Source organism: Actinoplanes sp. NPDC051494, from assembly GCF_044454705.1.
In the GTDB taxonomy this organism is placed as follows: Bacteria; Actinomycetota; Actinomycetes; order Mycobacteriales; family Micromonosporaceae; genus Actinoplanes.
The window spans coordinates 170,420-285,762 of record NZ_JBITDZ010000010.1 but is presented as its reverse complement, the minus strand read 5'-3'; the positions used below and the strand labels follow the sequence as shown (position 1 = coordinate 285,762).

The window sequence follows — 115,343 nt, the reverse complement described above, 5'->3', positions numbered from 1 at the left end:
AGGACCTCCTTGAGGTCACCGTCGATGAGCGTGGTGCGGCGGGCCTGGCCGAACTCGGAGACGACCTCGGCGAGCTCGTCGGAGACGACCTGCTTGAGGACGTCCTCGTTGTCGAGGATCCGGCTGAGCTCGGCGATCTCGCTGTTGAGCCGCTCCTGCTCGGTCTCGAGCTCGATGCGGTCGAAGCGGGTGAGCCGGCGCAGCGGGGTGTCCAGGATGTACGTCGCCTGGATGTCGCTGAGCCCGAACTCGCTCATCAGCGCGGCCTTGGCGGCGGCCGCGTCGTCGCTGCCCCGGATGATCGCGACGACCCGGTCGATGTCGATGAGCGCGATCAGCAGGCCGTCGACGAGGTGCAGGCGGTCCTCGCGCTTGGTGCGCCGGTGCAGGGTGCGGCGGGTGACGACCTCGTAGCGGTGCGCAAGGAAGACCTCGAGCAGGGCCTTGAGCCCAAGGGTACGGGGCTGCCCGTCGACGAGCACCAGGTTGTTGATGCCGAACGAGGTCTCCATCGGGGTGAGCCGGTAGAGGTCGGCGAGCAGGGCCTGCGGGTTGACGCCGACCTTGCACTCCACGACGAGGCGGATGCCGTGCTCGCGGTCGGTGAGGTCCTTGACGTCGGCGATGCCCTGCAGGCGGGCGGGCTGGCGCTGACCCTTCTTCGGACCGGAGACGTACAGCTTGCCCTTCACCTCTTCGGTGATGGCCTCGATGATCTTCTCGGTGCCGATGCCGTAGGGCAGCTCGACGATCGTGATGGCCTGCCGGCCCCGGCCGCCCTCGAGCAGGCCGGTCTGCGCGCGGGCCCGCATGCGCACCACGCCGCGGCCGGTCTCGTAGGCGCGGCGCACCTCGTCGAGGCCGAGCAGCTGCCCGCCGGTCGGCAGGTCGGGGCCCGGCACGAAGCGCATGAGCGCGTCGAGGTCGGCCTCCGGCTCGGTGATCAGGTGCCGCGCCGCCGCGACGACCTCGCCGAGGTTGTGCGGGATCATGTTGGTGGCCATGCCGACGGCGATGCCCGACGTGCCGTTGACCAGCAGGTTGGGGAACGCGGCGGGCAGGACGGTGGGTTCCTGCTCGGAGCCGTCGTAGTTGGGCCGGAAGTCGACCGTGCCCTCGCCGAGCTCGCCGACCAGCAGCATTGCCTCGCGCGACATCCGCGACTCGGTGTAACGACTCGCGGCCGGGCCGTCGTCCGGGGAGCCGAAGTTGCCGTGGCCGTCGATCAGCGGCGCGTTGAGCGAGAAGTCCTGCGCGAGGCGGACCATCGCGTCGTAGATCGCCGTGTCGCCGTGCGGGTGGTAGCGGCCCATGACGTCACCGACGACGCGGGCGGACTTCACGTACGGCCGGTCGGGGCGGTGGCCCTGCTCCTGCATCGAGAACAGGATGCGGCGGTGCACCGGCTTGAGGCCGTCGCGGGCGTCCGGGAGGGCCCGGGAGTGGATGACCGAGTAGGCGTACTCCAGGTAGGAGTCCTCCACCTCGGTGGTGAGGGGATTGTCGATGACCCGGGCGCCGGCCTGGTCGAAAGCCGACAGGTCGACCCGGGTCTGTTCGTTCTTGCGGCGTGCCATGTGTGTAGACCCGTTCCTCAGGCGTCGATCGTGTCCTGGTCGATGCGGCCGGCGGCCTCGATGAGCCAGTTCTTGCGCGGCTCGACCCGCTCCCCCATCAGCAGCTCCAATGTGGCCTCGGCGCGCTCGGCGTCGTCGAGGGTGATGCGGCGCACCGTACGCGTCGAGGGGTTCATCGTGGTGTCCCACAACTCGTCCGCGTCCATCTCGCCGAGGCCCTTGAACCGCGGGACCGGCTTGTTGACCGACTTGCCGGCCTTCTCGAAGCGGTTGACCTGGGTTTCCATCTCCTGCTGCGTGTAGGTGTAGATGGTCTCGCCGGAGCGGCCCTTGGTGCTCACCTTGTGCAGCGGGGGCATGGCCGCGAACAGCCGGCCGGACTCGATCACCGGGCGCATGTACTTGGCGAAGAGCGTGATCAGCAGCGTGCGGATGTGCGAGCCGTCCACGTCGGCGTCGGCCATGATCATGACGCGGCCGTAGCGCATGGTGCTGAGGTCGAACGTGCGGCCGGAGCCGGCGCCGAGGACCTGGACGATGGCCGAGCACTCGGCGTTGTCGAGGACCTGCTGCAGGCTGGCCTTCTGCACGTTGAGGATCTTGCCGCGGATCGGCAGCAGCGCCTGATACTCGGAGCTGCGGGCCATCCGGGCGGTGCCGAGCGCGCTGTCACCCTCGACGATGTAGATCTCGCTGCGGCCGATGCCGGTGGAGCGGCAGTCGACCAGCTTGGGCGGCATGGACGCGCCCTCGAGCGCGGTCTTGCGCCGGGCGGCGTCCTTCTGCTGCTTCTGCGTCAGCCGCACCCGCGCGGCGTCGACCACCTTCTGCAGGACCGTACGCGCCTCGGCCTTGGTCCTGCGGTCGTCGATCCACTGCTTGAGGTGCTGCTCGACCAGGCCCTGCAGCACCCGGGTGATGCCCGCGGTGGAGAGCTCGTCCTTGGTCTGCGAGGTGAACTGCGGCTCGGGGACCCGGACGTGGATGACCGCGGTGAGGCCTTCGAGGTAGTCGTCGAGCAGCGGCGCGTCCTCCTTGGGCTTGAGCAGGCCGCGGGCGTTGCGCACGGCGTCGCTGAGCGCGCGGACCATGGCCCGCTCGAAGCCCTTGCGGTGGGTGCCGCCGTGCGAGTTGCGGATCGTGTTGGTGAAGCACTCGACCGTGCGCTCGTAGCCGGTGCCCCAGCGAAACGCGATCTCGACCTCGGCGATCCGCTCGACGTTGGACTGCATCACGCCGTTGGCGTCGGCGGCGTTCTCCTTGTACTTGCCCTCGCCGGTGACCATCAGCATGCCGGAGACCGGCTTGTCGCTCGCCGGGGTCAGGAACTCCACCATGTCGGCGAGGCCGTGCGGGAAGACGAACGTCTCCTCGACCGGTTCCTCGCCGGTGAGGTCGGCCAGGGTGTACGCCACGCCGGGGACCAGGAACGCGGTGTTGCGCAGCTTGGCCCGGACCACGTCGGTGTCGAGCTTCGCACCGGTCTCGAAGTAACGGGCGTCGTACCAGTAGCGCGTCGACGTGCCGGAGCGCTCGCCGCGTTTCATCCGCCGGGCCACCCGCAGGCCGGGCTCGGGGGTGAACTTCGCGGTCGGGCCCGGGCCGTCGAACACGCCGGGGACGCCGCGCTGGAACGAGATCTCGTGGACCTTGCCCTCGCGCTTGACCGTCACGTCGTAGCGCAGCGACAGAGCGTTGACCGCGGAGGCGCCGACGCCGTGCAGACCGCCGGAGGTCTTGTAGCCGGAGCCGCCGAACTTGCCGCCGGCGTGCAGCCGGGTGAGCACCAGCTCGACGCCGGAGAGCCCGGACTTGGCGTTGATGTCGGTGGGGATGCCCCGCCCGTCGTCGTCGACCTGCACCGAGCCGTCGGCGTGCAGGCAGACCGCCACGTTCTCGGCGTGTCCGGCGACGCCCTCGTCGGTCGCGTTGTCGATGATCTCGTTCGCGAGATGGTTGACGCCGCGGCTGTCGGTGGAACCGATGTACATGCCGGGACGCTTGCGCACCGCGTCGAGACCCTCGAGATGAGTGAGGTCATCGGCCCCGTAGAGGATCTCTTGTTGCGCAGTCACTAGGTACTACTCCCGAGCAGTCACAGCCGTCAACGACGCGGCGAGCCTACCGGGCAAGTACGACAGATTCAGCGCGCAGGACGCCGTTGATCACTCGTCGTGAGCCATGACACGGTTGCGACCGGCCTGTTTGGCAGCGTAAAGGCCCGCGTCGGCCCGGCCCAGGAGCGCGTCGGGATTCTTGTCGGCGGGTCGCAACCGGGACAGTCCGACACTGATCGTGACCGGGATGTTGCCGGTGCGGGTCTCCACCGGCGAGCCGTCCACCGCCGCGCGGACCTTCTCGGCCAGGGCCTGGCCGTCGTCGGCGATGCCCGGCAGCAGCACCGCGAACTCCTCGCCGCCGTAGCGGGCGACCAGGCCGTCGGAGGGTACGCAGGCCAGCACCCGGGCCACGACCTCCTTGATGACGTCGTCGCCGGTCTGATGCCCGTACGAGTCGTTGATGCGCTTGAAGTGGTCGATGTCGATCATCAGCGCGGTGATCGGGCGGCGCGCGTCCTGGGCGGCGATCACCGAGCGCTCGGCCAGCTCGAAGAACCGCCGGCGGTTGGCCACCCCGGTGAGGCTGTCGGTGGTGGCCAGCTCGTTGATCCGGCTGAACAGCCGGGCGTTGTCGTAGGCGACCATGCCCTGGCCGACGAGGGCGGCGGCGACGCCCAGCTCGGCGGCGGTGTAGATGCCCTCCTGCTCGGACGCGAGGACCAGCACGCCGACCATGCCCTCGCGGTCGTCGAGCGTGACGGTCAGCCAGCTGGCCCCGGTGTAGTCGCCCAGCGCGGCGGCCCAGGCCGGCACCCCGGCGGTGAGGTCGGCCTGCCGGTTCTCGAACAGCTTGCGCAGGTCGGGGTGCTCGGCGAGGGCGATGCTCGACGGGCCCGCGGAGCCACCCAGGACGGTGATCTCCTCGGACTCGGCGGTGCCGAGCAGCAGCCAGCCGCGTTCCCCGCCGGGGGTCTGGCGCGCGGTCAGCAGCAGCCGGCGCAGCACCAGTTCGGGGTCGAGCGTGCCGGTGAGCCGGGCCATCGCGCGGCGCAGCGTCTCGGCCAGGTCGCGCTGGCGGTTGGCGGCGGCGACCGCGACCTCGAGCTGGGCGGCGCGGGCGGTCTCCAGGCCGACGGCGATGTGGTGCGTGATGGCGGTCAGCACGTCCACGTCCTCGACGGTGAAGACGCCCTTGGCGACCCGGCTGTCGAGGTAGACGATGCCCAGCAGCCGGTCGTCCAGCTCCAGCGGGGCGACGAGCATGCTGCGCAGGCCGAACTGTACGACGCTGGCGGCGCCCAGGGCCTCGCCCTCCTCGGTGCCGGTGACCACCAGCGGCTCGCGGGTCTGCCGGACCTTGTTCACCACCGTGGTGCTGTACCCGGTCAGTTCGGCCAGGTCGCTGCCGGAGGCGTCGCGCCCCACGTACGGCGTGAGCCGGCCCTTCGCCGGATCCACGAGGAACAGCAGGGCGCGTTCGGCGCCGAGCAGCCGGACGGTCTCGTCGAGCGCGACCCGGGTGAGCCGCTCGGGGTCGATCACCCGCGACGCGGCGTTGCTGAGCTGCTCCAGCGCGGCCCAGCGCTGGCCCTCGCGGCCACGGGCGGCGGCCACCGGCACCCGGTTGCGCCGGCCTGCGTCGATCCGGAACTCGGCGGCGGTCCGGCGGGCCCGGTGCGACCAGCCGCGCTGCTCGGCGATGCCGGCGGCGAGACGGGCCTGACGTTCGGCTTCCCCGCTCACCCCGGCGGCGGCCAGCGCCCGGGCCCGCACCAGGGCGGCCTCGTACGCCGGCAGCGGGGCGTCGACCGCCCGCAGCAGGGTCTCGGCCTCGGCGAGGACCGCCAGGGTCCGCTCCGTGCCGGCACCGGTGAGCAGTGCCAGCGCGGCCTTGGCGATGAGGTGGTGCACGGCCACCAGCGGCCGGGCGGTGACGTCGCCGAGCACGGCGACCGCCGCCCGGGCGGCCCGCACGGCGCGGTCCTGCTCGGCGGGAGCGGCCCGGCGGGCCTGCTCCAGGCGGCCGTACGCCTGGTAGACGTAGAAGCCGTGGTGGGCGGCGAGCAACCGGCGCGGGCTCAGCCGCAGGCCCTCGAACTCGGCCACCGCGTCGTCGAAGGCCGCGCCCAGGTCGTCGCGTTCCAGGGCGCAGAGCATCCGGGCGATGATGGTGTCGACGGTCTCGTTGATCGCCCGGGGGCCGGAGCCGGCGCGGGCGAACTCGGCGATCGCCTCGCCGGCCCGGCCGCGCAGGGCCAGCAGGCCGGCGTCGAGCGCGACCACGGTGCTGTGGTCGGTGTGCCCGACCGCGGCGAGCCACGGCCGGCGGGCGTTCGCGGCGGTCTCGGCCTGTGCGCACTCCCCGCGCAGCAGCCAGTCCCAGCCGAGCGTGGCGTAGCAGTCGAGCACCGGGCCGGCGTCGAGGAAGCGTTCCCGCTCGTGCAGCACCCGCTGCACCCGTTCCCCGGCGTCGGCACCGACCGAGTACAGGCCCATGGCGTGCAGGAACTCGGCGCGTGCGGTCACCGTCGGGTCGCCCAGGTCGGCGGCGAGGCGCAGCGCGGCGCCGGTGGTCCGGTCGGCGAGGCGGCGCCGGCCGAGCAGGCGCAGCGCGGTGCCGGCGGCGGCCAGGTCCCGGGCCCGCTCCGGGGAGCGGCCGAGCCGGTTGATCGGCCGGATCGTGCGCATGACGTGCAGCAGTGCGTGGGTCGGGCGCAGCTCCCGCATGCTGCCGGAGGCACCGTAGTGGTGCAGGGTGGTCTCCAGGCGCAGCAGGTCGCGGCGCCCGCCCCTGGCGGTGCCGTAGCCCAGTCCGGTGAGCCGGACCAGGCAGCCGACGACGAGGAGCCAGAACGTCGTGGCGACGCGCACCGCGCGGTTCTCCGGCAGCGTCCGGCCCAGTTCGGCGAGGCCCCGCTCGACCGCGGCCAGCTGGTCGGCCCCGCTCCAGTTGCTCTCGTGGACCCGGGCGAGCAGCAGGTGGATGCCGGCCCGCTCGACGCGGTCGGTGGTCTCGTCCAGGGCCTCGGTGAGCGTCGCGACCGCCTCGGTGAGCCGCCCGTTCTGGTGGTAGGCGCCACCGAGCAGCTGTTTGAACCGGCTGCCCGGACGGATGCCACCGGACTCGGCGGCGTCCCGGGCGTACTCCAGGTAGATCAGGGCGGTGTCCGGGGCGTGTTCGTCCAGGGCGCGGGCGCCCGCCTCGGTGCACGCGCGCAGCATGCGGTGCGGATCACGGGCCGGGTCGGCGGCCGCGCAGTGCCGGGCCAGGGCGTACACGTCGGCCCCGGGGATGGCGTCGAGCGCGTCGGCGATCCGGCCGTGCAGGTCGCGGACCACGTCCTCGGCGTGGTCGGCCAGCAGCAGGGTACGGATGCTCTCGTGCAGGAACCGGTGCCCGTCCTCACCCGGCTCGAGGATGCCCTGGCGGACCGCGTCGGCAAGGGAGTCCTGCAGCGTACGGCTGTCGACCCCGGCCGCCGCCGCGACGACGGCGGCCTCGAACGAGGTGCCGACCACGGCGGCCACCGCGAGCAGCCGCCGGGCCTCGGCGTCGAGTCCGCCGAGCCGGCGCAGCACGAGCTGGGCGGAGTCCGACGGCAGCTCGAGGTCGCGGATGCCCTCCTGGTCGACGTGCCACCGGCCCCAGTCGGGCACGAACAGGCCGCCGTCCATCAGCGCCCGGGCGTACCCGAGGGTCACGAACGGGTTCCCGTCGGTGAGCGCGGCGATCGCCGCGGCGCTGCGTTCGTCGGTGCGCAGGCCGCCGGAGAGCGTGGCGATGAGCGCGGCGGTGTTCTCGCCGACGAACGGGGCCAGGGTGATCTCGGTGACGTCGGCGGCGGTGAGCCGGGTCAGGACCGGGGACGGCGCGTCGAGCCGCGCGGTCGCCACGATCATCAGCGGCAGTCCGCCGGCACGGGCCGCGAGCTGCTCCAGCACGCGGACGGAGCCCTCGTCGTACCACTGGGCGTCGTCGAGGTGCAGCAGCACCGGTCCGGCGGTCCGGGCCATGCCGGCGATCAGATCGGCGACCGCGGCGGCGTGCCGACCGAAGCCGACGTCCCCGCTGACGTGGGGCACGTCGAGGAGCTCCGCCAGCGCCGGGGACAGGCTGGTGACCAGCGCCGCGCTCTCCCCCGCGGCGGCGCGCAGGGTCCGCGTGGCGCTCTCGCGCCCGCCGGGGGCCTGCAACAACTCCTTGACGTACGCGTCCACGGCGGCGCGCAGCGGTCCCATGGGCCGGCGGTCGCTGGCCGAACCGCCGCCGCGCAGCACCACACCACCGGTGGCGGCCACGTGGTCGCCGAGTTCGGTGGCGAGCCGGGTCTTGCCGGTTCCGGTCGGGCCGTGCAGCACGACGAAGCCGCCACTGCCCGCCACGGTCTTGTCCCAGCGCTCACGCAGGGTCGCGAACTCGGCGTCACGTCCGGTCATCGGCGGCTGGAACGGCACCGGCGCGGTGTCCCCGTCGCCGAGCGCGAAGACCGCGGCCGGGTCGGTGGCGAGCCGGCGCAGGTCGGCGAGCAGGCCGGCGGCGCTCTGATACCGGTCGTCGGGGTCCTTGGCCAGCAGCCGGACGATGATCGCGGCGAACGAGGCGCCGAGACCGGGTGCCAGGGCCCGCGGGTCCGGCACCGGCGCGGTCGCGTGCAGGTGCAGCAGCTCGCCGACGTCGTCCGCGGCGAACGGCGGGGCACCGGTGACGCACTCGAACAGGACCGCACCCAGGGCGTACAGGTCGGAGCGGGCGTCGACCGGGCGGTTGAGCATGCCGGCCTGCTCGGGCGCGCAGTAGGTGAGGGTGCCGGCGACGGCGTCGTCCGGGCCGAGCGGCGCACCGGCGGCCCCGGCGGCCAGCCCGAAATCGACCAGCGCGGCGGTGCCCGCGGCCGTCACCAGCACGTTCTCCGGCTTGATGTCGCGGTGCACCAGGTCGCGGGCGTGCGCGGCCCGCAGCGCCCCGGCCAGGTCGGCACCGATCGTGATGGCCTCGCGCTCGGCGATCGGGCCCCGCAGCAGCAGCCGGGCGAGCGGTTCGCCGTCGACCAGGTCCATGACGAGGTACGGCCGGCCGGCGGACTCCCCGGCCTTGTGCACCCGGGGCAGGTGGGGCTCGTCGATCGCGGCGAGCAGCGCGGCCTGCCGCCGGAATTCCCGCAGCCGCTCGGCCTTGAGGTCGTCCTGGAGCAGCACCTTGAGCGCGTACTCCACACCTTCGCGACGGACCCGGTAGACGACGGCCTGTGTCCCCCGGCCGATCTCGGCAAGGAGTTCGAGCCCGGCGACGTCGCCGAGCTCCCACTGAGCCGCTGCCGGCTCAGCCGGTACGGAAGGCGAGGCACCCACGATGCCTTTATCGGCGCAGCCGGGGCCAGATGAAGGAATTGTCAGCCGCAGGCCTGCAGCACCAGTGCGCTCACCAGGGACTCGTCCAGGCGGTGCAGCGCGCGGAACAGCTCGACCGGCGCACTCCTGCCGTGCACCTGCACCGGCGGCAGCTCCTGATACGCGACGGCGTCGGCGCTGGCGGCCTGGGTGGCGGCGCACACGACGACCGTGTCATGCGGAGCGTACGCCTGCAGCCTCGACGCCGTCGCCATGATGCTGCCGCTGACCATGCCGTACCCGCCGTCGCGGGTCTCGTCCAGGTCGACCATCGCGGTGCCGGTGGCGAGCCCGACCCGGGTCCGGACCGGGTGACGGCCGGCCAGGAGACGCCCCCGCAGCGCCTCCTGGACCCGCAACCCGGCCCGGGCGGCCGCGGCGGCGGCCCGGCGCACCCCGGCCGGCGACCCGGCGTCCGGGCCACAGGTGCCGAAGACCGCCACGACGGCGTCGCCGATGAACTTCTCCACGATGCCGCCCTCGGCACGCAGCACGGCCGAGACGGTGCTGAAGTAGTCGCGTTGCAGGTCGCGTACGTCGGCGCAGTCGAGCTCGTCGACGAGGCCGGTGAAGCCGACGATGTCGACGAACAGCACCGTCACTGTCTGTCGCCGGCACCGTACGTCGGTGGACGTTGCGCTCATGTCCTCCACTCCCTTCCCAGTAGGCGAAGAGAACGGTGCCAGCCCCGCTCCGGACAGCGGATCGGCAGAATGACGTATCTGCGACAGCCACCCGGGCGTCCTGTCATGTGTGACGCAGCAGAACAGTCCGAACCGGCGAGAACGCACCACGGCGCTTCCCACTAGGCTGCCACGCATGGCCAGCGAGGGGGACGACGCGCCACTTGTCGGACGTACCGGCATCCTGACGTCGATCCGGACCGACCTGCTCGCCGCCGGTCCCGGTGGCACCTCCGCGGTGTTCGTGACCGGCGAGAGCGGCGTCGGCAAGAGCCGGATGCTGCTCGAGACCGCCGAGGCGATGCGCTCCGGCGGGGCCGCCGTGCTCTGGGGCACCTGCCTCGACATCGGCGACGCGTCCCCGTTACACCCGGTGATGCAGGCGCTGCGGGCGGCCGGGGCCCATCCCGGCACCGGTTCCCCCGACGCCGACGCGCTGCTCGAACGCGTGTCGCATCAACTGCGCACCCTGGCCCAGGGCCGGCACCTGCTGCTGGTGCTGGACGACCTGCAGTGGGCCGACCGCAGCACCCGCCAGCTCCTGCTGTACCTGCTCGCCGGGCTGGGCGAGATCAACCTCTCGGTGCTGGCCGCGGTCCGCTCGGAGTCGCTGCACGGCTCCCACCCGCTGCGGCGGGTGCTGGCCGAGCTGCGGCGGCTGCGGTCCGTACGCGTGCTGGACCTGGCCCCGCTCGACCGGGCCGCCACCGCCGAGCTGGTCACCGCGATCGCCGGGAACGGGGTCGCCGCGGAGGACGCGGACCGGGTCTACAAGCGCAGCGGGGGCAACCCGTTCGTGGCCGAGGAGCTGTCCCGGGACCTGCGCGACGGCCGGGTCGAGCTGTCCGACACGCTGCGGGAGATCTTCCTGTCCCGCGTCGACGAGCTTCCGCCGCACGCCCACGACGTGGTGCACGCGGTCGCCGCCGGCGTCGAGCCGGTCGACCACACGCTGCTCGCCGGGGTGCTGCCGCTGCCCGAGGCCGAGCTGCTCGAGGCCGTCCGCGCCGCCGTGGCGCACCGCTTCGTCACCAGTGCCACCGACGGTTACCGGCTGCGGCACCGGGTGGTCGCCGAGGTCCTGGAGCACGAGGTGCTGCCCGCCGAGCACGCCGCCCGGCACCGCCGGTACGCCGAGACGATCGAGGCCGCACCCGGCGACACCGACCACGCCCGCCTCGCGCACCACTGGCGTCAGGCCGGTGAGCCGGTGCGGGCGCTGCCCTCGGTCATCGCCGCCGCGCACGCCGCGGAGGAGCTGTACGGCTTCGCCGAGGCGCACCGGTACTGGGCGCTCGCGCTGACCCTGACCGCGCAGGACGACCCGGGCCGCACCGGGCTGCTCGGGCACGCCGCCGAGTCCGCCCACCGCTGCGGCGAGCACCAGCAGGCCCTCACCACCCTCGAGCTGCTCGCGGTCCGGCCCGACGGCCCCGGCCCGTGCGAGATCCACCTGCGCCGGGCCCGCTACCTGGCCGCCGCCGGGCGCACCGCGACCGCCGAGACCGAGTATGAAAAGGCGCTCGCCGCCGACGAATGCTCCCCCCGGGAGAAGGCCAGCGCCGCCGCGAACCTCGCCGAGCTGCTCGTGCACCTCGGCCGGTATGCCGACGCCGGCGCCCGGGCCCGCGAGGCGCTGGAGCTGGCCGACGGCGGTTCCGAGGGCTCGACCGCCGACCTGGTCCGGGCCAGTGCCGCGCTCGGGTTCAGCCTCGCGTTCCGGGAGGACCCGGACGCCGGGCTCGCGGTGATCCGGCAGGCGGTCGAGATCGCCGAACGCTCCGGGCACCCGGAGGAGATCGGTATCGCCTACCAGCACCTGGCCGAGCTGCTCGCCAACCCGCTGAACAACATCGAGGAGGGCGTGCTCGTCGCCCGGCGCGGCGCCACGAAGCTCGCCGCGATCGGCCAGGGCCGCAGCTACCAGACCCGGCTGCTGGCGATCGCGGCCAACGGCCTGTTCCGGGTCGGGCAGTGGGCCGAGGCCGAACGCGTCCTCGACGACGCCATGCGGCACCGACCGTCCGGCGCCGACGCGGTCGACATCCTGCTCGCCCGGTGCCGGCTCTGGGTCGGTTTCGGCGACGTGCGGGCCGCCAACCGCGACCTCGACGCGGTCGCGACCATCCTGGCCGGCGGCGGTGCCCGGCACGTGCTGCCGATGCTGACCCTGCGCGCCGGGCTCGCCATGTGGCAGGGCCGGCACGCCGAGGCCCGTGCGGCGGTGCAGCGCGGGCTGACCGAGACCCGCTCCGACGACCTGGTGCTGCTCGGCGTGCTCGCCTGGCACGGGCTGCGCGCCGAGGCGGAGGCCCAGGCCGGCGGCGTCGTGCCGGTGGACCGGGCGGTGGTCCGGCGGCTGCAGACCACGGTCGAGCGGATGGCCCGCGGCGTCGGCAACGCGGCACCCCCGGTCCGCGCGGTCATCGACGGCTACATCGACCTGTGCGCGGCCGAGACCAGCCGGATCGAGCAGCGCAGCGACCCCGACCTGTGGGCGCGCGCCGCCGTCACCTGGGACCGCCGCAAACAGCCGTACCCCGCGGCGTACTCCCGGTTGCGGCAGGCCGAGGCATCGTTCGCCCGGCGCACCCGCAAGGCGGCCGCCACGATGGCGATCCGGGAGGCGTACGCGACGGCGACCGCGATGGGCGCCAAACCGCTCGCCGCCGAGATCCTCCTGGTGGCCGGCCGAGCCCGGGTGACGATCGCCGAGGCCCCGCAGAGCGGTGCCGCCCCGCAGGAGACCGACGACCTGGCCGCGCTCACCGACCGGGAGCGGGAGGTGCTGGCCGCGGTCGCCGAGGGGCTCACCAACCGCGAGATCGGTCAGGCCCTGTTCATCAGCGAGCGCACGGTCGGCGTGCACGTGGGTCATATCTTCGACAAACTCCAGGTGCGTACCCGGGTGCAGGCGAGCCGGGTGTACCTGGGCGCCGCCTGACCCCGGCCGCCGTGACCTTTTCGTTACCTGGCGCGCGAGGATACGTAGATCTACCGATCCCCACCTGCATCCCTGGTGGAAGGCTGGATCCTGTTCGGGGGAGCACCGCCCGGCAGCTCCGGTTGCCGGGCGGTGCTTGAAAAGGGCCGCCATCCGGGGAGGGATCGATGATCACCGAGTCGTCCGTCTGGGGGCCCGTGCAGCGCGACATGGCCGACATCCTCGCCGGCCATCCCGACGACGTGCCGGCGGTGGTCGATCAGCTCACCCACCTGCAGGAGGTCCTGCTCCGGGTGCCGCCGCTGCTGGACAGCAACCCGCTCGCCGACTTCAACCGGCTCTATCTGACGATCACGACGTCGGTGCTCGAGCGCCTGTACGCCGGCCGGTTCGCCGACCCCGCGTTCCTGGCCCGCCTCGACGTCGAGTTCGCCGCCCGCTACTTCGACGCGCTGCGGCAGTGGTCCGACATGAGCGCCGGCTGCCCCAAGGCCTGGATGGTGCTGTTCCACCGCATCCCCGGCCCGGACGCCCGCCCCCTGCCGTCCGCCGCCGCCGGCGTCAACGCGCACATCAACTACGACCTGCCGTTCGCGCTGGTCACCACGTTCGACCACCAGGGCTGCGACCCGGTCGACGACAGCGACCAGCACCGCGACTACCTGCAGATCAACGACATCTTCGCCGAGCAGATCCCCGGGCTGCGGCGCGGCTTCCTGGAGAAGTGGCAGCTGCTCATCGACATGATGAACGGCGACCTGGACGACTGGTGGCAGGGCGAGGTCGTCGAATACACCCGCAACGTCTCGTGGCGAAACGCCCAGAAACTCTGGGGCGTACGCCACGACCTGCGGCTGGTCACCGCCGAGCGCGAGCGGCTCGACCGGACCGCGGAGTCCCTGGGCAAGCTGCTGCTCTCGCCCATGGGCGCGATTCTCCAGTAGGCCCGGCCTGCAGTGATCCACCCGGTCTTCAACTCCTGGGGGCGGGGCAGGCCCCGCGTTCGGTTCGAACGCGGGGCCTGTTTCCAACTACCGGACCACAACGAGCCGGGCGACCGCGATGTCGCCGTCCTTGCGGCCCGCGACCCCCACCTCGGCACCGGACTTCAGCGTGCCCCGTACCTTGGCTGCTTCTCTCAGCGTCCACGTCTGAGCGAAACCGTCGGTGGACTTCACGCTCAGCGTCGTCGCGTCCGAGGCAGTGACCGTGCCGCGCTGCACGACGACCGTCCGGACCCCGTCCTTGCCCTGCACCGCGATCTCCCCGTGCAGGGTGTTCTTCCTCAGGTACGCCCGCTTCCGGTGCCGGGGGACGGCCGACGCCTCGGGGGCCGGTTCGTCCTGGAGACCCACGGCGGTCAGCGCGAACGTCTCGGCACCGAGATCGGTGGCGAGATCGGTGGCGAGATCGGTGGCCGCCGATGCGGTCACCGGGGTGGCGGCACCGCAGGCGGTGATCGTGAGCAGCCCGGCGGTACCGAGCGTGACGAGGGTCAGCGTCATCCGGTTACGTGTCATGGTGCGAGCATCCGCGCGATGTGCGCGGGCCCGGTCAGCGTCATGTTCGGATCGGGTAAGGAACGGTGACCGTGAACATCGCCCCGCCCTCGGGCGCGTGCCCGGCCGCGATGGTCCCGCCGAGCCGGGCCACCAGCCGGGCGGCGAGCGCCAGGCCCAGACCGCTACCGGTACGGCGTACATGTCGATAACGCTGTTGCAGTGCCCCCCGCTGGAAGGCGACGGCCAGATCGTCGTCGGTGAGCCCCGGACCCCCGTCGCGGACCTCCACGACCCCGCCGTCCGGACCCGCCCGCACCACCAGCACCAGCGGCTTACCGGCCGGGACGACCCGCAGCGCGTTCTCGCACAGCCCGTCGATCACCTGCCGGATCCGCCCCGGATCGGTGTGCACCAGCACCGGGCCCCGCGGCAACCGGACGCTCAGCCGGGGACCGTCCGGCCCGCACCGGGGCGCCCATGCCTCGCCGGCCGCCCCGACCAGGTCGGCGAGATCCACCGGCACCACATCCAGCGGCAGGTCGGCGGCCTCCAGCCGGGAGAGCACCAACAGGTCGGCGATCAGCCGGTCGAGCCGTTCGGCCTCGGCCAGCATCGTCGCGCCGGCCTGCGCCGCTTCCTCGCCCGGCACCACCCCGTCGGCCAGCGCCTCGGCGTATCCACGGATGGTGCTCAACGGCGTACGCAGCTCGTGCGACACCGACAGCAGGAAGTCGCGTTCCCGGCCCTCACTGATCTGCAGCGCCGCGCCGAGCTGGTTGAGCGCGGTGGCGAGCTCGGCGGCCTCGGCCGGTGGGCGGACCGCCAGCCGCACCGAGCGGTCCCCGGCCGACAACCGGGCCGCGGCGAGCGCCGCCTGCTTCAGCGGGCGGGACACCAGCCGGGCGAGCAGCGCACCCGCGCCGACGCCGCCGAGCAGGCCCGCGAGCAAAGCCATCCACACGCCGCCGAGCACCCGGCCGGCGGTGCCGGAGACCGCGTCGCGGATCAGCACCACCCCCGCGTCGTTGCCGGCGAGCGGGCTGCCCGCGATGAGCACGGCCCGGCCGTCCACGACGCCCCGGGTGTCCACGACCGCGCCGGCGGCGACCTGCCGGACCACCCGGTCCGGCAGCCCGGGCCGGTCGGCGGTGCCGCGCCGGATCAGGTAGACCGCGATACCGTCGTCGCGCAGCCGGGTCACGATCCGCTGCCGGGCCGCGGGGCGCTCGGCGGCGAGCAGCTCGACCGCGATCGCCGCCTTGTCCACCAGGTCGGCCCGGGCCGAGGTATTGGCCGTGCGGACCGCGATCGGCAGCGCCACCAGCGCGGTGACGATCACGGAGACCACCGCCGTGGCCGCGGTGACGAGGACCGCCCGCCCCGCGAACGTCCTGATCATCCGTACGTCCCAGGGCGCATCCGGCGGATCACGGCGAGCCGAGACGTGGTCCAGGTTTCGCGTCGCAAGTGGGCCGGGCACGGAGGTACCGGTGTTGTACCTGCGTGTTCGGACCGCGCCGCGAGGCGGAAGCTGGGCCTCGTCGCAGGCCGCAGTGATCCGCCAGATGCGCCCCTAGGCATCGGCGGTGTAACCGACACCGCGGACCGTGCGGATCAGGCCGGCGGCGGCGCCGAGCTTGGCGCGGACCTGGGCCACGTGCACGTCGACGGTACGCGTGCCCGCGTGCGACGCGTACCCCCAGACCCCGGACAGCAGCTCCTCCCGGGTGAATACCCGTCCGGGCCGGCCCAGCAGGTGCCCGAGCAGGTCGAACTCGGTGGGGGTCAGCGCCAGCGGGGTCCCCTCGACGGTGACCACCCGGCGCCCGGGATCCAGCACGACCGGCCCGAGCGCCTTGACCCGGTCACCCTCCCCCGGCCCGGCCGCACGGCGCAGCAGGGCCCGCACCCGGGCGACGAGTTCCCGCGGGCTGAACGGCTTGGTCAGGTAGTCGTCACCACCGAGCTCGAGCCCGAGGATCCGGTCGACCTCGTCGTCACGGGCGGTCAGGAACACCACCGGCGTCCAGTCCCCGGCGGCGCGCAGCCGCCGGCAGATCTCGGTGCCGTCCGTCCCGGGCAACGCGATGTCGAGCACGCACGCCACCGGCCGCATCCGCCGGGCGGCGGCCAGCCCGGCATCCCCGTCGTGCTCGACGTGCACGCCGAAGCCCTCACGGGTCAGGTACAGCCGCAGAAGATCGGCGATCGGCCGCTCGTCCTCCACGACCAGCACCAGTCCCTTGTCACCCACCGCCCCATTGTGCCCGCCGGCCGGTCCGCTCAATGTTCGGAACGTGTACGGGCCATGTCGATGACGAAGCGGTACTTCACGTCATTGGCCTCGAGGCGCTTGAGCCCGGCGTTGATGTCGTCCGGGCCGATGATCTCGATGTCCGCGGTGATCCGGTGCTCGGCGCTGAAGTCCAGCATCTCGCGGGTCTCGGCGGTGCCACCCGCACCCCCGGTGGCCAGCGACCGGCGGCCCACGACCATCGCGAACGGGGCCACGTCGAACGACGCGGGGAGCCCGACCGAGCAGAGCGTGCCACCCGGCGCGAGGGTCAGCATGTACGGGGTCATCGGGTGGACCGCCGGCACGGTGTCGAGCAGCAGGTCGAACCGGTTCGCCTGGGCCGCCATCCGTTCCGGGTCGCTGGAGAGGACGACGTCGTGAGCACCGAGCGCGAGCGCGTCCTCGACCTTCGCGGCGGACGTGGTGAACGCGACCACGTGCGCACCGAGCGCCCGGGCGAACTTGACGCCGAGGTGCCCGAGCCCGCCGATGCCGATGACGCCGACCGTCTTGCCGGGCCCGGCGCCCCAGTGCCGCAACGGCGTGAAGACCGTGCTGCCGGCGCAGAGCAACGGCGCCACCGCGGCCGGGTCGAGTCCGTCGGGCACCCGGTAGGCGAACCGCTCGTGGACGATGACCTGCTCGGCGAAGCCACCCCGGGTGGGACCGTCACCCTGCCGGTCCTCGGCGTCGTAGGTGGCGGTCGCGACGGTGAAGCACATGGTCTCCTGGCCGGCCACGCAGGGCGGGCACTGTCCGCACGAGTCGACGACCGGGCCGACCGCGACCAGGTCACCCACCCGGTGGGCGGTGACGGCGGAGCCGGTCTCGGTGACCCGGCCGACCAGTTCATGGCCGGGGACCAGCGGGAACGACCGGCCCCACGGTCCGATCGAGTGCAGGTCGGTGTGGCAGATGCCGCAGTACGCGACCTCGACGCGGACGTCGTGTTCCCGGGCGTCGCGCTGCTCGTAGGTCCACGGCCGGACGGGACCGCCACGCTCGAACGCGGCGTACGCGGAAATGGTTGTCGTCATGGAACGCCTCCTTGGTAACCAACTAGTTGCCCACCATAGGGGAGCGACGGCGGATCAGGCAACCAACTAGTTACCTACTACACTCGGGCCATGCCTGGAGACGCCGCCGCCACCCGCCGCCGCATCCTGGACGCGGCAATCGCCGAGTTCGCCGCGTTCGGCATCGCGGGCGCCCGGGTCGACCGCATCGCGGCGGCCTCCGGCAACAACAAAGCGATGATCTACAAATACTTCGGGAACAAGGACCGGCTCTTCGACGCGGTCTTCGACGCCATCGTCGTCCAGACCATGAACGACGTCCCGATCGATCCGGACGACCTGCCCGGCTACGCGGCCCGGCTGTGGGAGCAGTACCGCGCGCACCCCGAGCTGCTCCGCCTGGGCCACTGGGACCAGCTCGAACGCGACGGCCTCGGCATGACCGCCGACGTGGCCCGCAAGGCGGCCGCCGAGAAGGTCGACGCGATCGCGGACGGTCAGCGCCGCGGCGTCGTCGACCCGTCGATCCCGGCGGCCACCCTGCTGGCCCTGATTCTCGAGATCAGCCGCACCGGCCTGCGATCCGCCGACCCCGTCACCCACCGGGCCACGATCGAGACCGCCGTCCGCCGCATCGTCACGGCCGCCTGACATGCGGCTGGAGCAGGTCACCCCGGCGAACCTCGAGGCCGCGCTCGCCCTGTCCGTCCGCGCCGACCAGGGTGATCTGGTCGCGCCGGTGGTCACCTCACTCGCCGAGGCCTATGTGTTCGGCGACCACGCCTGGCCGCGCCTGATCTACGACGGCGACCGGCTGACCGGCTTCGTGATGGCCCATTTCGACATTCCCTCGGCCGGCGGCGACCCGCGTTCCGGGCTCTGGCGGCTGAACATCGCCGCCGACGCCCAGGGCCGGGGCTACGGCCGGTTCGCCGTCGAGGCCGTCTGCGACGAGATCCGCTCGCGGGGCGGCACCCGGGCGTACGTTTCCTGGGATCCCCGGGCGGGCGGACCGGAACGCTTCTACCTGAAGCTGGGCTTCCGTCCGACCGGCGAACAGGAGGACGGCGAGACCGTCGGCGTCCGCGACCTCACATCCCAGCGGCGACCGCCACGCCGAGCAGGATGAGCACTCCCCCGGTGACGGCCTGGAGCCGGCGCCGGACAGCCGGGCGCGAGGTGAAGGAGCGGCCCCGGTCCACCAGCCAGGTGAACAGCACGTACCAGGTCGACGTCACCGCCGCCCACAGCACGCCCAGGCCGATGCTGGACAGCAGCACCGGGCCGTCGGGCGTCACGAACTGCGGCAGCAGCGACACCGCGAACACGCCCGCCTTGGGGTTGCCCAGGTTGGTCGCCAGGCCGGCCAGATAGCCGCGCCGGCGCGTCAGTCCCGCACCGGACCCGGCCGCCACCGCGGCCCGGCGCAGGGACCACCACGTCGAGACCCCCAGCAGGACCAGCACGACACCTCCGCTCACCCGGATCATCCGGTACGCGGCAGGGTTGGCGAGCAGCACCGCCGACAGTCCGGCCGCGGCCGCCGTCGACCAGATCAGCAGACCGGTGGCCGTACCCGCGATGGCCGCCGCCGCGGCCACCCGGCCGCCGGTCAGGGTCTGGCGCACGACGAGGGCCTGCCCGGCGCCGGGCAGCATGGCCAGCAACCACGTGGTGACGACAAAAGCGGTGAGATGGATCGGCATGTCCCCAGCGTCGCGGCGGCCGGGCGTTAAGAGAAGCGCGTGATTGCCATGCCAGCATTAGATATTTTTAACCCGTGGAAGCCGCCCATCTGCAGCTGCTCAGCGCCGTCGACCGCACCGGATCCCTGGCCGGGGCAGCCGGGCTGCTGGGACGCACCCCCGCCGCCGTCACCCAGCAACTGGCCCGGGCCGAACGGGCGGCCCGGACGCCGTTGGTGATCCGCGGACCACGCGGGGCGACCCTGACCCCGGCCGGCCGGATCCTCGCCGGACACGGCCGGACCATCGACCAGGCGACCACCGCCGCGGCCGACGACCTCGCCGCCCTGCTCGGCCGGCTCTCCCGGCGCCTGCGCATCGGGGCGTTCCACGCGGCCGCCCTGCACCTGCTGCCACCGGCCCTCACCGCGCTGCGGCACCGTTTCCCCGACGCGGAACTCACCGTGGCCGACCTCCAGTCCGAGCACGGCATCGCGGAGGTCGCGGCCGGCAGTCTGGACATGGCCGTCATCGCCGCCTGGGACACCGCCCCGGCCCCCGCGACCGCCGGCCGGGTCCCGGTGGTCGTGCACCATCTGCTGCGGGACCCCATGGTGGTGGTCCTCCCCGACGACCATCCGCTGCTGGGCGCCGGCCGGCGGATCGACCTGGGCCTGCTCCGCGACGAGTCCTGGGTGACCATCCTCGCCGGGCACGCGGCCCGGGCCCAGTTCGACCGGATCACCGCGGCGGCCGGGTTCACCCCGCGGATCCGCTTCCAGACCGAGTCGTACGACGTCGCGCAGGCCCTGGTCGGCACCGGCATCGGCGTGGCCCTGGTCTCCCGGCTGGCCCTGACACACGCGGCACACACGACGCACCGCGAGCTGCTGCCGCCCGTACCGGAAAGGATTCTGCACGCGGTGACCGCCGCCGATACCAGCACGACACCGCTGGCCGGCGTGTTCCTCGCCCTGCTACGCGACGCCGCCCGCGGATCGTCCGCGTAGGCCGTATCGGAGGTGGACGACGCCGTTGCCGAACCGGCGCTCGTCGAGGAGGTCGAGGTCGGCGCGCAGGCCGGTGGGCAGCCCCGGCTTGCCGCCGCCGACGATGACCGGCCAGACGATCAGCCGGCACTCGTCGACCAGCCCGGCCTGGAACGCCTGCGCCGCGAGGCCGGCCCCGCCGACGGTGAGATCGGAGCCGGCCGCGGCCTTCAGATCGCGTACCGCCGCGGGGTCGAAACGGCGTTCGATCCGGGTGTCGGCGGTGGACACCTCGGACAGGGTCGTGGAGTACACGATCTTGCTCGCCGCCTGCCAGGCGCTCGCGAACGTGGCCATGAGGTCGGACCGCGCGGCCAGCGAGGCGTCGGTCTCCCAGACGGCCATCGCCTGGTACAGGCGCCGCCCGTAGAGCAGCGTGCCCGCCGTCCGCAGGATGCCGGTGGTGAACGCGAACACCTCGTCGTCGGGCGGAAGCCAGTTGAAGGAGCCGCTCTCGTCCTCGATGTAGCCGTCGATCGACACATTCGTCAGGTAGATCAGCTTGCCCATGACGGCCATGATAAGCGGCCGGTGACGCGAAGCTCGGCATCAACCTGCTGGGCTTCGACTCGGCCGGCTGGCCCTACGCCTTCTGAGAAGTGGGGCGCCGCCTGAAGAACGGCGCCCCCTGACCTAACTGCGATAGACCCCGAACTCCCACAACGAATATCCGTACGCGGTGGCCCGTGCCGTCGCGTTCACCCGCACGTAGCGTCCGGTCCCGGTCAGTGACAGGTCGTCGAAGCCCCCGTTACCGGTGGTCGTCGTGTACACCGTGGACCAGGACGATCCGTCGTTCGAGGTCTGCACGGTGTAGCCCTTGGCGTACGCCGCCTCCCACCCGAGCTGCACGCGGTTGAACGACTGGACCGAGCCGAGGTCCACCTGCAGCCACGCGGTGTCGACCCATTCGCTGGCCCACCGGGTGCCGAAGTCGCCGTCGACCGCGTACGCCGGGAGCTGCGGCCCGTTCGTGCCGGTCGGCTGGTACGTCGATGCGGTGGCCGTCCGCCCCCGGGACAGGTTCGTGCCGGGGACGACCGGTGGGACCACCCTGAACGAGCGCTGTTCGATGCCGACGTTGCCCTGGCCGTCGTACGCGTAGACGTAGACCTTCCAGACGCCGAGCTGCTCGGGTGCCCGTACGGTGAAACCGCCGTTGCTGTTTTCGGTGTAGGCCACGTTTGTCAGCGCGGTGTTCCCGGTGATGTGCTTGTCGGAGAACATCAGGTTGTAGCGGATCAGGTCACCGTCCGGATCGGTGGCCGCGGTACTCACCGTGAACGTCCCACCGGCCGGCACCGCCGTCTGGTTACCGACCGTCATCGCGGTGATCTCCGGCGGGGTGTTCGCCGACGCCTGCCCGGTGTACGCCTGCTTCAGCGCGTGATAGCCGAGCCGCCGCCACCCGCCGGTGAACGTGTTCAGCCACACCCCGCCGAAGTCGTTCTCGAGTCCGTAGTGGAACTCGGTCGCGCCCAGCGCCACTCCCGGATGCGCCTTGATCGCGTTCCAGCTGGCCGTGTACCCGGCTCGTTTCTGCAGGTCGGACGGCTCGGCCGGCACCCCGTTGACGTCGGCCGGCACCTCCCACTCGCCGGCCGGGCCACCCTCGGTGACGAGGTACGGCTTCGTGTAACCGCCGTTGATCCAGTCCTGCTTCACCTTGCCGATCGCGCCGTAGGAGTTGACCGCGAGCAGGTCGAGGTCGGGCGCGTACCGCTGGTAGTAGGGCCACGCGCCGGTGTACGCGTCGGTCGAGGTCACCGGGTGGTTCGGGTCGGCCGAGTGGATCGCCTGGGCCACCTCGTCGACGAACCGCGCGTAACCGATCCGCCGCGCCTCGACCTCGGCCGCGGACAGCCCGTGGTCCTGCATGGTCAGGATCACCTCGTTGCCGACGTCCCACATCAGCACGCCCTGCCGGCTCTTGAGCGTGTTCACCCGGGCGACGATCTCGGCCTTCACGGCGTTCTTGTACGCGGTGTCGTTGACGTAGTCGGCGCCCTGGTTGAGCCAGTGCCCGACGATCACTTTCAGTCCCTGCTGCGCGGCCCGGTCGAGCAGCGCGGGCGTGTTCGCGTCGTCGACACCCCAGATCCGGATCGTGTTGACGCCCATGTTCCGCAGGTCCCGCAGATAGCCGTCGGCCGCGGCCTGGGGCGGGCCATAGGTCAACCCCTTGATCTCGTACGCGGTCCCGTTCACGCTCAGTTGCCAGTTCCCCTGGGTCCCGGTCACCCGGGCGACCGACGGGCCGGCCGGGGTCGGCGGGTCGGTCATCGCGGCGGGGGTGCTGCCGGCGGCCCGCGAAACGGTCACCGAGTCGACGGACAGCACGCCGCCGGAGGTGGTGTCCGCGGCCGGCGTGGTGGTCCCGGCGATCGCGTTCGGCAGCGACCCGCCGATCGCCAGGTCGAGCCGCAGGTAGAACCCGTGGTGCACGGCGGCCTGCCACGCGGCGACGCCCACCTGCGATTCGCGCACCACCCAGGTCTGCCGGCCGTCCAGAGAGAACCGGATCTCCTCGTCGGTCTTCGTCCGGTCGATGATCTGGGCGTACTCGTGGTACCCGGTCTGGCACCCCGCGCAGGTGGCGAACCCGCTGGCCCGGCCGTTGTACTCGGCGCACGGCCCGTCGGGCGCGGACCCGCAGTGCAGCGTCTGCGACAGCTGGCCGCGACCGTTGACGCCGGTCATGATGTCGGTCTCGCCGACGCCGGGCCAGTTGGTGTAGGTGCCCCGGTACGCGGCCCCGGTCGCCCGGAACCCGGGCCAGTAGCCGAGGCCGTTGGCCACGTCCGGCTGCTTGAGGACGGCGGCGAACTTCAGCTGCTCACCGGGACGCGGCTCGAAGTCCGTACGTTGCGTCTCGAGACGTCCGGAGGTCCAGGCGCCGGCGCCGTCCCGGACGGCCTTGATCGCCAGCCGGCCGGTGCCGTCCAGGGTCGCGCTGGCGGCGGTCGCGGTCTCCACCTCGCCGGTCCCCCAGTTGGCCGCGCCGCCCGGGTACTGCGTGCCGGTGCGCGACAGCCAGTTCGTGGCGCTCGGTGCCGCACCGGCCGGCCCGGTGAAGTCATCGGTCCAGACGGTCGTCCAGCCGGTGCTCCCGGTGGCCGCGCCGAAGACCTTGAACTCCCACAGCGAGTAGCCGTACCCGGTGCCGCGCTGCACGCCCTGCAGTCGGACATATCGCCCGGAGCCGGTCACGCTGAGCGTCTCGGTGCCGCCCGCGCCGGTGTCCGTGCGGTAGATGTCGGTCCAGGCACTGCCGTCGGCACTGGTCTGGATCTTGTACGCCTTCCCGTACGCCCCCTCCCACTGCAGCACGACCTGGGTGACGGCGAAGGTGGCGCCGAGATCGACCTGGAGCCACTGCGCGTCGGTGAACTGACTCGACCAGCGCGTGCCGGCGGTGCCGTCCACCGCGTTGCCGGCGGCGACGTCGGCGCCTTCCTGCGACGACGCCGTGGCCGGCCGGCCCTGGGAGATCAACGGATCGGCCGCCCGCGCGCCGCTCTGGACCACACCCAGATAAGCGACGGCAAGGACGAGTGCGAGCAACAGTCTTCGTATCACGGGAGCTCCATTGTTAATAGACGCCGGTAACGGATCGACGATTGACACAAACGACGGCACAACCGAGACTCCCCTGTGTGAATCGGTATTCCTCACTGGCTCTGACCGGGTGCGCGCTCATCTCTCTGCTCGGGGTGTCCGCCTGCGGGGGCGAGCCGGCCACCCCCGCGCCGGCGCCGGTCTCCGCGACGGCCGCGGCGGTCTTCGGGGGCACCGATCTGGCCTGGATCGAGATCACCGTCGCGATGGACGAGCAACTGCTCCCGCTGCTCGACCTGGCGCCCACCAACAGCTCCGGGCCGGCCGCGAAATCCCTGTTCGCCGAGGTCAAGGCGCTGCACGAGGACGAGTTGACCAACCTGCGCGCGCTGCACACCGAGGCCGGGCTGCCCGCGGAGAACCAGCACAAAGGCATGCCGATGCCCGGGATGGTGACCCCCGAACAGGTCGCCGAGGCGGCCCCGCTGAAGGGTGCCGAGTTCGACACGTTCGTCGCGGAGAAGCTGAAAGCCCACTTCGATCAGGGCGTCAACCTGGCCGGCAGCGAGGGCAAAGCCGGGGTGGAGCCGCGGACCAGAGCGCTCGCCGAAAAGGTGATCAGCAGTCGCCGAACGTATCTGGCCCGCCTCGGAGAAATCTCCTGACTTTCTGTTATCCGGGGGCCCGGAAATCGTCCGGGCCCCCGGCAGAACAGTGATCTCCGTTACGGCAGTTCATAGTTCGCGTTGAGTGCGGCACCGCGTTCCGGCTTGTACTGATCGAATCCGCGCGGGTCGCACTGCAGCCCGCCGTTGACGCAGTGCGTCACCAGCGCGCCGAGCGTCGGGGCGTCCCAGGCGTTGTAGAAGTCGTAGTGGAACGAGTAACCCCGGCCGCTGGACAGCCGCACCGCCGCCATGTTCCCGCTGACCGGGAACGCCATCTTGAACTCGATCATCGGCACCGCGACCGGGTGCGAGGCCGGGCAGATGCCGACCACCGGGTACGCCATGTGGCTCTTGTGGTCCGGGGTGTCCAGGTGGATGCCGTCCCAGCAGCTCGGCGCCTGGTACCGGATGTTGAGCTGACTGCCGGCCACACAGCCGGCCGGGAAGTCCCAGTTGCGGACGCTGTCGCCGCACTCCCAGCCCTCGACCGCGCCGGGGGCGTTGCGGAACTCGTCCAGCGTGGCGGACGGGCTGCCGACGACGTAGCGCAGGCCGGGCGGGGACGGCCGCACGCTGCGGTAGTCGAGCACGCCGCTCTTGTAGTAGATGACCTGCCGTCCGACCGGCTGCACCGCGGTGTCGCCGTTGAGCAGCGTCGGCATCCAGTAACCGGTCTTGTCACCGGGCGTGATGCACGACGTCTGCCCGGACCGCAGGCTGGTGAGCGTCGTCGCGGCGTTGGTGGTCGTGTTGCCCATGAACGTGTGCGAGTGCGAGGCGCCCGGCAGGTTCGGGAACACGATCGGGTCGTCGGGCAGGTTGGAGCGGCTGACCGAGCAGTTCGCCTGGAACTCGTGGTGCGTGGTCGGCGGGTTCGTGGCCGGCGGGGTGGCCGTGGACGGGACGACACCGGTGACGGGCGGGTTCGCGTACACGTATCCGTCGCCGTTGGGGGGTGGCGTCGTGCCCGGGGTCCCGTACACCTTGAACTCGAGCAGGGAGTATCCGTAGGTCGTGCCGCGCTGCGTCCCGTACATCCGGATGTAGCGCCCGGAGCCGCTCACGGTGAGCGATTCGGTGCCGCCCGCGCCGGTGGTCGTGCCGAAGATGTCGGTCCAGGCGGTGCCGTCGGGGCTGGTCTGGATCTTGTACGCCCTGCCGTACGCGGTCTCCCACTGCAGGACGACGCGGCTGACGGCGGCGGTGGATCCGAGGTCGACCCGGAGCCACTGGGGATCGGCCCACTGGCTGCCCCAGCGGGTCTCGGTGCGGCCGTCGACCGCCGCGACCGCCGGTGACTCGCCGTTCTCGACCGACGAGGCGAGGGCGGGGCGACCCTGGGAGAGCAGCGATTCGGCGGCGTGAGCTGGGACGATACCGAACAGCAGCGCGGTGCCGGCGAGCACCGCGACGCCGATGGGCGACAGGAAACGTCTGAGCTTCGGACTCATGGGGATCTCCTAGGGGAGTTGGAGAGCGCTTTCCGCAGTGTTACGCCCAGGTTGCGTACCCGTCAATATGATGGGGAAGTTCCGGAACCCGGCGGCCTTTCGGCGCTGTGCTGGAGAGCGCTCTCCGAGGTGTGCTATAAAAACCCATGCGGACTGAGCGGCTACCCACCCTCGAGGACGTGGCCCGGGTCGCCGGCGTCTCCCGGGCCACCGTCTCGCGGGTCGTCAACGGCATCCGCAACGTCGACCCGCAGCTGCACGACATGGTCTGGGCCGCGGTCACCGAGACCGGTTACGTGCCCAACCGCCTCGCCCGCTCCCTGGTCACCCGGCGCACCGGCACGATCGCGCTGGTCGTGTCCGACTCCGAGACCCACGACGACGACCCGTTCATGGGCCGTTTCTTCGCCGACCCCTATTTCGGCCGGGTCGTCGGCGGGCTGATGAGCGTGCTGCGCCCGGCCGGCATCCAGCTCGCCCTGCAGATCGTCGGCACCGCCGACCAGCGCACCCGGCTGGTCGGCGACCTGCGGCACGGCCAGGCCGACGGCGTGGTCGTGCTGTCGCTGCCCGGACACGACCCGCTGCCCCGGATGATCACCGAGGCCGGCGTCCCCGCGGTGATGATCGGCCGCCCGGCCGAGCCGATCCCGATCAACTACGTCGACCTCGCCAACGACAGCGGGGCGGCGCTCGCCGCCGGCCACCTGATCCGGCTCGGCCGCCGCCGGATCGCCATGATCTCCGGCCCGGCCGACGTGCCGGCCAGCAACGACCGCGTCACCGGCTTCCGCGCCGCGCTGGCCCGGCACGGCCACGCGTGGATCCCGGTCGTCGCCGGCAACTTCACCCAGGACAGCGGCGCGGCGGCCATGCGTGTTCTGCTCGCCGACCAGCCCGGCCTCGACGGCCTGTTCGTGGCCAACGACCTGATGGCCCTCGGCGCCCTGCTCGTGCTGCGCGAAGCCGGCCGCGACGTCCCGGCCGACGTGGCCCTGATCGGCTTCGACGACAGCAGCGCCGCGACCGCGGCCACCCCGCCGCTGACCACCGTGCGCCACCCCCTGGAGGACATGGCCGCCGAGGCCGCGCGGCTGCTGCTGGCCCGCGTCGAGGATCCCGGCATGCGGGTCTCTTCGGTCATTTACGAACCCGAACTGGTCGAGCGGGGGTCCGCCTGATTCGCGAGACTTGGCAACGGTTGTTAGCGTCGCGGCATCCGGCATGCGCCGGTCGGCCCATCCCGGAGTGTTTCCATGAGCTTTACGCGCGTCCGAGCGTTCATCGTGCTCGGTGTGCTCACCATCACCGCCCTTGTCGTCGTGATCGTCGCGGTCGTCAAGGACACCCAGGGCGGTCCGGTCGCGGACCGTTGCAAGGGCCTGGTCGTGGTGAACGCGACCCTGCCCAAGAGCACCGAGGAGGTCACCGTCAAGGTCTACAACGGGACCAAGCAGGTCGGCCTGGGCTCGGCGGTCACCACCCACTTCAGCAACCGCGGTTTCAAGACCGAGAAGCCGGAGGAGGCCAAGAAGGCCGTCAAGGACGTGGCCGTGCTGCGCTACGGCCCCGAGGGCCTCTCGGCGACCTGGCTCATCCAGGCCTTCTTCCTCAACCAGGCCACCCCGGAGTACAACCCGAAACGCAAGGGCGCCACGGTCGACGTGATCGTCGGCAACGGCTACCAGCAGCTGGCGACGCCGACCGAGGTCAACCAGTCGCTCTCGACGCTGGACCAGGAGCTGCCCCCCGGCTCCTGCGCCGCACCCCGCGCCGAGGCCGCTGCCGTAGCCCCCTGACCCACCGAACCGGGCCGCTCTCCGTCAGGAGTGCGGCCCGGCGGACAGAACGTTCGTTCTGCTACGGGCTGGCGGCGAGGAACAGGAAGACCGCGAGCAGGCTGAGGTGGATGCCCGCCTGCAGGACGTTCGCCCGGCCCGGGACCACCGTCAGGGTGCCGACCACGACCGTCAGCGCCAGCAGGACCATCTGGGTGCCGCCGAGACCCAGCAGCAGCGGGCCCGGGAGCCAGATCATGGCGATCGCGATGGCCGGGATGGTCAGGCCGATGCTGGCCATGGCCGAGCCGAGGGACAGGTTGATGCTGGTCTGGATCCGGTCGCGGGCGGCCGCGCGGACCGCGGCGATCGTCTCCGGGAGCAGCACCAGCAGCGCGATCACCACGCCGACCACCGACTGCGGCATGCCCGCGCCGGCCACGGCCGACTCGATGGCCGGGGACACCCCCTTGGCGAGACCGACGACGGCGATCAGGGCGACGAGCAACAGACCCAGGCTCGCGTACGTGGCCCGGTTGCTCGGTGGCTCCATGTGCTCCTCGTTGTCGATCACCTTTCCGGCCGTGGTGATCGGGAGGAAGTAGTCGCGGTGCCGGCGGGTCTGGACCAGCACGAACAGCAGGTACAGCGCCAGGGACGCCACCGCCGCGAAGGCGAGCTGCGCCGGTGAGAACTGCGGGCCGGGGCGGCTCGTGGTGAAGCTGGGCAGCACGAGGCTCAGGGCGGCGATGGTGGCCACGGCGGCGAGCGCTCCACCCGTACCCTCCGGGTTGAAAACCGCGAAGCGGCGTCGCAGGGCGCCCACCAGCAGCGACAGGCCGAGGATGCCGTTGCAGGTGATCATGACCGCGGCGAAGACGGTGTCCCGGGCCAGGGACTGGGTCTTCTCGCCGCCGCTGATCATCAGCGTGACGATGAGCGCCACCTCGATGATCGTGACGGCGACGGCCAGCACGAGGGAGCCGAACGGCTCGCCGACCCGGTGGGCGACGACCTCGGCGTGGTGCACGGCGGCGAGCACCGCGCCGGCGAGCAGGGTCGCGCTGATCACCACCAGGACCGGCGGCAGGTCGCGGCCCCACGTCAGGGCGAGCGCCAGCACGGCGATCACCGGGACGTACATGGTCCAGCGCGTCAGGTAGGAACTGATCTTGGCAGCCATCGCGAACTACCTTGCCAGAAAGTGCCGACGTCGGCACACGGAGCGATTGCCGGTCGGTGATCCGGGCACTATGACGGTATGTCCTACGTCTCCACCGCGGGCGAGTTCACCCGCGACCAGCGTTACATCGCCACCCGGATCACCGCCGACGGCCGGGACGGCTACCCGGTCGAGCCGGGGCGGTACCGGCTGATCGTGAGCCGGGCCTGCCCGTGGGCCAACCGGGCGATCATCGTCCGGCGCCTGCTCGGGCTCGAGGACGTGCTGTCGATGGGCGTGGCCGGGCCCACCCACGACGAGCGGAGCTGGACGTTCGACCTCGATCCGGACCAGCGGGACCCGGTGCTCGGCATCGAGCGGCTCCAGGAGGCGTTCCGCAAGCGGTTCCCCGAGTACGACAAGGGGATCACCGTGCCGGCGATGGTCGACGTGCCGACCGGGCAGGTGGTGACCAACGACTTCGCGCAGATCACCCTCGACCTGTCGTCCGAGTGGCGGGAGTTCCACCGGCCCGGCGCCCCGGAGCTGTACCCGGCGGACAAACGGGAGGAGATCGACAAGGTCAACAAGTTCGTGTTCGCGGACGTCAACAACGGCGTCTACCGGGCCGGGTTCGCGGGCTCCCAGGACGCGTACGAGAAGGCCTACCACCGGCTGTTCGACCGGCTCGACAAGCTGTCGGAGCTGCTCGCGGGCCAGCGGTATCTGGCCGGCGACACGATCACCGAGGCGGACGTGCGGCTGTTCACCACGCTGGCCCGCTTCGACCCGGTCTACCACGGGCATTTCAAATGCAACCGCAGCAAACTCACCGAGATGCCGGTGCTGTGGGCGTACGCGCGGGACCTGTTCCAGACCCCCGGTTTCGGCGACACGATCGACTTCACGCACATCAAGCGGCACTACTACGAGGTGCACCGCGACATCAACCCGTCCGGCATCGTGCCGCTCGGACCGGACCTGTCGGGCTGGCTCACCGAGCACGGCCGCGAGAAGCTGGGCGGCCGCCCGTTCGGTGACGGCACCCCGCCGCCCCCGCCGAAGGACGCCGAGGTCGTGCCGCCCGGGCACGGCGCGACTATCCAGCCAGAGCTTCTTTGAGCAACATGGCGAGCTGACGCTGCTTCGCCGGCGGCAGGTGGGCCAGCAGCCGGCGCTGCTCGGCGAGGCCCGCCTCCATCGCCCGGTCGGCCACCTCCCGGCCGGCCGCGGTGAGCCGCACCTGGACCCCACGGCGGTCGGTCGGCGACGGGAACCGTTCGATCAGGCCGGCGCGTTCGAGGCGGTCGAGGCGCGCGGTGGTGCCGCCGGTGCTGAGCATCATCGACGCGGCCAGGGCCCCCGGGGAGAGCTGGAACGGCTCACCGGCGCGGCGCAGCGTCGCCACGACGTCGAACTCGGGGCGGCCGATCCCGAACCCGGCGTAGGCCTTCTCCACCGCGTCGCCGGCGGCGCGGGCCAGCCGGAACACACACCGCCCTGACACCGCTCATCTGGGGCACCACCTACGCCGTGACCACCGAATTCCTGCCCCCGGGGCGACCGTTGCTCGGCGGGGTCCTGCGCGCTCTGCCGGCCGGGCTGCTGCTGCTCGCGATCACCCGTACGCTGCCCCGGGGCTCATGGTGGTGGCGCTCGGCGGTGCTCGGCGTGCTCAACATCGGCGCGTTCTTCGCCCTGCTGTTCGTCAGCGCCTACCGGCTGCCCGGCGGGATGGCCGCCGTGCTCGGTGCGGTCCAGCCGCTGATCGTCGCCGCGCTCACCGTCGCGCTGCTCACCGAACGGATCAGCCGCCGCACGCTGCTCGCCGCGATCGCCGGGGCGGCCGGGGTCGCCCTGACCGTGCTCACCGCCGGGGCCCGGCTCGACCCGGCCGGGATCGCCGCCGGTCTCGGCGGCACGGCGTCCATGGCACTCGGGATCGTGCTCACCAGACGCTGGGGCCGGCCGGGGGCCTCACCCCTGGCCGCCACCGGCTGGCAGCTCACCGCCGGTGGCCTCGCGCTCGTGCCGCTCACCCTGGCGGTGGAAGGCCTGCCCGCGACACTCACCCCACGCAACCTCATCGGGTACGGGTACCTGGCACTGATCGCGACCGCTCTCGCGTACACCATCTGGTTCTCGGGTCTGAGCCGGCTGCCGGCCGTCAAGGTCTCCCTGCTCGCGCTCCTGTCGCCGGTTGTGGCGACCGTCCTGGGCTGGGCGGCGCTCGGTCAGGCCCTCACCGCGGTGCAGATCGCCGCCATGGTGCTGGCGTTCGGTGCGGTGGCGGTGGGCACGGTGGCTTCCGGCGCGACGTCAGCGCAGGTCCACGTTCTCCACGATCCGGGTCGGGAAGCCCAGCCGGGCGGCGCGCAGCATGGCCCGGGCGAGCCGGTCGGACGTGGTCGCGAACCGCGGGACGTAGCGGACGATCAACGGCGTGATCGGGGCGGTGAGCGTGTACAGGAGCCGGTACGACCTGGTGCTCGACCGGGCGCCGAAGGTGGGCTGGATGAAGCCGGGCCGGAACGCGTACCCGTTCGGGAAGGTCTTGACGACCTCCAGCTCGGTCCGGCCCTTGACCCGCGCCCACATGGCCCGGCCGTCCACATCCGTGCCGGCTCCTGACACGTACACGAACGTCAGCTCCGGGTTGTGCCGGGCCAGGACCTTCGCCGCGGCCACCGGCAGGTCGTAGCAGATCTTCGTGTACGCGGCCTCGTCGAGACCCGCCGACGAGACGCCCAGGCAGTAGAAACACGCGTCGTAGCCGGCCAGCCTGTCCTCGATCCCGGACAGGTCGCCCAGGTCGGGCACGCTGATCTCGGTGAGCTTGCGATGCCGCAGCCCGGTCGGCCGCCGCCCGATCGAGAGCACCTCCTCGACATCGTCCGCGAGCAGGCTCTCCCGCAGCGCACCCTGACCGACCATGCCGGTCGCGCCGAAGACGATCACCTTCATGCCGTTCCCCCTCGTCTTGTCGTACCCCGCTCCTACAGTGCACCGGTGCCCGTTGAACGATGGTCCCCAGCCCAGGTCGCCGCCGTGGCCCCGGACGCCGGCTCGCTCAGCGGCGCGCGCGGCGTGCACATCCTCGGGACCGGACTCTCCGGCGGCATCCTGTGGGGACTGTGCCGGGGCAGCGGCAAGGATCCGTACCAAGTCTGCGTCGATCTTGCCGCTCCGGCCTACAAGTGTTCCTGCCCGAGCCGCAAGTCCCCCTGCAAACACGCCCTCGGACTGCTGCTCGTCTGGTCCACCGGCCCCATGATCGACGAGTCTGCCACCGCCCCCGCGTTCGTCATCGCCTGGCGCACCGCCCCGCCCCGCGCGCCACGTGCGCCCCGCACCGCCGACCCGGCCACCGCGGTGAAACGCGCGGCCCAGGTCGCCGCCGGGATGACCGAGCTCAGCCGGTGGCTGGACGACCAGATCCACCAGGGCCTGGCGGCCGCCGAACGAACCGGATCCCAGCCGTACGACACCATGGCCGCCCGCCTCGTCGACGCCAAGGCCCCCGGGGCCGCCGCCACCGTCCGCCGGCTCGGCACCGTCGCCGGCATCGGGCCGCACTGGGCCGACCGGCTCCTCGGCGACCTGGCGCTGCTCCGGCTCCTGGTCGCCGGCCACGACCGCCTCGACACCCTCGCCCCGGACCTCGCCGCCACGGTCCGTACCCGCATCGGCTTCCCGACCGCCACCGAGGACGTCCTCGCCGGCCCGGCCGTCCGCGACCACTGGCAGGTCCTCGGCCAGGCCGACAGCGACGACGGCACGCTCACCACCCGCCGCACCTGGCTGCTCGGCGCGCAGACCGGCCGCTTCGCCCTGCACCTCGCGTTCGCGGCACCCGGCCAGTCCCTCGCCGCGGACCTGCTGCCCGGCACCGCGTTCGACGCCGACCTCTGCTTCTATCCCGGGGCCGCCCCGCTGCGCGCCCTGATCAAGGACCGGTTCGGCCCGGTCCGGCCGCTGCGCCCGGCCCCGGTGGGAGCGACACCCCTGGCGGCGGCGCTGTCCGGCTGGGCGTCCACACTGGCCGCCGACCCCTGGCGTACGGACACCCCGGTCCTGATCACCGGCCTGGTCCCGAGCACCGACGGGCACCTGACCGGCCCGGGCGGCGACGCCCTGCCCCTCGCGGCGGGCCACCGGGCCCCATGGTGGCTGCTGGCCGCGGCGGGCGGCACCCCGGCCACGGTCGCCGGCGAATGGACCCCCGACGGCCTGCGCCCCCTGGCCGCCTGGTCCGGCGGCCGCTTCGTCCCGGCCCCACCCCCGGCCCCGGGCGCGGGATCCGGCCACTCCCCCGAGCTACCCCCCGACCTGCTGGCGGCCGCCCTGATCGGCACCGCCCGCCGCCCGTACAAAGCCCTCTCACCCCCCACCCCGACTCCCTCCACCCCGCCTCCCTCCACCCCCGCGCCTCCTTCTGCCGCGGCTCCTGCGGGCGCGGCTCCTGCGGGCGCGGCTCCTGTTTCGCCGGGTGGTGGGGCCGCGTTGCTGGAGGCTGCCGCGACCGCGCTCGTCTATGCACGGGCGGGAGTCACTCTCGGCAGTGGCCATGCGCCGGTGGTCGCCGCCCCGCCGGAGACCGGGCGGCCGCTGCCGGTCGACGCCGGGGAACGGCTGCGCCGGCTGCTGGCCGACGGCGGCACCCAGCAGGCCCAGGAGCTCCTGGGCCAGTGGCTCGCCGCCGCGGCCGGCCATGGTGGCCACGTGCCGCCCGACACGCTGCCGGCCCTGCTGGACCTGGGCCGGCGCAACGGCGCGATCCGCCCTGACCTGGCCCGGGTCGCCGGCGAACGCGGCCACTGGCTGGCCGGGCTGCGCACCGACTGGCAATGGCTGCTCGGCGAAGCGACCGCGGCACCGGGCGACCCCGCGGTCTGGGGCACCGGCACCCCCGGGGAACGCCTGGGCCTGCTCGCGAGCCTCCGGGCCACCAACCCGGCGGCCGGGCTGGCCCTGCTCCGGAGCACCTGGGCCACCGAGGCACCCGAGGACCGCGCCCGCTTCGCCGGCGCACTCTCCACCGGCCTCTCCCCCGCCGACGACACGTTCCTCGACGAGGCCCTCGACGACCGCCGCAAGGAAGTCCGTGAGGCCGCCCTGGACCTGCTCCGACGCCTCCCCGGCAGCGCCCTCGGGCAGCGCATGACCGCCCGGGCCCACGCCGCGGTCACCCTCGACGGCGCGCGCCTGGTCGTGGTCCCGCCGGCCGAGCTGACCCCGGAACTGCACCGCGACGGGATCTCCGCCCAGCCGTCGCGCGGCACCGGCGTACAGGCATGGCTGCTGGAGGAAGTGATCGCCGGGACCCCGCTCACCACCTGGACCGAGGCGTTCGGCCGGGATCCGGCCGGGGTGGTCGCGCTGGCCCGCGGCCACGACTGGGCGACGCCCCTGCTGCACGGCTGGGCCAAGGCCGCGATCGCCCAGCGCGCCCCGGCCTGGGCCGCCGGGCTGGTGGACGACGACCAGCGGGAAGGTGGCGACCAGCCGGAGGGCAGCGGTCTGCGGGAGGCGGTCCGGTGGGACCTGCATCTGCTGCTGCCGCCCGCCGACCTGGCCCGGATCGCCGCCGACTTCCTGCGCCGCGAGGACCACCTCGCCCACCGGCTGCTCGCCGTCCATCCCGGAGCGTGGCCGGACGAGCTGGCCGTCGCGGTGATCGAGACCATCACCCACCGGGCCCGCACCGACCGGCACAGCTGGCAGCTCGCCGAGTTGTGCCGGGCCGCCGCGCACGCCATGCCCCCACGCTTCTCGCCGCACCTCACCCGGCTCGCCGCCGAGCTGGGCGGGACCGATCCTTCCCGGGTACGCCCGGTCGCCGAGCTGGCCCGCACCCTCACGTTCCGGCGGGAGATGCTCGAGGAGTTCGCCTGAGCCGGTTTTGTCGTAGGGCGCCGGTAGCGTTCCCCGCGACACCGTTGGACATGGACAGGAGTTCGCGTGACCGCCCTGCGCCCGCATGCCGAGGACCAGTTCGCCGACGAGCTGGCCCTGCTCGCCGAGTCCGACGACCGGCCGCGCCCGGTGGGATGGCGGCTGTCGCCGCAGGCCGTGGTGACCTATCTGCTCGGTGACGGTGCCAAGATCACCCCCAAGTACGTGGGGCCCCGGCGGCTCATCGAGGTGGCGGTCTCCACCCTGGTCACCGATCGGGCGCTGCTGCTGCTCGGCGTTCCCGGCACCGCCAAGACCTGGGTCTCCGAACACCTGGCGGCCGCGATCTCCGGCGACTCGACGCTGCTCGTGCAGGGCACCGCCGGCACCCCCGAGGAGGCCATCCGCTACGGGTGGAACTACGCCCGCCTGCTCGCCGAGGGCCCGTCGGAGGCCGCGATCACGCCCAGCCCGATCATGCGGGCCATGCGGAGCGGCACGATCGCCCGGCTGGAGGAGCTCACCCGGGTGCCCTCCGACGTGCAGGACGCGCTGATCACCGTTCTGTCCGAGAAGACCCTGCCGGTCCCCGAGCTGAACACCGAGGTCCAGGCCCAGCGCGGCTTCAACCTGATCGCCACCGCCAACGACCGGGACCGGGGTGTCAACGAGCTGTCCAGCGCCCTGCGCCGCCGCTTCAATACCGTGGTGCTGCCGATGCCGGCCTCGGCCGACGACGAGGTCGAGATCGTCGCCCGCCGGGTCGCCCAGCTGGGCCGTTCCCTGGACCTGCCGGAGATGCCGGCCGCACTCGACGAGATCCGCCGCGTCGTCACCGTCTTCCGCGAGCTGCGCGGCGGCCTGACCGAGGACGGCCGTACCAAGCTCAAATCCCCGACCGCCACCCTGTCCACCGCCGAGGTCATCTCGGTGCTCACCAGCGGCCTCGCCCTGGCCGCCCACTTCGGCGACGGCACCCTGCGCCCCGGCGACGTGGCCGCGGGCATCGTCGGCGCGGTCGTCAAGGACCCGGTCTCCGACGCCGTGGTCTGGCGCGAATACCTCGAGACGGTGGTCCGCGAGCGCCCGGACTGGCACGACTTCTACCGAGCGGCGCGCGATGCCTGAGCACCACTACGGCATCCGGCACCACGGCCCCGGCTCGGCCCGCGCGGTGGTCCAGGAGCTCGACCGGCACCGGCCGTCCATCCTGCTCGTCGAGGGCCCACCGGAGGCCGACGACCTGGTCCGCTGGGTCGGCGCGAGCGGTCTGGAGCCTCCGGTCGCCCTGCTCGGCTACGCCACCGACGACCCCCGCCGGGCGGCGTTCTGGCCGTTCGCGGTCTTCTCCCCGGAATGGCAGGCGATCCGCTGGGCCCGGGCCCACGACGTCCCGGTCCGCTTCTTCGACCTGCCGTACGCGTTCCGCCTCACCGCACCCTCCGTCCCGGCCACCCCCTCCGCACCCTCCGCACCGGACCGGGTCCGCCCGGTCGACCCGATCGGGGAGCTGGCCGCCGCCGCGGGGTACGACGATCCCGAGCGCTGGTGGGAGGACGTCGTCGAGCATCGCGGGATCCCCGTGTTCGAGGCGATCGCCGAGGCCATGGCCGCCATCCGGGAGACGTCCGCCGAGGACCCCGAGGATCTGGTCCGCGAGGCCTTCATGCGCACGGTGCTGCGGGAGGTGCGGCGTACCCATCAGGATGTCGCCGTGGTCTGCGGGGCCTGGCACGTGCCCGCGCTGCGGCGCAAGGTCGCCGTCAAGGACGACGCCGCGCTGCTGAAAGGACGCCGCAAGGCCAAGGTCAGCTTCACCTGGGTGCCGTGGACGTACGGGCGGCTGGCCTCCTGGTCCGGCTACGGCGCCGGGGTGCGCTCCCCCGGCTGGTATCACCACCTGTTCACCACCGGCACCGACGTCGTCCCCCGGTGGCTGGTCGACGCCGCCCGGGTGCTGCGGGCCGAGGGCGTGCCCACCTCTTCCGCGCACGTCATCGAGGCGACCCGGCTGGCCGAGACACTCGCCACCGTGCGCGGCCGGCCGCTCGCCGGGCTGGCCGAGGTCACCGAGGCGGCCGAGGCGGTCATGTGTGACGGCGAGCCCCTGCGCGGCGAGCTCATCGGGCGCCGGCTGGTGGTCGGCGAGCGCCTCGGAGCCGTACCCGACGACATGCCCGCCCTGCCGCTCGCCAAGGACCTCGCCGCCCAGCAGAAGACCCTCCGGATGCCGCCGGAGGCGCGGGAGAAGGTTCTGGATCTGGACCTGCGGCGCGACATCGACCTGGCGCGCAGCCGCCTGCTGCACCGGATGCGGGCGATCGGGGTCTCCTGGGGTGAGCCCGACACCGCGCGGCGCGGCACCGGCACGTTCCGCGAGCAGTGGCGGTTGCGCTGGCTGCCCGACTTCGCCGTACAGCTGGTCGAAGGCAGCATGTACGGCACCACGGTGCTCGCCGCGGCCACCGCGAAAGTCACCGAGGCGGCCCGGGACGCCGGATCACTCGGGGACGTGACCACCCTGGTCGAGGTGTGCCTGCTCGCCGAGCTGGGCGACGCGTTCCCGGCGGTGCTCGCCGCCCTCGACGCCCGGGCCGCGCTCGACGCCGACCTCGGTCACCTGATGGCCGCCGTGCCGGCACTGGCCCGGACGCTGCGGTACGGCGACGTACGCCGTACCGATGTGGCCGGGTTGCGAACCGTGACCGCCAGTCTGCTCGCCCGGGTCTGCGCGGGTCTGCCGGCCGCGGCCGGGTCCCTGTCCGACGAAGCCGCCAAAGAGCTCCGCACCCACATCGACGGCGTGCACTCCGCCATCAGCCTGCTCGACAACACCCCGCCCTCTGACACACCGCCCTCTGACGCGCCACCCGTCCCCGCGCCACCCGACGACGCGCCGCCAACCCCCGCGCCGCCCGCTGACGGGCCGCCCGCTGACGGGCCGCCCACTGACGGGCCGCTTGATCATGGTGGGCTGCGTGGGCGCTGGCTGGCCACGCTGGTCGCCGTCGCCGGGCGGGACGATCTGCACGGCCTGCTCGCCGGCCGGCTGGCCCGGTTGCTGCTCGACGCGGGCCGCCTCGACGCGACCGAGGTGCGCCGGCGGCTCGGCCTGTCGCTGACCGCCGGCACCCCACCGGCGCACGGTGCCGCGTGGGTCGAGGGTTTCCTGTCCGGTGGCGGCCTGCTGCTGGTGCACGACGCGGAGCTGCTCGACCTGCTCGACCGGTGGCTCGCCGACATCCCGGCGGACGCCTTCGACGACGTCCTGCCGCTGCTGCGACGAACCTTCGGCGCGTTCGCCACCGGTGAGCGGCGGGCGATCGGCGAGCGCATCGCCGGCGGTGCCCACCTCGAGGCCGAGGTCCGGGTCCTCGATCACGAACGCGCGGCGCGGGTGCTGCCCACGCTCACCGCCCTGCTCGGCCGGGAGGCCCGATGACCGGGGAAGACGTCGCGGCGAAGCGCGAACGGGCCCGGCGGTGGCGGCTCGTGCTCGGCGGCCCGGCCCAGGTCTCCCTGGGCCCGGCCGACGGTCGCGACGGCCGGATGGACGCGGCGCTGTCGGCTCTCTACGACGGCGACGGCGACACCGAGGGCAAGCGCGCCGCCCGGTCGGCGGGTCTGGGCAGTTCGGCGCCGAAGGTTGCCCGCTGGCTCGGCGACATCCGCGAGTATTTTCCCAGCACCGTCGTACGCGTGATGCAGGCGGACGCGATCGAGCGCCTCGACCTGACCCGGCTGATGCTCGAGCCGGAGATGCTCGACGCGGTCGAACCGGACGTCCACCTGGTCGGCACGCTGCTCTCCCTCAACCGGGTGATGCCGGCGAAGACCAAGGACGCGGCCCGCCAGGTGGTCCGCAAGGTGGTCGCCGACCTCGAGGCCCGGATCAGCCGGCAGACACGTACGGCGGTGAGCGGCGCCCTGAACCGCGCGGCCCGGATCAACCGGCCCAAGCACGCCGACATCGACTGGGACCGCACCATCCGCGCCAACCTCGAGCACTACCAGCCCGAGCACCGCACGGTGATCCCCGAGCGGCTCATCGGCCACGGCCGCCGGACCACCACGGTCCAGCGTGACGTCGTCCTCTGCGTCGACCAGTCCGGTTCGATGGCCGCCTCGGTGGTGTTCGCCGGGGTGTTCGCCGCGGTCCTGGCGTCGATGCGGTCGCTGAAGACCTCCTTGGTCGTCTTCGACACGTCGGTGGTCGACCTGACCGACCAGCTCGGCGACCCGGTCGAGGTCCTGTTCGGCACCCAGCTCGGCGGCGGCACCGACATCAACCGCGCGATCGGTTACAGCAGGCGGCTCCTCACCCGGCCCCGGGACAGCATCTTCATCCTGATCAGCGACCTGTACGAAGGCGGCATCCGGGAGCAGATGCTGCGCCGGGTCGCCGAGATGACCGCGGCGGGCGTGCAGGTCGTGGTGCTGCTCGCGCTGTCCGACGAGGGAGCACCGGCCTACGATCATGACAACGCCGCGGCGCTGGCGGCCCTGGGTGTGCCGGCGTTCGCGTGCACCCCGGACGCGTTCCCCGACCTGATGGCGGCGGCGATCGAGAGACGAGATCTGCTGGCCTACGCACGCAAGCTCACCACGTGAGCTCGTCACCCGGCATGCGGCACCGGCCCGACGTGGCCGTCCGCGTCTACAACGAACTCAGCGCGTGCTGAGCCGTCATTCCGTGATGGTCATCCGGGAGATCACGCCGTCGCGGACCCGGAACGTGAAGTGGCTGGGCCCGTTGAAGCCACCGCCACTGACCGTGGCCGTGACCACGTAGGCCCCGTTCTGCAGCGAAGCATGGGTGACCTCGAACCGGGAATGGACGCCGATGTTCTCGCCGTCGCTCCAGCGGCCGATAGCCTTGTGCCCCTGGAACTCCCGGCCCCAGTCGTCGACCACGCCGTCCTCGGCGAACGCCGCGAGAAACCCGGCCCGGTCCTCGGCGTTCGTCGCGTCGAAGAAGGCCCGCACCGGTGCCGGCAACTCAACGCCCATGGTCGACCTCCAGTTGATCAAGCTCTCCGGCACACCGTATCGCGCCCCCGCCCCGACCGCCCGCCCAGAGGGTGGCAGCTACCACCGAGCAGAAAGTTCCCGCAACAGGGTCACGTGGAGAGGCCGCGCGAAGGGCCCACGCGAAGGCGGCCACGCGCAAAGGGTCACGCAGGCAGCAGACCAGCCGGCGCAGGGCCAGCTGGGGCGGGGCCGGCGGGCAGGGTGATCGCGGTCAGCACGATCTCGCCGGCCACCAGGTAGCGTCCCCGGAGCCCGCCGAAGGGCCCGTCCCGCAGCAGTCGCACCGCGAACTCCCCGGTCATCACGTCGGCGGACGGCTCGAAGGTTATCGCGGCCTCCTCGAAACCGAGCCACTCGCCGGTCTGCGGGAACCAGACTTTGTAGACCGATTCCTTGGCGCTGAACAGCAACCGTTCCCACCACACCTCGGGGGCCGCGTCCCGCAGCGAGGCGAGGTGCGCCCGCTCCTCCGGCAACGAAACCACCTCCAGCACCCCGGCCGGCAACGCCCCGTGCACCTCAGCATCGATCCCGACCCCAGCGACCTCACCGCCAGCGACCTCACCGCCCGAGACCTCACCACCAGCGACCTCACCACCGGCGACCCGGGCGACCGCTGCCGCTCGGTAGCCGAGGCAGTGGGTCATGCTGCCGACCACGCCGGCCGGCCAGATCGGGGCGCCCCGGTCGCCGCGCAGGATCGGGGCCGGGGGTAGGCCGAGTTTGCCGAGGGCCTGCCGGGCGCACCAGCGGGCCGCGGTGAACTCGCTGCGCCGCTTGGGTACGGCGTTGGCGATGAGCTCACGCTCCCCCGGCAGCAGTGTGGTCTCGGCGACGTCGGCCACGGTCCACGCCGAGTGCACCCCGGGCGGCAGGATCCGCTCGATCATCCGAGGTGTCCCTTCAGGAAGTCGAGCAGAGCCCCGTTCACGGCCTCGGGCTGTTCCAGATAGCCGTAGTGGCCCGCCGCCGCGACCTCGTGGAAGACCGCGCCGGGGATCACCGCCGCCAGCTCACGGCCGCGGGCCGGTGGGGCGATCAGGTCGTCGGCGAACGACAGCACCAGGGTGGGCACGCTGATTTTCGCGTACGCGTCCCGGCGGTCACTGTCCAGCGTCACGTCCAGTTGCGCCCGCTGACCGGGGTCCATGATGTCCGCCGGGGACAGTTCGAGGATGTCGAGCCAGTCCTGGGCCGATTCCGGATCGTTCAGGGTGCTCGGGGAGAGGTTCTGCAGCGCCCTGGTGACCGCGGAATACGTTGCCGGCAGCGCGATCCCGGCGTCGGCCAGGTCGCGGTCGGCCTGGGCGAGGGCGACCGAGAGAGCGTCGGGGCGGGCGCGCGATGCCATCAGGGACGCGGTTCGCACGAGCTCAGGACGTACGAGAGCAAGCTCCTGGGTGATCAACGCCCCCATGGAGGCGCCGACGATGTGACAGGGACCACCCACGACCCGCTCGATGATGGTCGCCGTGTCGGCGACGAGGTCACCCACCGTGAGGCCGGCGCGGGCCGGGCCGCTGTCGCCGACGCCGCGGTTGTCCAGGGTGAGCACCCGGTACCCGGCCGCGACGAGCGCCGGGACCTGGTGCAGCCGCCAGGTCCGGCCCCGGGAGCCGGTGCCCGCGAGGAACAGGACGAGAGCGCCGCGCCCGAATTCTTCGTAGCTCAGGGTGACGTCGCCGACAGTGGTCGAGGGCATGCCCGGAACCCTACCGGCGGATACTGGCCGGATGGGACCCCAGATCCGCCGGTTGATCTCCGCGCTGCCCGCCGAGCCGGGGGTGTACAGGTTCCGCGACGAGACCGGGCGCGTGCTCTACGTGGGACGGGCGACCGAGCTCAGGGCCCGCGTCGCGTCCTACTGGGGTGCGCTCAAGGACCGGCGGCACCTGCGGCGGATGGTGCCCCGGGTCGCCCGGATCGAGGCGGTGGCCTGCGACTCGGTCCATGAGGCCGCCTGGCTCGAACGCAATCTGCTGGAGCACTCGAAGCCGCGGTGGAACAGGACGGCCGGCGGGCAGGAGATCCCCGCCTACCTGATGCTCGACACCCGCCCGTCGACCGCCGGGGTCCGGCTCACCCATGTGCCCGAGCCCGAGGTCACCGGGGTGTCCCGTTTCGGGCCCTACCTCGGCGGCGTCCGGACCCGTCTCACGGTCAGCGCGCTGCATCGGGTGCACCCTCTCGCGTACACGAGGAAGGGTCTGACCGGCGCGGAGCGTGACATGGCCGCACAGCGGGGAGTGACCGCGGACGACCGCGACGAGCTGGCCCGGGCCGTCGCGGCGGTCCTGCTCCGCGAGCCGGTCGCGGTGGCGACCGCCCAGGAAACCCTTGCCCGGGTACGCGACAGAGCAGCCGATTCGCTGGCATTCGAACTCGCCGGACGGGTGCAGGACGAGGCGCGCGCCCTCGCCTGGGTCACCGCCGCGCAGCGGGTCACCAGCGACGGGGCCGGTGACTTCGCGGTGCAGGGGTGGGCGGACGGTGTCCTCGTGTCCTTCACCGTCCGCGACGGCCGGGTGCGGACCTGGACCCAGCGCCACACCTCCCGTCCCGCCGCACCGCCCCCGCCGGGCTGGGAGGGTTTCGCCCGGCGCAACGCCGAACTGGCCGCCCGGCTGGCCACTGTGGTGTCCTGAGGTGTGCCCCGTTCGGATCAACCTCGCCGAAAACCGGATGCTCATCCCCCCGATCGCGACGATCATGGGGTAATGCGTACGCCCCATCAGTCCGTCGACCGGCTCGGCAGCCGTCCCGTGGAGCCGGCGGTCCCGTCGCTCTCGCTGCCGCTGACCGGTTCCGTCGATGACGGCGACCGGCTGATCGACGTCGTCGACCTGCTCGCGCTGGACGCGTTCGTCACCGGGCGGGAGCCGTTCGGGCGCACCAGTTACCTGGAGAACGTCCGGGCGGACGCGGCATTGACCACGGACGGCGCCACCCTCGTCCGCGACGCGCTCGAGGAGGACAGCCACGGCCGGCTCTCGGTCGGCGACGGCTGGACCCTGCACGTGACCCGCTGGAAGCAGAGCCGCCGGGCCCGGGTGACGGTGACCGCGGTCAGCGCCGAGCTCGCCGAGTCCGTGCTGACGTCGGCCTCCGCGAACGCCGTCGAGGAACCCGAACCGGCCGCGGACAGCGTCCCCATCGGCTTCTGGCACTTCGGCCCGCACGGCCCCCGCCGGGCCCAGCGCGAGATCGACGCCGCCCCCTGGAACAAGATCCGGGCCAACTACGCGGAGCCGGTCGCCCGTACCCTCGAACGCCTGATGGCCCTCGACGGCACCGCGGTGGCCGGCCGCCTGCTGTTGTTGCACGGCGAACCGGGCACCGGCAAGACCACCGCGCTGCGAGCCCTCGCCCAGCAGTGGCGAACCTGGTGCCAGGTCGACTGCGTCCTCGACCCGGAACGCCTCTTCGGCGACCCGGCCTACCTGATGAGTGTCGCGCTCGGCAGCGGCGACGACGACGAGCCCCGCTGGCGGCTGCTCATGCTCGAGGACTGCGACGAACTGATCAGCGGCGAGGCCAAGGCCAGCGCCGGCCAGTCCCTCTCCCGCCTGCTCAACCTCACCGACGGCCTGCTCGGCCAGGGCCGCAACGCACTGATCGCGATCACCACCAACGAGGACCTGGCCTCCCTGCACCCCGCGGTGGTCCGGCCGGGCCGGTGCCTGGCCAGCATCGAGGTCGGGCGCCTCCCGTACGCGGAAGCGGCCGCCTGGCTCGGCCGGTCCCAGGGCATCGGGCCGGACGGGGCTACGCTGGCCGAGCTGTACGCCCTGAAGACCGGGGCCCAGCCGGTCACCGTGCCGGAGTCCGCGCCTTCCACCGGCATGTATCTGTAGCGCTGGGCGGGACGGGCTTCCGCACCGTGGCCCCGCCCTCGCGGGCGAGCTTGCTTCCGGCTTTCGTTCCTGGTCGCCGGGTGCCTGGCCGGGTTTCGCGATGGGGCGCGCGGAGCACCTCGCCGCTGCCGTGGTCCCTGGCCGGAACGCTGCTGCCACTGTGCTGCCCGGCCCGACTCGACCAGTCCCGGCCCGGCCCGGCCCGGCCCGGTGCACGATCGAGCCGGGCGCGTCGGTTCAGCTACGCCACGAATCGGGAGCGGCGCCGGCGTCCGATCAGGTAGACGGCACCACCGATGAGCAGAAGGCCGCCCCCGATGCCGGCCACGGTCCCGGCGGCGGCACCGGTCACGGGCAGTCCACCACCCTCGCCACCCGCGGCACCCGGGTCGGCGGAGGAAACAGGGCTCGCGTCAGCGGTAGTCGTGGCACTGGGCGTGACGCTCGGTGTCGATGTGGGCTGCGACGACGCGGACTGCGACGGCGAGGGCTGCGACGATGCCGACTGCGACGGCGAGGGCTGCGACGGCGAGGGCTGGACCGCGCAGTCGAGCGCGCGGGCTGCGTACAGGCCGTCGTTCAGGTAAGCCAGATAGACGTCGATACCCTGGCCTTCGAGCACCTTCTGCGCGGCCGCCGCAACGTTGGCGCCCGCGTCCGTCAACGTCCGGACCACCGAGATCCGCAGATCCGTCGCCCAAGCTTTCTGCAGGTCTTCCTTGAAGAAGGTCCGCAGCTCATCAGCGGGGCCTTCAAGGTGTTCCCGCAGTGCACGAGGCAGCACGGGCAGCGACTCGGCGTTCGCCTCAGCCAGGATCTGGGCGGCCAGCACCCGCACCTGCACATCGGTGGCGGTGTCCAGATCGATGGTCACCAGCTCGCGGATGTCCTTGTACACCTTGCGCTCGACCGTTTGACAGGCCTCGTTGAGCACGGGCGGTTCGGCCTGGGCCATCGCCGGTGCCGCCGGAACAAGAAACACCAACGCCATCAGAACGCCGGCCGACAACTTCCGTCGCATGTAGCTCTTCCTCCCCCGTTGCAAGCAAAACGTGGGGATAGTACCGACAGTGGACAGAGAATCAAACGGTATTGATGGTGGGCCGACCACCGACGGAAGCGCCCGACAGCATGACCACGCATCCACGTGAGCCCAGCCGTTGACGGAGCGATGAACCGTCCGCCGCTCAAGCTCGAGACACCGCCGGCCCGCCATGGGTTCGCAGAACTGACCAACCCTCCCGCCGCCACCACAGCGCGGCAGCACGAACCTCCCACCGCAAGGTGATCACCCCGACAACCCCGCAAGCAGAGTCCGGGCAAAAGAGCGAGCAGCAGCGCCGTCATCCCGCCGGGCGTCCCACCCCAGGTGACCGAGGAAAGCGTGCTGCATGCAAGCGCCGGCGAACAGTGCAGCAGCCGCATAGAGATCGGCGTCCGCGGCGATCCGGCCAGCAGTGGACTCGCGCTGGAGGAAGGTCATCAGAGCCTCGTTGACATGGTGGGGACCACCGCCATGTTTGCGCAGGCCCTCGGTGTGCCCGCGCAGGATCGTCCGGTCGGAGAACACCGACGCCAGCATCGGGACGTTGTCGCTGAAGAAGACGATCAGGGCCTGAGCGATCGCGGTGAGCCGGTCCTCCAGATCGCCGTCGGCGTCCGCCAGGGCGGCGCCGAGGTCGGCCTGGCCCGGGGACCGCTCCTGCAGCACCGCGAGCATCAGTTCGACCTTGTCGGCGAAGTGCTTGTAGAGCGTCGCCTCCGAAAAGCCGGCTCGAGCAGCGATCTGCCGAGTGGTGGCGGCGGCCAGCCCGCGGTCACGGATGACGGCGGCGGCCGCGTCGATGATGACGTCTCGGGTGCCCACCCTTGACAGGTTAGTGAGCGCTCACCATCCTGGAAAGGTAGTAAGCGTTTACTAACCAGAGGAGCATCGATGCGTATCGCCCTGTTCGGAGCTACCGGCGGCACCGGCCTTCAGCTGATCGACCAGGCAAAACGAGCCGGTGATGACATCGTCGCCGTCGTCCGCTCCGCCGAGGCCGGCCAGAGAATCACCGCAACCCGCCACAGCGCCGCCGCAAAAGCCAGCAGCCTCACCGCCGACGGCCGGAACTCACCCACGGAAGGCCGGGACACCACAGAAGACCGGAACACCACCGCAGAGGGTCCGGGCAGCGCGGGGGTAGGGGGCGGGGTTGAGGTTTTCGAGGCCGATCCTACTGATGCGGCGGCGATCGAGGCGGCTGTTCGCGGGGCCGATGTCGTCGTCTCGGCGCTGGGGCATCGGCCGGGGGTGGATGACCCGATCTGTGCGCCCGGGGCTCAGGCGATCATCATGGCGATGCGGTCCACCGGGGTTCGGCGCCTGGTGGTCGTCACGGCTTCCGGGCACGTTACCGACCCCAACGATGACCTGGCCACGCGGGCGATCAAGCCGATTCTGCGGCGGTTCCTGCGGGCGTCGTTCGAGGATTTCGCAGCCACCGAGACGCTGGTCAGGGCGAGTGGGCTGGATTGGACGATCATGCGGCCGCCGCGGTTGACGAACGGCGGCCGGAAGGGTCACCGTACGGAGATCGACCGTACGGTCCGCCGGGGCATGACGCTCTCGCGGGCCGACCTCGCCGACGCGATCCTGACCGCCGCCCGTAATCCCGCGACGATCCACCACGCGATCGCCGTGGCCTACTGAGCCGCACTGAGCCCACGCCGGCCCGCCTTGAAGCCGCGCAGGGTCCGCGCAGGGTCAGCAGCCTATCCGGCGGGCGGGGTGAAGCCGTTCGCGGTCAGCCAGGCCGGGTCGGGGGTGACCATCTGCAGGACCTCGACGAGCAGGCCGTCCGGGGCGGCGACCTGGAAGCGGCGCTGCCCCCACGGCTCGGTGACCAGGGGCAGGACGACGTCGAGGCCGGCCGCGGTGAGCCGTTCGTGTTCCGCGTCCACGTCGTCGACGACGAACGCCACGAGGGTGCCGACCACGTCCTTGCCGCGGGTCGCCGCCGGCCAGGATTCGTGGTCGCGTTGCACGAAGTCGAGGCTGACGTCGGTGTGGCCGTGGTGCTGGGTGTTCACGTACCACCCGAGGTCGATGCCGACGGTGAATCCGAAGTGCTCGGTGAACCAGGCCGCGCTGGCGGTGGGGTCGGCGGCGGCCGCGACGAGACCGATCATGCTCAGCTGCATCGGACCATCATCGCGCAGCCCGGACCTCCACGCCGGTAGCCGGGCCGCCGTGGCCGAAACAGGCGAGGTCGACGTCGAGCATGACCCGGTCGTCCGGGGCGCGGGCGATGGTGTCGCCGGTGAACAGCACTTTCGGGCCGACCGGGAACGCGAGCAGGTGCAGGTGCGGGAGCAGCTCGCGGACCTCGACCAGGGCGGTGCCTCTCATTCCTCGAACGAGCGGTTGACCTTGCGGAGCAGGGTATTGAGCTGTTTGAGCTCGTCGATGTCGAGCGCGGCGAACAGCTCCCAGTCGCGGGCCATCCCGGCGTGGATGTGTTTCTCCCAGGCGGCCCGGCCGGCGGCGGTGGGGCGCACGACCACCCGGCGGCGGTCCTGCGGCTCGACCTCGCGAGTGATCAGTTCTGCTCTGGTGAGCCGGTCGAGCCGGGCGGTCATCGCCGCCCGGGTCACGTTCGCCGCCTCGGCGAGCTGGGCCGGGGTCGCTTCCACCGGGTACGGCTGGATCATCAGCACGTGCAGGGTGTGGTAGTCCTCGCGGGTGAAGGCGGGGTCGGTGAACGCCGCGACATCCCCTCGGCGCTCCCGCCGCAGGATGTTCTTCATCCGGATGAGCGCGCCCTCGATCTCGGGTGCGACCTGCGGGTTCGCCTCCCAGAGCGTCGACCAGCGGCGGACGTGGCCGTCGACGCCGTCCTCGATCTCCTTCGCCATGCCCCCATCATGCCAGAGATCCAGCAAGCGTCGAATAGTTCATTGCTTAATAGTTCGATGGTGAACTACAGTTCCCGGTCATGAGCGATTTCCGGCTGCTCGCCACCGGTATGTCCCTGTCCTGGTTCGGCAACGGCTTCCAGACCGTGGCGCTGGCCGTCGCCGTCCTGCTCGCCGGCGGTGGCGCCGGCGACCTCGGGCTCGTCATGGGCAGCTCGGTGCTCGCCATGCTGGCCTGCACGCTGTTCGGTGGCGTGTGGGCCGACCGGGTCCAGCCGCAGCGGGTGATGGTGCTCTCCGACGCCGTCCGGTTCGCCGCCACCGCCGCGATCGCGGTCATGTTCTCGGCCGGGGAATACCGGATGCCGCTGCTCTGCGCGCTCGCCGCCGTCTCCGCCGGGGCCGGGGCGTTCTTCGAACCGGCCATGACCGCGCTCAAGCCGATGCTGGTCGAACCCGCCCGGCGCCAGCAGGCCAACGCCACGCTCGCCCTGCTGCAGACCAGCGCCCGGGTCGCCGGCCCGGCGCTGGGCGGGCTGGTCGTGGCCGGGTTCGGGGCGACCGCCGGGTTCGGGGTCAACGCGGTGAGTTTCGTGGCCTCCGGGGTCGCCGCGCTGCTGATCCGGGCGCGGGCCGTCCGGGTGCCCCGCGAAGGGATGCTGACCGAACTCGGCGCGGGCTGGCGGGAGATCCGCGAACGGGACTGGCTGCTGTCCGGCATCCTCGCGTCGAGCGTCTACCACGTGGCGAACGGGATGGTGCTGGTGCTGGCCCAGGTCGTCGCCGTGGAGCGGCTGGGCGGGGCCCACGCGGCCGGGTTCGTCGCCGCGGCCGAGGGCGTGGGCGGGGTCATCGGCGCGACGGTCGCCCTGCGCCGGCGACCGGTCCGGCTGCTGCGGGCCGGCTGGGTCGGCGTGCTGCTGATGCCGTTCTGGGCCCTGGCGTTCGTGTGGCCCGGAACGCTGACCGCGGTCCTCGCCGGGGCGGCGCTCGGGTACGCCGGGCTGAATTTCTTCGCCGTGGCGTGGGAGACCGCGATCCAGGACCACATCCCGCACCGGGTGCTGGCCCGGGTGACCTCATGGGACATCCTGACGTCGCTGCTGGCCATGCCGATCGGCAACGCGGTCGCGGGGCCACTGGCCGCGGCGCTGGGCGTCGACCGGGTGCTGACGATCAGCGCGGTGATCATGTTCGGTGCCGGCCTGATCCCGCTGGCCGTCCGCGGCACCCGCGACCTGACCCGGGTCATCGTGCGGGAGCCGGAACGCGTACCGCTGTCCTGAAACGTTTGCCGGTGCGGTTCGGGCCCCACGACTCGAGCCGCACCGGGGCGCCGAGCAGGTCCGCGATGTCGTCCACGAACGAGGCGGGCCGGTGCAGGGCGGCCGGCTCGGCGCGCGAGACCAGGGCGGTCAGCTCCCGCTGATACGCCAGGTCCCGGAACGGGCCGGGCTCGAGACGGTCCGCCACGTCGTAGGAGGTGCAGATCCGCAGAGCCGGGCACCGGGACGGGGCGTCGAGGTGGGTGACGGCCAGCGCGTCGACACCGCCGGCCACCTCGACCGCGTACCGGTGGGCGACCGCGTCGAAGTGACCCACCCGGAACGCGCCCTGCCACTGCCCCACCCCGTTGTGCGCCTCGGGCAGATCCAGCGGCGCCTCGGTGACGAACGGCCCGGCACCGTGGCGGGTCGTGTACGTGCGCACCACCCCCAGCCGCTCGAACGAGTCACACAGCTCAGCCACGTTGTCGAACGTCGTCGTGGACCACGTCGTGTACGGGTGCCAGCCCCGCCACTCGTCCAGCAGCACCCCCTGCGCGCCCTCGAACACGCACCGGCCCTCCCGCAGCAGCTTCGCCGTGTACGAGGCGTCCACGATCGACACCGCCGCCCCGAACGCCCGGAACGCGGCCACCACGTCGTCGAGCGGCGGCGCGTCCAGCGGCCCGAACGCGGCGACCAGCCGGTCCCGGACAGCCGCCAGTTTGAGCCGCAGCGCCGCCGACCGCACGTCTGCGGCGCGGGGCGCGTCGGCGTTGCTCAGGGCGTACTCCATGGTCTGCCCGATGCCCATGCCGCACGAACCGTGCCGTCCCCCGCCGCGCCGCCGCTCCCGCACCTGGTTGGCGGCCCGGTGCCAGGGGGTGACCAGCAGCGCGTCGGCGTCGATCGTGAGCAGGTGGAACGGGTTGCCGAGCGACGCCGCCTCGGCCGCCAGGGCCAGCGGGTCGACGACCACGAACCGGGTCAGGTGGGTGGGCACGCCCGCGAACGTGCCCGACCCGAACTGCGCGAACGTGTGGTGCCGGCCGTCCGGGGCGACGACGTTGTGGGCGGCCTGCGCTCCCCCGTTGAAGCGCAACACCGCGCGCACACCGCCGTCGCCGCAGAGGGCGTCGACCACCGTCCCCTTGCCGGCGTCGCCGTAGCCGAGGTCGACCACGGCGACGTGTTCGCTGGTCACAGCCGTTCACTCCCGGAGGTAGCGCCCCCGAGAGCAGCACCGCCGAGAGCAGCACCGCCGACGGCCAGCTCCGACCGGACCACCGCACCGCGCTGCGCACCGATCGGGGCCAGGGCCCGGCTCACCGACGCCCCCGCCGCCGAGCCGACGTCGGTCAGGTCGGCGAGACCGGCGGCCAGGTCGATCGCCTCCTCGCCCAGGCCCACGGTCAGCGCGATGGTCTCGCACACCGCGTCCAGGTCGTCCAGCTCGATGACCTGCTGACCGAGCAGCCGCCGCCAGTAGCCGAGGATCTCCTTGTCGCCGCCGTAGCTCGCCGCGGACGGCAGGATGTAGTAGACGTCGAACGTGCGCTGCAGTTCGGCCACCATCGCCTCGACCGGGATCGGCTCCTTCAGCTTCTCGCCCAGGAACTTGGCGACCTCCTTCGGCTTGACCTGCCCGTACGGCATCTCGTCGCCGATCAGGAACAGGTAGCCGCGCCGGCCCCGCTTGGTGACACTGTCCATGTCGGTGTGCCGCGCCATGAAGTACATGGCCAGCTCGTACGACTCGGTGCGCTGCCCGCCGCCGCCGCCCTCCAGCACGATGCGGGCCAGGTCCTCGTCCATCCGGTTGTCCGACTCGAACTGCCCGACCTGCAGCGGAACCCGGTCACAGGTGGCGTCACCGACCGCGCCGAACATGATGTGCGGGTCGGTGGCGTAGCCCTTGCGGGTCAGCAGGCCCAGCAGTTGCGGCAACTTCTCCTGCAACGTACGCGGAACGCTGCCCATCGAACCGGTCACGTCGAACATGACGGCGATCGGGGTGCTCTGCGGGTGTTCGGCGCTGTCGCGGCTCTCCCGCTTGCCGACGCCCTTGGGGTCGAGGGCCGGGTGCGCCGACCGGGCGCCGCTGTCGCTGTAGGCGAAAGCGCTCGTGCCGGTCGCGGCCCGGTAACTGGCGGCGGCGGAGTAGACGTCGGTGGACCAGCGTCCGCTTCCCATGATGTTCTCCTTCAGGTAAGGGCCGGCAGCGCGAACGCGCGGAACCGGCGGGGGCCGTACAGGTCTTCCAGCAGCTCGTCGAACTCGGCGAGCAACTGCCACGCGTCCTGGGGACGCATGCGCGGCGCGTCGAAACGGCAGCCCGCGGCGAAGCGCCGCAACGCGGCGGGCGGATCCTTGATCAGCCGCAGCATCAGCCCGGACGCCATGTGGATGTCGGTGGCGGCGGTGGCCGGCTGCTTGGCCAGGACCTCGGGTGGATAGGCGGACTTGTGACGCGACACGATCGCCGGGACGGTGCCGCCCACCGCGACGCTGTAACACCAGTCGACGAGCACCAGGCCGTGCGCCTCCGGATGGATGAGCACGTGCTCGGGCACGATCGCGCCGTGCACGACCCCGGCCCGGTGCGCCCAGCCGATCCCGGTCAGCAGCCGGCGCCACATCCACGCCACGTCCCGCGGGTCGAGACGATGCTCCAGCCCGGTCAGCGGCACGAACCCGTCGAGCCGGCCCAGCACGGCAGCGGTGCGGCGTACCCCATCGCGGTCCTCATGGGTGAAGGTCTCGATCAGTCGCGGCGCGTAGGCCCGATGCCGCGGGTCGCCCCTGTCGGACAGCAGGGTCAGCACGCTGACCTCGGCCCGCATCAGGTCGTTGTCGCCGGGCAGGCGCGGCAGTTTCAGCAGCTTGTCGTCGTCGAGCGCCAGCAGGTCGGCCAGGTCACCCGCGGCGACCCGGTCACCCAGCCGGTAGGTCGCGCGCCGCGTCGTCAGACTGCCGTCGCGCGCCCACAGCGCCGAAAGCTTGGCGGTGGCCCGCGTCGCGGCCGGGCCCTGACCCGCGGGTGCGACATCCGGATGCACAATCTTCAGAAGCGTTTTGTACGCGACCCCGGGCGCCACACCCGCAAGCGGCCCGGTGAGCAATTCACGGAATACGGCGGCGCCCCCGATCGAGGCAATCGCTGCGTCGAAGGACATCATCGGACACCGTCCTCCCTGGCCGGGCGCAGCAGAGCCGGATGCAACAGGCGTGCGTCCCCGGCCCGGTACAACTTGGGTTTGGGACCACCCCGCTCCCCGGCCCGGGCCGCGGTCTCCCCCGTGCTCTCGACAAAGCCGGGAACGGACAGCACCTTGCGATGAAAATTGCCGGCGTGCAGTTCCTCGCCCCACACCGCGGCGTACACCGAACGCAGCTCCGCGATGGTGAACTCGGTGCCGACAAAAGCGGTGGCCAGCGGCGTGTACTCCAACTTGGACCGAGCCCGGTCGAGCCCGTCGGCCAGAATCTCGGCATGGTCGAAGGCCAGCTCCCGGGCCTCGTCGACCGGCACCCAGAACGCCCCGGAAGCATCGGACCCGGCCCGGGGATCGGGCAGACTCGGCGCGAACGCCAGGTAGGCCACCGAGAAGACCCGCATCCGGGGGTCACGGCCGGGGGTGCCGTAAGAGCGCAGCTGCTCCAGGTGAACCCGGTCCAGCGCGCCCTCCCCCGGCCGCAACCCGGTCTCCTCGGCCAGCTCCCGCCGAGCAGCCGCATCCAGCGACTCGTCCTGCACGAACCCCCCGGGAAGAGCCCGCCACCCCGCGAACGGGTGCCCACCCCGCTCGACCAGCAGCACATGCAGCCGCCCCGCCCGGATCGTCAGCGCAACAACATCAACGGTCACCGCGACCGGCGCATAGGCAGACGGGTCATACCCCGCCAGAAACTCCCGCTCGTCCGTCACGTCAGCCCCTCAATGTTCTCGCCCTGAGTAAAACTCGATCTGAGAACAACCTAACTCATACTCACCATGAGCACAACCCCAGAGCCATCAGTCAGGTCCACCTCAACCTTGGCCGCCGCCCCGCCACAGCCAGCCGCCACCAAGAACGCGCACCGACCCCCGCCCAACCAGAGACCTGCCCTCGTCCACCTGATGACTTTGCCGGCGGTCAGGTCCCGCGCGGCATAAGGCTGGACGTGCCGGCGCGGACGTAGTCATGGCCGGCGCGTTGCGGGGTGCCGGGCAGGATCTGGATCCTTGGACAGTTTCCACCTGGCCTGACCCAGCGTCCGGCGAACGTCGCTCGGCCCACGGCAAGGCGCTGCATAGGACGCCCCTGGGCTCAGAACCCGGCGGCCCGCATGACGTTGTCCGGAGTCCGGGGCGCCGGCTCGGATCGGGGCGCGTGCGTTGTGCCCGGGGTAGGTGGGCGAATCCGATCGGGGCCGACGTGAGCGAGTGGATGACCCGCACGGATCTCGAGTCCGGCGACAAGGACGAGCACGGCCCCGGCTCCCACTCACCCCGACCTCAGCGCTCGTTGGACATTGCGCCCCCCGAGACCACGCGACCCGGACAGCCACGGGTGCCGCGGCACGGATCGGTGGGGACGCCGAGGTGAACCCGCACGGGATGGAGCCACGCGACGCCGCAGTGAACCCACGGGAAGGAGCCACGCATGGTGGCGCAGAGCCACGGACCTGCGCACAAACGTCAGATGCGCAAGTGGTAGAGGTTGCGGCGAGGTCGCTGGGTCGGGTCGATCGTGAACGGGGGGACGAACTCGGGGTGACCCTCGGAGCCGATGCGGATGGTCCAACCGGCGGTCGGGTGGTGGATCAGCCGATGATGATGCCGACAGAGCAGGACCATGTTGTCCAGACTGGTCGGCCCTCCATCGATCCAATGATCGACATGGTGTGCGTCGGTCCAGCGCGGCGGCCGGTCACAGCCGGGGAAAGCGCAGCCACGATCACGCAGGCGTAGAGCCCGGCGCAAGACCTTGCCGGCCGTTCGGCTGGTTCGGCCCATGTCGAGGATCTGCCCAGCACTGCCGAGGACGATGGGCAGGATCCGAGCGTCACAGGCCAGCCTGCGTGCCGTCGCAGCGGAGAGGCGTTCGCCGGTGTCGGTGGTGGCCGCACCCAGGGCACACATGAGCGGGTCATAGGCGACGGTGACCGCGAGTTGCGGGGGCTCTGCGCCGTCGTCGGGCAACTCGGTGGTGCGCAGGGCGAGGGCACAGACGCTGATCAGTGCGTCGGCGCGGCGCTGGGCCGGGGTACGGGTGTCGTCCGGGACCGGTTTGCACAACGGGTGCAGTGCAGCGTTCACGGTCGCGGCTTCCTCGGCACCGAGCAGACCGGAGACCCGGACAAGACCCTCCACCGGCAACGAGAAAGTCAGGCCACGCCGACGGTGGTTACGGGCCTCCTGCCGAGCCAACGCGGCCTCATCGGCCTGGTCGGCGAGGTGCGGGGCGGCGTGGGCGAGGATGCGTTCACCGATACGGCGTAGCTGGTAGGCGGGGAACTGCCCGGCGTACGCGAGCATGATGGTCTCGGCGTCCCGCACGATCTTCGGGACATTGACGCCACCGAGGGTGCCGGGGTTCGCGGTGGTGAGGGCGGCGAGGTCGCTGGGGATGGACTGCACGGTCGCGGTGATCACTGCGGCTTGGCGCACGTTCACCTGGCCGTCCAGGACGGCCTGCTCGATCGCGGGGCGTGGTGGGGCGGAGGCCTGGTCGGCGAGTAGTCGTGCCGGCTGGGGATCCAGCAACAACACATGCCGCAGCCACGCGGCGAGGGAACGGGCGCCCTGAGTCCGGGGCAGCTTGCGGATGTCGGCCTCGCGGACCAGACGGGACTGCAAGACGACGGCAACCTGCTCCAGGTGGTGCGCCGCGCGGAGCAGGTCGATGATCTCGTGGTCCGGTAGCGAGCACAGCGGGGCCGCGGCGAGCTCCGCCGCTTCCTTGCCCACCTGCTCCACGTCGCCCACCACGAGGCCAATTTAGAACAGGTGTACGACACCGTAGAAATTGATCAAGGGCCGCGGAGATCCACATTCACTATCTGAAATCGATGGTGAACCCGGAACATCACGGGCAGGCCGGGCACAGAAAGCCGGAAGGGGGCACAGAAAGAAGGGGACACAGAAAGCCGGAAGGCCGCCACCCGATCCCGGGCAACGGCCTGTCAGCTTTAGGCAAGCCTTACTTAAGCACTTAGCTCGCCGAGAACGTGAGGCAGTCGGCACCGTCGGCCGCCGCACCCACCGTGATCGCCGACGCGTGGCACTCGAGGTTCGTGTTGTGCACGCACTCGGAGCGCTTACAGGCGCCGACCTGGGCCACGGCCTGGCCCATGCCGCCCTTGTCGGCGGTGTCGATGAACGTGTCGCACTCCGAGTTCGCGCGACCGATGGTGATCGCGAAGGCCGTACACCCGTCGTGGTTGTACCCGCATCCGCTGACCGTACAAGCCGAGACGCGCGGCATCTCCATCATCTGAGTCATGACGTGACCTCCCTCTCTCCAGACGTATGTCCTGACCGACGATAAACCATTATTGTGAGCAGCGCACGGTAGGGCCGTAAGACATTTGTTTTTGCGCAAAGAATAGGTAAGGCAACAATTACCGCCCTTTAGGTAAGGCATGCCTCACCATTTCTCGCGCGTCGCGCCCCAGTCCGGCCCCCGGCTGCCATACTGGTCCAAACAACGACAAAAGCCCGAGGGACGGACCGGATGGCCGAACCACACCACCGCGGCCGGCAGGCGCTGCTGCTCAGCGCGCTCACCGCACTGGCCGTGGCCACCGGCTGCTCGTCCGGCGACGACGACGAGCCGGCCGTGCTGACCCCGTCGGCATCGGCGTCCGGCACGACCGCGACGGCCCGGTCGGCGCAGCGGATGATCGCGCTGACCCGCTCCGACGGGGCCTGGCCCGGCACCAACGGCCTGTCCGGGGTCAACGGCAGCCCGACCCTGGACACCGCGAGCGTCGAAGCCTTCTGCACCGCCCGGGGCCGGGCCTGCCCGATCGCCCAGACCTACACCGACCGTACGGACTGGCAGACCATGACCGCCGGCAGCGACTGGACGTTCGACAATTTTGCCACCTTCAACGGCGTACTCGTCGTTTCGCAGGGTCTTGTCCCGATCGGCGCCGAGGCGGACCTGGCCGCGTGCGCAAACGGTGACCACGACGCGGATTGGCAGAATTTCGGCACTCTGATGCGCACCCATGACCGCGGCGACTCGATTGTCCGGCTGGGCTGGGAATTCAACGAGACGACGTCGCCCTGGCGCGCCGACGACCAGGCGACCTGGATCAGTTGTTACCGCCGTGCGGCCGACAACATCCGGGTGACGAATCCCGACGTCGTGCTCGATTGGACGATCAACGCCCACAACACCGCGAGCAGCGTCTGCACCGGCGTGAGCACCAACTGTTACCCCGGCGACGAATACGTCGACATCGTGGGAATCGACAACTACGACCATTACCCCTGGTCACCCACCAAAGCCGATTTCGACCGTACGGCCGCCGCAGCCGAAGGCCTCACCTGGCTCTACGATTTCGCCCGGGCCCACGACAAACTGTTCTCGGTCGGCGAATGGGGAGTGACCCCGACCGGTGACGCGGGCAAGGAGAACCCGGATTTCGTCACGTGGATGCACGCGTGGTTCGCGGGCCACGCGGAATTCCTCGCCTACGAGGCGTACTTCTCGGACTGCGACTCCAGTGACATCCAGTCCAGCCTCTATCTGACCACCGCGAACTGCACCCGGAACCCGTCGTCCGCCGCCCGTTACACCTCGCTGTTCGGCGCATGACACAGGTCCGGGCACCGGCGCCGCAGCCGGCGCCACCCCCACGCCATCGGCCTCGATCTTGTCGCCCGGCCGGCACCTGGCCGGGCAGAAATGGCCTGTCCGTCGTCAACGGCGACCACGACGAGGACTTCCGCGCTTTCGGCACCCTCATGCGAACCCACGACCGGGCCGACTCCACCGTCCCGCCTCGGCTGGGAATTCAACGAGCAATCCTCGTCCTGGCGAGCGGACGACACCGCGACCTGGCTCACGTGTTACCGCCGGGCGGCAGACAGCATCCGGGCCACCAACCCGGACGACCGTAAAGCGGAAGGCCCGGTCTGGCTCTACGATGTCGCCCGCAGCCACGGAAAGCCCTTCGCGGTCGGCGGATGGGGCGTGGTCCCGACCGCGGACGCCGGCAAGGAGAACCCCGACCACGTGACCTGGATGGGCCTACGAGGCCTACTTCTCCGAGCGACATGGCATGCCTGAAGAACCCAGGTTCGGCCACGAGAGACAGATCCCTGTTCGCCGACTGACAGCAGAACAGGAAAGCGGGCGGGTGGCCGAAGCCACCCGCCCGATCGAACTCCGAAGGGTCAGGAACTACTCAGAACGATCAGCGGTCCACGAAGGCGAAGAAGCTCGTCGGAGTGATGGCACTAGAGGCCGAAACACTGTTGACCGTCCGGGTCACGACGACCGGGCAGACACCAGCGGTGCCGCCAATGGCTGTCTTGAGGTCGGCCAACGTGGTGGCCGGAGTAGCCGCGGCGTTCGGGGTGATGACCGTGATTGACGTCGCCGTCGGCACCGGGGTCGAAGCGAGCGGAGCGGACTTCCCGCAGATGGTGACAGCCAGCTCGCTCGCGACGGTGCTGAAGTTCGTTCCGGTGATCTTGACCGTCGTCGCCGCGCCGGTCTTGCCGGACGTCTTGTCGAGAGAGACGACCGTCGGCGTGGTGACGATCGTGAGACCGGTCGCCGTGCTCGCGAAGTTCCGCGCCACCGTGCCCTGCGTGATGCTCAGCACCGGCGTGGTCGAGGCGGTGAGCGCGGTGCCGGTCGTGGCAAGCCAGAAATTCGCGTTGGCAACAGGCGCGGCAGTCGCAGCCTGGGCCGATCCGTCAGCTGCGACGAAACCGACCGTGGTCAGCGGCTTGCCACCGAGCGTGCCACTGAGCCCGGACGTCGCCCGCCCGTCGAAGGCGAAGTCGGTGCCGGCCTTGACCCGGATAACCTGGGCACCGGCCGCGCTGAGCTCCCTGACCCGGTCAGCGACAGCCAGCGAAGAACTGTTGTCGGTGTAGACCGGGAACTTTTCGCTGCCAGACGTCGCATCGAACTCGTCGATGGACGGCGGGGGCACAAACGTCAGAGCCGCGGTCTTCGTGGCCGTGCCACTGCCCGTCTGGATGATCGTCACGTCCTCGGCGGCGCCGCCGGGCGAGGGGATACATCCGGCGACAGCGGTGCCGGACGGCGTGTTGCCCACAGTATTCGGGGTCTTCACCGAGATCTGGGTAGAGCTGGTCACCACGTAGCTCTGCAGGTTCGCGCAGTCCGCGTCAGCGCCGAGCGTGATTCCCGTGATCTGGTCCTCGTCGAAGTTCGTGCCGTTGATGACCACCACCCGGTTACCGAGGCTCGCCCCGACCTTGACGGGACTGACCGTGGTGATGGTGACGCCGTAGTTGGTGACAGCACTGGCCGACTGCGCCGAGACAGCGAGGGATGCGCCTACCACGAGGGTCGCTGCGGCGGCCACGGCGGTGGCTCTGCGCGGTGCCCTCGATGAGAGAAGCGACATGGAAAGGGGTCCTTCCGAGCGATGAGTGAGAGTCCGTCCGGCGGCACGGTGGCAGGCGCCGGGATGACTGAAAGTGAGATCAGAGTAGCCTTCAGGTTGTCTGGATGGACCTGATTTGCCCAGCTTCGGGAACCGATCGGATACCGGGGGCGGCCAGGTGTGGGATGTCGCGGGACCGGAGATAGACAGGCGCATGGACAAGCGTGCGGTTGTGTTCGGCGGGGGTGGCGTCACCGGGGTCGCCTGGACGATGGGCATGGTCTACGGGCTGGCCGAGCGGGGGATCGATCTCACCACCGCCGACCTGTTCGTGGGGACGTCGGCCGGATCGGTGGTTGCCGCCCAGTTGACCAGCGGGACGCCGGTCGGGGAGTTGTACGCGCACGAGCTCGCGGACACCTCCGGCGATCGGAAGGCCGCTGTCGGCGTACGTGTGCTTGCTGGTTTTGTGGTTGCTGCTCTTTGGCCCGGTGACGGAGCAAAAGGGCGGGCCTGGCTGGGGCGGGCCGCGCTGAGGAAGAAGACCGTTCCGGAATCCGAGCGGCGGGCGGCGATCGCCGGGCGGGTGAAGCGGGATGCCTGGCCGGATGCGCTGCTGAGGGTTCCCGCTGTGGAGGCTGAGACCGGCGAGGTCAGGGTGTTCGATCGGGACAGCGGGGTTTCGCTGATCGACGCGGTGGCCGCGAGTTGTGCCGTTCCGCTGGTGTGGCCGCCGATGACCGTGGGTGGCCGGCGTTACGTGGACGGCGGGGTGCGGTCGGTGGCCAATGTCGATCTTGCGGTGGGGTACGACCGGGTGGTGGTGGTCGTGCCCAGTACGGCTTCCGTGAAGCGCAGTGGCAAACCGGCGGTGCAGGCGCGGGCCTTCACGAACAGTGTGGTGGTCAGTCCCACCGATGCTGCGCTCACCGCGATCGGGCGCAATCCGTTGAATCCGGACCGGCGGGCGCCGGCCGCGGAGGCCGGGCGGGTGCAGGCCGCCGGGGAGGCCGAGCGGGTCCGCGCGGTGTGGTGAACGTTGCCCTGTCGCGCTCCATGATCATCCGGTTTACTGATGGACATGAGCATCATCAACACCGGGTTCGGCGGGCGGCGGCGCTCGTCGCGGCCCGACCTGCCGCCGGGGCAGTACCTCACCCAGGATTTTCCGGTGTTGTCGGCCGGCCCCACGCCGCGGATCCCGCTCGACAAGTGGTCGTTCACGATCACCGATGAGCTCGGCACGAAGACCAGCTGGAACTGGGACGAGTTCAACGCTCTGCCCCAGGAGGATTTCACGGTTGACATCCACTGCGTGACCAAGTGGTCCAAGCTCGGCACGACGTGGCGCGGGGTCGCCATCGACACGCTGTTCGAGAACATCGAGTCGACCGCCGACTACACCATGATCCATGGGTACGGCGGGTACACCACCAATGTTCCGCTCGACGACCTGCTCGACGGCAAGGCCTGGGTGGCGCACACGTTCGACGGCGAGCCGCTGCACCCGGAACACGGCGGTCCCGCCCGCCTGGTCGTGCCGCACCTCTACTTCTGGAAATCCGCGAAGTGGGTCAACGGCATCGAGATGCTCCAGCAGGACGAGCCCGGCTTCTGGGAAGAGGCCGGCTACAACATGTACGGGGACCCGTGGCGCGAGCAGCGGTACCAGGGCGACTAGGGTGGAAGGTCGCCACCGTGGCGCAGGCCCGGTGGGAGACCCCTTCCGCCCGCACCCTGGTCCTTGACATCCCCGACTGGCCCGGACACCTGCCCGGTCAGCACGTCGACGTGCGGCTGACCGCCCCGGACGGGTATTCGGCCCAGCGCAGTTACTCCATCGCGTCGTCGTGGCGCGAGGACGGCAAGGTCGAGCTGACCGTGCAACGCGTCGAGGACGGCGAGGTCTCGTCGTACCTCGATGATGTGCTCGCAACCGGGCAGCAGATCGAGGTGCGCGGCCCGGTCGGGGGCTGGTTCGTGTGGCGGGCCGCGCCGCCGCCGGTGCTGCTGGTCGCCGGCGGGTCCGGGGTGGTGCCGCTGATGGCGATGATCCGGGCGCGCGGTGACGTGCGCGGCAAGCAGCCGTTCCGGTTGATCTACTCGGTGCGCACCCCGCAGGACGTGCTGTACGCCGACGAGCTCCAGCGCCGGGTCCGCGACGATCCGGGCCTCGACGTGCACTTCGTGTACACCCGCAAGGCCCCGGACGGCTGGCCGGAGGCCCCCGGGCGGATCGGTGTGCCGACGCTCAACACCCACGGCTGGCCGCCGGACTTCGCCCCGGACGTCTTCGTGTGCGGGCCGACCCCGTTCGTCGAGGCGGCCGCGAACATCCTGGTCGCGCTCGGTCACGACGCCGGGAAGATCAGGACAGAGCGCTTCGGGGGTACGTCATGACCGGGCTCGACGGCAACGCCGTGGCCGGCGACCTGAGCCTGCGCATCCCGGCACCGCCGGCGGCAGAAGGCTAACGTCGGGTGGTCCCGGTGCCGAATTGGCGCGGGTGAGCACCCGACGGATCCCTCGACCGGCGATGGTCGCCGCCGTGGTGCTGGTGGTGGTCGTGGCCCTGGCCGGGTCGTGGTCGCGGGTGGAGGCGGCGTTCTCCGCCACGGTGATCAACGCGGGCAACGTGTTCGGCGCGGCCGGGCCGTCCGGGACCGGGGCCCTGTACGCGTTCGGGGACACCGGGGACACCCAGATGGTGCCGACCCGGGCCGACGACACCAGTTCGTGGACCAGCGTCGCCTCCGGTGATCATTACACCTGCGGGATCCGGACCGGCGGCGGCCTGTGGTGCTGGGGGCACGGGTACGGCGCCGGGCAGCTCGGTGTCGGTGACTACAACCCGCGGCTGCTGCCCACCCGGGTCGGCACCGCCGCGTGGTCGCAGGTGACCGCCGGGGCGGCGCACACGTGCGGGATCCAGACCGACGGCACGCTGTGGTGCTGGGGTGACGGGGCGCAGGGCAAGCTCGGGCAGGGCACCACGTCCAACGCGAACGTCCCGAAACAGGTGACGACGCCGGCCGCCGGTGGCTGGGCCTCGGTGTCCGCGGGAAACCTGTTCACCTGCGCCACGCGTACGGACGGCAGCCTCTATTGTTTCGGCCGGAACGCGAGCGGTGAGGCCGGTATCGGCTCCACCGTCACGCCGCAGTCGACGCCCGTGCAGGTGGCCGGGACCGACTGGGCGAGCATCAGCCTCGGATACCAACACGCCTGCGGTCTGCGTACCGACAAATCGCTGTACTGCTGGGGTGACGGCGGGTCCGGCCGGCTGGGCATCGGGACGACCGCCAACGCGACCTCGCCCACGCTGGTCGCCGGTTCGTGGGAGCAGGTCTCGCTGGGCACCGACCACAGTTGCGCCGTGAAGACCGGCGGGTCGCTGTGGTGCTGGGGCGTCGGCGGCAGCGGACGGCTCGGCACCGGCTCGACCAGCGGCTCGACCACCCCGGCGCGGGTGGGCACCGGCTCGTCGTGGGTGCGGGTGAGCGGGGCCCGCGTGTCGACCTGCGCCATGCAGACCGACACCTCGATCTGGTGCTGGGGCAACAACACGTACGGTCAGCTCGGCCTCGGCGACACCACCGACCGTTCCGTACCGTTCCAGGTCGGCTCGGACCCGACCTGGAACGGCATCTCGCCCGGGCCGATCTCCTACCAGTCCTGCGCGACCCGGACCGCCGGCACGCTGTGGTGCTGGGGTGACACCCAGGCGGTGCACTTCACGCCGTACCCGGTGGACGCCGTCACGACGTGGAACTCCTCGGCGGCCAACGACAAGTACGCGTGCGGCACGCGCACCGACCGGTCCCTGTGGTGCTGGGGCCGCAACAACAGCGGCCGGCTGGGCCTCGGCGACACCGTCGACCGGTACACCCCGGCCCGGGTGGGTTCGGCGTCCATGTGGCTGCAGGTGACCGCCGGCGCCTATCACGCGTGCGCGGTCGGCACCGACACCACGCTGTGGTGCTGGGGCGACAACGGCAACGGCCAGCTGGGCATCGGCAGCACCACGAGCGCGACCGCCCCGGCACAGGTGCAGTATCCGGCGACGACCGGCTGGACGTCGGTGTCCGCGGGGAACCAGTTCACCTGCGCCACGCGTACGGACGGCTCGATGTACTGCTTCGGCCGCAACCTGTCCGGGGAGACCGGCAAGGGCGGGGCCACCACCACGCGGGAGGTCACCCCGGTGCCGGTGGTCGCCCCGGCCGCCGGCGGCTGGGCCACGGTGAGCCTGGGCTACCAGCACGCCTGCGCGCTGACCACGGACGGCTCGCTGTACTGCTGGGGGGACGGCGGCAACGGGCGGCTGGGGGTGAACAGCACCACGACGTTCAGCTCGCCGCAGAAGGTGGGCAGCTCGGTCTGGCAGGCCGTCGGGCTGGGCACCGACCATTCCTGCGCGGTACGCGACGTCGGCTCGCTCTGGTGCTGGGGGGCCGGCGGCAGCGGCCGGCTCGGCAACGGGTCCACCGGCAACGTCACGCTCCCCGCCCAGATCGGCACGGCCACGAGCTGGCGGTCGGTCAGCGGCGGTGCGACCCACACCTGCGGGACGCAGGCGTTCGGCACGGTGTGGTGCTGGGGCGGCAACGCGTACGGGCAGCTCGGCCTCGGCGAGTCGGTGACGACGCAGATGACCCCGGCGCGGCTGACCGGGCACGCCGGGCGGCCGGTGGTCTCCGGCCCGGGGGCGAGCGCCAGCTTGCTCACCGTGAGTTCTTAACAATGGCCCGGCCCGGCCGATCGTTACGCATTGTGAGGATCGGGAACTGGGGCGGCAGTGGCCGCGTGAAGGCGGCCGTGACGTTGTCCGCCGCGCTGGTGCTGGGACTCGTCGCGGGCGGTGCGACGTTCTCGGCGTTCACCGCGTCGACAAGCAACGCCGGTAACAGCTTCGGTGCCGGCACCGTCACGCTGAGCGACAACAGCTCGGGGTCACGGATGTTCTCGGTGCCGGCGCTGCGGCCCGGCAGCCCGGTCAGCCGGTGCATCGAGGTCGCCTACACCGGCACGCTGCCCGCCGCGGTCAAGCTGTACGGGGCGACGACCGGCGGGACCGGGCTGGAGTCGTACCTGAACCTGACCGTGACCCGGGGCACCACCTCGACCGCGTTCGGTGACTGTTCCGGCTTCACCGCGGACTCCAGCGGCGCGACGCTGTTCACCGGCCTGCTGTCGGCCTATCCCAGGACGCTCGCCACCGCGATCGCCGACCCGAACGCGGCCTGGGCCAAGGACGAGAAGCACGCCTACCGCTTCACCGTCGACGTGGTCGACACCGCCGACGCCGAGGGCAGGACCGCGACCCAGACGTTCACGTGGGACGCGCGCTGAGCCGGCTGGCCACCGTCGCGATGATCGTGATGGTGGCCGGCGCGGGCACGGCCGTGACCGGGCGCGCGCTCGGATACCGCACCCTGGTCGAGCGCTCGGACAGCATGGCGCCGGCGATCTACACCGGTGACCTGCTGCTGTCGCGTGACGTCCCGGCGGACTCGGCGCGCACCGGCGACATCATCACGTTCCCGGACGTGACGCGAGACGGCGTGACGGGCGACGGCGTGACGGGCAACGGCGTGACGGGCAACGGCGTGACGGGCAACGGCGTGACGCTCACCCACCGGGTCGTGTCGGTCCGCCGCAACGGCGACATCCTGATCTTCGTGACCCGGGGTGACGCGAACACCGCCGAGGAGCAGTGGACCGCGGCCCCGTCCGCGACGATCGGCCGCACCCTGACCGTGCTGCCGGGCGCGGGCAAGGCGCTGGGCTGGCTCTCCCGGCCGGGCCCGGCCGCCACCTTCGCCGGCCTGCTCGTCGCCGCGATCGTGCTGCTGCTGGGCAGCCTGAGCCTGCGCCGCCGGCCGGCTCCCCGTCCGGAGCAGGAACTAGTCGCGGAAGGTACGCCGTAAGCGGTCGGCGAGGCTCGAGGGGCGGGGTGCGACGGGGGCCGCGGGGGCGCCCGTGCGGATCACCGGGCGGGAGCGGCCGATGGGCTGGTCGTAGTCCGCGGCCGCAATGGACGCGATGATCTGCTCGTCGGCGAAGTTCTCGGAGCCGGGGATGGACGCGACGAAGCCGACCAGCACGCCGTCGCGCATGATCTGCGCCTCGAGACCGGCGGTACCGTCGTTGTCCCAGATGGCCTCGCGGCCGTCGGGCAGCACGACCCGGATGCCGTACTGCGTGATGCCGGCGTGCGGCAGCTTGACGTGGGCGAAGACGTTGCGGTCCCGCAGTGCGACGACCACCCGGTTGGCGCGTTCCTCTTCCATGCGATCGACGCTAGTCCGCGAGACTGAGCAGACGCTGAAGAACCGCTGTGGGAGCACTGCCGGTTGCGGTGAGCGGGATTCACCTTCCCCGGCCCGGGCCGTTGCTACTCTCGGCTGGTGCCCGGATCGCCGGATTCACCCCAGCCGGATTCACCCCAGCCGGAATCACCCCAGCCGGAATCACCCGGCCCGGAGAGCGCCGACTTCCGGACCCTCTTCGAGTCGGCACCCGGCGCCTTCCTGGCCATGGATCCCACGCTGCACATCGTCGCGGTCACCGACGCCTATCTGAGGGCCTCGCTGACCCGGCGGCCGGAGATCCTCGGCCGGTACATGTTCGACGTGTTCCCGGACAGTGCCGACAACCATGGCTCGACCGGCACCGTCAGCCTGCGCGCCTCACTGCAACGGGTGCTCGAGACCAAGGCCCCGGACACGATGGCGGTGCTGCGGTACGACGTGGAGCGGCCGGACGGCGGCGGGTTCGAGGCCCGGCACTGGAGCCCGTGCAACACCCCCGTCCTGGGCGCCGACGGCGAGGTGCGCTACATCGTCAACCAGGTCGTCGACGTGACGGAGTTCGTGGCCCTCCAGGCGCACGGAAATCACGCCGAGCAGCGGACCCAGGAGATGCAGGCCGAGATCCTGCGCCGGTCCCAGGAGCTGCAGCAGGCGAACCTGGCACTACGGGCCGCCGACAACGCCAAGAACGATTTCCTGTCCCGGGTGAGCCACGAGCTGCGTACCCCCCTGAACGCGATCCTGGGTTTCAGCGAGCTGCTCAGCCTCAGCGACATCGAGGCCGTGCACCACGAGTGGGCCACCCTGATCCACAAGGCCGGGAAGCATCTGCTGGGCCTGCTCGACGACGTCCTGGACACCACCCGGATCGAGGGCGGGCACCTGACCCTGACGGTCGAGCCGGTGCCGGTCGGCCCGCTGGTCACCGAGGTGCTCGACATGGTGCGGCCGATCGCCGACGCCGCGGGTGTGCGCCTGTCGGCACCGCCGGAGATGTCCGAGGGCTGGTGTGTCGACGCCGACCGGCAACGGCTGCGCCAGGTGCTGATGAACCTGCTCTCCAACGCGATCAAGTTCAACCATCCGACGGGTACGGTGACCGTCGCCGTCCGGCCGGATCCGGATCAGCGCCTGCGGATCGAGGTCATCGACACCGGCCGGGGCATCGCCCGGGAGTCGCTCGGCGCGCTGTTCACCCCGTTCGAGCGCCTCGACGCGGCGAAGGCCGGTTTCGAGGGCACCGGGCTGGGCCTGTCGCTGTCCCGCAATCTGATGATCACCATGGGCGGCCGCCTCGAGGTGACCAGCGAGATCGGCACCGGCAGCACGTTCTGGCTCGACCTGCCGTCGGCCGCCTGCGCCGCCGCCGGGCCGGAGACCGACGGTGACACCGCGCTCCTGGCCGAGGAGGGGTACTCCCGCCCGGCCCGTGTCCTGTATGTCGAGGACGTCGCGGAGAACGTGCGCCTGGTCGAGGACATCCTCACCCACCGCCCGTCGATCACGCTGATCTCGGCCACCATGGCCGCGGCCGGGCTGGACCTGGCCCGCCGGCACCTCCCCGACCTGATCCTGCTCGACCTGCACCTGCCCGACCTGCCCGGCGACGAGTTGTTCGAGCTGCTCCGCGCCGATCCGTCCACCCACGACATCCCGGTGGTCGCCCTCAGCGCCGACGCCACGGCCCACCACATCGAGAAGCTCCGCGCCGCCGGCGTCGCCGAATACCTCACCAAGCCGATCGCGGTCCGCGATCTGCTGGACACATTGGACCGCCTGCTGCCGGCGCTCCCGGCCCGGACGGCACATCTCGACAGTCGGTCACCCCGCCGGGGATAGCGCGATAGGCTGGGAAAATGCCCGGTATGCCGGAGTCAACCGGTGCCTCACCGCCCTTCGAGGCGGCGCCCGGCCTCTATCTGGTGCTCGATCCGGACTTCCGGATCGTGACCGCCACGGACGCGTACCTTCAGGTCGCCATGGTGCAGCGGGAGCAGGTCGTGGGCCGCGACGTGTTCGCGGCGTTCCCGGACAACCCGGATGACCCCGCCGCGACCGGCACGAAGGACCTGCGCGCGTCCCTGCTGCGCGTCCTGGAGCGGCGCGAGCCGGACACGATGTCGGCGATGCGGTACGACATCGACGACGGCCACGGCTACGTCACCCGGTACTGGCGCTCGGTCAACACCCCGGTCCTCGACCCGGACGGCCGGGTGCGCTTCATCATCCAGCAGGTCGAGGACGTCACCGATCTCCTCGGGATGCAGGAGGCCAACGAGGCGCTGCGGAACGCCGACGACGCCAAGAACGAATACCTGTCCCGGATGAGTCACGAGCTGCGCACCCCGCTCAACGCGGTCCTGGGGTTCAGCGAACTGCTCACCCTCAGCGACATCGACGAGGCCCACCGGGGCTGGGCCGGGCTGATCCACAACGCCGGCAAGCACCTGCTGGCCCTGCTCGACGACATCCTGGACACCGCGCGGATCGAGGGTGGCCACCTGACCCTGTCGGTCGAACCGGTCGCGGTCGGCCCGTTGATCGCCGAGGTGCTCGCGCTCGTCAGCCCGCTGGCGGACACGGCGGGCGTACGCCTGGCCCCCGCACCGGAACTCCCCACCGACCACTGCGTCAGTGCGGATCGGCAGCGCCTGCGGCAGGTCATGATGAACCTGCTCTCCAACGCGATCAAGTTCAACCACCCGACGGGTACGGTCACCGTCACCGTCCAGGAGCAGGGCGAACGTACCCGGATCGACGTCGTGGACACGGGCCGGGGGATCCCGGCGGAGTCGCTCGGCGCGCTGTTCACCCCGTTCGAGCGCCTCGACGCCGGGGCGGCCGGTTTCGAGGGCACCGGTCTGGGCCTGTCCCTGTCGCGGCACCTCACGCAGAGCATGGGCGGCCGGCTGGAGGTGTCCAGCGAGCTCGGCAAGGGCAGCACCTTCTGGCTCGACCTGCCCACGACCGACAGCCCCGACGCCGGGACGGTCCCGGATGAGCTCCCCGCCCTGCCGTCCGGCACCCGCCCGGCCACGGTGCTGTACGTCGAGGACGTCATGGAGAACATCCGCCTGGTCGAGGACATGCTCGCCCACCGCCCGTCGGTGACGCTGATCCCGGCCGCGCTCGGAGCGGCCGGCCTCGACCTGGCCCGCGAGCACGTGCCGGATCTGATCCTGCTCGACCTGCACCTGCCCGACATGCCGGGCGAGGACCTGTTCGAACAGCTCAAGGCCGACCCGGCGACCCACGACATCCCGGTGGTGGCCCTCAGCGCCGACGCGACCACGCACCACATCGAGCGACTGCACTCGGCCGGCGTGGCGGCGTACCTGACCAAGCCGGTCACCATCCGCGAACTGCTCGCCACCCTCGACCGGCTGCTGCCGACCGGCACCCCGGCCCGGCACGCCCACGATCTCCGCGAGGCATCGACGCCTCCCGCATAGCGGGCTTGCCTGATTCTTCCCGACGTACGGGGACAGCGGGACCAGGTTGCCCCGGACCCGGCCCGTCCGGCCGCGGCAGCGTCCACAGTAGGCACATGATCGTAAGAATCCTGACGGCCGTCACCGCCGTCGCGATGAGCGTCGTCCTGGGGGCCTCGCCCGCGACCGCCGGCGGCCCGGGTGGCGACCTCCCGCCCGGAACCGGCGCACCGGGAACTCCGGGAACACCCGGCCTGCCCACCCCCACGACCGACCCGACCCTGCCGGGCCCGCCGCCCGCGCCCGACGTGCCCGGGGACCCGCCCGGCGGCGGCCAGCCGGGAACCCCCGTCGCGACCGCCCCCGTCATCGGCTTCGACCTGGCCGGCCCGGGCGAGGTGAGCACCCTGCTGCTGTCCGCCTCGGGCAGCTACCGGGTGGACACCTTCGGATACCGGATCGGCGACGCCGGGGAGATCACGATCCCCGCGATCGACGGCACCGTTACCGTGGCGGTCATCCTCCCGGCGGGCACGACCACGGTCACCGTCCGGGCGTTCCAGGACGGCACCCTCCTGGGCGAAACCTCCACAGACGTCACGCTCTGATCGAACCCGCGCCCCGGCCCGACGCTCACGTCACCGGGGCGCGGCCGCCCGGCGGACCGAAATGTCCGTTCGGACATCCCCCTGAGCTGGGAGAAGTCTGAGAAAATCTCCGCCATGCTCCGCTTCTACTCGCTGTTCGTGCTGCTCGACCTGGTCCTGCTGGTCGTCGCCCTCATCGACTGCCTCTCGTGCGACGAGTACGCGATCCGCGCGCTGCCCCGGGTGGCCTGGGTCTTCCTGATCCTGCTCTTCTCCCCCATCGGCGCGATCGCCTGGTTCGTCGCGGGCCGCCCGCCCCGCGCCGTCCGGATGAGCAACGGCGAGATGTGGCGCCCCGGTGCCGGCTTCCCGGAGAAGGACCGCCCCACCCGCACGGGCCCGCCCGCACCCGACGACGACCCGGAGTTCCTCCGCGACCTCGCCGGCTCGCTCCGCGAGGACGAGACCATGATGAAGAAGTGGGAGGCCGACCTGCGTCGCCGCGAGGAAGAACTCCGCAAGAAGAACCCCCAGGACGACTGACGAACCTCCGGGGTACGGCGGAACGGGCCGCCCCGCCCGGTGAGCGGAACGGCCCGTGGCCTACCGGGGAACCCGGTCAGTCGAGCAGTTCGGAGACCGTGCCGGCGGCCACCGTGCGGCCGCCCTCACGGACCGCGAAACCGAGGCCGACGTGCATCGGGACCTCTTTACCGAGGTTCACCGTCAGGTCGACGGTGTCCCCCGGCATGACCATCGGGAGGTCTCCGAGGTCGATGGCGCCGGAGACGTCGGTGGTGCGGAAGAAGAACTGGGGGCGGTAGTTCGCCACGAACGGCGTGTGCCGGCCACCTTCCTCCTTCGTCAGCGCGTACATGTGGGCCTTGAAGCTCTTGTGCGGGGTGACGCTGCCCGGCAGCGCCACGACCTGGCCGCGTTGCACCTGGTCGCGCTTGATGCCGCGGAGCAGGACCGCCGCGTTGTCACCGGCCTCCGCGGTCGGCAGGCTCTTGCCGAACGTCTCGAGACCGGTCGCGACCGTGGCGATGGTCTCGCCGAGACCGACCACCTCGACCTGGTCGCCGACGTGCAGCACCCCGCGCTCGACCTTGCCCGTCACGACCGTGCCGCGGCCACTGATGGTGAGGACGTTCTCGATGGGCATCAGGAACGGCTCGCCGAGCTCGCGGGGCGGGATCGGGACGTAGGTGTCGACCGCGTCGAGCAGGTCCACGACGGAGGCCACCCAGCGCTCGTCACCCTCGAGGGCCTTGAGCGCGCTGACCCGTACGACCGGGACCTCGTCGCCCGGGAAGCCGTACTCGCTGAGCAGTTCGCGGACCTCGAGCTCGACCAGGTCGAGCAGCTCCCCGTCCTCGACGGCGTCGCTCTTGTTGAGCGCCACCACCAGGTACGGCACGCCGACCCGCTGGGCGAGCAGCACGTGCTCGCGGGTCTGCGGCATGGCGCCGTCCTGGGCCGAGACGACGAGGATCGCGCCGTCCACCTGGGCCGCGCCCGTGATCATGTTCTTCACGTAGTCGGCGTGCCCGGGCATGTCGACGTGGGCGTAGTGGCGGGCGGACGTCTCGTACTCGACGTGGGCGATGTTGATCGTGATGCCGCGGTCGTGCTCCTCCGGGGCCTTGTCGATCCCGTCGAACGCGACGTACCGGGTGGTGGCCGGGTCGCGGTCGGCGAGGACCTTGGTGATGGCGGCGGTGAGGGTCGTCTTGCCGTGGTCGACGTGACCCATCGTGCCGATGTTCAGGTGCGGCTTGGTGCGGGCGAACTGGCTCTTGGCCATGACAGGAATGTCCTTACTGGATGTAAGAAACGGGAGAACCCACGCAGGGGACGGCCACCCTTCCCCTGGGTTCCGGAAGCTACTGGGGAAGGGTCAGATTCGCGTATCGGCGCCGGCGGGAACGCACACGGGAGCCACTGCGGACAGACCCGCGAGCAGCTGCACACCGATGGCGTTCATGGCGATCACGGTAGGTCGTAACTCCGCCGTGCGCGACTTTATTTCAGGCCTTGCGGATGTCCGCCAGGGGAGCCATCACGATGCGGGGGGTCTTGGCCGGGTCGAGCCACGTCAAGATCTTGACCATCGCCGTACGGGAGACCGAGACGCAGCCGGCCGTCGAGCCGGAGCCGTTGACGTGCAGGAAGATGGCCGAACCCCGCTTGACGTTCGCCGGCTTGCTGGTGACGAACTGCCCACGCTTCGCGTCCCACGTGACCGTCGAAGCCGGCGGGCGGTTGAAGTTGATCACCGCGGCGTACTGATATTGCGTGGGGTAGGAAGCGAGCCGTTCCGACTGGCTCTTGCGCCACGTCCGGGTCGACGGGCCCCTTTTCTGGAACAGGTTGTACGTCTTGGGGTCCCGCGCGTCGCCGGCCCACCAGTCGTTGCCGTCGACCCGGGTGTATCGCAGCTTGGTACCCGGGTTCGCCTTCAGCCCGAACGTCGTGGTGATGCGGAACGTGCCGATCGGCGACGTGCCGGTGTCCTGCACCCGCTTGTTCGCCCACGCCCAGCCGGCATAGCCGTTGCGCGCCGGGGTGCTCATTTTCAGGGACCAGCTGCCGTTCGCGTTCTTCTCATACGCCCGCAGCGTCGCCCTGGTCGTGCCCCGCCCGGTGCCGGTGACCACGATGACCTGCCGCGAACTGCCGACATGCGCGAGCTTCGAGGGATGGTACGAAGGCAGCGCCGCGACCGAGGGCGCCGCTCCGAGTCCGAGCATGACGGCCACGAGCATGAGCCCGGCAGTGAGCTTTTTTCGCACAGGCCGCACCGTACCCCACCGGGTCGTTCGGTTGCATTCCTCCTGAACCGCCCGCACCGCGAGGCCGTTCAGCCGATAGTTGCCACATGGGTGTCATGGCTTATCCCCTCCGGTACGCGTTGGCCGACCTGGCGCTGGCGCTCAGTCGCGCCGCAGAGGACTCCGAACAGGTGCGCGCCACGGCGGCCCGGGCCGCCGCCGACATGATCGGCGACGGGGCCGGGGTCCAGCTCCTGGGCGACGACGGCCGCTACGAGCCGATCACCTATCTGCACGCCGACGACGAGCTGGCCCTGCCGTACGCGCGCCTGCTCGATCGCCAGGGTGAAAAGCCCGACGACGACTTCTCGACCGCGCTCGCCGCCAGCCGGCGCCCCCTGGTGCTCGCCGGGGAGAACGGTGAGCAGCTGACCGAGCTGCCCCTGCGGCGCCACCCCGGCCACCAGGATCCGGGCTCGCATCAGCCGCTCGTGCACGCCGCGGTGCTGTGCCCGATCATCGTCGACAACACGTACGCGGGATATCTGATCCTCACCCGCGAGACCGCGGGCTCGATCTACTCCCCCGCCGAGGTGGAGCTGGCCCGCGACATCACCGGTGAGCTGTCGCTGGTGGTGTCCTCGGCGCGCGCGATCGAACGCCTGCGCAACAGCGAGGAGCGCTACCGCCGGGTGCTCGAGACCATCCCCGAGGGGGTGCTGCAGCTCGACCTGGAGGGCCAGGCCACGTACGCGAACGAGCCCATCGGGGTGGTCCTCGGGATGCCCCGCCAGCAGCTCATCGGGGTCTCGCTGCGCGGTTTCCTCGACGACCACGGGCAGGCCGAGCTGACCCGCCGGCTCGCCGAGTGCAAGGCCGGCCGCTCGACCGTCGGCGCCACCCGGCTGCTCCGGGCGGACGGTTCGCACCGCAGCGTACGGATGAGCATGATGCCGTTGGAGGACGAGAACGGGCGCTTCGTCGGCGTGCTGTGCATGGTCACCGACACCACCGACCACATCGACGCCAAGGGCCTCAAGCGCCAGCTCGACCACCTGCGCCGGCTGGACAGCATGGGCCAGCTGATCGGCGGCATCTCGCACGACTTCAACAACCTGATGACCGTGGTGGCCGGGTCCGCCGACATGATCGCGACGACCACCGCCATCGGCACGCCGCAGCACCAGATGGCCAAGGACATCCTGGACGCGGTGGCCACCGGCCGTACCCTCACGCATCAGCTGCTGGCGTTCGGGCGGACCGAGGGCAACCGGCCGGAGATCATCCCCATCCCGGACCTGCTCACCGACGTGCAGAGCCTGTTCAGCCGGACGCTTGGCGAGCGGATCGGCCTCGACCTGGCGTTCAGCCCGGACATCTGGCCGGTGCGCGGCGAACGCGGACCGCTGGAGCAGGCCCTGGTCAACCTCGCCGCGAACGCCCGGGACGCGATGCTGCACGGTGGCATGCTGCGGGTCGCGGCGACCAACGAGGTGATCGAGAAGGGTCAGTTCGCCGCCGAGAACGCGCCGTCCGGCAAGATCGTGCACATGGTCATCCAGGACACCGGGGTGGGCATGACCGACGAGACCCGCCGGCGCGCGCTGGAGCCGTTCTTCACCACCCGGCCCACCGCGTCCGGCCTCGGCCTGGCCACCACGGCGGGCATCGTGCAGGGCCTGGGCGGGCACATCGAGCTCGAGTCACAACCCCGGATGGGTACGACGGTGCACCTGTACCTGCCGGCCGCCGAGGAACGCCCCGCCCCGTCGATCGACCGGCAGGCCACGCCGCAGGTCATCGGGCGGGTGCTCATCGTCGAGGACCAGCCCGAGGTGGCGCAGCTGGTGCAGCGCCTCATCGAGCCGGCCGGCTACGAGATCACCGTGGCCACCGACGCGCTGACCGCGGTCACCCAGGTCGCCGCCGGCGCGCACCCGGACCTGCTGATCACCGACGTGGTGATGCCGACGATGACCGGGCCGGAGCTGGCCGGGGCGCTGCGGACGCACCACCCGGACCTGCCGGTGCTGTACATGTCCGGCTACACGGCCGCTTCGCTGGGCCCGCAGCTGCACCTGGACGCGAACAGCATGCTCATCGAGAAGCCGTTCACCCGCTCGACGCTGCTGGCGTCGATCCGGGCATTGTGCGGCCCGCAGCCGCCCCGCCCCTGATCTCACTGCACGAAAAACCGCCTGAACGCTTCCAGCGTCCCGGCCGGGTCCTCCTCGGCCGGGTAGTGCCCGCAGCCCGGGAGGACCACGCTGGTCACGTCGTCGGCGACGCCGCGCATCGTGTCCGCGATCGCGTCGCCGAGGGACAGCTCGCCGGCAATGGTCAGCAGCGGGATCGTCAGCCGCCGCTTCGCGCGCTCGGCGTTCTGCGCGATTGTGGTGTCCAGCGCGCGATAGAACTGGAAGCTCGCATGCAGCGCCTCCGGATCCTTGAGCGTCTCGATGTAGTGCCGGACGGCGTGCTCTGCCAGGGGCCGCGCCGCCTTGGTGGCGAACTGATGGCCGAAGAACACCTCCTCCCGGCCGGCGACCAACCGCTCGTTCACGTCGTCGAGCCGGTTGAACGCGAAGTGGTAGAACCGGTTGACGGACGCCTGTGGCATGAACAGCGGCGGTGACGCGACGATGCCGGGGATGACGGCCTCGACGAGCGCGAGCCGGTCGAGCCGCCCGGGGTGGTCGGCGGCCAGCGCGTACCCGGTCCACATCCCCAGGTCGTGGCCGGCCATCGAGAACCGTTCGTGCCCCAGCGCGGACATCAGGTCGACCATGTCGGTGGCGAGCGTGCCGGTGTCGTACCCGTCCTGCGGCTTGTCCGAGAGCCCGACACCGCGCGGGTCCGGCACCACCACGCTGAAGTCGCGGGCCAGTGCCGGCATGAGCTCGCGCCAGGCGTACCACGTCTGCGGCCAGCCGCAGAGCAGCAGCAACGGCGGTCCCTCGCCGCCGACCATCGCGTGCGTCCCGCCGATCCGGCGGCTGGTGAAGCCTTCGATGTCCATGCGCCGAACCGTACCCCATCTTGGAACGATCGGTCCAGGATTCGGGGTAGGATCATCGACATGGCGGGACGCAAACAATTCGACGTCGACGACGCCCTCGACCGGGCGATGACGGCATTCTGGAAACACGGGTACGCGGACACGTCGCTCGACGTGCTCGTCAGCGCCACCGGCCTGGGGCGCGGCTCGCTGTACGGCACGTTCGGCGGAAAGGACGCACTGTTCCAGCTCTGCGTGCGGCGCTATGCGGAGCGATACGGCACCCGGTACGCCGCGGCCGGCGACCTGGGCAGCTTCCTCCAGGTGACACTCGACCGGATCGCCGACCCGGCCGTGCCCGACGGATGCCTGGTCGCCCAGTCCGCGGCACTGATGCCGGCACTGACCCCGGACAGCGCGACCCTCATCCGGTCGACGCTGGACAACCAGCGCCGGCTGATCAGAGCACTGGTCGGCCGGGACGACCTGGCCGTCTACGTACTGGCGGTGGTGCAGTCCCTGGGGGTGCTCAGCCGCGCCGGGGTGCCGATGGACGAGCTGCGCACGGTGGCGCGGCTCGCCCAGGACACCGTCAGCGGTTGTCGAACGGGTGCGCCTGCTGCACCGTCTGCAGCGCCAGCAACGCCGACAGCCGGGACGTGATCAGGCGGGCCTCGAGGTGCAGGCGCGCCACGTTCAGGCGGTTGTCACCCAGCACCGCGAGCAGGGCCAGGTCCCCGACGGAATACACCACCAGGTAACCCTTCTCGTTGTGGATCGTGCACTCGTGGAACCCGCCCTGATCCAGGGCGCTGCCACAGGTACGGCTGATGCCGTGCGCCCCGGCCGCGAGCGCGGCGAGATCATGCGGCTCCGTGGTGGACATGGTGTCGTGCAACAGCAGAAGTCCGTCGACGCCGGCTATGACGCAACCCGTCACGCCTGTCACCTGGTGCCGCAACGCGGCAAGCTCCGCGCGAACGGCGTTGTACTGCTGGTCAGTAGTCGTGCTCTGCACCGATGGATCTCTTCTCGAGCGCGCTTACATTCGGGGGGTGGTGTTACAGGCGCTTGAGCGAGCCGAGGACGCGCTCGAGCACCACCTCATCATTGAGGAACGGCTGGCCGAGCAGATCCAGCCACGCGTCAGGCGTGGCCTTGGCGGTCACTGCGGCCGCGGGCAAATTGTCCGTCCCGGGCGAGCGGCGGGGAAGGATCGGCTTCTCCGGCTCTACCCGGGCATCCTGCTCCGGATCGGGCGCCCCGTCGACCCCTGGACCGCCCTCATCTTCGAAGGCCCCCGCCCCGGCACCCGCAGCCGGCCCGGTTTCCAGCATGCTACCCACGCCGTCACCCACCCCGGCCCCCGGCTCCGGAGCGGCCCCGAGAGCAGAATCGATCCGCAGGTCAGCCCCGATCCCGGAAGCCTCGGCAGCGCCGGCATCGACCGCCGCCCCACCCGCGGGCCCCGGCCGGGCAAAGATGTCAGAGTCGACCTCAGGCCACCCGACATCCCAGCTCTCGACAGCCCCGGATGTGGCCGCCGTCGCAGGAAGCCTGTCCCATTTGTCCACCCCGGCCCCCGAAGGCTCCGCGGGCAGGCCAGCCTCCGCGGGCAAGCCAGCCTCCGCGGGCAAGCCAGCCTCCGCGGGCAAGCCAGCCTCCGCGGGCAAGCCGAACTCAGCAGCAGAGCCAGCTTCTGCGGGCGAGCCAGCTTCTGTGAGCGAGCCAGCCTCGGTGGGCGAGCCAGCCTCGGTGGGCGAGCCAGCCTCGGTGGGCGAGCCGAACTCAGCCCGTGAGCCGAATTCAGCCGGGGAATCCGCCTCGGTGCGTGGCACTACCTCAGCATCCAGGAACGGGTCAGGCTCCAGAACCATCCGAGGCCCACCATCGAGGGTCGGCCCGGCATCAAAGGTCGGCCCGGCATCAAACGTCGGCCCGGCATCAAAGGTCGATCCGGCATCGACGCCCGGCCTGGCCTCGGTCGCCGGCCCGGCCTCGATTTCCGGCTCGGCGACCAGTTCCGCGTCCACAATCAGGTCAGGGACCGCGACCGTAGCCTTGGCCACCACCGGCGCCTCGGCAACCACGGCGTCCGGTCCGGTGCCCGCCGCCGAACCAGCCTGTGGTTCCGGTCCGCCGCGCGGTTCCGGCTCAGCGTCCCGCCCGGCGCCCGGCCCGGCACCCAGCCTGGCATCCGGTGCCGGCTCAGCACCTTCCGGCAGCGCGAGCGGCTCGGGCGGTGCGGTATGGGCGGGCGGTGCGGTGTGGGCCGGCGGTGCGACATCGTCCTGAAGCGCCACATCGGCGTGGATCGGCGTTTCGGCCGGGGGTGCCACCGAGGTGGGTGGCGCCGGCTGGGCGGCCGAGGCGGACAGGGCTTTCGGCTCCGCGGGCGGGAGGGCCAGGGTTTCCTGGGCGGCGACGGGGGTTGCCGCCGCGGCAGGGGCGGCGACGGGGGTTGCCGCCGCGGCAGGGGCGGCGACGTGGGTTGCCGCCGCGGCAGGGGTGGCCACGGTTGTTGTCGCCATTGTTCTGGCCGGGACGGTGGCTCGCTGGTCCGGGACCTCCGCGGCCGTGGCGGGGAGCGCCAACGCCGTACGGCGGCCGGTGTATTTGGCGGTCAGCCTCCGGAAATCGTGCCTGGCCATGGCGAGGTTGGCGCCCGCCCGGCGCAGCATGAGGTGGGCGACCCGTTCGCCGCCGTCGTCGCCGGGGACCAGGCGCAGGACGTGGAAGGCCTGCGCGCTGGTCACCAGGACATCGTCGAGGGTGTCGGTGTCGCTCAGGCGGACCAGGTCGGCCGCCGCCCGGCCGACGCCGGCCGCCGCCTGTGCTTCTTGTTCGGTGGGGGTGCGCCCCCACCACGTCAGCGCCGGCCCGTCCGCGGCGATGACCGCCACCGCGTACGCGCCGGGTATCCGCAGCGCCTCGTCCAAGCTCATGAAGCCTCCGCGGTCAGCCGGCGAAGCCGCTTTCCAGCTGCTTCATCACGATGCGCGCCTGCGCGAACACCATGCCCATTTTTGTTTCGCGTCGGCAGACGATCACGGCCACGAAGTCCTGGTTCTGCTGGCTACGCAGGAACAGGTGGACGAGGTTGTCGCTGTTGACCACGATCTCCTGGAAGTAGTGCCGGTCCGTGGTGACTCCACGCCGGGCTTTGAACAGATCCTCGATCATCGTCACGTTGCGCCCCTGGAACAGGTCGAACGTGGCCGCGGCGAGCAGGTCGAGCAGCTCACCGGGGTAGTTGTCGAGGGTGTCGACCGCGAGCATCATGCCGGTCGACATGTCGACCAGGCCCGCTGCCACACAGTCCGGGACGAGCGCGCGGAAGTCGGCCACCGCGGTGGTGACCACCTCCGACATGCTTCGTGTTGCCGACGTCATACCTCGAGGTCGCCCTCGATCTTGCGCAGCTGGTGGCGCGCCAGACCGAGGTTGGCCCGGCTCTTGTTCAGCGCCAGGTACAGGAAGAACGCGTCACCGGAGCGGGAGGACTTGAGCAGGCGGATCAGGTGGTACTGGGTGTCCAGCGTGATGAGGATGTCCTCGATCGAGTCGGACAGGCCGAGCATCTCCATGGTGCGCACCTTGGCGCGGACCACGTCGGTGTTGCCCGCGGCGGCCACGTTCATGTCCATGGTCGGTCCACCGCCCAGGACACCCAGGGTCAGTCCGCTGGTGTAGTCGACCAGCGCGACGCCGATGGCGCCATCGATGGCCATCGCTTCCTTGAGAGAAAGTTCGATGTTTGCCACGTGTCCTCCGATTTGCTCATGGCCCCGGCCCGCGCGCTGTGACCTGCGGTGTTTCGGGCTGGAGCGATCCCGGATCTTGCGACGGCAAGCGTCGCACAGGTCTGCGCCGATCAGCACAGCGCTGCCCGCATACCTCTGGAGATCAACCTGAACATAGGTTAATCGGTCCACCGACCGGGGGATGGACAAACGGCTCAAGCCCAGGGTGCGAATCGACGCAGGCGGGGGCCGGCCGGTGCCACGGCGGGCAAGATCCGGGATGCCCGAGGCCGTGGAGGAGGGCACCGGGAAGGGGTCACAGCCCGTCCCGATGCGTACTGAAGGTAATCATCCCCCGGGCATGCCTGTCAACGCTGAGTAACAAATTTTGGGAAAAGATGCGGGCCGATCACAAAGAGTGAGAACAATTCGGATCAGGCGATATACGCAGCGTGTCCCCGATGATCAGGAGAAGAGCGCACTGACCGATTCGCCGTTATGGATCCGGCGCATCGCCTCGGCCAGCGCCGGGGCCACCGAGAGCACGGTCAGCTTGTCCGTCCGCCCGGCCATCGGAATCGGCACTGTGTTGGTGCACACGATTTCCTCGATGTCCTTCTCCGCGGAGAGCCGCTTGACCGCGTCCGAGGCGAACAAACCGTGCGTGCAGGCCACCCGGATGCTGCGGACGTGCCGCTCCCGCAACCGTTCGAGCAGCTCGAACACCGTGCTGCCCTTGGCGATCTCGTCGTCCAGAATGATCACGTCCCGGTCGGCCACCTCGCCGATCACCGAGCTGATCACGACCTTGTCGTCGGCGTAACGCTGCTTGGCCCCAGCCGCGACCTCGATGTCGAGCATCCGGGCGAACGCCGCCGCCTCCTTGGCGTTGCCGAGGTCCGGGGACACGACGACGGTGTTGCTCAGGTCGTACCCGCGGAAGTGGTGTGCCAGCTCCCGCAACGCGTGCAGATGGTCGACCGGCACGCTGAAGAAGCCGTGCACCTGCGGGGAGTGCAGCGTCATCGCGAGGATCCGGTTCGCGCCGGCGGTCTGCAGCAGGTCGGCGACCAGCCGGCCCCCGATGGAGATCCGCGGGGCATCCTTCTTGTCACTGCGGGCGTACGCGTAGTGCGGCAGCACCACCGTGATCCGCCCGGCCGACGCCCCCCGCGCGGCGTCGAGCATGAAGAGCAGCTCGACGAGGTTCTCCTGGACCGGGGGGACCAGCGGCTGGATGAGGAACACGTCCCGCTCCCGGCAGTTGCCCTGCAACTGCACCTCTATGCAGTCGTTGGCGAACCGCGACGTCTTGGTCGGCAGCAGCGGCACACCGAGGTGCTCGCAGATCTCCGCGGCCAGTTGGGGATGGGCGTTACCGGTGAACACGGCGATGTCACGCACGGGCTCACCCTAGACATACCCGGCCGGACACTTATGGGCGACCTCGTCCTGCTCGACCTTGGACTGCCCAAGCGAGGCCTGCTCCGCTACCTTGTGCCCATGAACGGTCTTGCGGTGGCTTGCCGGCGGGTGGTTCACATCTACCGTGCGGAGGCCGGCGACGTGGTCGCCCTGGCCGGCGTCGACCTGTCGATCGCGCCGGGTGAGACGCTCGCCCTGGTCGGGCCGTCGGGCTCGGGCAAATCCACGTTGATCTCGCTGCTCGCCGGAATGATGCGGCCGTCGGCCGGACGGATCAACATCGGCACGTACGACATGGGCAAGCTCTCCGACGCCGAGGTGTCCCGCCTGCGCGGCACCGAGATCGGGGTGGTGTTGCAGGGAGCGGCGCGCAACCTTCTCCCGTACGCGTCCCTGCATCGCAATATCTGGCTGGCGCAACGCCGTGCTTCCAAGACCCGGGGTATCAAGCTGGACGACCCGGACCGGATCCTCGACCTGGTGGGCCTGCCCGGCGCGGGCCGGGCCCGTCTGTCGGAGCTGACCCCGGGCGGCCGGCAGCGCGCCGCCCTGGCCGTGGGCATCGCCGCCGGCCCGGGCCTGCTCCTGGTCGACGAACCGACGAGCCGGCTGGACACGGCCGGGCGCGACGAGGTGCTCGAGGCGATGGAGACGGTCAACCGGGAACGGCAGACGACCATCGTGGTGGTCACCCACGACAACGAGGTCGGCGCCCGGCTGGGCCGGGCGGTGACGATCCGCGACGGCCGCGTCGGCGCCGAGGGCCGTGACGGCCAGGACTTCGCCGTGGTCGCCGGGGACGGCACCGTCCAGCTGCCGCCCGAGGTCCTCGGCAGCTTCCCGCCGGGCACCCTGTTCACCGTCGACCACGAGAACGGCACGGTCACCCTGGTCCCCGGCGGCACCGACGTAGCAGCGTGAGCGGGAAGGGGTGGCACGGCCCGGCGGTCGCCCCACCCCCGGCTCTCAGGAGTTGTACACGCCGATCTCGGTGAGCGACGGGGTGTAGACCTCCGTGGCGATCTGACCGGTCAGCGCCACCCGCAGCTTCGTGGTGGTGATGCTGCCGAACCCGGTCACGGACCTGTCGTGGCCGATGCCGTCGGTGCCGGTCGCGAACGTGACCCACGCACCGGTCGGGGCGTCCCAGCGCTGGAGCTCGAACGTCCGCACCCGCGGGTTGGACGGGGTAGGTGAACAGCGCGATGCCCTGCGCCTTGGCCTTGTCGCCGAGCGCGAACATGTCGTCCCAGGTGGCCGGGACGGTGAAGCCCTTCTCGGCGAACAGGCCCTTGTTGTAGAACAGCCCGGTCGGCGAGTAGTACATCGGCATGAGGTTGCCCACGATCCCCTCGGTGAGCTTGTCGGCGACGGTCCGGTCCTCGCCGGGGACCTTGGTGGACAGCACCGGGGTGAGGTTCTCCAGCGCCTTGTCCTTGATCAGCGTCTCGGTGAGCGCGGCCTTGCGGCCCTGGCCGAGCACGACGACGTCGGGGAACTTCCCGGCCTTCATGTTCGGGCTGATCTCGTCCTCGATGCTCTTCGAGATCTGCAGGTTCACCTCCACACCGGGGTTCTTCGCCTGGTACGCGGCGATGACCTCGGTGTACATGTCGCGGCCGTAGCCACCCTCGAGCGCCGCGACGTTCAGCGTCGTGCCGGAGTCCGCGTCACCGCCGCTGCCGCCGCAACCGGCGAGGAGTCCGAGCGCCGTGACCGCGGCACCCGCCAGGACGAGTCTTCTTCTCATGCGTCAAAGTCCTTCCGGGGATGGTCCGGTCGCGCCGGTGGATTGTTACGGTGGCATCGATAACATGACAGCGCAAGAGGTGAGACCGAAGAGATATCGGTCCAGCTCAGACAGAGCGCGGCGGCGCGGTCGATGACCGTACGGACAGTGACGCCGGCACTACGGAGGCGCTCGCGCCGTCCGGGTCGAGCAGCAACGCCACGGCGCCCGTACCCGACTGGTAGAAATCCTGGCGCACGGTGGTGAGCGGCGGCGAGCAGTAGGCGGCCAGCTCGATGTCGTCCACGCTCACGATGGACACGTCGCCGGGCACCGACCGGCCGCGCTCCCGCAGCGCGCGGATCACCCCGAACGCCATCTCGTCGCTGGCCGCGAACACCGCGGTGATGTCCGGGATCATCGCGATGATCTGGCCCTGGCGGTAACCGGAGCCGGGTGACCAGTCGCCCTCGAGCGGCGGCGGCGCCTCGATCCCGGCCGCCTCGAGCGTCTCCTGCCAGCCCTCCCGGCGCTGTCTCGCCTCGATCCACTCGTCCGGCCCGGCGACGTGCCAGATCTGGCGGTGCCCCAGGTCGAGCAGGTGCCGGGTGGCGATCCGGCCCGCGTCGCGCTGGTCTATCCCCAGCACCCGGGCCCCGGCCGTCCGTGAGCCGTCGAGCGTGACGGTCGGGATGTCGCGGGTGATGTCCTCCATCTTCTGCGTGACGGAGATCAGCGGGACCGCGATGACGACACCGTCGACACCCTGGTCGGCGAGCTTGGACAGGGCGCGTTCCATCAGGCCGGTGTCGAGCCCGGCGATCGTCGCGATGCTCACCGCGTACCCGGCCTGGCCGGCGGCCGCCTCGACGCCGGCGGTGACCGCGGAGCGCGAGTAGTAGCCACCGGACTGCAGCAGGACCAGGCCGAGCGTGTAACTGCGCCCCGACGAGAGCACCCGGGCGGCGTTGTTCAGCCGGTACCCGAGCTGCTCGACGGCGTCCAGCACGCGCCGTTTCGTCTCCGGGTTCACGTTGGGCGAGTCCCGTAACGCGCGGGAGACGGTCTGCGCCGAAACCCCGGCGGCGCGTGCCACGTCAGCCATGCTCGGCTGCCTCATGGGACGCGCGACGGCCTCGGTCATGGAGTTCCTTTCCGGCGGTTGAGCCGCGAAGCATACCGTCGTTGTTAAGCATGGCATCGATAACATAGGCTCGCGCCGTGATCGATCTGCCCGCAACGGTTCCCGCCACCGCCCTGTCCTGGCGTGACCGCCGCCTCTACCGGCACGGCGTCCCGCACCAGATCCTGTCGGGCTCGCTGCACTACTTCCGCGTGCACCCGGACCTGTGGCGGGACCGGATCCGGCGGTTGACCGACCTGGGCCTCAACACGCTGGACACGTACGTGCCGTGGAACTTCCACCAGCCCCGCGAGGACCGCGCCCCGCGCTTCGACGGCTGGTACGACCTCGAGGAGTTCCTGCGGACCGCGGGCGACGAGGGCCTCGACGTGATCGTGCGGCCCGGCCCGTACATCTGCGCGGAATGGTCGAACGGCGGCCTGCCGAGCTGGCTCACCGGGCGCGACGTCGCGCTGCGCAGCTCCGACCCGGCGTTCACCTCGGCGGTCGGCCGCTGGTTCGACGAGCTCATCCCCCGCGTCGCGGGACTGCAGGCCGGCAGAGGCGGCCCGGTCGTGGCGGTCCAGGTGGAGAACGAGTTCGGCAGCTTCGGCGACGACCACGCGTACGTGCGCTGGAACCACGAGGCGCTCACCGCGCGCGGCATCCGGGAGCTGCTGTTCACCGCCGACGGCCCGACCGACCTGATGCTCGACGGCGGCACGCTGCCCGGCACGCTCACCGCCGCGACACTCGGCTCCAAGCCCGGCGCCGCCCGCCGCCTGCTCGCCGGCCGCCGCCCCGGCGAACCGTTCGTCGTCGCCGAGTTCTGGAACGGCTGGTTCGACCACTGGGGCGAGAAACAACACGTCCGCGGCGTCGACAGCGCGGTCCGCACGCTCAGCGGCATCATCGAGGACGGCGGCAGCGTCAGCATCTACATGGCGCACGGCGGCACCAACTTCGGCCTGTGGGCCGGCGCCAACGAGCAGGAAGGCCGCCTCCAGCCGACCATCACCAGCTACGACTCCGACGCACCCATCGCCGAGGACGGCAGCCTCACCCCCAAATTCCATGCGATGCGTACGGTGCTGGGCGCACCAGCCGCGATCCGGTCCCCCGCCCGGCTGCCGGTGCTGCCCCCCGCCACGGTCCCGCTGGTGCGCCGCTCGGGGCTGCTCGCCGGACTCACCGCCGTGCCCGCACCGGTCACGACGGCACCCCGGCCGGCCACGTTCGAGAAACTGGGACTGGACGCGGGGATGGTGCTGCTCACGGCGTACCCCAGGATCCCGGACGGCGACCACACGCTGACCGTGACCGACGTCCGCGACCGCGCCCTGGTCTTCGCCGACGGCGTGCCCCTCGGCGTCGTGACGCCGGACCAACCCACGCTCACGCTGCGCGGCACCGGTGCCCCGATCCGCCTGGACCTGCTGGTCGAGAACCTGGGCCGGATCAACTACGGCCCGGCGATCGGCGGCCACAAAGGTGTTCTCGGCCCGGTCCTCGTCGACCGCCGCACCGTGCAGGGCTGGCAGAGCCGGCCGATCGCACTGCAGGACTGGGCCCACGAGGAGCTGTCGGCGGCACTCGGCGCGGGCCCGGCCGACACCTCCCCCGGCTTCGCGTCGGCCACCGTGCACGTCGGCGAACCGGCCGACACGTTCCTCGCGCTGCCGGGCTCGGGCCGCGGCATGGTGTGGGTCAACGGTTTCCTGCTCGGCCGCTACTGGTCGATCGGCCCGCAACTCACGCTGTACTGCCCGGCACCGCTGCTGCACGCCGGCGCGAACGAGATCATCGTCCTGGAACTGGCCGAACCCGGAGCGACCCTGGAGCTCCGCGATCAGAGCGAACTCGGCCCGCACGAGGAGTACATCGAGGAATTCGACTGACGGAGAATCACGCCGGCGGTCTCGCTGTGAGCGGGTCGACAACCAGGATCAGCCGGCCGTCATGGTCGCTGTACTGCGTCCAGATGTTCACCCCGGCGTCCCCGAGCACCCGCCCGAATTCCCCCAGCGCCCCCGGCACATCCGCCAGCACGACCTCGATATCCCGCATCCCGTCACGCTAGATCCGAAATACTTCGGCCTCCGCCGAATTGCGGACAGAATGCAGCCTGAATCGCCCCTAGCTTTCGGGGCATGACGATTCTGGTGACCGGTGCGACCGGTCCGATCGGCCGCAACCTGGTCGAGGTTCTGACAACCGAGGGCGTTCGGGTACGCGCGACAAGCCGCAAACCGCAGGAAGCGGCACTGTCCACAGGGGTCGAGGTGGTGCCGACGGACGCGCCCGGGGCCGAGATGTTCGACGGCGTCGACCGGATGTTCGTCTTCCCCTTCGAGAACGGCGTCGACGACCTGATGACGGCCGCGGTCGCCGCGGGGGTACAACGCTTCGTGGTGCTGTCGTCCCTGGCAGCGGCCGGTGAACTCCCCCGGGAGGTCGCCTCGTCCAGCTACCGCCACCACCTGGCCATCGAGCGGTCCGTGACCTCCCGCACGGACAACTGGACGATCCTGCGCCCGGGCACGTTCGCCGGCAACCTGCTGTCGTGGGCGTGGCCCATCAGGTCCGGCGGCCCGGTCCGAGCCCCGTACATCCAGTCGGCGCAGCCCCCCATCCACGAGGCGGACATCGCCGACGCCGCGGCGGTGACCCTCACCCAGGACGGTCACCGGGCCCGCATCTACCCACTGACCGGCCCGCAGTCCCTCACCCGCATCGAGCAGGTCGCTGCGATCAGCGCCGCGATCGGCCGCGAGATCGAGCTGCAGGAGATCACCCCGGACGAGTTCCGGGCCGAAACGGCCCGCTACATCCCCGAGGACATCATCAGCATGCTGCTCGCCTACTGGTCAGAAACGGTCACCACCCCCGACCCGGTCCGCCCCGGCTTCGCCGCCCTGACCGGCCACCCCGGCCGCACCCTGCACCAGTGGGCCCAGGACCACCGCACCGCTTTCACCGCCGCCTGACCCACCCCGGGAAGCGGGTGGCGCTACGAACCAGGCCGCCCGTGCCGGCATCCCCAGTTGGAGCGGCCCGCGCCGGTCAGGGTGCCACGACAATGGTGGGGGTGATCGTGATGGTGGAGCGCAGGGAGTTGGCTATGTAGCACTCCTCGTGGCCCTGCTCGACCAGATCGTGGATGAAGGCTTCGTCGGTGCCCTGGGCCACGTGGATGGTGGGGCGCAGTTCGATCAGCTCGATGGAGGCCTTGCGGAGATCCTCGCTGAGGTATCCCGTCGCGTCGTCGGTGTAACGGGTCACCGTCACGTGTTTGCGGGCGGCCAGTGCCAGGAAGGACAGCATCTGGCAGGAGCTGGCCGCGAGCACGACGAGCTGTTCCGGGTTGAGCAACGATCCGTCGCCGCGGAAGTGGGGGTCGGCGCTGAGCCGCAACGACGCCTGGGCCGGTGGGGCGGTCGCGGTGTGCTCCCGGGGGTAGACCCGGTAGCCGTCCCCGGTCGAGCCGTCCCATTCCAGGCGGGCATGATGCGCGAGTTTCTCCACGGTCCCACCGTAGTTCAGCGGACCTGCACCGCCGCGCCCTCGGCGAGGTGGAGTTCGTGGTCGCAGAGGGCGGCCGCCTCCGGGTCGTGGGTGGCGAAGACGACCGCCGCTCCCCGGGTGGCCTCGGCCCGGAGCAGGTCGATCACGCGCTGGCGGTTGGCCGCGTCGAGTTCGCTGGTCACCTCGTCGGCGAGCAGGATGTCGCCGTGCAGGGCGAGGCCCCGGGCGATGGCCGTGCGTTGCTGCTGGCCGCCGGACAGTTCCTCGATCAGCTGGCCGCCCTGGGTGGCCAGGCCGACCTTCTCCAGTGCCTCGGTGGTGCCGCGGCGGGCTTCCGGAGGTGTGCGGCCGGTCGCGATCATCGCCACGGTGATGTTCTCCTCGGCGGTGAGGATGGCGGCGAGACCGTTGTCCTGGGGGATGAGCACGACGCCGAGGGTGACGCCGTGGTCGCGGTCGCGCAGGTCGCCGCCGTCGACCAGGATCCGGCCGGCCGCCGGGCGCAGCAGCCCGGCCATCGCCGCCAGCAGGGTGGTCTTGCCCGCTCCGGACGTGCCGGTGATCGCGAGCAGTTCGCCCGGGCGGGCCTCGACGGTGACGTCGTTCAGCACCGGGACCCCGTCGCGGTAGGCGAGGTCCGCGGCTTCGACCGTCAGCGTTCTCATCGGTTGTCCTTTCCGGGGTTGCGGCTGGTCAGCAGGGAAACGCCGACCAGGACCACCAGCACCGCCGCGGCGACGAGGGCGATCACCCCGGGGCGGGGCCAGAGCGGCAGCGGCAGCGGGGGCGGGTCCAGGCCGGCCAGCGGCAGGGTCCAGCCGGTCAGGGCGTAACCCGCGAGACCGGTGCCGGTTCCGGCCAGGACGGACAGCGCCACCAGCATCGGGTACGCCCAGAGCGCCGCCTGCCCCGCCGAGCGCCGGTCGAGGCCCTGGTCGCGCAGGGCGGTCAGGTCCTCCGCACGGCGGCCGCTGTCGACGGCGGCGGACAGCACCAGCGCCCCGGCGGCCAGCGCGATCGCCAGGCAGCCGGCCAGCACGTAGAACCACAGGGCCAGTCCCGCGCCCTGCTTGTCGAGCTGGTCGTGGACCTGGCCGGCGCGGATGTCGCCGGTGACGACCAGGCCCTGGGCGGCGACCCGGTCGAGCACGTCGGCCGGGGCGGCGTCGGAGAGCCAGATCTCCGGGTTGCTGGCCGGGGACGACTGGGTGGCCAGCCGGTCGGCGTACTCCAGGTCGATCAGGGAGGCCCGGATCCCGAGCCGGGGCACCGCCGGCAGTTCCGCCACCAGGGTCGCGTCGGTCGCTCGGCCGTCGAGGCCGGTGAACGAGGTCCGGTTCGGGCCGGCGGCGACGACCGGGAGCGGCGACGGGGAGTCGACCGGCTGGAGCCAGGCACCGGTGTCGCCGAGCCCGTTCGGGGCCCGGAGGTCGATGCCGAGACCGTCGCGTTCCGCGGCGAGCGTGCCGAAACGGGGCAGCCGCCAGCGGGCCGGGTCGGCGAGCTGCTCGGCCGGTACGGCGTCGACCCGGGGGTTGATGCTGCCCAACCGGGTAACCACCACGTGGCCCTGAACGTCGATGTTGTTGGAGATCGAGGTGAACTGGAAGCCGTCGACGCGGCACGTGTCGGCGCAGATCGGCACGCGTTGCGCGTACGAGGAGGATCCGTAACCGACCTCGCCCAGCGAGACCCGGACCGATCCGCGGCCGGTGACCGACGTGAGCGCGACCGTCAGGAACAACGGGGCGGTGGTGCGGGTGCCACTGGCCCGGGTCTCGACACTGAGGTCCCGCCCGGTGATCAGGATCGGGTCGGGGGCCGGCGGCCGCAGCGCGGTGGCCACCTCCTGGGCGGTCGGGCCGGCTCCGGCGGGCCAGATCGCGACCTCGGCCAGCCGGGTGCTGTCGACCGCCAGGCCGGGGTTCTCACCGGTGGCGTTGCCCGGGGTGCGGGTGACCGCCATCGCGAACCGGCCCTCGGGGTCGACCGCGCGGGTGGCCGCCAGCAGCTGTCCGGGGGTGGACGACTCGACCTCGAGGACCCGGGCGGCTCCGGTGCCGAGCCCGGCGGCGACCGCCCGGTCCTGGGTGCCCGAATCGACCGCGCAGGCCGCGTACGTCGCCACGCCCACCGCGCCGACCAGCAGCGCGCAGAGCCCGGCGGCCCCGGGGCGGCGCGACAGGCGCAGGCCGGCCAGCGCGGGCCCGAGGTGCCCGCGCCGCAGGGCCGCCGCGGAAAGCCGGGTCACCACCGGCAGCACCGCGCGCGCGACGACGAGCGCGACCGCGAAGACGATCAGCGCCGGGGCGAACAGGCCGGCGCCGGCCGGGTCGCCGGAGGCGCTCAGTTGCAGGCCGGTGACGACGGCCAGCAGCACCGCCGCGATCTCCAGGACCGGAGGGCGGCGGCGGGTCCCCGGCACCCGGCGCAGCAGACCGGCGACCGGGGCGAAGAGTTCGCGGCGCTGGGCGAGCAGCGCGGCCAGCAGGGCGGCCAGGGCGGCGAACGGCGCGTAACGCAGCGAGTCGAAGCCGGCCGCGGCGCCGACGCCGGGGAACAGCACCGCCGCCATCGTGTTGACCAGCAGCTGACCGGTCAGGCAGCCGACGATCGCACCGGCCAGGATCGCGAGCAGGTTCTCGCCGGTGGCCAGCAGCCAGCGTTCCCACCAGCGCACGCCGCGCAGCGCGACCACCGCCAGCTCCGGACGCCGGGCCTCCGCTCCATAACCGGCGGCCAGGAAGATGACAAAACAGGAGAGCACCACCAGCGGTACGGCGATGACGGGCACGATGAGCCGGGCGGCCGCGCGGCCCGAGTCGACCCGGGCGAACAGGTTCGGCAGCTCGGTACGGACGGTGACGGAGGTGCCGAGCTTGACGGTGAGCGCCTTCAGCTCGGCGAGCGAGGTGCGGACCGCCTCGAGGTTGTCGACGTCCAGCGCGTTCGGGCCGGCGGTGCTGTCCACCGACTTCAGGGTGCTGCCGTGGTCCATCCCGGTGAGCGTCGCGTACGCGACGAAGACCGGTTCACCGGGCCGGTCACCGGGGTCGGCGGCGAAGTAGCCGTGCGTCCCCCAGTACCGCGCCGACGGGTCGGGCACGGTGTAGGTCCCGGCGACGGTGAGCGACCGCTGCTCCCCGTCGGCGAAGTAGACCGGGGTCGACGGGTTCGGGCTGAACTTGGCGTACGACAGGGTGATCCGGTCCCCCGCGGCCACCTTCAGCCGCTTCGCGGTCAGCTCGCCGAGCACCACCTCACCGACGCTCACCGCGCACCGCCCGGTGACCATCGTCAGGTGCGGGCAGAAGTCCTGGCGGTACACCAGGCGGGTGCGGTAGTGGTCGTCCGGCTCGATGCCCACGGTCGGGAACTCCGCCGAATAGACGTCGGTGAAGCCGGGCAGAGCGAGCAGGGCCGGGCCGATCGAGGTGAAGCTGAGGTTGTCCGCACCACCGGAACCCGCGCTGACGCGGTCGTCCTCGGTCTTGATCAGGGAGACCGAGCGTTCCCCGGTGGTGGCGCTCGCGGCCTGCCCGGCGGCCACCGCCCGGTCGGCGGAGCGCAGGTACGCGGGGGCGGCCACCGCGGCGGTGACCGCAAGCAGGGCGAGCAGCGCGAGGGCCGCCGCCTGACCGCGGCGGCGCCACACCATGGCGAGGACGAGCCCGATCATCGGCGGTCTCCCCGCAGTTCGCGTCCGAGGCGGCGCAGCGGGAGCCGGGCCGCGAGGGTGAGCAGGAGCACGGCGACGAGACCGGCGGCGGCCGCCGCGACCGGACTCAGCGGCACCGGTGGCGGTATGTCGGCCCAGGCGTCGGTGAAGGCGGTGGTGACCCGGCCGGCGACCGGATCGGCCACCTCGGCCGCGACCAGCCCGGCGAGCACGGCGGTGAGCACGAGGGCGGTGCCGGCCGCGTACCCGATGGTCCGGGCCGTCCGTGCGCTCAGGCCCTGGACCCGCAGCGCGCGGAGCTGGTCGAGGTGCGGCCCGCGGTCGGCGGCCGTGGCGACCGCGACGGCGGCGGCCGCCAGCAGCACCCCGACGAGCGCCGCGAGCAGTGCGAACGCGTCACCCTGGGCGGTGCCCTGCTCGCCGAGGCGGTCGGCGTGCTGGGCCACCGTCTCGTCACGCACGACACTGAGCCCGGCCTGTTCCAGCGCGGGCACCACCGAGGCGGGTGCGTCCTTCGTGAGCCACACCTGCAGAACACCCCCGGGATCGCTGTCCGCGGCCATCCGGCGCGCGGTGTCGAGGTCGGTGAGCAGTCCGGAGCGCCCGAGCACGGGCAGCACCGGGGCCATCCCCACCGCGCGTACCGGGATCGCGGACGGCCCGGCGGCGAACAGCAACGGGTCGCCGAACTGCCAGGCGGTCGGCGCCTCCCCGGCCAGCACGACGGGCAGCGGCAGGGTGGCGTCCACGGCGTACACCCGGGTGCCGACGGTCGACGAGCCGGCGCCGGGGCGGTCCATCCTCAGTTCCAGGGCGCCGGACCGGGCCTGCACCTGCACGGCGGCACCGACGAAGTCGGTGCGCCACCGGCGGACGTCGCCGAGCGCCGCGGCGTCCAGCACCGGGCGGTCCGGGCCGAGCTGGTCGAGTGCCCGCACGGTCACCCGGGCCCCGAGCGGCGGGGCGGTCGCGGCCCGCGGTGACGTGGGCACCGCGCCGAGATCCCAGCCCACCACCCGGCACCCGGCGGTGTCCCCGGAGCAGCCGGTCACCGCGGCGGTGAGGGCGTGCTCGCCGCGGGGCAGCGGTCCCAGCACCGCGGTGGTGTTGTGGCCCGTCCCCTCGTTCTGCAGCAGCACCGTGACCAGGACCGGGTCGGGGCCGTCGTTGCGGGCGCGCAGGGCCAGCCGGTCACCGTCGACCCGCACCGGCCCGGGCAGCGGGGCGGACACCGCGTCGTGCAGCGGCGCCGGATCGCCGTACTCGGGACGCCAGTGCGCGACCGTGGCGAGCCGGGCACTGTCCACCGCGAGCAGCGGCGGTACGACGTCGAGTCTGGCCACCACCGCCATCGCCGAGCGGCCGTCCGGGTCGGCGGCCCGGACCGCGTTCATCAGCGCGGTCCGGTTCGCGGCCTCGACGGTCAGCACCCGGTCGGCGCCGAGCTCCACCTCACTGCGCTCGATCCGGGCGGTACGGCCCGCCCACCACGTGCCGCCCGCGGTGGCCAGGATCGCGACCGCGACGGTGACCAGGGCGAAGACCCGGTCGGTGCCGGGCTGGCGGGAGATCCGGGTGGCGGTCAGTCCGAGGCGCAGCCGCCCGGTGCGCAGTGCGGCCCCCCCGGCCCGGTCGGCGACCCGGCCCAGGAGCCGGGCCAGCAGCAGCGCCACCGCGAGCGCGACCAGGGCGGGTGCCACGAGCGCGAGACCACGGCCAGGGTCTCCGGCACGGGCCTGATAGATCGCCGCCACCGCGACGGCCAGCAGGACCAGGTCGAGCAGGTCCGCACGCCAGGTACGCCGGCCCGGGGACACCCGGCGCAGCAGGGCCGCGACCGGCAGCCGCAGCACCGCGATCTCGACCGCGACGAGGACCAGCAGCCCCACTACCAGGACAGCGGCCACCGCCACCGCGCAGTACACCGTGGTCAGGACCCGGTCGTCACCGGACCGGACCGGACCGGCCAGCCACCACCCGGTGAGCATCCCGAGCGGCGTACCGGCCACCGCGCCGGCCAGCACCGGCACCAGGTGCTGGCCGAACGCCAGAGCGAGCATCCGGCGCCGGGTGCTACCGCGCAACTTCATCAGGGCGGCGTCCCCGCGCCGGTCCCGGCCGGTGTAGCGGCCGGCCAGCCCCATCGCGAACCAGCTCAGCACCAGCACCTGCCCGAGCGCGACCAGCACGCCGTCCCGGACCAGCGCCCGGTCGGCGGCGACGGTCTCCAGCAGCCTGCCGGTCGGGTCCACCAGCCGCAGATCGGCGTCGTCGAACACGTCGGCGGCCGATTGCAGCGCGCCGGCCAGGTCGTACCCGCCGTCACCGCGGATCAGCGCTTCGGGCACCTCGACGTCGTACGTCAGGGTCGGCTCGATGAACTGCGGATCGGCGAACGTGGCGACGGTGGTGAACGCGGGGTCGAGCCCGGTGCCCGCCTGGAACAGGTTGTTGCTCCAGTAGGCGCCGGCCGGATCGGTGAACGTGTACAACCCGACGATCCGCATCGGGATCGGGTCGCTGAGCTCGTGGGAGCCCAGGCCGAGCGTCGACCCGAGGCCGGCGCCCAGCACCTGGGACGCCTCCTGGCTGATCAGGATCTCGCCGGCGCGCGCCGGGCACTGCCCGGTCAGCGCGAGGTGGTCGCAGAGCCCGTCGCGGGCGCCGAGCGCGAGCGGGACGACTCGGGAGCCGGTGAGCACGTTCTCGGCGATGCTCATGCCGAGGACCGGGGACAGGTCCGGCACCGGCAGCAGCCGCCGCACCTCGGTCGCGAACGCGTCGAGGGCCCGCTGCGGTTCGCCCGAGGTGGTGGTGGGCTGCCGGACGGAGACCACCCGCTGCGCGGCCGGGGCGTGTTCCACATCGGAGGCCGCGGCCCGGGACGCGGCGGCCACGGCGTACCAGGGACCGGCGACCGCCACGGCGGCCGCGAGGGCGGTCAGCACGAGAACCGTCAGTGCCTGACCCGCCCGGGCCCGGATCGCGCCGAGCACCAACCCGAGCATGCTGCCTCCCCCGCCGGTCGAAGATCCCCGCGCAGGGTACGCGAGATCACAACCAACCGCGCCGCTTCAGGTAGAGATACAGCCCGCCGCCGGTGACCACGATCAGAAACGTGCTGGCCACGAAGCCGGAAACCTTCTCGTAACCCCAGTACGGGACGTTCTGCCCGAACCACCCGGTGAGCGCGGTCGGCACGGCGATGATCGCGGCCCACGCGGCGAGTTTGCGGGTGGTGTCGTTGAGCGCGTTGCTCTGCTCGTTGAGGTCGGCGTCGAGCAGCCCGTTGATCCGGTCCCGGGCACCGTCGAGCGTCTCGGTGGCCCGGCGGGCGTGGTCGTCCACGTCCCGGTAGTACGGCTTGAGCCGGTCGTCGACCATGCCGTCCTCGAGCCGGAGCAGGTCGGCGATCAGGCCGGGCATCGGCGACACCGAGCGGCGCAGGTGGGCCAGGGCCTTGCGCAGGCCGAAGCCGTACATCCGGACGCCGCGCGGGGCGCCGCCCTCCTCCAGGATCTCGTCCTCGGTCTTGTCCATCGCCTCGTCCAGCGCCCGGGCGGCGGTGAACTGGCCGTCGACCACGACGTCGAGCAGGCCGTACGCGAGGAACGCGACCCCGCCGTGCTTCGCCAGCTCCGGATCGGCGTCCCAGCGCCTCAGCACCGGGGCAAAATCGACGTCGGTCTTGCGTACGGTGATCAGCGCCCGGTCCGTGATGAACGAGCTGATCTCCGCCTTGTCCATCCGCGGCGACGGGCCGTCGGTGGTGACGTGCGCGGCGTACACATTCATGAAGAGATGGCCGGAATACCGGTCGAGCTTGGGCCGCTGGTGGTCGTGCACCGCGTCCTCGACGGCCAGCGGGTGCAGCCCGAACATGGGCGCGATCGCCTGCAGGTCCTCCATCTCGGGGTCGAGCAGGTCCAGCCAGAGCACCGCGTCGTGGTGCTCATCGAGCAGTCCGGGGATCCGGTCGGTGCCGAATCCCTCCGCCACCACCACGCCGTCCTGGTAGAGGCGGGTGGTGGTGGAGCACTTCAGCTGCGACGTCACGTCCCGGATCTTATGCCTCAGCTGTGCGAGACGCTCAGGCTGTAGAACCAGACCGACAGGGTGAAGTTGCCGCCCGGGGAGACGGCGGGAGCGAGCGCGGCGGCGGTCGTGGGCACCGCCAGCACGACCGAGCTGACTGTCAATCCCCGCTGGATGGTTTAAGCTTGAAGTTATGAGCTCTCCCCACGCACCCGCCGCCGCGTACGACGCGTTCCTGCCCGAGGCGCTGCGGGCCGCCCGGGCCCAGCGGGACTGGACGCCGGCGGACGGGCCGATGCCGGCGATGTACCTCAGCCACGGCGCCCCGCCGCTGTTCGACGACGGGGCCTGGCTGCGGCAGCTCGCCGGGTGGGCGCAGTCGCTGCCGAAGCCCACGAGCATCCTGATCGTCTCCGCGCACTGGGAGACCGCCCCGCTGATGCTGTCGGCGTCGGCCGCGAACACCCCGCTGGTCTACGATTTCGGCGGCTTCGACCGGCGCTACTACGAGATGACGTACGCGACGCCGGACGCGAGCGGTCTCGCCCGCCGGGTCGCCGCGACCATGCCCGACGGCGAGCCGATCTACCAGCACCCGCGGCGCGGCCTCGACCACGGCGCGTGGGTGCCGCTGATGGCGATGTACCCGCTCGGCGACGTACCGGTGCTGCAGATGAGCATGCCCACCCACGACCCGGCGAAGCTGATGGACATCGGTTCCCGGCTGCGCTCGCTGCGCGAGGAGGGCGTGCTGGTCATCGGCTCCGGCTTCATGGTGCACGGCCTGCCGTTCCTCACCCGCGCGATGGTCCAGCACGGCGAGATCCCCGCCTGGTCGTCGGAGTTCGACGCGTGGGCCGCGGACGCGCTCGCCCGCGGCGACGTCGACGAACTGGCCGCCTATCAGGACCGGGCGCCGGGCATGCCCTACGCACATCCGACGCCCGACCATTACACCCCGCTGTTCGTCACCCTCGGCGCGTCGGCCGACCCGTCGGGGCCGGTCAGGACCGCGATCGAGGGCTACATGCTGGGCTTCTCCAAGCGGTCGTTCCAGACGATCGGCTAACCCTGGGCCTCGATCGACACGGGCTCCCACGTGCGCCACTCGGCGAGGCGGGACTCGTAGTCGGCCGTGGCGATCGCGAGCGGGCCGTCGCCGAAGAACACGCGCAGCGGCGGCTCCTGCGCGTCGACGACCTTCAAGATCGCCGACCGGGTCGCGACCGGGTCACCCGGGGTGCTGACCCGCGCGGCCCGGCCCGCCGCGGCCTTCTCACGAGCCTTCTCGTACGCCGGGAGCGCGGTCGCGTGCTGCGCCGAGGAACCACCCCAGTCGGTGCTGAACCCGCCCGGCTCGACCAGCGTGACCTTGATGCCGAACCCGCTGACCTCAGCGGCGAGGGACTGACTGAAACCCTCGAGGGCCCACTTCGAGGCGTTGTAGATGCCGATGTTCGGGAACGCCGAGATGCCGCCGATCGACGACACCTGGATGACGTTGCCGCCGCCCGCGTCACGCAGGAACGGCAGGGCCGCCTGGGTGACCCAGAGCGCGCCGAACACATTGGTCTCGAACTGGGCCCGGGCCTCCGCCTCGCTGATCTCCTCGATCATGCCGAACTGGCCGTAGCCGGCGTTGTTGACGACCACGTCGAGGCGCCCGAAGTGCTCGTTCGCCCGGGCGACCGCGGCATACACGGCGTCGCGGTCGGTCACGTCGAGTGCGATCGGCAGGATCGCGTCACCGTACGTCGCGGTGAGGTCGTCGAGGGACGCGGTGTCGCGCGCGGTCGCGGCGACCCGGTCGCCCCGGTCGAGGGCGGCGATGGCCCACTCGCGGCCGAAACCGCGCGAGGTGCCGGTGATGAACCAGGTCCTGGCCATCTGCAGATCCTTTCGTCGGTGACTCAGAAGCGCACGGTCACGGTTACCCGGCGATTCAGGGCCTGACGCTTGCTGTCGATGGGATTCACGCCACCGGCACCGACCACCGTGATGGGCTTGCGCACCTTGAGCAGGCGCAGGTAGTCGCGGACCGCCGCGGCCCGGCGACGGGCCAGGACCCGGTTCGCCTTCTTGGCCGCCTTGGACGTCTTGTCGGTCTGCGTGTAACCGGTGACCGTGATGCTCTTCGCGTCCTTCAACGTGCCGACCAGGGAGCGCAGGTGAGCCTTCATGGACGGCGTCAGCTTCACGGTGCCGTAGGAGAACTTCACCGCGCGTACCGTCACGGTGTTGTTCTTGGGCTTGGCCCCTGATCCGGTACGGCCGGCGCACTTGTCGTCCAGCGTGACCCAGTTGCTGTCGCGCACCAGCGTGCCGTCCGGCGCGTGCCCGGTCAGCACGAGCTGGTGCAGACCACCCTCGACGCACGCCTTGCGCGGCATCCGGATCTGCGCCCGGAAACCGCCCATCGAGTTGGTCCGGCCCGTCGCCAGCGTCACCGGTGTCGAGTACAGCGTCAGGACGTACGTGGACGCCGGTGCGAGACCGCCGCCGGTCATGACCGCGGTCGCGCTGGTCAGGGCGGCGTCGACCTGCAGGTTGAGGTCGAGGTTGAGGCGCACCGGCGCGTCCGGGTCCGGTGTGGGCGCGGGCGTGGTGGATGCGGGCGTGGTGGGTGCGGGCGTGGTGGGTGCGGGTGTGGTCGGCGCCGGGGTCGGGCTGGGCGTCGGGGTCACGCTGGGCGTCGGTGAGGGCAGCTCGAACGTGGGATCCGGCGTCGGCACCGTGGGCGCCGGCGTCACCGGTGCGGCCGTCGTCGGCGCGGGTGTGGTCGGTTCAGGGGTGGTCGGGGACGGCGACGGCGACTCCGAGGGCGACTCCGAGGGGGATTCCGACGGGGACGGGGTCGGGCCGGGGTCCGGGATCGCGTACGCGAAGGTCGCCTCCGCCTGGGCCGTGCCGGCGACCAGCGTGACCGTCACGACCTGCTCGGCCGGCACCGCCGGGGTGATGAACGTCAGCCGGGTGCCCGGCACGTTGACGTCGAACTCCGCCGGCCGCAGCGTCACCTCGCCGACCCGGACCGCCTTGACCGTGTCCAGCAGCGAGCCGGTGACGGTCACCGCCGTGCCGCCCGCCGGCGACCCGGAGAGCGGCGAGAGCTGGTTGATCACCGGCGGCACCGCGGTGACGAGCAGCGTGCCGGCGACGTACTGGAACGCGGTGGGATTGGCGTACGAGGCGGTGCTGGCCGCGGTCAGCGTGCCGCCGCGCGGGACGATCTTGTACGTTCCCGCGGTGGTCGGCGCGCTACCCAGCTTGGTCGTGCCCTGGTAGTAGTCGTACCCGACCCCTGCCACCGAGTCCCCGTCGAGCAGGCCGTCGACGACGCTGCCCGGCGTGACCGGCTGCCCCACCGGGACGCTCAGGTCGTCGGCGACCACCGAGATGACCAGCGGCGTACCCACGATCGTGAGTTCGGTCTGCTCGACCGTCTCCCGCTGGTCGGACGCCGCGGTGGCGGCGTTGTAGTTGACCGAGGCCGCCTGCCGGCCGTTGAGCACGCAGGTGCCCGCGGTCAGCGGGGTGACCGTCGTGCCGGACACCCGGCAGATGTCCGGGGTGTCCGAGGTGATGACGACCGCCGCCGGCAGCGCCGCGGCGTTCTGGACGGCCCCGGTCCGCCGGTCGGTGACCTTCGCCGTGACCTGGGCGGTGGTGCCGGCGCCCAGCAGCACCGAGCGCGGGCTGACCGCCAGGGCCAGCTGCGCGTCGGCCTTGGCGATGGTGCCCCTCACCGTCGGCCGCGGGTTGCTCAGCGCGTAGTCGAGCGCGAGCGCACCGGTCAGCTTCGCGTCCGCGGTCAGGTTCACCGGCTTGTCCACCCCGGCCGTGGCGTCGGCGAACGTGCCGGCCGCGGTCGTGACCAGCTGCAGGCTGTCGCCCGCGACCAGGCCGGTGAACGTCGATGTGGTCAGCGCGGCCGCGGTGGTGCCGTCGTAGGTCCGGTCGGCGCGGACCGACGCGATGGCGACGCTGCGCGGGGTGATGGTGATCCGCTTCACCGGCCGGGTGAGCACGTAGTACATGCTGCGGTCGGGGCCGGTGTCCGCCATCTCGATCGAGCGGATCCGCACGTCCCAGGAGGCGAGCGCGGTGCCGTTGCCGCCGCACTCGGTCACCGCGAGCGCCACGTGCCGGGGCAGGCCGGTGTTCCAGTAATCGGTGTCCGGCTTGGCGGCACAGGTGGAGTTCCGGTATTCCCAGATCACGCTGGTGATCGGGTCCGGGACGGCGGTCGCCTGCCACGTGAGGTCGGCCGGCGCGGTCAGCTGTCCCCGGTACCCGAACGAGTCACCGTTGACCGACGCCGGCGTGACGGTGACCGGGGTGCCGGTGATCGTCACGCGGACCGGGGTGACCTCCTCGGCGAGCGTGTAATAGGGCTTGCGCGTGGCCCGGGGCCAGTCGGCCCGGACGTAGTAGTCCCCGGCCGCGGTCGGTGCCCCGTCCTTGGCCGACGCCCACTTCGTGGCGGTGAACTGCGCGGCGGTCACGTACTCGTACCCGGCCGGCGCAGCCACCGTCAGGGTGTCGTCCGGCAGCAGGCCGGTGCTCGTGGTGTCCAGCGTGTAATCGGTGCCGGCCGGGATCGTCAGCCGGTTCGGGCTGCCGTTCGCCCGGGTCGCGACCGAGGCGCCGAGCGCGCACCGGAACGTCTCACGCTGTGCCGGTTTCGTGGCGTCCGTGGGGGTGATCACGATCTCCTTGGTGCCCCACGGGTCGGCGAGCGGGCCGGGCAGATCGGCGAGGTCGATGACCACCTTCGCCGGGGCGTAACTGGTCGGGGTGATCGCGAGCCCGCCGAACGTCACCGTGCCCGCGGCGCCGAACACCGAACCGGTGGCGCTGACCGTGACGACCGCCGGGTTCACCGTGCCGCCGCCGGTGACCGCCCGCGGGGCCGGCAGGCAGGAGCCGTAGGCCGGGCCGGTCGCCAGCGTGATGCCGGTGCCCAGGTACCGGATGCCGTAGTCGGTGGACGCCCGGCCCACGTCGGTGACCACCTCGACGGTCTTCCAGCCCGCGCCGAAGGTCCGCGGCGCCGGGAATGTCAGGGTGCCGGCGGCCAGCGTGATCGGGGTGACCGTCACCGGGTCCGCACTGCTCCCGCTGTACACGGTCACCCGGGTCTGCGCGGGGTCGGTACCGGTCAGGGCCGAGCCCGTCAGGGTGAAGCTCGCGGAGGCGTCCGACAGCGGGTTGAACTCGCGCGGGTCGGCTCGCCCGGCACTCGTGGTCACCGCGATCCGGTCGATCACCGGCGGGGCGATGGCGTCGGTCCAGCGCAGCGCGTCGGCCCGGGACGCGGACAGCGCCGAGTCGGCCGGTGTGACCGTCACCGTCGCCGAGCCCGCGGCGTGTGCCGGGGTGATGAACGTGACGGCGGTGTCGCTCCACGATGTCGTCGCGACCTGCACGCCGTCGACCAGCAGCGTCCCGGCCGGGCCGAAGCCCGAGCCCTGGACCCGGGCCTGCACACCGCCGGCCGCCGGGCTCTGCAGGACCACCCCGAGCTCCGGGTACGTGAACTCGGGCGTCGGGAACGCGAACTGCGCGGCGTACGGGTCGGTGCCCACGTACGTCAGCACCGGGCCGGTGACGCGGACGGCGCCGCGCAGGGTGTCCGGCACGTCGTCCGGGTCGATCAGGATCGGCAGGGTGCCGGCGGTGCCGGTCGGCACGACCACCCCGCTGATCACGGTGCCGTCGCCGGTGGCCGTGTACGCCTCCGCCGCCGCGTCACCGACCTTGATCGCACCGGACGCGCCGAACCCGGCACCGGTGATCGTGACCTGGGCCCCGGCCCCGGTGGCCCACGACGGCACGGCCGCCGGCGCGACGGTACGGATCCCGGCCTCCGGCAGCACCGTCAGCCCGCCCGCCTGGGTGGTGGTGGCGGTGGTCGTGCCGATGACGACGTCCTGCGGGCCGGCCGCGTCGGTCACCGGCACCTCGAACCGGATCGAGGTGGCGTTGGACGTGGTGACCTTCGCCCACACCCCGCCGACGCTGACCCCGACCGTGCCGGCGGTGCCGAAGCCGCTGCCGGTCACGATCACCAGGTCGCCGGGCCGGGCGGTGGCCGGGCTGACCAGCGACACCACGGGCGGGGCGCTCGGCGCGGCCATGGTCAGCGCGAACGGGTCCGAACTGCCGCCGCCCTGCTGGGAGGTGACGCGCACCTCGACCGGGCCGGTGGCCGCGGTCGCCGGGACCACCGCGGTGAGCCGGGTCGCGGTCACCCGGGTCACCGACGGTGACTTCACCCCGCCGATGATCACGGTCGGCCGGCCGGTGGAGCCGAACCCGGTGCCGATCACGGTGACGACCGACCCGCCGGTGTTGGCGACCGTGGCGGGGCTGATCGACGTGATCGAGGGGCGGGCGCCGTACAGGTAGGTGGCGGCGGCCGTGCTCGTCCCGTACGCGTTGGTCGCGGTGATCTTGACCGGCCCGGCCACGACGCCGGGTGGCACCGTGACGTCGATCGTGTCGAGTCCCTGGATCCGGTCGAGCAGCGAGCCCTGGAAGAGGTACTCGGCGCGCTGGATCACCTGGTATCCCGCGAGCTCCTGGTCACCGATCCGGACGGTGAGCGACCCGCCGCCGGAGAGCAGGAAGCGACCCTTGAGCCGCAGTTTGGTCCCGCCGGCGAGCGGGCCGGAGGCAGGAGAGAACGACAGATCCGCCGGTACGGGCTCCTGCCAGGTGACCGGCTTCGAGAAGATCTCCCGGCAGACGTCCGTGCACACCGACGCGGTGAACGTACGGGGACCGCTGCCCCCGTAGTTGAGGTCCACCGAGCTGGGCATCATGAACGGACCCTCGTCGTCGTAGTACCCGTACGGGTACGGCACGAAATACGTGGCGGTGTCGTCGCCGCGCCACGGGAACGACTCGAGCCGGCTGATCGTGTGCCCCTGGCCGTCCGAGATCGCCCAGCGCAGCGGCAGATCGGGGGCCACGCCGTGCCCGCGCAGGACGATCGGGGTGCCCACGGTGAGGACCGCGGGGATGTCCGCGCTGTCGATCGTGAAGTCGTCGGTGTACGTGATCGCGTCGTGAACGGTCGTCGAGCCGTAGTACCGCTGGTAGTCGTAGTTGCTGCTCAGGCGGTAGGTGCAGCTCGTGTTCAGCTTCAGGTCCGCGGTGCCGGGTTGCCGTCCGGGCGCGGCCGGCACCCGCAGGACCAGGGAGGTCAGGCCGCTGTCCGGGTCCAGGGAGCTGCTGATCGTCTGGGCGTACCCGTCACCGATGTAGGAGTACATGTAGCAGCCGTACGGGTCGGAGGTCAGCGTCCCGTCCCGCACGGTGACCGTCGTGCGGGTGTATCCCTGCACCGTGTGGGTGGCGCGCGAGATGCCGACGACCTTCGGTTCGGGGGCCGTCCTCGACCAGGCCACGACCTGGTACGTCGCGATGGTGACCGCGTCCGGCGCGGTGACCCGCACGGTGATCTCGTTACGGCCGTAGCCCAGCGCCACGGTGGCCTGGCCGGAGCCGTTGCGGGGGTACGTCGTCCCGTCCCGGCTAACCACCACCGAGGCACCGGCGGCGGCGGGCACCGCGGTCAGGCCCAGCGACGCCAGATCGGTGAACGCCTGGTAATAGTGCGTGCCGGCGGCGAACGCGGGAGCGAGGCCCGACGTGCGGTCCCCGGACGTGGAGATGCTGAGCGCGCTCAGGGTGGCCACCGGGGAGGCCGGGGCCGCGGCCGCCGGGGCCGGCGCCATGAGCAGGGCGGCCAGCACGGCGGCAGCCGTCCCGGCGGTGAGAAGCGTGCGGATGCGGCCCATGTCTCGTTCCCCCGAACGTCACGGCTGGCCTGACCTCAGCATCTTTGCCCGCGTGCCCGCCCGTCCGGGACCAAACATGAAAAGCCCTCAAAAATCAGAGATCCCGCCAGGTCCAGCGACCGCCGAGCAGCGTCCCGGCCACCGGCATGGCCCGCAGCCGGTCCGTCCCGGCCCGCAGCGGATCCACGTCGAGCACGATCAGGTCGGCCGGCTCGCCCTCCTCGACCCGGGTACGCCCACGGGCGCTGGACGCCAGCGCCACGTCCAGCGGCAGGCGCTGCTCGGGGTGCCAGGCCTCCCGGTCGTCACGGCTGCGGGTGGTCGCCGCCGAGATCGCCGTCCACGGGTCGAGCGGTGCCACCGGGGCATCCGAGCCGAGGCGCAGCGTGGCCCCGGCCGCGTGCAGGGATCCGTACGCGAAGGACCGGCCGGTGCGGCCCGCCCACAGCCGGTCGGCGACGTCCCGGTCGTCCATGGCGTGCTCCGGCTGGACGCTGGCGACCAGGCCGAGCGGGGCGAACCGGGCGAAGTCCGCGGCGCCGACGAGCTGGGCGTGCTCGATGACACCGGGCAGCCCCAGGCGTTCGAACGTGTTGATGACCTCGGTGTTCGCCCGGTCGCCGATGGCATGCACGGCGGCCGCGATGCCGTTGGCCGCCGCACGCTCCAGCAGTGCGGCCAGCTCGGCGGGCGGGACCGAGGAGACGCCGTGCCCGTGGGTGCCGGGGTACTCGTCGACACACCAGGCCGTACGCGTGTTGAGCGAACCGTCCGTGATGACTTTCAGCCGGCCCATCGTGACCAGCCCGGCGGCGTCGAGCACCGCACCCGTGCGCAGTCCGCGGGCGATGGCGTCCTCGAGCCGCTGCGGCCACACCGACGCCTCGACGCGCAGGCCGGTGACGCCCGCCGCGGTCCGGGCCGGCCACTGCGCGACGTTGTCGGCGTTCTCGAAGTCGACGATGCCCACGACCCCGCGCCGGGCCGCGGCGGCTGCCGTCTCCGCGTACGCGTCAGCCGGTGGTTGTCCTTCGTCCAGGTCGTGCAGGGCGTCGAGCCAGGGGCCCTCGCGCAGCATCCCCGAGTCGTCGAGCGCCAGGCCGAACCGGGCGGCGGCCGCCGAGTTGAGCCAGCCGCAGTGCAGGTCGCCGCTGACCAGCACGACCGGGACGTCCCGGGACACCGCGTCGAGGCCGGCCAGCGTGGGCCGGTCCGGCCACAGCGCGTCACGGAATCCGTACCCCATCAGGGTGTCGCCGGGCGCGACGGCCCGGACCGCTTCACCGACCAGGGCCAGCACCCCGGCCGCGCTGCCCGGCCCGGAGACGTCGAGGCGGCGGCGCTGCGTGACCCACTGAGTGAAATGTACGTGTTCGTCCCAGAGGCCCGGGCCGACGAACCGGCCGTCGAGCGGCACCTGATCCGCAGCCGTCACCGTCATCGTCCCGGCCGCCGCGATCCGGACGATCCGGCCACCGTCAAGATGCAGGTCGTACCGCTGGTCGTCACCGTAGAAGCGCGCGTCGCGCAGAACAGAACTCACGCGCAAAGAATCCGCGATCCCGTTGCACAACATGCTTCCGGGGTGCGTCATAGGGGGTGTGACCTTCGAGCAATTCGCGACGGCCCGGCTGCCCAGCCTGCTCCGGTACGCGGTCGTCCTCACCGGCGACCGGGAACTGGCCCAGGACGTCGTGCAGGAGGTGCTGGCCAGAGCACAGATCAGGTGGCGGAAGATCAGCGACGCGGACTCCCCCGAGGCCTACGTGCGCAGGATGGTGCTCAACGAGTACCTCTCCTGGCGGCGTAGCTGGGCCGCCCGCAACATCCACGCCGTCGGTGAACGCCTGGCCGACCTCGACGACCTGCGCGGCGGAGTCCGCGACCACGCCGATCACGTGGTCGAGGCCGACGCGCTGTGGAACCGCCTGGCGACGCTGCCGCGCAAGCAGCGCGCCGTGCTGGTGCTGCGCTACTACGAGCAGATCGACGACATCCAGATCGCCGACCTGCTCGGCTGTTCCCCGGCGACGGTGCGCAGCCACGCGTCGAGGGCGCTCAAGACCCTCCGGCTCTCGTCGGAGCACCAGACCCGGATCCACGCCGAGGAGAAGTCGTGAACGACCACGGAGACCAGCTCCGCGAGGCTTTCCACACCCACGAGAACCAGACCCCCGACCCCGCCGAGGTGTACGCGCGGGTCCAGGATCTGTCCCGTACCTACAAGAACCGCCGCCGGGGCGCCCAGCTGGCCGGAGGTGCCGTGCTCGGCGCCGGCCTGCTCGTCGGGGCGTTCCAGGTCCCGGCCCTGCTGTCGGCCAACCAGAACACCGCCATCACCTCGGTCGCACCGGCCGGGCCGGCCGCCGCGTCCCCGTCGCCGTCGGTCTCGGTCTCCGTCTCGGCCTCGCCCGTGGCTGCCGATCAGGATGATCAGCTGGACGCCTACTTCGCCGGCGGCTACGACTATGACGACGCGGTCAAGCTGGCCAGGATGTGGAACATGAGCAAGAAGAACATCGACGCGGTCAAGGCCCGGGCCGGCCAGGTGCTGCTCGACGGCAAGGACCTCCCGTTCGCCGGCGACCCGGTGGACCAGCAGTCCGCCGAGGAAGCGGCCCAGGTCGCCGCGTTCTTCGACGCCGGCTACGACATCCCGGACGCGGTCGAGCTGTCGAAGCTCTGGCGGACCAAGGACGCGTACGGCGCCAAGGTCATGGGCGGCAAGAAGCTCCTCGCCGGCGAGACCCTCCCGATCCAGCCGTGACACCCCTGCTGCACCGGCGGACGGGTTTCGAGATCGAGCTGATGGCCCCACCGGGCGTCAGCCGCCTCGACCTCGCCACGGACCTGGCCACCCGCCACGGTGGCCGGGTCCGGCCGGTGTGGCACCACGACAGCGAACCGTCGCTGGTCCCGGGTCTGGGCCGCTTCCTGCACCTGACCCGGGGCTTCGAGGTGACCCGGGCCGACGGCACCGAACTGTGCACCCTCGTCGACGACATCACCCTCCTCGACGGCCTCGACCCCCGGGCCCCCGCACCCCCCGGCTGGTTCCGCGTCCTCAGCGACGACCCCCGCCTCCTCAGCCTCCTGGCCCGCCACAGCGACCCGGCCGGCCCCCGGGCCACCGCCCTGGACGCGACGGCCGCCCTCTGGGGCACCAAGGTCCAGCACATCGGCGCCTTCGCCCGCCTGGACGACCACACCGGCGCGACGATCGCCCTGGCGGCCCCGCAAGGTGGGGAACGCGAACGCCCCTGCGAGATCGTCACCCCACCCTTGTCAGCCGATCACGACCAGGCGCTGGAAGAACTCCTCGCCCCGGCCCGCGACCTGGGCTTCACCGTCCCGGTCGAGGCAGCGGTCCACCTCCACCTCGACGGAGCCCCGTTCCGAGACCCGGCCACCCTCGCCAACGTCATCCGCCTCTTCGCGCACTGGCGCCACCCCCTGAGAGCCGTGCTGCGAACCAACCCGGCCTGCGTCCGCCTGGCGCCCCTGCCCGACCTGCTCGTCCAGGCCGTCGAGGGCACCCCGACCTGGGACGACCTGGCAAAGGCGGTGACCGACAGCGAGCTGACGAAGTTCTTCGACATCAACCTCACCCAGCTCTTCAACGACACCCCGATCCGGGACACCATCGAGATCCGCATCCTCCCCGGAGCCATCCAGGCAGCCGACATCATCAACCAGGCCGCCCTGCTGGAACTCCTCCTCGACCGCTGCGCCGACCCCACCCCCATCCCCCGGCCCCCCACCACCCAGGCCGAGGCCACCGAAGCCCTCCTGACCCTCGCCGCCACCACCCTGGCCAACCGCTGACCCCAGCTCCCCACCCCCACGCGGGTAGAGCCGCAGCCCAAGCACGGTCAAGCCCAGATCACCAGCACCACCAAGCCTCACCCCCCACCGCCGCAACCCGCCCCACCCTGCCGCCCCGGCCTCGTCCGGTCTACCCCGGCCGCGTCCGCCCTGGCCGCGCCTGCCCCGGCCGCCCCTGCCCCAGCCGCCCCTGCCCCAGCCGCCCCTGCCCCAGCCGCCCCTGCCCCGGCCGCCCCTGCCCCGGCCGCGCCTGCCCTGGCCGCGCCTGCCCTGGCCCGTCCGCTCTGGCCCGTCTGCCCTGGCCGCGCCTACCCTGGCCGCGCCTGGCCCGTCTGCCCGGCCGCGTCTCGCCTGGCCGCGTCTCGCCTGGCCTGCCCTGCGCCGCCCTCCCAAGCCTGCGCTGCTCAGGTCTGCCCGCCCAGGCCGAGGGCTGCCCAGGCCGAGGGCTGCCTGCCGGTCCCGCGAACAGTCCGGTATCCACGCCTGCATGACGAGGCCACCGCGGCCAGGTGGACCGCGGCCAGGTGGACCGCGGCCAGGTGGACCGCGGCCAGGTGGACCGCGGCCAGGCTGGATCGACAAACTCCATCGAGCCGCACCTTCAGCCGGGCCAGAGACCCAGGCACCCGAAGGCCCACCCCCGCTCTCCCGGGCCCATTGCCGAACCGGCCCGCCCGGACAACGCAGAGCCGATCCGCCGAACCTTGCAGCCAAGGCCCCACCGCCGGCCCACTCGATCCGCCCCGCACCACCATCCACCGCGGGAAACTCCGTCTCGCCATCCCCATGCGGCCAGCCGGACCCGACCGTCACCACAGTCGAACGCGATGTCACCATCCCCGACAACCATGACAACTTCGCGCCAATCCCAATGCCCTTCCCACGCGCCACCCGAGGCCAACCGGGGCGCGTTTCTCCAGTGCCGACCAACCCAACTCCACAGACACGCCCTTCACCGGCTCCACCTTCGCCAGCTTTACCGCCGCCAGGCCCATCCGTTTGCGCCGCCTCCCGGCAGGTCCCTCCCGCTCCACCCGGAGGAGCCTCCCCGGACCTGCCCAAGAGCACCCAAGCGACCTCGACAGAAGGCGCTTCACCAGCTGCGACTGACAGAGTCCCTCCACGCTCGACCGAGCGACCTTCACCGGCCCTGACTGGGAACGTCCCTCCAACCTCGACCAGAAGACCTTCACCACCCCCGGCCAAGAGCGCCCAACCAGCCTCGACCAAAAGACCTTCACCAACCCCGGCCGAGAGCGCCCGACCAGCCTTGACCGGAAGAGCTTCCCCATCCACGGCCCGGCGGACTTCATCAGCTACCACCGAGGAGGCTTCCCCAGCCACCACCGGACGAGCCTCCTCGGCTCCAACCAGGCGAACCTCCCCCGCTCCAACCGGACGCAGATCCCCAGCCCCAACTGGACGTAGATCCCCAGCCCCGACCGGACGCAGATCCCCAGCCCCAACTGGACGCAAGTCCCCAGCCCCAACAGGACGTGGATCCCCAGCCCCGACCGGACGCAGATCCCCAGCCCCAACTGGACGCAAGTCCCCAGCCCCAACAGGACGTGGATCCCCAGCCCCAACCCAGCGCGTTATTTCAGCTCCGACCCGCCGCGCTTCTGCAGCTGCAGACGCCTGCTGCACGGCGAGCAGCGGACGCGTCCGCGCGGGGCCGGCCGGACGAGTGCCGGCGGAGCCCACCACGGCACGCCGCGCCTGCCCGGCCTGGTCATCGGCACACACCGGCAGGTCCCGTCCGGCCGGGGAGTCCGGCGTCGACGCCGAGTCGTCGGCAGCAGGTCGCAGCATCCGGGGCGGGGACGAACGCGCAGGCGTGGGCCGGGAGGGCGCCCGATACGGCGACGTCGGCTGAGATGGGTGTATCGGGTCGGGGACCATCAGAGCCCACGGGTCGCCGGCCTCGCGCAGCCGACGCAGACGTTCGGTGTGGTGCCGGAACTTGCCCCACCTGCGACGGGTCGCATGGTCGCGGCGGAATTGCTCGCGTTCCTCAGAATAGTTACGAGACCTGGTGGGATCGCGCATTTCCGCGACCTGTCCCCTCGTGAACATCTGCAGCTGCCCCATGCACCATATTGTTCCACCGTCCAGCTTCGAACACCGCATCGATCATCAGCCGATTTCCATACTCCACGGAGGAGATCATCGGCCCTTGACGTGGCGATACTCACTGACGCATCCCCGACAAGACTGTGGGCCTCACCACTTGGCACCAAGCAAGCTCGAGACGTACGCTGGAGACACCAAATGAACCTACATAGACAGTCCATTAAGCCTTGTTGTTGACAAATTAAGCGTGCGCCGAAATGGCGGACGGTCCATCTCATAATTGTAATTACGTGTGCCCGTTATGGGATTGGCCTGCTGGGTCGAGGCCACGAGTTGGCGCCGGTCGTTCGGGCGCCCAGCGGGGCGGTTCGAGGCAGGGAGGCGCCTGCTGAACGTGAACGGCCTGGCCCACGTCGGTTCGATGGCCTCGGTGAGGCATGCCCGACGCGGTGTGCGGGGTGGGTGGCCGACCGGCCTGGCGGTACCGGTCGGCCGGGACCCGTCTTACCGGACCGGTCCGGGGTCCCGGCTGCGCCGCGAAACGCAGCCGGGACCAGGTCACGGCCTGCCGCAAGACGGGCCGGGACCCTGACCCCAGCCACGCCGCGAACGTGAGTGGGGTCGCGCCCCGGGCACGCCGCGAAACGTGGCCGGGGCGACAGCCCACCTCGCCGTGGCCGGCGGGGTGGGCTGTGGATCAAGCGTGGTGAGCCACAGTGGATGGCGGCCGAGATACAAACGGCTGACCGGTCGCTGAAGCTGGGCGTCACTGGAGCTGGGCATCACTGGAGCTGGGTGGAAAACCCAGCTGGTCTGATGCCGCAGGCAGTATCAGCGCGGGCCGCCGGACCGGGCCGGATGCAACACGCCAGCTCCACCGGAGCGGACCGGAGCGGACCGGAGCGGAGCGGACCGGCTAGGTGGAGAGGGCCTGCTGAAACAAACGGACCGGATCGACGGACCGGGTGCCCCGGTACCCCGCCGGACCGGAACCAGAGGGCGGTCCAGGCCGGCGGGGTATCGGGTCGAGCGTGTACGGCCGGGCTTGTCAGGCCGGGCTTGTCAGGCCGGGCTTGTCAGGCCGGGCTTGTCAGGCCGGGCTTGTCAGGCGGGGTCCAGGGCCAGGGCGTCGAAGACGAAGTTGGGGCTCAGGAAGCCTTCGCCGCTGCTGCCGCTCAGGACGGAGATGGACATGGTGTTGGTTCCGGCTTTCAGGGCTGCCGCTGGGATGGTGAACGTGTACGTGGCGTTCACTCCTCGCCAGGTTCCTCGGGTTACGCCTCGGGAGTTGAGGTTGGCCGAGGCCGGGGAGGCTGAGGCCGGCGACGTGAAGGTGCCTATCGAGACTGCTGGGCGGCCGCCCGCGAAGCCTCCGGTGATGGCGATCCGGAGGCGGGCTCCGGTGGTGGGCACCGTGGTGAGGTTGAATTTCAGGGCCAGCGGGGAGTTCGTGGCCTTGAACTCGGCCATGGGCAGGGCTGCCGCTCCGGCGGACACGTCGATGGTTCCTGGGGTCCAGGAGGCCATGCGGGGGTCCGAGGGGTGCATGGTCTCGATCTTGTCGGCGTTGCGGAAGCCGGACGGCGTACCGTCGAATGCTCCCAGCTGGAACAACGTGCCAGCCGCCGGCAGGTCGCCGGAGAGGGCGACCGTTGCCGTTCCCCCGGCGGTCACGGTGACCGACTTGGTCGTGCCGACCGCGAGTTCGCCCGCGTACAGGGTCGCCGTGTAGGTGCCGGGGCGGACGTGGCCGATCACGAAGGCGCCGCTCTTGACCGTTCCCCAGTACTGGCCGTTGGTGCCGGCCAGGGCGACCGTGCCGGTCTGGGTGCCGCGCCAGGAACCCGTTGCCGTTCCGCTGACGCCGCCGCGCTGGGCGTTGGACAGCAGGCCCGGGATGTAGGCCGACAGGAAGTCGAGGCTGTGCAGCTCCGGCGTCGTGCCGTCGGTCAGGGCCATCGCGTACGGGCCGTGCAGCCCCGTCCGCAGGGCCTCGGTCTGCTGGTGGCCGCTGAACATGTAGTGCGTGATGTTCACGGCCGAGCCGGTGTCGTTGACCTCGATGTCGCGGAAGAACGGTCCGCCGGAGGCCATCTCCTGGGTGCCCGGGATGATGTAGACGCCGTGACCGTTGCCGCTCGCCCCGAACGGTTTCTGCGCGATGAGGCGCTGGGAGCTGTAGAACTTCGACGCGGTCTGGCCGTTGCTGAACGCGAAGACGTCCTCGCCCTCGACCGTCTTCGTGGTGCCACCGGTCTTTGCCGCGGTGGGCGACGTGGTCAGCAGCGACGGCTTGAGGCGGGTGATGAACCGGGCCTCGTTGGGGTTGAGGGTCTTGGCGATGTTCGTCGCCATGTAGACCGTGTTGTCGTTCTTGCGGGCGTAGTAGTACTGCGTGACGCCGATGGTGGTTTCCGCGACGGTCACCAGGACGGAACCGTTGCCGAACGTCTTGCTCGACACGGTCGCGGCCTTGAAGCCGGACTCGAACTGCCCGGCCGCTCCGGATGCCGCCAGCTCCACACCGTTGTGCTTGAGCGACGTCATCGTGCCGGTGGTGCCGTTGACGAGGAAACTCATGCCCGTACCGCTGTCGAAGGCGACGTTGGCGGCGGCCGAGGCGAGCTGCTCACGACCGACGAAGCCGAGACCGACCGCGACGGCGGCGGCGATCGACGCCGCGGCGAGGACCCTGGTGCGTTTGCGCTGGGACATCCGGAGCACCCCGCTCAGTTCAGCTTGATGTTGGTGGCGGTGCAGGTCGCGTTCGGCTTCGTGTCGACCTCGGTCGGCTCGCCGCTGGTCACGCCCTCGAAGCTGGCGCAGATGATCATCTTGCTGGTGCTGTTGTTGATGGTGACGTTGTCGATCGCCGCGGTGTCGCCGAGGTTCGGGTTGATGCCGACCAGGGTCTTCAGCGGCGCCGTGATGGTCACGTTGGAAACCTTGACGTGGCGGGCGAACTGCTTGGAGCAGTTACCGCAGGAGCGGTACAGCTTGCCGATGTCGGTGGCCTGGAAGTTCTTGATGACGAACGTGCCGGGGCCGTTGTGCTGGAACGTCTTGTCGGCCGCGTGCATCGCGCCACCGCCGTTGACGGTCATGGTCTGGCTCGCCGAGGTGCCCTTGAACGTGGCGGCGTCCTCGCCCACGTCCTCCCACCACACGTTGGTCAGGGTGCAGGTGCCGAGGCAGTGCACGCCGTCGGCGGCCGGGGACCCGATGATGACGTTGGAGATGCTGGCGCCGTCGGCCAGGTCGAAGATGGCGTCCTGGCCCTCTTCCTGACCACTGCCGCCCAGGTCACCGCTGCCGACGTAGCGGGTGTTGCCGCCGTCGAACGAACCGGTGATCTTCTTGGTGGCGGTGACCTTCTCGGTCTTGGACGCCGTGGGCCACGTGGTCGCCACGGGGGCGGCGGAAGCCGAGGCCGTGGGAGAAGCGGTGGCCGACTTGGTGGGCGACGCGGTGGCGGTCTTGGTGGGCGACGCCGTGGCGGTCTTGGTGGGCGACGCGGTGGCGGGCTTGGTGGGCGACGCCGTCGCGGTGGCGGTTGCGGTCGGGGTGGACGAGCCCGAGGCGCTCACGGCGAAGTCGTCGAAGGAGGCGGACGCGGACGCGGTGACCACGCCGGCCCGGCCCTTGGTGAGCTTCGCGGTGGCGTCGCCGACCAGCGTGCCGTCGACGTAGCCGCGGACCTTGGTGCCGGTCACGTCGAGGCGCAGGGTGTGCCAGCCGGTCGCGGCGGTCGACAACTTGAGGGTGCTCAGCACGGTCACCGAGGACGAGCCGCGCACCTCCTCGAGCCGTACCGCGCCGGGCACCAGGACCAGCCGTTCGAACTCGCTCGAACCGGTGGAGCGGGCCACGATGCCGGCCGAGCCGCTGCCGGTCAGGGTCAGCGGGCGGACCTTGGCCTGCACGGTGTAGTCGGTCCACGACTTGTCGCCGGCGAACTGGCGGGCCAGTTCACTCGTGGCGTTGTCCTGGCGCAGGACCTTGCTGCCGTCGGTCACCACTGACCACGTACCGCCGGATTTGGTCCAGTCGGTGAGGCTGCCGCTCTCGAAGCTGTCGCTGAACGACGTGCTGTCGGCGAACGCGTTGGCCGTGAGGCCTCCGGCCGCGACCACAACCGCGGCGAAACCGCCGATCAGGGCGGCCTTCCGGCGGCGACCGCCGGGGCGGCCAGGCTCTGCGTGTGTCATCCGTCTGCTCTCCAGATCATCGGTGGGACGTGATCCAGGTGGCCGGGCCGCCGGAAAAGGTTGCCGGGCCCATGCAGAAAAATCGCAGCGTCGCTCCAAGATCACATCTGGTGGTCAACTTCCCGTTGCACACCCGCCGGGTAGGAAGTGGAAACTGATCGGCATGAATTCCGCTCGCGCATGGCGACGAGCCGCGCTGGTGGCCGGCTGCCTGGTGCCGATGCTGACGTCGACCGCGGCCGTGGCCGCACCGTCGCAGATCTCAGCGTTCGACGCCGTCAACCAGTTCATCGGCACCGAGCTCGACACGACCCAGAACAAGAGCAACGACGCGTACGGCAACACGTTCCCGGGCGCGGCCGTGCCGTTCGGCATGGTGCAGCCGAGCCCGACGACGTGGGGTGACGGCAACACCAACGTCAGCCAGAAGGGCGGGTACGAATACACCGCCGGCCTGATCCGCGGCTTCGGCATGACGCGGTACTCGGGCACCGGCTGCACCGGCCGGTTCGGGGGCTACGAGTTCCCGACCATCCCGTACGCCGGGAAATTGACCGGTGGGGTGCTGCCGTCGAGCCCGGCCACGAACGTCAAGGACTATTACCTGCCGTTCAGCCATGCCAACGAAGTGTCACAGCCCGGCTACTACAGCGTGGCCCTTGACAACGATGTCAAGGCGGAACTGACCGCCTCGGCCCGTACCTCCGTCAGCCGTTTCGATTTTCCGAAGAGCGGCGACTCCACACTGATCCTCGACGTTTCCGGCCCGAACAACCGCACGTTCGGCAGCGAGGTCACGATCGACCCGGCGACACGTACGGTCAGCGGCTGGATGTACGGCGTCGACGTCTGTGACAACGGCAACTACTACAAGGCGTACTTCTCCACGCAGTACGACCACGACTTCGCGTCCTACGGCACGTGGACCGACGAGGCGCTGACCCCGGGCTCGGACCACGCGATCAAGAGCACCACCGACGTCGGCGTGGACTACCGGCACGACACCGGCGCGTGGCTGACGTTCAAGCAGGGCGCGAAGGTCGTCGCGAAGACCGGCTTCAGTTACACCAGCGTGCAGAACGCGGCCCTGAACCGGGTCACCGAGGTCGGTGAGGACGGTTTCAACGACGTCAAGAACGACGCCAAGAAGCTGTGGAAGCAGGCGCTCGGCACGGTCGACGCCGACGGGGGTACTACCGAGCAGCGCACGAAGTTCTACACCGCGCTGTACCACGCGTTCCTCAACCCGACCGTCCGTGACGACGTGAACGGCCAGTACCTCGGTTTCGACGACAAGGTGCACAGCGTCGAGAAGGGCCGGCACTTCTACAAGAACATCAACTTCCCGGGATCGGGCTGGGACGCGTACCGCAGCCAGGTGCAGCTCGTGGCGCTGACGTTCCCGCAGGTGGCGAACGACATCAACCGTTCGGTCGTCGCGCTCACCCAGCAGCGCGGGTCGTGGGCGCCGGGTGCGTCGCGGATGCAGGGCGACAACTACCAGGTCATCGTGTCGACGCTCGATGACATGGGCGCGACGGACTACGACCGCGCGGCCGCCCTCGCGTCGATGAAGGCCACCCAGGTGCTGCCGGCCACGACGACCAGCCGCAGCGACGGCTACCAGTATTTCGCCACCGGCCTGATCGAGAACCGCAAGGGCGACTTCGCGACCTCGCGGGTGCTCGAATACTCGGTGGACGACTTCGCGATCGCTCAACTGTCCGCGCGGCTCGGCGACAAGCAGTCGTACGACTTCTTCATGGGTCGCGCCCAGAACTGGATGAACGTCTTCGACACCCGGACGCAGCACATCCGGCCGCGGGAACGCACCGGCTTCGACCGGAGCTTCGACCCTCGGGTACGCGACGACGGCGCCGGCCGCGGCCAGTTCAACCAGTCGACCGGATATCAGTACGGCTGGAACGTGCCGCAGAACCTGTCCACGCTGATCGCCAAGCGGGGTGGTGTCGCGAAGGCCACCGCCGAGCTCGATGTCCTGATGGCACAGCTCGACGCCGGCGCTTACACCCAGACCGGCAACTACCTCTCCAACCAGGCCCCTTTCGGTACGCCGTGGGTCTACAACTGGTTGCAGGCTCCCGCGAAGGCCACCGATGTGCTGTACCGCGCGGTCTCGCAGATGTACGACACGACACCGTCCGGCCTGCCCGGCAACGACGACACGGGTTCGCTCAGCGCCTGGTACGTCTTCGCCAACCTGGGCTTCTACCCGGCGATCCACGGCACCGGTGACCTGGTGATCAGCGCCCCGATGTTCGACAGGATCGTCATCGACCCGGTCGGCGGCACCCGCAAGATCAAGATCAACGCGAAGGGTACGACCGGAGGCGCGCGATACGTCGGCGCGCTGAAGGTGGACGGCAAGGCGCAGAGCAAGTCCTGGCTCGACAGCTCGTTCGTCCGCAAGGGCGGCACGCTCGACTTCACGATGACGGCGACCGCCGGCGCGTGGGGCACCGCCGCCACCGACGTGCCGCCGTCGTACACCGACGGCTCGGACGCGCTGAACAACGCCGGCACTACGCCGGACGGTCAGGGCAACCTCGGCTCGATGGACCTCAGCGACTGGTCGCTGTCGAGGAACGCCCTCGCCACCGCCGGTGCGTCCCCGGGGGCCGACCTCCCGCTGGCCGGCACCGGCACGGTCTTCACCTGGCCGTCGGCCGAACCCGGCAAGCCCGACAACTGGATCCCGCACGGCCAGGTCGTCGACGTGCCGGACGCCCCGGCCGGCACCGTCGCGTTCCTCGGCCTCGCCACCAACGGCCCGTCCACCGGCACCGCGACCGTGCGCTACACCGACGGCACCACCCAGCCGGTCACCGTGACGTTCGGCGACTGGGCGGGCGCGGCCCCGGCGGGCACCACCGCGCTGGTCACCGTGGCCGGGCGCAACAACGTCAACGGTACGGCCGGTGACGGCACGTTCCGGGTCTTCGCGACCACCCCGGTCGCCCTCGACCCGGCGAAGATCGTCGATGCGGTCGTCCTGCCCGACGACGTCGACAAGGGCATCATGCACATCTTCGACGTGGCTGTCTCCTAGTCTGAATTCTCACAACGCGGCGGCGCCGGTCTTGAGTGGACGGCGCCGCCGCGTCGTGCTTGGCTGTTCCCATGAAGATCACACGCCGTACCCTCCTCGCTACCGCGGCGGCCACGGGTGTGGGTGCGGGTTCGCTCGCGGCGGGTGCGCCCGCCCAGGCCGCACCACTGAGCGGCGGCGTGAAGGCACCCAGGCTGGTGCCCGGCGACCGGGTCCGGGTGATCGCCACGGCCGGGGTGCCCGACACCCGGCTCGCTCGCGGCATCGAGATCCTGCAGAGCTTCGGCCTGGTCGTCGAGACCGGCACGCATGTGTACGACAAGTACGGCTACCTGGCCGGCACCGACGAGGCCCGGCTCGCCGACCTGAACGCGGCGTTCACCGACGAGGGTGTCAAAGGTGTCTTCGCGGCCCGCGGCGGCTACGGCACCCAGCGCATCATCGACGGGCTCGACCTGACCGCGGTCCGGCGCAGCCCCCGCGTCTTCGTCGGCTTCAGCGACCTGACCGCGCTCAGCGGCCGGCTGTGGAACCGGGCCCGGCTGACCAGCTTCTACGGCCCGATGATCAACTGGACCGACTCCCGCACCGGCCCGGTCGAGATCGAGTCGCTGCGCTCGGCGCTGATGACCACCGACCCGATCGTGCTGAC

92 protein-coding genes and 2 pseudogenes (2 of these 94 running past the window's edge) are annotated in these 115,343 nt (G+C 71.5%); 40 read left to right on the top strand and 54 right to left on the bottom strand.

Annotated elements, in window-relative coordinates:
- The 4 genes from ACIA6A_RS30685 to ACIA6A_RS30670 form a co-directional block, all read right to left on the bottom strand.
- Positions 1-1,577, bottom strand: partial view of a DNA topoisomerase (ATP-hydrolyzing) subunit A gene (locus ACIA6A_RS30685; RefSeq protein WP_396101425.1) — the 5' portion only. It extends 946 nt beyond the left edge of the window; only the first 1,577 of its 2,523 coding nucleotides appear in the window; the start codon lies at positions 1,575-1,577; its stop codon lies beyond the left edge, outside the window.
- A gap of 17 nt (positions 1,578-1,594) precedes the next feature.
- Positions 1,595-3,652, bottom strand: coding sequence for a type IIA DNA topoisomerase subunit B (locus tag ACIA6A_RS30680; RefSeq protein ID WP_396101424.1), 2,058 nt, complete (start codon positions 3,650-3,652; stop codon positions 1,595-1,597).
- Between the two features lie 90 nt (positions 3,653-3,742).
- Positions 3,743-8,986: a diguanylate cyclase gene (locus ACIA6A_RS30675; protein ID WP_396101423.1), complete on the bottom strand. Its 5,244-nt coding sequence runs from the start codon at positions 8,984-8,986 to the stop codon at positions 3,743-3,745.
- Between the two features lie 41 nt (positions 8,987-9,027).
- Positions 9,028-9,669 (bottom strand): adenylate/guanylate cyclase domain-containing protein, encoded by a 642-nt coding sequence (locus ACIA6A_RS30670; protein ID WP_396101422.1) that lies wholly within the window; start codon positions 9,667-9,669, stop codon positions 9,028-9,030.
- A gap of 175 nt (positions 9,670-9,844) precedes the next feature.
- Between ACIA6A_RS30670 and ACIA6A_RS30665 the strand changes: the two genes are divergently transcribed.
- Together ACIA6A_RS30665 and ACIA6A_RS30660 are read left to right on the top strand one after the other, a co-directional pair.
- On the top strand, positions 9,845-12,652 hold the full coding sequence (locus ACIA6A_RS30665; protein WP_396101421.1) for an AAA family ATPase: 2,808 nt from the start codon (positions 9,845-9,847) through the stop codon (positions 12,650-12,652).
- A 167-nt stretch (positions 12,653-12,819) separates the two neighbouring features.
- A complete protein-coding gene (locus tag ACIA6A_RS30660) occupies positions 12,820-13,596 on the top strand; it encodes a DUF5995 family protein (protein WP_396101420.1) in 777 nt (258 codons plus the stop codon).
- Between the two features lie 87 nt (positions 13,597-13,683).
- Here the strand turns inward: ACIA6A_RS30660 and ACIA6A_RS30655 are convergent, their stop codons facing one another.
- The 4 genes from ACIA6A_RS30655 to ACIA6A_RS30640 form a co-directional block, all read right to left on the bottom strand.
- Positions 13,684-14,172: a hypothetical protein gene (locus ACIA6A_RS30655; RefSeq protein WP_396101419.1), complete on the bottom strand. Its 489-nt coding sequence runs from the start codon at positions 14,170-14,172 to the stop codon at positions 13,684-13,686.
- Positions 14,173-14,212: 40 nt separating this feature from the next.
- A complete protein-coding gene (locus tag ACIA6A_RS30650) occupies positions 14,213-15,553 on the bottom strand; it encodes a sensor histidine kinase (protein ID WP_396101418.1) in 1,341 nt (446 codons plus the stop codon).
- Between the two features lie 174 nt (positions 15,554-15,727).
- A complete protein-coding gene (locus ACIA6A_RS30645; RefSeq protein WP_396101417.1) occupies positions 15,728-16,408 on the bottom strand; it encodes a response regulator transcription factor in 681 nt (226 codons plus the stop codon).
- Between the two features lie 29 nt (positions 16,409-16,437).
- On the bottom strand, positions 16,438-17,487 hold the full coding sequence (locus ACIA6A_RS30640) for an NAD(P)-dependent alcohol dehydrogenase (RefSeq protein WP_396101416.1): 1,050 nt from the start codon (positions 17,485-17,487) through the stop codon (positions 16,438-16,440).
- A gap of 90 nt (positions 17,488-17,577) precedes the next feature.
- On the opposite strand from ACIA6A_RS30640, the gene ACIA6A_RS30635 reads away from it, so the two are divergent.
- Positions 17,578-18,117, top strand: coding sequence for a TetR family transcriptional regulator (locus ACIA6A_RS30635; RefSeq protein WP_396101415.1), 540 nt, complete (start codon positions 17,578-17,580; stop codon positions 18,115-18,117).
- A gap of 1 nt (position 18,118) precedes the next feature.
- The gene (locus tag ACIA6A_RS30630) at positions 18,119-18,595 is read left to right on the top strand and encodes a GNAT family N-acetyltransferase (RefSeq protein ID WP_396101414.1); all 477 of its coding nucleotides are present in this window, start codon (positions 18,119-18,121) and stop codon (positions 18,593-18,595) included.
- On the opposite strand, the gene ACIA6A_RS30625 is transcribed toward ACIA6A_RS30630, so the two are convergent.
- Entirely contained in the window at positions 18,558-19,172 is a 615-nt protein-coding gene (locus ACIA6A_RS30625; protein ID WP_396101413.1) for a LysE family translocator, read from the bottom strand. The two genes, ACIA6A_RS30630 and ACIA6A_RS30625, sit on opposite strands and share 38 nt — an antisense overlap.
- Before the next feature lie 74 nt (positions 19,173-19,246).
- Here ACIA6A_RS30625 and ACIA6A_RS30620 point away from each other — a divergent pair, with 74 nt between their 5' ends.
- A complete protein-coding gene (locus ACIA6A_RS30620) occupies positions 19,247-20,161 on the top strand; it encodes a LysR family transcriptional regulator (protein WP_396101412.1) in 915 nt (304 codons plus the stop codon).
- On the opposite strand, the gene ACIA6A_RS30615 is transcribed toward ACIA6A_RS30620, so the two are convergent.
- Positions 20,129-20,710, bottom strand: a complete 582-nt coding sequence (locus ACIA6A_RS30615) for a dihydrofolate reductase family protein (protein ID WP_396101411.1) — start codon at positions 20,708-20,710, stop codon at positions 20,129-20,131. The two genes, ACIA6A_RS30620 and ACIA6A_RS30615, sit on opposite strands and share 33 nt — an antisense overlap.
- A 123-nt stretch (positions 20,711-20,833) precedes the next feature.
- Positions 20,834-23,779, bottom strand: coding sequence for a discoidin domain-containing protein (locus ACIA6A_RS30610; RefSeq protein WP_396101410.1), 2,946 nt, complete (start codon positions 23,777-23,779; stop codon positions 20,834-20,836).
- 77 nt (positions 23,780-23,856) lie between these two features.
- Here ACIA6A_RS30610 and ACIA6A_RS30605 point away from each other — a divergent pair, with 77 nt between their 5' ends.
- Positions 23,857-24,423 carry a DUF305 domain-containing protein gene (locus ACIA6A_RS30605; protein WP_396101408.1) on the top strand — a complete coding sequence of 189 codons (567 nt, stop codon included), beginning with the start codon at positions 23,857-23,859 and terminating at the stop codon, positions 24,421-24,423.
- A gap of 59 nt (positions 24,424-24,482) precedes the next feature.
- On the opposite strand, the gene ACIA6A_RS30600 is transcribed toward ACIA6A_RS30605, so the two are convergent.
- Entirely contained in the window at positions 24,483-25,877 is a 1,395-nt protein-coding gene (locus tag ACIA6A_RS30600) for a DUF1996 domain-containing protein (RefSeq protein WP_396101407.1), read from the bottom strand.
- A 146-nt stretch (positions 25,878-26,023) separates the two neighbouring features.
- Here ACIA6A_RS30600 and ACIA6A_RS30595 point away from each other — a divergent pair, with 146 nt between their 5' ends.
- Both ACIA6A_RS30595 and ACIA6A_RS30590 read left to right on the top strand, forming a co-directional pair.
- The gene (locus tag ACIA6A_RS30595; protein ID WP_396101406.1) at positions 26,024-27,058 is read left to right on the top strand and encodes a LacI family DNA-binding transcriptional regulator; all 1,035 of its coding nucleotides are present in this window, start codon (positions 26,024-26,026) and stop codon (positions 27,056-27,058) included.
- 75 nt (positions 27,059-27,133) lie between these two features.
- Positions 27,134-27,676 carry a LytR C-terminal domain-containing protein gene (locus tag ACIA6A_RS30590; protein WP_396101405.1) on the top strand — a complete coding sequence of 181 codons (543 nt, stop codon included), beginning with the start codon at positions 27,134-27,136 and terminating at the stop codon, positions 27,674-27,676.
- Between the two features lie 61 nt (positions 27,677-27,737).
- Here the strand turns inward: ACIA6A_RS30590 and ACIA6A_RS30585 are convergent, their stop codons facing one another.
- Positions 27,738-28,838 (bottom strand): calcium:proton antiporter, encoded by a 1,101-nt coding sequence (locus ACIA6A_RS30585; protein ID WP_396101404.1) that lies wholly within the window; start codon positions 28,836-28,838, stop codon positions 27,738-27,740.
- Between the two features lie 78 nt (positions 28,839-28,916).
- Between ACIA6A_RS30585 and ACIA6A_RS30580 the strand changes: the two genes are divergently transcribed.
- Positions 28,917-29,939 carry a glutathione S-transferase family protein gene (locus tag ACIA6A_RS30580; protein ID WP_396101403.1) on the top strand — a complete coding sequence of 341 codons (1,023 nt, stop codon included), beginning with the start codon at positions 28,917-28,919 and terminating at the stop codon, positions 29,937-29,939.
- Here ACIA6A_RS30580 and ACIA6A_RS30575 read toward each other — a convergent pair.
- A complete protein-coding gene (locus ACIA6A_RS30575; RefSeq protein WP_396101402.1) occupies positions 29,917-30,324 on the bottom strand; it encodes a MarR family winged helix-turn-helix transcriptional regulator in 408 nt (135 codons plus the stop codon). The two genes, ACIA6A_RS30580 and ACIA6A_RS30575, sit on opposite strands and share 23 nt — an antisense overlap.
- Before the next feature lie 26 nt (positions 30,325-30,350).
- Here ACIA6A_RS30575 and ACIA6A_RS30570 point away from each other — a divergent pair.
- Positions 30,351-31,052, top strand: a pseudogene (locus ACIA6A_RS30570) (EamA family transporter); the annotation flags it as partial.
- Positions 31,053-31,136: 84 nt separating this feature from the next.
- Here the strand turns inward: ACIA6A_RS30570 and ACIA6A_RS30565 are convergent.
- Positions 31,137-31,781, bottom strand: coding sequence for an epimerase (locus ACIA6A_RS30565; protein WP_396101401.1), 645 nt, complete (start codon positions 31,779-31,781; stop codon positions 31,137-31,139).
- Between the two features lie 45 nt (positions 31,782-31,826).
- Between ACIA6A_RS30565 and ACIA6A_RS30560 the strand changes: the two genes are divergently transcribed.
- The 4 genes from ACIA6A_RS30560 (at position 31,827) to ACIA6A_RS30545 (ending at position 39,323) form a co-directional block, all read left to right on the top strand.
- Entirely contained in the window at positions 31,827-34,712 is a 2,886-nt protein-coding gene (locus ACIA6A_RS30560) for a DUF5691 domain-containing protein (RefSeq protein WP_396101400.1), read from the top strand.
- A gap of 66 nt (positions 34,713-34,778) precedes the next feature.
- Positions 34,779-35,840: an AAA family ATPase gene (locus ACIA6A_RS30555; RefSeq protein ID WP_396101399.1), complete on the top strand. Its 1,062-nt coding sequence runs from the start codon at positions 34,779-34,781 to the stop codon at positions 35,838-35,840.
- Complete coding sequence (locus ACIA6A_RS30550; RefSeq protein ID WP_396101398.1) at positions 35,833-38,154, top strand: DUF5682 family protein; 2,322 nt, start codon at positions 35,833-35,835, stop codon at positions 38,152-38,154. Before ACIA6A_RS30555 ends, ACIA6A_RS30550 begins: the two co-directional genes overlap by 8 nt.
- Positions 38,151-39,323 carry a VWA domain-containing protein gene (locus ACIA6A_RS30545; protein ID WP_396101397.1) on the top strand — a complete coding sequence of 391 codons (1,173 nt, stop codon included), beginning with the start codon at positions 38,151-38,153 and terminating at the stop codon, positions 39,321-39,323. The genes ACIA6A_RS30550 and ACIA6A_RS30545 overlap by 4 nt, the downstream gene beginning before the upstream one ends.
- A gap of 75 nt (positions 39,324-39,398) precedes the next feature.
- On the opposite strand, the gene ACIA6A_RS30540 is transcribed toward ACIA6A_RS30545, so the two are convergent.
- The 3 genes from ACIA6A_RS30540 to ACIA6A_RS30530 all read right to left on the bottom strand — a co-directional run bounded on the left by ACIA6A_RS30540 (position 39,399) and on the right by ACIA6A_RS30530 (position 41,445).
- A complete protein-coding gene (locus tag ACIA6A_RS30540; protein WP_396101396.1) occupies positions 39,399-39,722 on the bottom strand; it encodes a nuclear transport factor 2 family protein in 324 nt (107 codons plus the stop codon).
- A 164-nt stretch (positions 39,723-39,886) separates the two neighbouring features.
- Positions 39,887-40,633, bottom strand: coding sequence for a 4'-phosphopantetheinyl transferase (locus ACIA6A_RS30535; protein ID WP_396101395.1), 747 nt, complete (start codon positions 40,631-40,633; stop codon positions 39,887-39,889).
- Positions 40,630-41,445 carry an alpha/beta fold hydrolase gene (locus tag ACIA6A_RS30530; protein ID WP_396101394.1) on the bottom strand — a complete coding sequence of 272 codons (816 nt, stop codon included), beginning with the start codon at positions 41,443-41,445 and terminating at the stop codon, positions 40,630-40,632. Before ACIA6A_RS30530 ends, ACIA6A_RS30535 begins: the two co-directional genes overlap by 4 nt.
- 31 nt (positions 41,446-41,476) lie before the next feature.
- Here ACIA6A_RS30530 and ACIA6A_RS30525 point away from each other — a divergent pair, with 31 nt between their 5' ends.
- Positions 41,477-42,388, top strand: coding sequence for a GIY-YIG nuclease family protein (locus tag ACIA6A_RS30525; RefSeq protein ID WP_396101392.1), 912 nt, complete (start codon positions 41,477-41,479; stop codon positions 42,386-42,388).
- A 72-nt stretch (positions 42,389-42,460) separates the two neighbouring features.
- Positions 42,461-43,597, top strand: a complete 1,137-nt coding sequence (locus tag ACIA6A_RS30520; RefSeq protein WP_396101391.1) for a DUF5925 domain-containing protein — start codon at positions 42,461-42,463, stop codon at positions 43,595-43,597.
- Positions 43,598-43,838: 241 nt separating this feature from the next.
- Here the strand turns inward: ACIA6A_RS30520 and ACIA6A_RS30515 are convergent, their stop codons facing one another.
- Positions 43,839-44,618, bottom strand: a complete 780-nt coding sequence (locus tag ACIA6A_RS30515; protein ID WP_396101390.1) for an LPXTG cell wall anchor domain-containing protein — start codon at positions 44,616-44,618, stop codon at positions 43,839-43,841.
- 267 nt (positions 44,619-44,885) lie between these two features.
- Positions 44,886-45,464 carry a TetR/AcrR family transcriptional regulator gene (locus ACIA6A_RS30510; RefSeq protein ID WP_396101389.1) on the bottom strand — a complete coding sequence of 193 codons (579 nt, stop codon included), beginning with the start codon at positions 45,462-45,464 and terminating at the stop codon, positions 44,886-44,888.
- Between the two features lie 69 nt (positions 45,465-45,533).
- Here ACIA6A_RS30510 and ACIA6A_RS30505 point away from each other — a divergent pair, with 69 nt between their 5' ends.
- Positions 45,534-46,292, top strand: coding sequence for an NAD(P)-dependent oxidoreductase (locus ACIA6A_RS30505; RefSeq protein ID WP_396101388.1), 759 nt, complete (start codon positions 45,534-45,536; stop codon positions 46,290-46,292).
- A 62-nt stretch (positions 46,293-46,354) separates the two neighbouring features.
- Here the strand turns inward: ACIA6A_RS30505 and ACIA6A_RS30500 are convergent, their stop codons facing one another.
- Genes ACIA6A_RS30500 through ACIA6A_RS30490 form a run of 3 tightly spaced genes read right to left on the bottom strand, consistent with a single transcriptional unit; the run spans position 46,355 to position 47,497 of the window.
- Positions 46,355-46,783, bottom strand: coding sequence for a VOC family protein (locus ACIA6A_RS30500; protein ID WP_396101387.1), 429 nt, complete (start codon positions 46,781-46,783; stop codon positions 46,355-46,357).
- 7 nt (positions 46,784-46,790) lie between these two features.
- Positions 46,791-46,991 (bottom strand): hypothetical protein, encoded by a 201-nt coding sequence (locus tag ACIA6A_RS30495; RefSeq protein ID WP_396101386.1) that lies wholly within the window; start codon positions 46,989-46,991, stop codon positions 46,791-46,793.
- Positions 46,988-47,497, bottom strand: coding sequence for a MarR family winged helix-turn-helix transcriptional regulator (locus tag ACIA6A_RS30490; protein ID WP_396101385.1), 510 nt, complete (start codon positions 47,495-47,497; stop codon positions 46,988-46,990). Before ACIA6A_RS30490 ends, ACIA6A_RS30495 begins: the two co-directional genes overlap by 4 nt.
- An 80-nt stretch (positions 47,498-47,577) precedes the next feature.
- Between ACIA6A_RS30490 and ACIA6A_RS30485 the strand changes: the two genes are divergently transcribed.
- Positions 47,578-48,783, top strand: coding sequence for an MFS transporter (locus ACIA6A_RS30485; RefSeq protein WP_396101384.1), 1,206 nt, complete (start codon positions 47,578-47,580; stop codon positions 48,781-48,783).
- Here ACIA6A_RS30485 and ACIA6A_RS30480 read toward each other — a convergent pair.
- The 7 genes and pseudogenes from ACIA6A_RS30480 to ACIA6A_RS30450 all read right to left on the bottom strand — a co-directional run bounded on the left by ACIA6A_RS30480 (position 48,746) and on the right by ACIA6A_RS30450 (position 55,250).
- Positions 48,746-49,966 carry an adenylosuccinate synthetase gene (locus tag ACIA6A_RS30480; protein ID WP_396101383.1) on the bottom strand — a complete coding sequence of 407 codons (1,221 nt, stop codon included), beginning with the start codon at positions 49,964-49,966 and terminating at the stop codon, positions 48,746-48,748. The two genes, ACIA6A_RS30485 and ACIA6A_RS30480, sit on opposite strands and share 38 nt — an antisense overlap.
- Positions 49,963-50,955 carry a hypothetical protein gene (locus ACIA6A_RS30475; protein ID WP_396101381.1) on the bottom strand — a complete coding sequence of 331 codons (993 nt, stop codon included), beginning with the start codon at positions 50,953-50,955 and terminating at the stop codon, positions 49,963-49,965. The genes ACIA6A_RS30480 and ACIA6A_RS30475 overlap by 4 nt, the downstream gene beginning before the upstream one ends.
- Before the next feature lie 11 nt (positions 50,956-50,966).
- On the bottom strand, positions 50,967-51,821 hold the full coding sequence (locus ACIA6A_RS30470) for a molecular chaperone DnaJ (RefSeq protein ID WP_396101380.1): 855 nt from the start codon (positions 51,819-51,821) through the stop codon (positions 50,967-50,969).
- Between the two features lie 116 nt (positions 51,822-51,937).
- Entirely contained in the window at positions 51,938-52,690 is a 753-nt protein-coding gene (locus ACIA6A_RS30465) for an NUDIX hydrolase (protein ID WP_396101379.1), read from the bottom strand.
- Between the two features lie 191 nt (positions 52,691-52,881).
- Positions 52,882-52,991: pseudogene (locus ACIA6A_RS30460) on the bottom strand (IS630 family transposase); the annotation flags it as partial.
- A gap of 452 nt (positions 52,992-53,443) precedes the next feature.
- Positions 53,444-54,736, bottom strand: a complete 1,293-nt coding sequence (locus ACIA6A_RS30455; protein ID WP_396101378.1) for a DUF222 domain-containing protein — start codon at positions 54,734-54,736, stop codon at positions 53,444-53,446.
- A 223-nt stretch (positions 54,737-54,959) separates the two neighbouring features.
- On the bottom strand, positions 54,960-55,250 hold the full coding sequence (locus tag ACIA6A_RS30450; RefSeq protein WP_396101377.1) for a DUF1540 domain-containing protein: 291 nt from the start codon (positions 55,248-55,250) through the stop codon (positions 54,960-54,962).
- A 231-nt stretch (positions 55,251-55,481) separates the two neighbouring features.
- Between ACIA6A_RS30450 and ACIA6A_RS30445 the strand changes: the two genes are divergently transcribed.
- A complete protein-coding gene (locus ACIA6A_RS30445; RefSeq protein ID WP_396101376.1) occupies positions 55,482-56,573 on the top strand; it encodes a glycoside hydrolase family 26 protein in 1,092 nt (363 codons plus the stop codon).
- A 601-nt stretch (positions 56,574-57,174) separates the two neighbouring features.
- Here ACIA6A_RS30445 and ACIA6A_RS30440 read toward each other — a convergent pair.
- On the bottom strand, positions 57,175-58,560 hold the full coding sequence (locus ACIA6A_RS30440) for an IPT/TIG domain-containing protein (RefSeq protein ID WP_396101528.1): 1,386 nt from the start codon (positions 58,558-58,560) through the stop codon (positions 57,175-57,177).
- Here ACIA6A_RS30440 and ACIA6A_RS30435 point away from each other — a divergent pair.
- From ACIA6A_RS30435 to ACIA6A_RS30410, 6 genes are all read left to right on the top strand, one after another.
- Complete coding sequence (locus ACIA6A_RS30435; protein WP_396101375.1) at positions 58,559-59,380, top strand: patatin-like phospholipase family protein; 822 nt, start codon at positions 58,559-58,561, stop codon at positions 59,378-59,380. The genes ACIA6A_RS30440 and ACIA6A_RS30435 overlap by 2 nt on opposite strands.
- Positions 59,381-59,425: 45 nt before the next feature.
- Positions 59,426-60,025, top strand: a complete 600-nt coding sequence (locus ACIA6A_RS30430; RefSeq protein ID WP_396101374.1) for a sulfite oxidase-like oxidoreductase — start codon at positions 59,426-59,428, stop codon at positions 60,023-60,025.
- Positions 59,995-60,744, top strand: a complete 750-nt coding sequence (locus tag ACIA6A_RS30425) for a ferredoxin reductase (RefSeq protein ID WP_396101373.1) — start codon at positions 59,995-59,997, stop codon at positions 60,742-60,744. The genes ACIA6A_RS30430 and ACIA6A_RS30425 overlap by 31 nt, the downstream gene beginning before the upstream one ends.
- 106 nt (positions 60,745-60,850) lie before the next feature.
- On the top strand, positions 60,851-63,085 hold the full coding sequence (locus ACIA6A_RS30420; RefSeq protein ID WP_396101372.1) for an RCC1 domain-containing protein: 2,235 nt from the start codon (positions 60,851-60,853) through the stop codon (positions 63,083-63,085).
- A 32-nt stretch (positions 63,086-63,117) separates the two neighbouring features.
- Positions 63,118-63,696, top strand: a complete 579-nt coding sequence (locus tag ACIA6A_RS30415) for a TasA family protein (protein WP_396101371.1) — start codon at positions 63,118-63,120, stop codon at positions 63,694-63,696.
- Complete coding sequence (locus tag ACIA6A_RS30410) at positions 63,681-64,274, top strand: hypothetical protein (protein ID WP_396101370.1); 594 nt, start codon at positions 63,681-63,683, stop codon at positions 64,272-64,274. The genes ACIA6A_RS30415 and ACIA6A_RS30410 overlap by 16 nt, the downstream gene beginning before the upstream one ends.
- Here ACIA6A_RS30410 and ACIA6A_RS30405 read toward each other — a convergent pair.
- Positions 64,251-64,637 (bottom strand): hypothetical protein, encoded by a 387-nt coding sequence (locus ACIA6A_RS30405; RefSeq protein WP_396101369.1) that lies wholly within the window; start codon positions 64,635-64,637, stop codon positions 64,251-64,253. The genes ACIA6A_RS30410 and ACIA6A_RS30405 overlap by 24 nt on opposite strands.
- A 117-nt stretch (positions 64,638-64,754) precedes the next feature.
- On the opposite strand from ACIA6A_RS30405, the gene ACIA6A_RS30400 reads away from it, so the two are divergent.
- From ACIA6A_RS30400 to ACIA6A_RS30385, 4 genes are all read left to right on the top strand, one after another.
- Positions 64,755-66,497 carry an ATP-binding protein gene (locus ACIA6A_RS30400; RefSeq protein WP_396101368.1) on the top strand — a complete coding sequence of 581 codons (1,743 nt, stop codon included), beginning with the start codon at positions 64,755-64,757 and terminating at the stop codon, positions 66,495-66,497.
- A 26-nt stretch (positions 66,498-66,523) separates the two neighbouring features.
- A complete protein-coding gene (locus ACIA6A_RS30395) occupies positions 66,524-68,110 on the top strand; it encodes an ATP-binding protein (protein WP_396101367.1) in 1,587 nt (528 codons plus the stop codon).
- 95 nt (positions 68,111-68,205) lie between these two features.
- Entirely contained in the window at positions 68,206-68,697 is a 492-nt protein-coding gene (locus ACIA6A_RS30390; RefSeq protein ID WP_396101366.1) for a hypothetical protein, read from the top strand.
- Between the two features lie 114 nt (positions 68,698-68,811).
- Positions 68,812-69,219 (top strand): PLD nuclease N-terminal domain-containing protein, encoded by a 408-nt coding sequence (locus ACIA6A_RS30385; RefSeq protein WP_396101365.1) that lies wholly within the window; start codon positions 68,812-68,814, stop codon positions 69,217-69,219.
- A gap of 76 nt (positions 69,220-69,295) precedes the next feature.
- On the opposite strand, the gene tuf is transcribed toward ACIA6A_RS30385, so the two are convergent.
- Together tuf and ACIA6A_RS30375 are read right to left on the bottom strand one after the other, a co-directional pair.
- Complete coding sequence (gene tuf, locus ACIA6A_RS30380) at positions 69,296-70,483, bottom strand: elongation factor Tu (RefSeq protein WP_396101364.1); 1,188 nt, start codon at positions 70,481-70,483, stop codon at positions 69,296-69,298.
- Positions 70,484-70,706: 223 nt separating this feature from the next.
- Positions 70,707-71,471, bottom strand: a complete 765-nt coding sequence (locus tag ACIA6A_RS30375; RefSeq protein ID WP_396101363.1) for a L,D-transpeptidase — start codon at positions 71,469-71,471, stop codon at positions 70,707-70,709.
- A gap of 86 nt (positions 71,472-71,557) precedes the next feature.
- On the opposite strand from ACIA6A_RS30375, the gene ACIA6A_RS30370 reads away from it, so the two are divergent.
- Positions 71,558-73,627 (top strand): response regulator, encoded by a 2,070-nt coding sequence (locus tag ACIA6A_RS30370; RefSeq protein ID WP_396101362.1) that lies wholly within the window; start codon positions 71,558-71,560, stop codon positions 73,625-73,627.
- 2 nt (positions 73,628-73,629) lie between these two features.
- Here ACIA6A_RS30370 and ACIA6A_RS30365 read toward each other — a convergent pair whose 3' ends face one another.
- Complete coding sequence (locus ACIA6A_RS30365; protein WP_396101360.1) at positions 73,630-74,469, bottom strand: alpha/beta fold hydrolase; 840 nt, start codon at positions 74,467-74,469, stop codon at positions 73,630-73,632.
- Between the two features lie 60 nt (positions 74,470-74,529).
- Here ACIA6A_RS30365 and ACIA6A_RS30360 point away from each other — a divergent pair, with 60 nt between their 5' ends.
- The gene (locus ACIA6A_RS30360) at positions 74,530-75,111 is read left to right on the top strand and encodes a TetR/AcrR family transcriptional regulator (RefSeq protein WP_396101359.1); all 582 of its coding nucleotides are present in this window, start codon (positions 74,530-74,532) and stop codon (positions 75,109-75,111) included.
- On the opposite strand, the gene ACIA6A_RS30355 is transcribed toward ACIA6A_RS30360, so the two are convergent.
- The 5 genes from ACIA6A_RS30355 to ACIA6A_RS30335 form a co-directional block, all read right to left on the bottom strand.
- Positions 75,041-75,466, bottom strand: coding sequence for a roadblock/LC7 domain-containing protein (locus tag ACIA6A_RS30355; protein ID WP_396101358.1), 426 nt, complete (start codon positions 75,464-75,466; stop codon positions 75,041-75,043). The two genes, ACIA6A_RS30360 and ACIA6A_RS30355, sit on opposite strands and share 71 nt — an antisense overlap.
- 43 nt (positions 75,467-75,509) lie before the next feature.
- Entirely contained in the window at positions 75,510-77,393 is a 1,884-nt protein-coding gene (locus ACIA6A_RS30350) for a hypothetical protein (protein WP_396101357.1), read from the bottom strand.
- A 13-nt stretch (positions 77,394-77,406) separates the two neighbouring features.
- Positions 77,407-77,820 carry a hypothetical protein gene (locus tag ACIA6A_RS30345; RefSeq protein ID WP_396101356.1) on the bottom strand — a complete coding sequence of 138 codons (414 nt, stop codon included), beginning with the start codon at positions 77,818-77,820 and terminating at the stop codon, positions 77,407-77,409.
- Positions 77,821-77,837: 17 nt separating this feature from the next.
- On the bottom strand, positions 77,838-78,179 hold the full coding sequence (locus ACIA6A_RS30340) for a hypothetical protein (protein ID WP_396101527.1): 342 nt from the start codon (positions 78,177-78,179) through the stop codon (positions 77,838-77,840).
- A gap of 477 nt (positions 78,180-78,656) precedes the next feature.
- Entirely contained in the window at positions 78,657-79,595 is a 939-nt protein-coding gene (locus ACIA6A_RS30335) for a ribose-phosphate diphosphokinase (RefSeq protein ID WP_396101354.1), read from the bottom strand.
- A gap of 99 nt (positions 79,596-79,694) precedes the next feature.
- On the opposite strand from ACIA6A_RS30335, the gene ACIA6A_RS30330 reads away from it, so the two are divergent.
- A complete protein-coding gene (locus ACIA6A_RS30330; protein WP_396101353.1) occupies positions 79,695-80,537 on the top strand; it encodes an ABC transporter ATP-binding protein in 843 nt (280 codons plus the stop codon).
- Here the strand turns inward: ACIA6A_RS30330 and ACIA6A_RS30325 are convergent.
- Positions 80,500-81,366, bottom strand: coding sequence for an extracellular solute-binding protein (locus ACIA6A_RS30325; RefSeq protein ID WP_396101352.1), 867 nt, complete (start codon positions 81,364-81,366; stop codon positions 80,500-80,502). The two genes, ACIA6A_RS30330 and ACIA6A_RS30325, sit on opposite strands and share 38 nt — an antisense overlap.
- Before the next feature lie 106 nt (positions 81,367-81,472).
- Positions 81,473-82,450 carry a LacI family DNA-binding transcriptional regulator gene (locus ACIA6A_RS30320; RefSeq protein WP_396101351.1) on the bottom strand — a complete coding sequence of 326 codons (978 nt, stop codon included), beginning with the start codon at positions 82,448-82,450 and terminating at the stop codon, positions 81,473-81,475.
- Between the two features lie 116 nt (positions 82,451-82,566).
- Between ACIA6A_RS30320 and ACIA6A_RS30315 the strand changes: the two genes are divergently transcribed.
- Entirely contained in the window at positions 82,567-84,366 is a 1,800-nt protein-coding gene (locus ACIA6A_RS30315) for a beta-galactosidase family protein (RefSeq protein ID WP_396101350.1), read from the top strand.
- A 7-nt stretch (positions 84,367-84,373) separates the two neighbouring features.
- Here ACIA6A_RS30315 and ACIA6A_RS30310 read toward each other — a convergent pair whose 3' ends face one another.
- Complete coding sequence (locus ACIA6A_RS30310) at positions 84,374-84,535, bottom strand: hypothetical protein (protein ID WP_396101349.1); 162 nt, start codon at positions 84,533-84,535, stop codon at positions 84,374-84,376.
- Positions 84,536-84,618: 83 nt separating this feature from the next.
- Between ACIA6A_RS30310 and ACIA6A_RS30305 the strand changes: the two genes are divergently transcribed.
- Positions 84,619-85,455: an NAD(P)H-binding protein gene (locus ACIA6A_RS30305; RefSeq protein WP_396101348.1), complete on the top strand. Its 837-nt coding sequence runs from the start codon at positions 84,619-84,621 to the stop codon at positions 85,453-85,455.
- Positions 85,456-85,531: 76 nt separating this feature from the next.
- Here the strand turns inward: ACIA6A_RS30305 and ACIA6A_RS30300 are convergent, their stop codons facing one another.
- From ACIA6A_RS30300 to ACIA6A_RS30275, 6 genes are read right to left on the bottom strand one after another with little or no spacing between them, the layout of a single operon-like run.
- On the bottom strand, positions 85,532-85,993 hold the full coding sequence (locus ACIA6A_RS30300) for an OsmC family protein (protein ID WP_396101347.1): 462 nt from the start codon (positions 85,991-85,993) through the stop codon (positions 85,532-85,534).
- A 14-nt stretch (positions 85,994-86,007) separates the two neighbouring features.
- Positions 86,008-86,658 carry an ABC transporter ATP-binding protein gene (locus tag ACIA6A_RS30295; protein ID WP_396101346.1) on the bottom strand — a complete coding sequence of 217 codons (651 nt, stop codon included), beginning with the start codon at positions 86,656-86,658 and terminating at the stop codon, positions 86,008-86,010.
- On the bottom strand, positions 86,655-89,672 hold the full coding sequence (locus ACIA6A_RS30290) for a hypothetical protein (protein ID WP_396101345.1): 3,018 nt from the start codon (positions 89,670-89,672) through the stop codon (positions 86,655-86,657). Before ACIA6A_RS30290 ends, ACIA6A_RS30295 begins: the two co-directional genes overlap by 4 nt.
- Entirely contained in the window at positions 89,669-92,680 is a 3,012-nt protein-coding gene (locus tag ACIA6A_RS30285) for an FtsX-like permease family protein (RefSeq protein ID WP_396101344.1), read from the bottom strand. The genes ACIA6A_RS30290 and ACIA6A_RS30285 overlap by 4 nt, the downstream gene beginning before the upstream one ends.
- Positions 92,681-92,726: 46 nt before the next feature.
- A complete protein-coding gene (locus ACIA6A_RS30280; protein ID WP_396101343.1) occupies positions 92,727-93,728 on the bottom strand; it encodes a magnesium transporter CorA family protein in 1,002 nt (333 codons plus the stop codon).
- 17 nt (positions 93,729-93,745) lie between these two features.
- On the bottom strand, positions 93,746-93,871 hold the full coding sequence (locus ACIA6A_RS30275; RefSeq protein WP_396101342.1) for a hypothetical protein: 126 nt from the start codon (positions 93,869-93,871) through the stop codon (positions 93,746-93,748).
- A 29-nt stretch (positions 93,872-93,900) separates the two neighbouring features.
- On the opposite strand from ACIA6A_RS30275, the gene ACIA6A_RS30270 reads away from it, so the two are divergent.
- Positions 93,901-94,776, top strand: coding sequence for a dioxygenase (locus tag ACIA6A_RS30270; RefSeq protein WP_396101341.1), 876 nt, complete (start codon positions 93,901-93,903; stop codon positions 94,774-94,776).
- On the opposite strand, the gene ACIA6A_RS30265 is transcribed toward ACIA6A_RS30270, so the two are convergent.
- From ACIA6A_RS30265 to ACIA6A_RS30255, 3 genes are all read right to left on the bottom strand, one after another.
- Positions 94,773-95,594 (bottom strand): SDR family oxidoreductase, encoded by an 822-nt coding sequence (locus ACIA6A_RS30265; protein ID WP_396101340.1) that lies wholly within the window; start codon positions 95,592-95,594, stop codon positions 94,773-94,775. The two genes, ACIA6A_RS30270 and ACIA6A_RS30265, sit on opposite strands and share 4 nt — an antisense overlap.
- Before the next feature lie 23 nt (positions 95,595-95,617).
- A complete protein-coding gene (locus ACIA6A_RS30260; RefSeq protein WP_396101339.1) occupies positions 95,618-101,515 on the bottom strand; it encodes an IPT/TIG domain-containing protein in 5,898 nt (1,965 codons plus the stop codon).
- A gap of 94 nt (positions 101,516-101,609) precedes the next feature.
- Positions 101,610-103,058, bottom strand: a complete 1,449-nt coding sequence (locus ACIA6A_RS30255; protein ID WP_396101338.1) for an amidohydrolase — start codon at positions 103,056-103,058, stop codon at positions 101,610-101,612.
- Positions 103,059-103,116: 58 nt separating this feature from the next.
- On the opposite strand from ACIA6A_RS30255, the gene ACIA6A_RS30250 reads away from it, so the two are divergent.
- From ACIA6A_RS30250 to ACIA6A_RS30240, 3 genes are read left to right on the top strand one after another with little or no spacing between them, the layout of a single operon-like run.
- Positions 103,117-103,635, top strand: coding sequence for a SigE family RNA polymerase sigma factor (locus tag ACIA6A_RS30250; protein ID WP_396101337.1), 519 nt, complete (start codon positions 103,117-103,119; stop codon positions 103,633-103,635).
- On the top strand, positions 103,632-104,282 hold the full coding sequence (locus tag ACIA6A_RS30245; RefSeq protein ID WP_396101336.1) for a hypothetical protein: 651 nt from the start codon (positions 103,632-103,634) through the stop codon (positions 104,280-104,282). Before ACIA6A_RS30250 ends, ACIA6A_RS30245 begins: the two co-directional genes overlap by 4 nt.
- Positions 104,279-105,340, top strand: coding sequence for an amidoligase family protein (locus tag ACIA6A_RS30240; protein WP_396101335.1), 1,062 nt, complete (start codon positions 104,279-104,281; stop codon positions 105,338-105,340). Before ACIA6A_RS30245 ends, ACIA6A_RS30240 begins: the two co-directional genes overlap by 4 nt.
- Positions 105,341-108,517: 3,177 nt before the next feature.
- On the opposite strand, the gene ACIA6A_RS30235 is transcribed toward ACIA6A_RS30240, so the two are convergent.
- The gene (locus ACIA6A_RS30235; protein ID WP_396101334.1) at positions 108,518-110,128 is read right to left on the bottom strand and encodes a rhamnogalacturonan lyase B N-terminal domain-containing protein; all 1,611 of its coding nucleotides are present in this window, start codon (positions 110,126-110,128) and stop codon (positions 108,518-108,520) included.
- Between the two features lie 14 nt (positions 110,129-110,142).
- Complete coding sequence (locus ACIA6A_RS30230; protein ID WP_396101333.1) at positions 110,143-111,621, bottom strand: pectate lyase; 1,479 nt, start codon at positions 111,619-111,621, stop codon at positions 110,143-110,145.
- Between the two features lie 163 nt (positions 111,622-111,784).
- Here ACIA6A_RS30230 and ACIA6A_RS30225 point away from each other — a divergent pair, with 163 nt between their 5' ends.
- Positions 111,785-114,691: a GH92 family glycosyl hydrolase gene (locus tag ACIA6A_RS30225; RefSeq protein WP_396101332.1), complete on the top strand. Its 2,907-nt coding sequence runs from the start codon at positions 111,785-111,787 to the stop codon at positions 114,689-114,691.
- A gap of 71 nt (positions 114,692-114,762) precedes the next feature.
- Positions 114,763-115,343, top strand: partial view of an LD-carboxypeptidase gene (locus ACIA6A_RS30220; RefSeq protein ID WP_396101331.1) — the 5' portion only. 439 nt of this gene lie beyond the right edge of the window; 581 of the gene's 1,020 nt are visible here — the first part of the coding sequence; the start codon lies at positions 114,763-114,765; the stop codon falls past the right edge of the window.

Bases quoted from the DNA above. Each gene is read 5' to 3' on its own strand.
- ACIA6A_RS30670 (WP_396101422.1), bottom strand. From the start codon at position 9,669: ATGAGCGCAACGTCCACCGACGTACGGTGCCGGCGACAGACAGTGACG.
- ACIA6A_RS30665 (WP_396101421.1), top strand. From the start codon at position 9,845: ATGGCCAGCGAGGGGGACGACGCGCCACTTGTCGGACGTACCGGCATC.
- ACIA6A_RS30660 (WP_396101420.1), top strand. From the start codon at position 12,820: ATGATCACCGAGTCGTCCGTCTGGGGGCCCGTGCAGCGCGACATGGCC.
- ACIA6A_RS30655 (WP_396101419.1), bottom strand. From the start codon at position 14,172: ATGACACGTAACCGGATGACGCTGACCCTCGTCACGCTCGGTACCGCC.
- ACIA6A_RS30650 (WP_396101418.1), bottom strand. From the start codon at position 15,553: ATGATCAGGACGTTCGCGGGGCGGGCGGTCCTCGTCACCGCGGCCACG.
- ACIA6A_RS30640 (WP_396101416.1), bottom strand. From the start codon at position 17,487: ATGACGACAACCATTTCCGCGTACGCCGCGTTCGAGCGTGGCGGTCCC.
- ACIA6A_RS30635 (WP_396101415.1), top strand. From the start codon at position 17,578: ATGCCTGGAGACGCCGCCGCCACCCGCCGCCGCATCCTGGACGCGGCA.
- ACIA6A_RS30630 (WP_396101414.1), top strand. From the start codon at position 18,119: ATGCGGCTGGAGCAGGTCACCCCGGCGAACCTCGAGGCCGCGCTCGCC.
- ACIA6A_RS30625 (WP_396101413.1), bottom strand. From the start codon at position 19,172: ATGCCGATCCATCTCACCGCTTTTGTCGTCACCACGTGGTTGCTGGCC.
- ACIA6A_RS30615 (WP_396101411.1), bottom strand. From the start codon at position 20,710: ATGGGCAAGCTGATCTACCTGACGAATGTGTCGATCGACGGCTACATC.
- ACIA6A_RS30600 (WP_396101407.1), bottom strand. From the start codon at position 25,877: ATGAGTCCGAAGCTCAGACGTTTCCTGTCGCCCATCGGCGTCGCGGTG.
- ACIA6A_RS30595 (WP_396101406.1), top strand. From the start codon at position 26,024: ATGCGGACTGAGCGGCTACCCACCCTCGAGGACGTGGCCCGGGTCGCC.
- ACIA6A_RS30590 (WP_396101405.1), top strand. From the start codon at position 27,134: ATGAGCTTTACGCGCGTCCGAGCGTTCATCGTGCTCGGTGTGCTCACC.
- ACIA6A_RS30585 (WP_396101404.1), bottom strand. From the start codon at position 28,838: ATGGCTGCCAAGATCAGTTCCTACCTGACGCGCTGGACCATGTACGTC.
- ACIA6A_RS30580 (WP_396101403.1), top strand. From the start codon at position 28,917: ATGTCCTACGTCTCCACCGCGGGCGAGTTCACCCGCGACCAGCGTTAC.
- ACIA6A_RS30565 (WP_396101401.1), bottom strand. From the start codon at position 31,781: ATGAAGGTGATCGTCTTCGGCGCGACCGGCATGGTCGGTCAGGGTGCG.
- ACIA6A_RS30550 (WP_396101398.1), top strand. From the start codon at position 35,833: ATGCCTGAGCACCACTACGGCATCCGGCACCACGGCCCCGGCTCGGCC.
- ACIA6A_RS30545 (WP_396101397.1), top strand. From the start codon at position 38,151: ATGACCGGGGAAGACGTCGCGGCGAAGCGCGAACGGGCCCGGCGGTGG.
- ACIA6A_RS30540 (WP_396101396.1), bottom strand. From the start codon at position 39,722: ATGGGCGTTGAGTTGCCGGCACCGGTGCGGGCCTTCTTCGACGCGACG.
- ACIA6A_RS30535 (WP_396101395.1), bottom strand. From the start codon at position 40,633: ATGATCGAGCGGATCCTGCCGCCCGGGGTGCACTCGGCGTGGACCGTG.
- ACIA6A_RS30530 (WP_396101394.1), bottom strand. From the start codon at position 41,445: ATGCCCTCGACCACTGTCGGCGACGTCACCCTGAGCTACGAAGAATTC.
- ACIA6A_RS30525 (WP_396101392.1), top strand. From the start codon at position 41,477: ATGGGACCCCAGATCCGCCGGTTGATCTCCGCGCTGCCCGCCGAGCCG.
- ACIA6A_RS30520 (WP_396101391.1), top strand. From the start codon at position 42,461: ATGCGTACGCCCCATCAGTCCGTCGACCGGCTCGGCAGCCGTCCCGTG.
- ACIA6A_RS30515 (WP_396101390.1), bottom strand. From the start codon at position 44,618: ATGCGACGGAAGTTGTCGGCCGGCGTTCTGATGGCGTTGGTGTTTCTT.
- ACIA6A_RS30505 (WP_396101388.1), top strand. From the start codon at position 45,534: ATGCGTATCGCCCTGTTCGGAGCTACCGGCGGCACCGGCCTTCAGCTG.
- ACIA6A_RS30500 (WP_396101387.1), bottom strand. From the start codon at position 46,783: ATGCAGCTGAGCATGATCGGTCTCGTCGCGGCCGCCGCCGACCCCACC.
- ACIA6A_RS30495 (WP_396101386.1), bottom strand. From the start codon at position 46,991: ATGAGAGGCACCGCCCTGGTCGAGGTCCGCGAGCTGCTCCCGCACCTG.
- ACIA6A_RS30490 (WP_396101385.1), bottom strand. From the start codon at position 47,497: ATGGCGAAGGAGATCGAGGACGGCGTCGACGGCCACGTCCGCCGCTGG.
- ACIA6A_RS30485 (WP_396101384.1), top strand. From the start codon at position 47,578: ATGAGCGATTTCCGGCTGCTCGCCACCGGTATGTCCCTGTCCTGGTTC.
- ACIA6A_RS30475 (WP_396101381.1), bottom strand. From the start codon at position 50,955: ATGGGAAGCGGACGCTGGTCCACCGACGTCTACTCCGCCGCCGCCAGT.
- ACIA6A_RS30450 (WP_396101377.1), bottom strand. From the start codon at position 55,250: ATGACTCAGATGATGGAGATGCCGCGCGTCTCGGCTTGTACGGTCAGC.
- ACIA6A_RS30445 (WP_396101376.1), top strand. From the start codon at position 55,482: ATGGCCGAACCACACCACCGCGGCCGGCAGGCGCTGCTGCTCAGCGCG.
- ACIA6A_RS30435 (WP_396101375.1), top strand. From the start codon at position 58,559: ATGGACAAGCGTGCGGTTGTGTTCGGCGGGGGTGGCGTCACCGGGGTC.
- ACIA6A_RS30440 (WP_396101528.1), bottom strand. From the start codon at position 58,560: ATGCGCCTGTCTATCTCCGGTCCCGCGACATCCCACACCTGGCCGCCC.
- ACIA6A_RS30430 (WP_396101374.1), top strand. From the start codon at position 59,426: ATGAGCATCATCAACACCGGGTTCGGCGGGCGGCGGCGCTCGTCGCGG.
- ACIA6A_RS30405 (WP_396101369.1), bottom strand. From the start codon at position 64,637: ATGGAAGAGGAACGCGCCAACCGGGTGGTCGTCGCACTGCGGGACCGC.
- ACIA6A_RS30395 (WP_396101367.1), top strand. From the start codon at position 66,524: ATGCCGGAGTCAACCGGTGCCTCACCGCCCTTCGAGGCGGCGCCCGGC.
- ACIA6A_RS30390 (WP_396101366.1), top strand. From the start codon at position 68,206: ATGATCGTAAGAATCCTGACGGCCGTCACCGCCGTCGCGATGAGCGTC.
- ACIA6A_RS30385 (WP_396101365.1), top strand. From the start codon at position 68,812: ATGCTCCGCTTCTACTCGCTGTTCGTGCTGCTCGACCTGGTCCTGCTG.
- tuf (WP_396101364.1), bottom strand. From the start codon at position 70,483: ATGGCCAAGAGCCAGTTCGCCCGCACCAAGCCGCACCTGAACATCGGC.
- ACIA6A_RS30370 (WP_396101362.1), top strand. From the start codon at position 71,558: ATGGGTGTCATGGCTTATCCCCTCCGGTACGCGTTGGCCGACCTGGCG.
- ACIA6A_RS30365 (WP_396101360.1), bottom strand. From the start codon at position 74,469: ATGGACATCGAAGGCTTCACCAGCCGCCGGATCGGCGGGACGCACGCG.
- ACIA6A_RS30360 (WP_396101359.1), top strand. From the start codon at position 74,530: ATGGCGGGACGCAAACAATTCGACGTCGACGACGCCCTCGACCGGGCG.
- ACIA6A_RS30350 (WP_396101357.1), bottom strand. From the start codon at position 77,393: ATGAGCTTGGACGAGGCGCTGCGGATACCCGGCGCGTACGCGGTGGCG.
- ACIA6A_RS30345 (WP_396101356.1), bottom strand. From the start codon at position 77,820: ATGTCGGAGGTGGTCACCACCGCGGTGGCCGACTTCCGCGCGCTCGTC.
- ACIA6A_RS30340 (WP_396101527.1), bottom strand. From the start codon at position 78,179: ATGGCCATCGATGGCGCCATCGGCGTCGCGCTGGTCGACTACACCAGC.
- ACIA6A_RS30330 (WP_396101353.1), top strand. From the start codon at position 79,695: ATGAACGGTCTTGCGGTGGCTTGCCGGCGGGTGGTTCACATCTACCGT.
- ACIA6A_RS30325 (WP_396101352.1), bottom strand. From the start codon at position 81,366: ATGAGAAGAAGACTCGTCCTGGCGGGTGCCGCGGTCACGGCGCTCGGA.
- ACIA6A_RS30320 (WP_396101351.1), bottom strand. From the start codon at position 82,450: ATGGCTGACGTGGCACGCGCCGCCGGGGTTTCGGCGCAGACCGTCTCC.
- ACIA6A_RS30310 (WP_396101349.1), bottom strand. From the start codon at position 84,535: ATGCGGGATATCGAGGTCGTGCTGGCGGATGTGCCGGGGGCGCTGGGG.
- ACIA6A_RS30305 (WP_396101348.1), top strand. From the start codon at position 84,619: ATGACGATTCTGGTGACCGGTGCGACCGGTCCGATCGGCCGCAACCTG.
- ACIA6A_RS30295 (WP_396101346.1), bottom strand. From the start codon at position 86,658: ATGAGAACGCTGACGGTCGAAGCCGCGGACCTCGCCTACCGCGACGGG.
- ACIA6A_RS30290 (WP_396101345.1), bottom strand. From the start codon at position 89,672: ATGATCGGGCTCGTCCTCGCCATGGTGTGGCGCCGCCGCGGTCAGGCG.
- ACIA6A_RS30285 (WP_396101344.1), bottom strand. From the start codon at position 92,680: ATGCTCGGGTTGGTGCTCGGCGCGATCCGGGCCCGGGCGGGTCAGGCA.
- ACIA6A_RS30270 (WP_396101341.1), top strand. From the start codon at position 93,901: ATGAGCTCTCCCCACGCACCCGCCGCCGCGTACGACGCGTTCCTGCCC.
- ACIA6A_RS30265 (WP_396101340.1), bottom strand. From the start codon at position 95,594: ATGGCCAGGACCTGGTTCATCACCGGCACCTCGCGCGGTTTCGGCCGC.
- ACIA6A_RS30260 (WP_396101339.1), bottom strand. From the start codon at position 101,515: ATGGGCCGCATCCGCACGCTTCTCACCGCCGGGACGGCTGCCGCCGTG.
- ACIA6A_RS30235 (WP_396101334.1), bottom strand. From the start codon at position 110,128: ATGTCCCAGCGCAAACGCACCAGGGTCCTCGCCGCGGCGTCGATCGCC.
- ACIA6A_RS30230 (WP_396101333.1), bottom strand. From the start codon at position 111,621: ATGACACACGCAGAGCCTGGCCGCCCCGGCGGTCGCCGCCGGAAGGCC.
- ACIA6A_RS30225 (WP_396101332.1), top strand. From the start codon at position 111,785: ATGAATTCCGCTCGCGCATGGCGACGAGCCGCGCTGGTGGCCGGCTGC.